Annotated in this window: 90 protein-coding genes, 1 pseudogene and 2 riboswitches (2 of these 93 running past the window's edge); of the genes and pseudogenes, 48 read left to right on the top strand and 43 right to left on the bottom strand. The window is 67.7% G+C overall.

The window, feature by feature from the left end:
* Together IHE46_RS01445 and IHE46_RS01440 are read right to left on the bottom strand one after the other, a co-directional pair.
* On the bottom strand, nt 1-188 hold the start of the coding sequence (locus IHE46_RS01445) for an Mpo1-like protein (protein WP_225562712.1). 304 nt of this gene lie to the left of the window's left edge; only the first 188 of its 492 coding nucleotides appear in the window; the start codon lies at nt 186-188; its stop codon lies off the left edge, out of view.
* Between the two features lie 67 nt (nt 189-255).
* Entirely contained in the window at nt 256-1,152 is an 897-nt protein-coding gene (locus tag IHE46_RS01440; protein WP_192162824.1) for a phosphoribosylaminoimidazolesuccinocarboxamide synthase, read from the bottom strand.
* Between the two features lie 118 nt (nt 1,153-1,270).
* Between IHE46_RS01440 and IHE46_RS01435 the strand changes: the two genes are divergently transcribed.
* The 8 genes from IHE46_RS01435 to IHE46_RS01400 all read left to right on the top strand — a co-directional run bounded on the left by IHE46_RS01435 (nt 1,271) and on the right by IHE46_RS01400 (nt 9,608).
* Nucleotides 1,271-1,588, top strand: a complete 318-nt coding sequence (locus IHE46_RS01435; protein ID WP_192162823.1) for a c-type cytochrome — start codon at nt 1,271-1,273, stop codon at nt 1,586-1,588.
* Nucleotides 1,585-2,391, top strand: coding sequence for a co-chaperone DjlA (gene djlA, locus IHE46_RS01430; RefSeq protein WP_192162821.1), 807 nt, complete (start codon nt 1,585-1,587; stop codon nt 2,389-2,391). Before IHE46_RS01435 ends, djlA begins: the two co-directional genes overlap by 4 nt.
* Before the next feature lie 92 nt (nt 2,392-2,483).
* Nucleotides 2,484-3,152 carry a ribulose-phosphate 3-epimerase gene (rpe, locus tag IHE46_RS01425; protein WP_192162812.1) on the top strand — a complete coding sequence of 223 codons (669 nt, stop codon included), beginning with the start codon at nt 2,484-2,486 and terminating at the stop codon, nt 3,150-3,152.
* 843 nt (nt 3,153-3,995) lie between these two features.
* A complete protein-coding gene (gene pdsR / locus IHE46_RS01420) occupies nt 3,996-4,685 on the top strand; it encodes a proteobacterial dedicated sortase system response regulator (RefSeq protein WP_192162811.1) in 690 nt (229 codons plus the stop codon).
* Nucleotides 4,682-5,254: a hypothetical protein gene (locus IHE46_RS01415; RefSeq protein ID WP_192162809.1), complete on the top strand. Its 573-nt coding sequence runs from the start codon at nt 4,682-4,684 to the stop codon at nt 5,252-5,254. The genes pdsR and IHE46_RS01415 overlap by 4 nt, the downstream gene beginning before the upstream one ends.
* A 7-nt stretch (nt 5,255-5,261) precedes the next feature.
* On the top strand, nt 5,262-7,289 hold the full coding sequence (locus tag IHE46_RS01410) for an ATP-binding protein (RefSeq protein WP_192162806.1): 2,028 nt from the start codon (nt 5,262-5,264) through the stop codon (nt 7,287-7,289).
* 184 nt (nt 7,290-7,473) lie between these two features.
* Nucleotides 7,474-8,949 carry an anthranilate synthase component I gene (trpE, locus tag IHE46_RS01405; protein ID WP_192162804.1) on the top strand — a complete coding sequence of 492 codons (1,476 nt, stop codon included), beginning with the start codon at nt 7,474-7,476 and terminating at the stop codon, nt 8,947-8,949.
* The gene (locus IHE46_RS01400; RefSeq protein WP_192162802.1) at nt 8,946-9,608 is read left to right on the top strand and encodes a hypothetical protein; all 663 of its coding nucleotides are present in this window, start codon (nt 8,946-8,948) and stop codon (nt 9,606-9,608) included. The genes trpE and IHE46_RS01400 overlap by 4 nt, the downstream gene beginning before the upstream one ends.
* Here IHE46_RS01400 and IHE46_RS01395 read toward each other — a convergent pair.
* The 6 genes from IHE46_RS01395 to IHE46_RS01370 form a co-directional block, all read right to left on the bottom strand.
* Nucleotides 9,605-10,420: an N-acetylmuramoyl-L-alanine amidase gene (locus IHE46_RS01395; protein WP_192162800.1), complete on the bottom strand. Its 816-nt coding sequence runs from the start codon at nt 10,418-10,420 to the stop codon at nt 9,605-9,607. The genes IHE46_RS01400 and IHE46_RS01395 overlap by 4 nt on opposite strands.
* Before the next feature lie 24 nt (nt 10,421-10,444).
* Nucleotides 10,445-11,500: a serine hydrolase domain-containing protein gene (locus tag IHE46_RS01390; protein ID WP_192162798.1), complete on the bottom strand. Its 1,056-nt coding sequence runs from the start codon at nt 11,498-11,500 to the stop codon at nt 10,445-10,447.
* An 83-nt stretch (nt 11,501-11,583) separates the two neighbouring features.
* Nucleotides 11,584-12,297, bottom strand: coding sequence for a M15 family metallopeptidase (locus tag IHE46_RS01385; protein WP_343229971.1), 714 nt, complete (start codon nt 12,295-12,297; stop codon nt 11,584-11,586).
* Nucleotides 12,294-13,904, bottom strand: a complete 1,611-nt coding sequence (locus IHE46_RS01380) for a serine hydrolase (RefSeq protein WP_192162796.1) — start codon at nt 13,902-13,904, stop codon at nt 12,294-12,296. The genes IHE46_RS01385 and IHE46_RS01380 overlap by 4 nt, the downstream gene beginning before the upstream one ends.
* Before the next feature lie 59 nt (nt 13,905-13,963).
* The gene (gene lysA / locus IHE46_RS01375; protein WP_192162794.1) at nt 13,964-15,232 is read right to left on the bottom strand and encodes a diaminopimelate decarboxylase; all 1,269 of its coding nucleotides are present in this window, start codon (nt 15,230-15,232) and stop codon (nt 13,964-13,966) included.
* 19 nt (nt 15,233-15,251) lie between these two features.
* Nucleotides 15,252-16,670 (bottom strand): transglutaminase domain-containing protein, encoded by a 1,419-nt coding sequence (locus tag IHE46_RS01370; RefSeq protein ID WP_225562748.1) that lies wholly within the window; start codon nt 16,668-16,670, stop codon nt 15,252-15,254.
* 226 nt (nt 16,671-16,896) lie between these two features.
* Between IHE46_RS01370 and IHE46_RS01365 the strand changes: the two genes are divergently transcribed.
* From IHE46_RS01365 to IHE46_RS01340, 6 genes are all read left to right on the top strand, one after another.
* Nucleotides 16,897-18,306 (top strand): SH3 domain-containing protein, encoded by a 1,410-nt coding sequence (locus IHE46_RS01365; RefSeq protein ID WP_192162791.1) that lies wholly within the window; start codon nt 16,897-16,899, stop codon nt 18,304-18,306.
* 41 nt (nt 18,307-18,347) lie between these two features.
* Entirely contained in the window at nt 18,348-19,448 is a 1,101-nt protein-coding gene (locus tag IHE46_RS01360) for a dipeptide epimerase (RefSeq protein WP_192162789.1), read from the top strand.
* Nucleotides 19,449-19,461: 13 nt separating this feature from the next.
* Complete coding sequence (locus IHE46_RS01355; protein ID WP_192162787.1) at nt 19,462-20,319, top strand: MurR/RpiR family transcriptional regulator; 858 nt, start codon at nt 19,462-19,464, stop codon at nt 20,317-20,319.
* Nucleotides 20,320-20,493: 174 nt separating this feature from the next.
* Nucleotides 20,494-21,264, top strand: coding sequence for a hypothetical protein (locus IHE46_RS01350; protein WP_192162786.1), 771 nt, complete (start codon nt 20,494-20,496; stop codon nt 21,262-21,264).
* Nucleotides 21,261-22,538: a cation:dicarboxylase symporter family transporter gene (locus IHE46_RS01345; protein WP_192162784.1), complete on the top strand. Its 1,278-nt coding sequence runs from the start codon at nt 21,261-21,263 to the stop codon at nt 22,536-22,538. Before IHE46_RS01350 ends, IHE46_RS01345 begins: the two co-directional genes overlap by 4 nt.
* Before the next feature lie 2 nt (nt 22,539-22,540).
* On the top strand, nt 22,541-23,668 hold the full coding sequence (locus tag IHE46_RS01340) for an FAD-binding oxidoreductase (protein WP_192162782.1): 1,128 nt from the start codon (nt 22,541-22,543) through the stop codon (nt 23,666-23,668).
* Between the two features lie 201 nt (nt 23,669-23,869).
* Here the strand turns inward: IHE46_RS01340 and IHE46_RS01335 are convergent, their stop codons facing one another.
* Genes IHE46_RS01335 through IHE46_RS01320 form a run of 4 tightly spaced genes read right to left on the bottom strand, consistent with a single transcriptional unit; the run spans nt 23,870 to nt 28,189 of the window.
* Nucleotides 23,870-26,035: a TonB-dependent siderophore receptor gene (locus IHE46_RS01335; RefSeq protein WP_192162780.1), complete on the bottom strand. Its 2,166-nt coding sequence runs from the start codon at nt 26,033-26,035 to the stop codon at nt 23,870-23,872.
* A gap of 57 nt (nt 26,036-26,092) precedes the next feature.
* A complete protein-coding gene (locus tag IHE46_RS01330) occupies nt 26,093-27,667 on the bottom strand; it encodes a PepSY-associated TM helix domain-containing protein (protein WP_192162779.1) in 1,575 nt (524 codons plus the stop codon).
* 16 nt (nt 27,668-27,683) lie between these two features.
* Complete coding sequence (locus tag IHE46_RS01325; RefSeq protein ID WP_192162777.1) at nt 27,684-27,929, bottom strand: hypothetical protein; 246 nt, start codon at nt 27,927-27,929, stop codon at nt 27,684-27,686.
* The gene (locus tag IHE46_RS01320; protein ID WP_192162776.1) at nt 27,926-28,189 is read right to left on the bottom strand and encodes a hypothetical protein; all 264 of its coding nucleotides are present in this window, start codon (nt 28,187-28,189) and stop codon (nt 27,926-27,928) included. The genes IHE46_RS01325 and IHE46_RS01320 overlap by 4 nt, the downstream gene beginning before the upstream one ends.
* 263 nt (nt 28,190-28,452) lie before the next feature.
* Here IHE46_RS01320 and IHE46_RS01315 point away from each other — a divergent pair, with 263 nt between their 5' ends.
* The 4 genes from IHE46_RS01315 (at nt 28,453) to IHE46_RS01300 (ending at nt 31,687) form a co-directional block, all read left to right on the top strand.
* On the top strand, nt 28,453-29,052 hold the full coding sequence (locus IHE46_RS01315) for an aminodeoxychorismate/anthranilate synthase component II (RefSeq protein ID WP_192162774.1): 600 nt from the start codon (nt 28,453-28,455) through the stop codon (nt 29,050-29,052).
* A complete protein-coding gene (trpD, locus tag IHE46_RS01310) occupies nt 29,049-30,104 on the top strand; it encodes an anthranilate phosphoribosyltransferase (protein WP_192162772.1) in 1,056 nt (351 codons plus the stop codon). The genes IHE46_RS01315 and trpD overlap by 4 nt, the downstream gene beginning before the upstream one ends.
* A gap of 84 nt (nt 30,105-30,188) precedes the next feature.
* On the top strand, nt 30,189-30,983 hold the full coding sequence (gene trpC / locus IHE46_RS01305; protein WP_192162770.1) for an indole-3-glycerol phosphate synthase TrpC: 795 nt from the start codon (nt 30,189-30,191) through the stop codon (nt 30,981-30,983).
* A 5-nt stretch (nt 30,984-30,988) separates the two neighbouring features.
* Nucleotides 30,989-31,687: an HAD family hydrolase gene (locus IHE46_RS01300; RefSeq protein ID WP_192162768.1), complete on the top strand. Its 699-nt coding sequence runs from the start codon at nt 30,989-30,991 to the stop codon at nt 31,685-31,687.
* 131 nt (nt 31,688-31,818) lie between these two features.
* Here the strand turns inward: IHE46_RS01300 and IHE46_RS01295 are convergent, their stop codons facing one another.
* Nucleotides 31,819-33,456: an NAD(P)/FAD-dependent oxidoreductase gene (locus tag IHE46_RS01295; protein ID WP_192162766.1), complete on the bottom strand. Its 1,638-nt coding sequence runs from the start codon at nt 33,454-33,456 to the stop codon at nt 31,819-31,821.
* Between the two features lie 241 nt (nt 33,457-33,697).
* Between IHE46_RS01295 and IHE46_RS01290 the strand changes: the two genes are divergently transcribed.
* Nucleotides 33,698-34,561: an aspartyl protease family protein gene (locus IHE46_RS01290; protein ID WP_192162764.1), complete on the top strand. Its 864-nt coding sequence runs from the start codon at nt 33,698-33,700 to the stop codon at nt 34,559-34,561.
* A gap of 39 nt (nt 34,562-34,600) precedes the next feature.
* Here the strand turns inward: IHE46_RS01290 and IHE46_RS01285 are convergent, their stop codons facing one another.
* From IHE46_RS01285 to rmuC, 7 genes are all read right to left on the bottom strand, one after another.
* Entirely contained in the window at nt 34,601-35,107 is a 507-nt protein-coding gene (locus IHE46_RS01285) for a DUF1993 domain-containing protein (protein WP_192162762.1), read from the bottom strand.
* On the bottom strand, nt 35,104-36,447 hold the full coding sequence (locus IHE46_RS01280) for a TCR/Tet family MFS transporter (protein ID WP_192162760.1): 1,344 nt from the start codon (nt 36,445-36,447) through the stop codon (nt 35,104-35,106). Before IHE46_RS01280 ends, IHE46_RS01285 begins: the two co-directional genes overlap by 4 nt.
* A 78-nt stretch (nt 36,448-36,525) precedes the next feature.
* Complete coding sequence (locus IHE46_RS01275; protein WP_192162758.1) at nt 36,526-36,873, bottom strand: hypothetical protein; 348 nt, start codon at nt 36,871-36,873, stop codon at nt 36,526-36,528.
* Nucleotides 36,874-36,953: 80 nt separating this feature from the next.
* Nucleotides 36,954-38,192: a GGDEF domain-containing protein gene (locus tag IHE46_RS01270; protein WP_192162756.1), complete on the bottom strand. Its 1,239-nt coding sequence runs from the start codon at nt 38,190-38,192 to the stop codon at nt 36,954-36,956.
* Nucleotides 38,193-38,470: 278 nt separating this feature from the next.
* Nucleotides 38,471-39,073: a GTP cyclohydrolase I FolE gene (gene folE / locus IHE46_RS01265; RefSeq protein WP_192162753.1), complete on the bottom strand. Its 603-nt coding sequence runs from the start codon at nt 39,071-39,073 to the stop codon at nt 38,471-38,473.
* A gap of 48 nt (nt 39,074-39,121) precedes the next feature.
* The gene (locus IHE46_RS01260; RefSeq protein ID WP_192162752.1) at nt 39,122-39,700 is read right to left on the bottom strand and encodes an FUSC family protein; all 579 of its coding nucleotides are present in this window, start codon (nt 39,698-39,700) and stop codon (nt 39,122-39,124) included.
* Nucleotides 39,697-41,145 (bottom strand): DNA recombination protein RmuC, encoded by a 1,449-nt coding sequence (gene rmuC, locus IHE46_RS01255; RefSeq protein WP_192162749.1) that lies wholly within the window; start codon nt 41,143-41,145, stop codon nt 39,697-39,699. The genes IHE46_RS01260 and rmuC overlap by 4 nt, the downstream gene beginning before the upstream one ends.
* A 122-nt stretch (nt 41,146-41,267) precedes the next feature.
* On the opposite strand from rmuC, the gene IHE46_RS01250 reads away from it, so the two are divergent.
* On the top strand, nt 41,268-42,461 hold the full coding sequence (locus IHE46_RS01250; protein ID WP_192162747.1) for an FAD-dependent oxidoreductase: 1,194 nt from the start codon (nt 41,268-41,270) through the stop codon (nt 42,459-42,461).
* Between the two features lie 10 nt (nt 42,462-42,471).
* On the opposite strand, the gene IHE46_RS01245 is transcribed toward IHE46_RS01250, so the two are convergent.
* The 4 genes from IHE46_RS01245 to metF all read right to left on the bottom strand — a co-directional run bounded on the left by IHE46_RS01245 (nt 42,472) and on the right by metF (nt 46,184).
* A complete protein-coding gene (locus IHE46_RS01245; protein WP_192162745.1) occupies nt 42,472-43,647 on the bottom strand; it encodes a class I SAM-dependent rRNA methyltransferase in 1,176 nt (391 codons plus the stop codon).
* Between the two features lie 60 nt (nt 43,648-43,707).
* The gene (locus IHE46_RS01240; protein WP_192162743.1) at nt 43,708-44,625 is read right to left on the bottom strand and encodes a branched-chain amino acid transaminase; all 918 of its coding nucleotides are present in this window, start codon (nt 44,623-44,625) and stop codon (nt 43,708-43,710) included.
* 168 nt (nt 44,626-44,793) lie between these two features.
* Nucleotides 44,794-45,330, bottom strand: a complete 537-nt coding sequence (locus IHE46_RS01235) for a DUF4124 domain-containing protein (RefSeq protein ID WP_192162740.1) — start codon at nt 45,328-45,330, stop codon at nt 44,794-44,796.
* 29 nt (nt 45,331-45,359) lie between these two features.
* Entirely contained in the window at nt 45,360-46,184 is an 825-nt protein-coding gene (metF, locus tag IHE46_RS01230) for a methylenetetrahydrofolate reductase [NAD(P)H] (protein WP_192162738.1), read from the bottom strand.
* Nucleotides 46,185-46,318: 134 nt separating this feature from the next.
* Between metF and IHE46_RS01225 the strand changes: the two genes are divergently transcribed.
* From IHE46_RS01225 to IHE46_RS01215, 3 genes are all read left to right on the top strand, one after another.
* Nucleotides 46,319-46,876, top strand: coding sequence for a DUF3228 family protein (locus tag IHE46_RS01225; protein WP_192162736.1), 558 nt, complete (start codon nt 46,319-46,321; stop codon nt 46,874-46,876).
* Nucleotides 46,877-47,009: 133 nt separating this feature from the next.
* Nucleotides 47,010-48,170, top strand: a complete 1,161-nt coding sequence (locus IHE46_RS01220; RefSeq protein WP_192162734.1) for a Fic family protein — start codon at nt 47,010-47,012, stop codon at nt 48,168-48,170.
* 21 nt (nt 48,171-48,191) lie between these two features.
* Nucleotides 48,192-48,383, top strand: coding sequence for a hypothetical protein (locus IHE46_RS01215; protein ID WP_192162733.1), 192 nt, complete (start codon nt 48,192-48,194; stop codon nt 48,381-48,383).
* A 72-nt stretch (nt 48,384-48,455) separates the two neighbouring features.
* On the opposite strand, the gene ahcY is transcribed toward IHE46_RS01215, so the two are convergent.
* Nucleotides 48,456-49,895: an adenosylhomocysteinase gene (gene ahcY, locus IHE46_RS01210; RefSeq protein WP_192162731.1), complete on the bottom strand. Its 1,440-nt coding sequence runs from the start codon at nt 49,893-49,895 to the stop codon at nt 48,456-48,458.
* Between the two features lie 12 nt (nt 49,896-49,907).
* Nucleotides 49,908-50,034: riboswitch (S-adenosyl-L-homocysteine riboswitch) on the bottom strand.
* Between the two features lie 161 nt (nt 50,035-50,195).
* On the opposite strand from ahcY, the gene ppc reads away from it, so the two are divergent.
* The 11 genes from ppc (at nt 50,196) to IHE46_RS01155 (ending at nt 70,844) form a co-directional block, all read left to right on the top strand.
* Complete coding sequence (ppc, locus tag IHE46_RS01205; RefSeq protein ID WP_192162729.1) at nt 50,196-52,949, top strand: phosphoenolpyruvate carboxylase; 2,754 nt, start codon at nt 50,196-50,198, stop codon at nt 52,947-52,949.
* Between the two features lie 60 nt (nt 52,950-53,009).
* Nucleotides 53,010-53,633 (top strand): TIGR00645 family protein, encoded by a 624-nt coding sequence (locus IHE46_RS01200; RefSeq protein ID WP_192162727.1) that lies wholly within the window; start codon nt 53,010-53,012, stop codon nt 53,631-53,633.
* Nucleotides 53,634-53,785: 152 nt separating this feature from the next.
* The gene (locus tag IHE46_RS01195; RefSeq protein WP_192162725.1) at nt 53,786-55,039 is read left to right on the top strand and encodes an HlyD family efflux transporter periplasmic adaptor subunit; all 1,254 of its coding nucleotides are present in this window, start codon (nt 53,786-53,788) and stop codon (nt 55,037-55,039) included.
* A 59-nt stretch (nt 55,040-55,098) separates the two neighbouring features.
* Nucleotides 55,099-55,863, top strand: a complete 765-nt coding sequence (locus IHE46_RS01190; protein WP_192162723.1) for an ABC transporter ATP-binding protein — start codon at nt 55,099-55,101, stop codon at nt 55,861-55,863.
* Nucleotides 55,860-58,277 (top strand): ABC transporter permease, encoded by a 2,418-nt coding sequence (locus tag IHE46_RS01185; protein ID WP_192162714.1) that lies wholly within the window; start codon nt 55,860-55,862, stop codon nt 58,275-58,277. The genes IHE46_RS01190 and IHE46_RS01185 overlap by 4 nt, the downstream gene beginning before the upstream one ends.
* Nucleotides 58,278-58,281: 4 nt before the next feature.
* Nucleotides 58,282-60,735: an ABC transporter permease gene (locus tag IHE46_RS01180; RefSeq protein WP_192162712.1), complete on the top strand. Its 2,454-nt coding sequence runs from the start codon at nt 58,282-58,284 to the stop codon at nt 60,733-60,735.
* A gap of 24 nt (nt 60,736-60,759) precedes the next feature.
* Nucleotides 60,760-63,183, top strand: coding sequence for an ABC transporter permease (locus IHE46_RS01175; RefSeq protein WP_192162710.1), 2,424 nt, complete (start codon nt 60,760-60,762; stop codon nt 63,181-63,183).
* Between the two features lie 23 nt (nt 63,184-63,206).
* Nucleotides 63,207-65,663, top strand: a complete 2,457-nt coding sequence (locus tag IHE46_RS01170; RefSeq protein ID WP_192162708.1) for an ABC transporter permease — start codon at nt 63,207-63,209, stop codon at nt 65,661-65,663.
* Nucleotide 65,664: 1 nt separating this feature from the next.
* Nucleotides 65,665-68,082, top strand: coding sequence for an ADOP family duplicated permease (locus IHE46_RS01165; RefSeq protein ID WP_192162706.1), 2,418 nt, complete (start codon nt 65,665-65,667; stop codon nt 68,080-68,082).
* A 28-nt stretch (nt 68,083-68,110) separates the two neighbouring features.
* Entirely contained in the window at nt 68,111-69,502 is a 1,392-nt protein-coding gene (locus IHE46_RS01160) for a sigma-54 dependent transcriptional regulator (RefSeq protein ID WP_225562710.1), read from the top strand.
* Between the two features lie 25 nt (nt 69,503-69,527).
* Entirely contained in the window at nt 69,528-70,844 is a 1,317-nt protein-coding gene (locus IHE46_RS01155; RefSeq protein WP_192162702.1) for an ATP-binding protein, read from the top strand.
* A gap of 9 nt (nt 70,845-70,853) precedes the next feature.
* Here IHE46_RS01155 and IHE46_RS01150 read toward each other — a convergent pair whose 3' ends face one another.
* The gene (locus IHE46_RS01150) at nt 70,854-72,716 is read right to left on the bottom strand and encodes an ATP-binding cassette domain-containing protein (RefSeq protein WP_192162700.1); all 1,863 of its coding nucleotides are present in this window, start codon (nt 72,714-72,716) and stop codon (nt 70,854-70,856) included.
* 189 nt (nt 72,717-72,905) lie between these two features.
* Between IHE46_RS01150 and IHE46_RS01145 the strand changes: the two genes are divergently transcribed.
* Nucleotides 72,906-74,042, top strand: a complete 1,137-nt coding sequence (locus IHE46_RS01145) for a D-alanyl-D-alanine carboxypeptidase family protein (protein WP_343229970.1) — start codon at nt 72,906-72,908, stop codon at nt 74,040-74,042.
* Nucleotides 74,043-74,149: 107 nt separating this feature from the next.
* Here the strand turns inward: IHE46_RS01145 and metK are convergent, their stop codons facing one another.
* Both metK and metE read right to left on the bottom strand, forming a co-directional pair.
* Nucleotides 74,150-75,349 (bottom strand): methionine adenosyltransferase, encoded by a 1,200-nt coding sequence (gene metK / locus IHE46_RS01140; protein ID WP_192162691.1) that lies wholly within the window; start codon nt 75,347-75,349, stop codon nt 74,150-74,152.
* A 164-nt stretch (nt 75,350-75,513) separates the two neighbouring features.
* Nucleotides 75,514-77,811 (bottom strand): 5-methyltetrahydropteroyltriglutamate--homocysteine S-methyltransferase, encoded by a 2,298-nt coding sequence (gene metE, locus IHE46_RS01135; RefSeq protein WP_192162689.1) that lies wholly within the window; start codon nt 77,809-77,811, stop codon nt 75,514-75,516.
* Nucleotides 77,812-78,002: 191 nt separating this feature from the next.
* Nucleotides 78,003-78,226: riboswitch (cobalamin riboswitch) on the bottom strand.
* Between the two features lie 154 nt (nt 78,227-78,380).
* Here metE and IHE46_RS01130 point away from each other — a divergent pair.
* The 3 genes from IHE46_RS01130 to IHE46_RS01120 all read left to right on the top strand — a co-directional run bounded on the left by IHE46_RS01130 (nt 78,381) and on the right by IHE46_RS01120 (nt 82,416).
* A complete protein-coding gene (locus IHE46_RS01130; protein WP_192162688.1) occupies nt 78,381-80,105 on the top strand; it encodes a lysophospholipid acyltransferase family protein in 1,725 nt (574 codons plus the stop codon).
* On the top strand, nt 80,102-80,929 hold the full coding sequence (locus IHE46_RS01125; protein WP_192162686.1) for a UDP-2,3-diacylglucosamine diphosphatase: 828 nt from the start codon (nt 80,102-80,104) through the stop codon (nt 80,927-80,929). The genes IHE46_RS01130 and IHE46_RS01125 overlap by 4 nt, the downstream gene beginning before the upstream one ends.
* 137 nt (nt 80,930-81,066) lie before the next feature.
* Nucleotides 81,067-82,416 carry a lysozyme inhibitor LprI family protein gene (locus tag IHE46_RS01120; protein ID WP_192162684.1) on the top strand — a complete coding sequence of 450 codons (1,350 nt, stop codon included), beginning with the start codon at nt 81,067-81,069 and terminating at the stop codon, nt 82,414-82,416.
* 30 nt (nt 82,417-82,446) lie between these two features.
* Here IHE46_RS01120 and dusB read toward each other — a convergent pair whose 3' ends face one another.
* The gene (dusB, locus tag IHE46_RS01115; protein WP_192162681.1) at nt 82,447-83,433 is read right to left on the bottom strand and encodes a tRNA dihydrouridine synthase DusB; all 987 of its coding nucleotides are present in this window, start codon (nt 83,431-83,433) and stop codon (nt 82,447-82,449) included.
* Between the two features lie 55 nt (nt 83,434-83,488).
* Between dusB and IHE46_RS01110 the strand changes: the two genes are divergently transcribed.
* Complete coding sequence (locus tag IHE46_RS01110; protein WP_225562709.1) at nt 83,489-84,109, top strand: flagellar basal body-associated protein FliL; 621 nt, start codon at nt 83,489-83,491, stop codon at nt 84,107-84,109.
* A gap of 6 nt (nt 84,110-84,115) precedes the next feature.
* On the opposite strand, the gene IHE46_RS01105 is transcribed toward IHE46_RS01110, so the two are convergent.
* On the bottom strand, nt 84,116-85,396 hold the full coding sequence (locus IHE46_RS01105) for a nucleoside permease (protein ID WP_192162679.1): 1,281 nt from the start codon (nt 85,394-85,396) through the stop codon (nt 84,116-84,118).
* 133 nt (nt 85,397-85,529) lie between these two features.
* On the opposite strand from IHE46_RS01105, the gene rhtC reads away from it, so the two are divergent.
* The gene (rhtC, locus tag IHE46_RS01100; protein ID WP_192162677.1) at nt 85,530-86,159 is read left to right on the top strand and encodes a threonine export protein RhtC; all 630 of its coding nucleotides are present in this window, start codon (nt 85,530-85,532) and stop codon (nt 86,157-86,159) included.
* A 324-nt stretch (nt 86,160-86,483) separates the two neighbouring features.
* Here rhtC and IHE46_RS01095 read toward each other — a convergent pair whose 3' ends face one another.
* Both IHE46_RS01095 and IHE46_RS01090 read right to left on the bottom strand, forming a co-directional pair.
* Complete coding sequence (locus IHE46_RS01095) at nt 86,484-87,077, bottom strand: uracil-DNA glycosylase family protein (protein WP_225562708.1); 594 nt, start codon at nt 87,075-87,077, stop codon at nt 86,484-86,486.
* Entirely contained in the window at nt 87,074-88,447 is a 1,374-nt protein-coding gene (locus IHE46_RS01090) for an FAD-linked oxidase C-terminal domain-containing protein (RefSeq protein WP_192162676.1), read from the bottom strand. The genes IHE46_RS01095 and IHE46_RS01090 overlap by 4 nt, the downstream gene beginning before the upstream one ends.
* 87 nt (nt 88,448-88,534) lie before the next feature.
* Between IHE46_RS01090 and IHE46_RS01085 the strand changes: the two genes are divergently transcribed.
* Entirely contained in the window at nt 88,535-89,728 is a 1,194-nt protein-coding gene (locus IHE46_RS01085) for an SAM-dependent methyltransferase (RefSeq protein ID WP_192162674.1), read from the top strand.
* Between the two features lie 43 nt (nt 89,729-89,771).
* On the opposite strand, the gene IHE46_RS01080 is transcribed toward IHE46_RS01085, so the two are convergent.
* From IHE46_RS01080 to IHE46_RS01060, 5 genes are all read right to left on the bottom strand, one after another.
* Nucleotides 89,772-90,092, bottom strand: coding sequence for a DUF2489 domain-containing protein (locus tag IHE46_RS01080; RefSeq protein WP_192162672.1), 321 nt, complete (start codon nt 90,090-90,092; stop codon nt 89,772-89,774).
* Between the two features lie 23 nt (nt 90,093-90,115).
* The gene (locus tag IHE46_RS01075; protein WP_192162670.1) at nt 90,116-91,489 is read right to left on the bottom strand and encodes a S41 family peptidase; all 1,374 of its coding nucleotides are present in this window, start codon (nt 91,487-91,489) and stop codon (nt 90,116-90,118) included.
* Nucleotides 91,490-91,587: 98 nt separating this feature from the next.
* Entirely contained in the window at nt 91,588-92,793 is a 1,206-nt protein-coding gene (locus IHE46_RS01070; protein WP_192162668.1) for a peptidoglycan DD-metalloendopeptidase family protein, read from the bottom strand.
* A gap of 54 nt (nt 92,794-92,847) precedes the next feature.
* A complete protein-coding gene (locus IHE46_RS01065) occupies nt 92,848-93,549 on the bottom strand; it encodes a phosphatase PAP2 family protein (RefSeq protein WP_192162666.1) in 702 nt (233 codons plus the stop codon).
* Nucleotides 93,549-95,810, bottom strand: coding sequence for a TonB-dependent receptor (locus IHE46_RS01060; RefSeq protein WP_192162664.1), 2,262 nt, complete (start codon nt 95,808-95,810; stop codon nt 93,549-93,551). Before IHE46_RS01060 ends, IHE46_RS01065 begins: the two co-directional genes overlap by 1 nt.
* A 732-nt stretch (nt 95,811-96,542) precedes the next feature.
* On the opposite strand from IHE46_RS01060, the gene gltB reads away from it, so the two are divergent.
* The 3 genes from gltB (at nt 96,543) to IHE46_RS01045 (ending at nt 103,452) form a co-directional block, all read left to right on the top strand.
* Nucleotides 96,543-100,988, top strand: coding sequence for a glutamate synthase large subunit (gltB, locus tag IHE46_RS01055; protein ID WP_192162662.1), 4,446 nt, complete (start codon nt 96,543-96,545; stop codon nt 100,986-100,988).
* On the top strand, nt 100,985-102,421 hold the full coding sequence (locus IHE46_RS01050; protein WP_192162660.1) for an FAD-dependent oxidoreductase: 1,437 nt from the start codon (nt 100,985-100,987) through the stop codon (nt 102,419-102,421). The genes gltB and IHE46_RS01050 overlap by 4 nt, the downstream gene beginning before the upstream one ends.
* A gap of 146 nt (nt 102,422-102,567) precedes the next feature.
* Nucleotides 102,568-103,452 (top strand): methylglyoxal synthase, encoded by an 885-nt coding sequence (locus IHE46_RS01045; RefSeq protein WP_192162658.1) that lies wholly within the window; start codon nt 102,568-102,570, stop codon nt 103,450-103,452.
* 282 nt (nt 103,453-103,734) lie between these two features.
* On the opposite strand, the gene IHE46_RS01040 is transcribed toward IHE46_RS01045, so the two are convergent.
* Nucleotides 103,735-104,889, bottom strand: a complete 1,155-nt coding sequence (locus IHE46_RS01040; protein ID WP_192162656.1) for an oxidoreductase — start codon at nt 104,887-104,889, stop codon at nt 103,735-103,737.
* A gap of 101 nt (nt 104,890-104,990) precedes the next feature.
* On the opposite strand from IHE46_RS01040, the pseudogene IHE46_RS16915 reads away from it, so the two are divergent.
* Nucleotides 104,991-105,191, top strand: a pseudogene (locus IHE46_RS16915) (hypothetical protein); the annotation flags it as partial.
* A gap of 26 nt (nt 105,192-105,217) precedes the next feature.
* On the opposite strand, the gene IHE46_RS01035 reads toward IHE46_RS16915, so the two are convergent.
* The 5 genes from IHE46_RS01035 to IHE46_RS01015 all read right to left on the bottom strand — a co-directional run bounded on the left by IHE46_RS01035 (nt 105,218) and on the right by IHE46_RS01015 (nt 112,323).
* Nucleotides 105,218-106,366: an alpha/beta fold hydrolase gene (locus IHE46_RS01035; RefSeq protein WP_192162654.1), complete on the bottom strand. Its 1,149-nt coding sequence runs from the start codon at nt 106,364-106,366 to the stop codon at nt 105,218-105,220.
* 250 nt (nt 106,367-106,616) lie between these two features.
* A complete protein-coding gene (locus IHE46_RS01030; protein WP_192162652.1) occupies nt 106,617-107,507 on the bottom strand; it encodes an alpha/beta fold hydrolase in 891 nt (296 codons plus the stop codon).
* A 226-nt stretch (nt 107,508-107,733) separates the two neighbouring features.
* Nucleotides 107,734-109,167, bottom strand: a complete 1,434-nt coding sequence (locus IHE46_RS01025) for a hypothetical protein (protein WP_225562707.1) — start codon at nt 109,165-109,167, stop codon at nt 107,734-107,736.
* A 113-nt stretch (nt 109,168-109,280) separates the two neighbouring features.
* Nucleotides 109,281-109,949 (bottom strand): MarC family protein, encoded by a 669-nt coding sequence (locus IHE46_RS01020; protein ID WP_192162650.1) that lies wholly within the window; start codon nt 109,947-109,949, stop codon nt 109,281-109,283.
* A 244-nt stretch (nt 109,950-110,193) separates the two neighbouring features.
* Nucleotides 110,194-112,323, bottom strand: coding sequence for a beta-galactosidase (locus tag IHE46_RS01015; RefSeq protein ID WP_192162647.1), 2,130 nt, complete (start codon nt 112,321-112,323; stop codon nt 110,194-110,196).
* A gap of 71 nt (nt 112,324-112,394) precedes the next feature.
* Here IHE46_RS01015 and IHE46_RS01010 point away from each other — a divergent pair, with 71 nt between their 5' ends.
* The 3 genes from IHE46_RS01010 to IHE46_RS01000 all read left to right on the top strand — a co-directional run.
* Nucleotides 112,395-113,426 carry a phosphotransferase gene (locus tag IHE46_RS01010; protein ID WP_192162645.1) on the top strand — a complete coding sequence of 344 codons (1,032 nt, stop codon included), beginning with the start codon at nt 112,395-112,397 and terminating at the stop codon, nt 113,424-113,426.
* Entirely contained in the window at nt 113,419-114,753 is a 1,335-nt protein-coding gene (locus tag IHE46_RS01005) for an aminotransferase class III-fold pyridoxal phosphate-dependent enzyme (protein WP_192162643.1), read from the top strand. Before IHE46_RS01010 ends, IHE46_RS01005 begins: the two co-directional genes overlap by 8 nt.
* 232 nt (nt 114,754-114,985) lie before the next feature.
* Nucleotides 114,986-115,343, top strand: partial view of a TonB-dependent receptor gene (locus IHE46_RS01000; RefSeq protein ID WP_225562706.1) — the 5' portion only. It continues 2,240 nt past the right edge of the window; only the first 358 of its 2,598 coding nucleotides appear in the window; the start codon lies at nt 114,986-114,988; the stop codon falls past the right edge of the window.

Here is a 115,343-nt window from a genome sequence, read left to right as displayed (position 1 = left end):
ACCGCCCAGGCGCCGGGGCGCAACCATGTCCGCGGTACGGGGATCGCCCACAGTAGTGCGATCACCGACCAAACGATGGGCGGTACGCAGCACCAGTGGAAAACCTGGTTCACCGGGTTGCGGTGGTCGTTGCTGTAGCTGTCCAGCCAGTCCTGCATGCTGCGCTGGTTGGCGGCCTGCGTGGTCATGGTGTGCTCCCCGATGGGTCAGGGGTGCAATAGCAACATGCAAGCGACAGCCATCGCAAGCGGAGAATCAGTCCAGCCGGATGCCCGCCAACCGCTCCAGCGCTTCGGCGTACTTGGCGGCGGTGTGCGCGATTACCTCGTCGGGGATCACCGGGCCGGGCGCGGTCTTGTTCCACGGCTGGGTTTCCAGCCAGTCGCGCACGAACTGCTTGTCGTAGCTGGGCGGGCTGATGCCCACCTGGTAGCTGTCGGCGGGCCAGAAGCGCGAGGAGTCCGGCGTGAGCATCTCGTCCATCACGTAGAGCTTGCCGTCGGCATCGGTACCGAACTCGAACTTGGTGTCGGCGATGATGATGCCGCGCTCGGCGGCATAGGCGGCGGCCCACTGGTAGATGGCCAGCGTGGCGTCGCGCACCTGCTCGGCCAGTTCGCGGCCCACCGCGTTCACCACGGCGTCGAAGCTCACGTTCTCGTCGTGGTCGCCCACGGCGGCCTTGGTCGAGGGCGTGAAGATCGGCGCGGGCAGCTGCTGCGCCTGCTTGAGGCCCGCGGGCAGCGCGATGCCGCACACCGTGCCGGTCTTCTGGTAGTCCTTCCAACCCGAGCCGATGATGTAGCCGCGCGCGATGGCTTCCACCGGCACCGGCTTCAGGCGGCGCGTGACCACGGCGCGCTTCTCGTAGAGTGCGAGGTCGGTGCCGGGCGGCAGCACGTCGGCCAGCGGCACGTCGAGCAGGTGGTTGGGCACCAGGTGCGCGGTCTTGCCGAACCAGAAGTTGGAGATCTGCGTGAGCATCTCGCCCTTGCCGGGAATCGGGTTGGGCAGCACCACGTCGAACGCGGAGAGCCGGTCGGTGGCCACCATCAGCAGTCGCTGGTCGTCCAGCGCATAGACGTCGCGCACCTTGCCGCGATGGATCAGTTCCAGGCCGGGCAGGTTCGATTGCGGCAGGGTGGTGGGCACGACGGCGGTTCCGTGGGACGAATGGGGAACGCGCATTGTAGCGGCTGACGCAGGCATCGCCGCGGTGAAAGGCGGGTCGCGCTGCTAGAATTCGCGGCTTTGGGCCCGGCTTCCGTCGATGCGCATCCTGTTGATCACGGCACTCTGCCTTGTCGTCGCCTTTCCGGGCTTCGCGCAAACGGTATCTCCCAAGCCGTCACGGCTGGGTCTGTGCGCGGCCTGCCATGGCGAGAACGGCGTGGCGGTGATGCCGGGCGCCCCCAACCTTGCCGGGCAGCGGCTGGATTACCTGCGCGTGGCGCTGAAGCATTACCGCGACGGCAGCCGCGACGTGCCGGTGATGCGCGCAGCCATCGGCCCGCTCAGCGATGCCGAGCTGGATGCCGTGGCGCGCTGGTACAGCGAACAAACCCCGGCGTCGGCGGCCAAGCCATGAGTTTCACTTACACCCTGTGGTTCGGCTTCTTCGGCCTGCTGATCGGCCATCTGCCCGGTGCGGTCACCGGCGCAATCATCGGCTTCGTGTTCGACAACCTGCGTCATAGCCAGCGCAAGCAGGCCACGCCGGAGGCGGGCGGTTTCATCGGGCCGCTGTTCGCCCTGCTCGGTGCGGTGGCGAAATCCGATGGCCGCGTTTCCGAGGCGGAAATCGCCATCGCCGAACGCATGATGACGCGCATGGGGCTGGATACAGCGCAGCGCCAGCAGGCCATTGCCAGCTTCAACGCGGGCAAGCAGCCCGAGTTCGACGTGACGCCCACCATCGATGAGCTGCGCCGCTGGGCCGGCCTGCGCCGCGACCATGCCTTCCCGGTGCTGGACGTGGTGATCGACACCGTGCTCGCCGAGGGCAATCCGGCGCCGGAGAAGATGGCGATACTGCACCAGCTCGCCTTCGCCCTGCGCGTCAGCGACATGGAGCTGATGGCGCTGATGGCCATGAAGGGCTATGCGTGGAACGCGGGCGGCGCGCGCGGCCGCGGCGGCCAGGGTTACGGCGGTGGCGGTTACGTGCCGCCGCAGCGCAATACTCAGGGACCCGATCCCTACACGGTGCTCGGCATCGACCGCAGCGCCGACGACCGCGCCGTGAAGCGCGCCTATCGCAAGCTGATTTCCGAACACCACCCCGATCGGCTCGGCGACCTGCCCGAGACCATGCGCAGACAGGCCGAGGCCCGCGCCAGCGAGATCAACGCGGCCTATGAGCGGATCAAGGCGGAACGCGGTTTCAAGTAAGGGTGCACTCCGTGCGCGAAAAGCCGACGAAGCGGTGACGCCGTAAACTTCCATCGCGCACAGGGTGCGCTCCCATTTTCAGAGCCGACGCCATGAGCAAGCAGAGCCCCATCATCGCCCCCTCCATTCTCGCCGCCGACTTCGCACGGCTGGGCGAGGACACCGCCGCGGCGCTGGCCGCGGGCGCGGACTGGGTGCATTTCGACGTGATGGACAACCATTACGTGCCCAACCTCACCATCGGACCGATGGTGCTGCAGTCGCTGCGCAAGTACGGCATCACGGCGCCGATCGACGTGCACCTGATGGTGAAGCCGGTGGACCGCATCGTGCCCGACTTCGCCAAGGCCGGCGCCACGCTGATCAGTTTCCACCCCGAAGCCAGCGAACACGTCGACCGCACCATCGGCCTGATCAAGGATTCGGGCTGCAAGGCCGGCCTGGTGTTCAACCCGGCTACTTCGCTGGATTGCCTGGATTACGTGCTCGACAAGCTCGACCTCGTGCTCATCATGTCGGTGAACCCCGGTTTCGGCGGCCAGAAGTTCATCCCGATGGCGCTGGAGAAGCTGCGCCGCGTGCGCCGGATGATCGACGAGCGCGGTCTGTCCGTGCGGCTGGAAGTGGACGGCGGCGTCACCGCGGAAAACATCGGCGCCATCGCGGCAGCGGGTGCGGACACCTTCGTCGCTGGCTCGGCGATCTTCCATGCCAAGGACTACCGCGCCGAGATCGCCGCGATGCACGCGGCCATCGGCTGAGCCCGGGCTGCCAGCAACAGAAAAGCCGCGGAAGCGGCTTTTGATCTCGCGCAGGCGGTGTCCGGGGGATGGCGACCGCAAAAAGCCCCGGCGCAGGAGAGCCGCACCGGGGCAAACGTCATTGCATGACGTGCGAGGAGACACCATCGACCGGCGCCATGGCGCGGTTACGGTCACCGGGGAGGGGAATTCGATACCGTATCCGCGCCATCCACGGCAATGGAGAAGCGCCAGTCCCTAAATCAGACAGGGGGCTGAGGGATTGGTTCCCGGGAAAGTCACCGGAAGCGGTTTTCGGCGGATCTTCTGAAGAGAGTGGCTCTGGATAGCCGTTTCCCGGCCTTTGCGTTCATGGATGAATACACGACCGCGACCGAAAAAAATCCCCTCGCGAGGAGGGGATTGAAGGAATCACCATGGTTGGAGGAAGGGGTGATGGGATGGGCCGTTGTGCGGGGCGTTCGTGTCCCGCGGCCGGCACGCTTCCGTGCGCACCGGCCGCACTCTGGCCCTTCCACGGGATTCAGTGCAGTCCCAGCAGCAGGCCCAGCAGCAGCGCGCCTACCGCCAGCGTCACCCGCAGCGGCTCGAAGCCGCGCAATTCGGCGTTGGGGTCGCGATCGGTGGCTTCGGTACGGGGCATTTCGGCGTTCCGGTGGGAGTTGGGTACATCTCACGCCGCAACGCGGCCGCGCGGGCGGCGCGAGTGAGGCGGCTTGCCGCCCATTCGTGGCAAAACGCGGGCAACGTGAACGCGCGGCTTGCGCCGTCGGCGTGCGCATAGCACGCTGCGCGCCATCGCATCGCAACATCGCATCGCGCCATCGAAACAGGGAGCCGCCCATGGGCCGCAGCATTGCCATCGTCGAGGACGAACCGCTGATCCGCGCCAACTACGTCGAGGCGCTCAACCGCTTCGGCTACGACACCCGCGGCTACGGCTCGCGGCAGGAAGCGTCGAACGCATTCGCGATCAAGCTGCCGGAGCTGGTCATCATCGACATCGGCCTCGGCGACGAGCCGGAAGGCGGCTTCGACCTGTGCCGCGAGCTGCGCGCGAAATCCGCCACGCTGCCGATCATCTTCCTCACCGCGCGCGATTCGGATTTCGACGTGATCTCCGGCCTGCGCCTCGGCGCCGACGATTACCTGAGCAAGGACACCAGCCTGCACCAGCTTGCCGCGCGCATTGCCGCACTGTTCCGGCGCATCGAGTCGCTGAAGGCGCCGATGGCCAGCGAGACGGTGATCGAGCACGGTCCGCTGAAGATGGAATCCGAGCGCATGCGCATCACCTGGGGCGGCGTGGAAGTGCCGCTCACCGTCACCGAGTTCTGGATGGTGCACACCCTGATCCGCTTCCCCGGTCACGTGAAGAACCGCGACCAGCTGATGCGCGAAGCGGAGCTGGTGGTGGACGACGCCACCATCACCTCGCACATCAAGCGCATCCGCAAGAAGTTCATCGCGGTGGCGCCGGAGTTCGATGCCATCGAGACCGTGCACGGCGTGGGCTATCGGTGGAGGCCGTGAGCGTGCGTCGCCTGCTGGCCTTGATCCTGCTCGTTTCCTGCACCTTCGCTGCGGCAGCGCAAACCGGCGACGACATGCTGGCCCACGGCGCGCGCGATGGCGATGCGCCGGCCTGGGCGATCGCGGTGGCGAGCCCGCCGGGCTGGACCCGCGACTGCTGCATGTACGCCAAGGCCATCGGCGTCGACGCCGTGCTCTACCAGGGCGAGTGGACGGGCAAGCCCGAGCGCGTGATGGTGCTGAACACCTGGTCGCGCAAGCTGGCGACGCTGGCCGACGAAGTGGCGGCCGACCGCAAGCAATACCTGCAGCGCGACGCCAGGGGCAAGGCCACCGACCTCCGCATCGACAACCCGCACATGCCCTGCGCCGGCGTGCTGTACCAGGGAGGCGACCGCATCGACGACGTGGTGGTGTTCTGCGACCCAGGCCAGGCCAGCGGCATCCGCCTGAGCTGGTCGATGAGCTTCGCCGACGGCGACGCCGCGCAGAAAGCCCTCCTGGAAGCCTTCATGCAGGTGGCGACCAACGCGCGTTACGAGCGCTACGTCGAGCCGAAGAAGCATTGATCGCGCGATGAACCTCCGCCGCAAGCTGCTGCTCGTCGCGCTGTGCACGCTGGCGCTGCCGGTGGCCGGATGGCTGTACGTGCGCCAGATGGAGGCATTGCTGCGCGAAGGTCAGGCGCAGGCGCTGGTCGCCTCGGCGCGTGCGGTGGCGCGTAGCCTGGTGGTGACGCATGCCGTGCTGCCGCAGGGCGATGCGGCGTGGTACGTGGAGCAGGCGGTCGATCCGATCACCGTGGACGGCTATGGCGACGATTGGGCGCCGCTGACGCCATGGAGCCAGTCGTTCGGCACGCGCGGCAAGCTGATGCTGGCCGAGGATGCGAACAGCCTGTACCTCTATGCCGAGGTGCGCGATACCCGGCGCACCCGCGCCGACACGATGGATGGCGCGAATGCGCTGGCGGCCGATCACCTCAACCTGGTGCTCGGTGGCGCGGCGGGGACGCAGCATTACCTGCTGGAAAGCGACGCGCCCGGCGCGATCACGGCCAAGGCGCTGGATGCACCCGTGGCCGGGTTGCCCGCGGAATTCCCCGCGCAGTGGCAGGAGGACGGCAGCGGCTTCCGCGTCGAGCTGCGCCTGCCGCGCAGCCTGTCGCTGCAGGCGCTGGGCATCGGCGCCTACGTGGCGGCGGACGGCGGCGATCGCATGGCGGCGGAAACGCGGCCCTTGCTGGATTATTCGCCCGTGCTTTCCAGCGAGCTCGTCAGCCTTGCACCGGATCGCACGCAGGCGCGCGTGCTGTCGCCGCAGGGCTGGTTGCTGGCGCGCAGCGGCAAGCTGGAAACGGCATCCGGCGTGCAAGGCCAGCCGGGCTGGTTCGCCTCGCTGGTCTACCGCTCGCTGCTGGCCACCCGATTGGAGGATGCCAATCTGTGGGCGCAGGACGTGCCGCGGCTGGACACGCCGGAGGTGCAGCGCGCCCGCACCGGCCGGCCGGTGAGCGTGTGGCGCAGCGGCGAGGAGCGCGGCAGCGTGGTGCTCTCGGCGGCGGTGCCTATCGAGCAGGACGGCAAGCTCGTGGGCGTGCTGCTGCTGGAGCAATCCAGCCGTGCGGTGCCGCTGCTGGCCAACCGCGCGCTGTTCGGCCTGCTGCTCACCAGCTTCGGCGTGCTGCTGGTGGCCGGCGCGATCCTGCTGCTTTTCGCCACGCGCCTCAGCCTGCGCCTGGGCCGTCTGCGCAACGCGGCCGAGCGCGCGCAGCTGTCGGATGGACGTCTGGACGGCTTGTTCGAACGGGGCCGTTTCCCGATGACCGATGCGCCGGACGAGATCGGCGACCTGGCACGCAGCTTCGAAAAACTGTTCGAGGCGGTGGACGGTTACACGGACTACCTGCGCACCCTGGCCTCCAAGCTGTCGCACGAACTCAACACGCCGCTGGCCATCGTGAAGTCCTCGCTGGACAACCTGGAACACATCCTGCTGGAGCAGGCCGAATTGCCGCCGGATGCCGAACCCTACCTCGCGCGTGCCCGCGACGGCGTGGCGCGGCTGGGCGCGCTGGTGCGCGCGATGAGCGAGGCCAGCCGCATGGAGCGCGCCATCGCCGCCGCCGAACCGGAGGACGTGGACCTGCGCGAGGTGGTGCGCGGTTGCGCGGCAGCCTATCGCCCGCTGGCCGGCATGCGGCGACTGGAATGCGTGCTTCCCGATACGCCGCTGCGCCTGCACTGCGCACCCGAGCCCATCGCGCAGGCGCTGGACAAGCTGTTCGACAACGCGCTCTCGTTCACCCCGACGGATGGCTGGCTGCGCCTGTCGCTGCACGCCATCGATGGCGGCGCCGAGATCGAGCTGGCCAACCAGGGGCCCCCGCTGCCCGCGGCCATGCAGGGGCGCCTGTTCGATTCGCTGGTGAGCCTGCGCGACAAGGCCACGCCGGGCGATGCGCCGCACCTCGGCCTCGGGCTGTACGTGGTGCGGCTGGTGGCCGAGCGCCATGGCGGTGTCGCCAGTGCGCGGAATCTCGACGACGGCAGCGGAGTGGCTTTCAGCCTGCGATTGCATGGGATGCCGCGGCAGCGACTTTAGGGCTGTGTGTCGGGCTCTTTCGCGGGCTTGGAAACTTGCGGCAAGCAACAATTCCCAGGCGTCTCGAAAGCGGGGGCAGCAAAGCCGGCAATTCCGGACAGGCCGGATTTCGTATGGATGTCCATCCGTAAACCCGCGCCGCCCTGCTATCGTGTGCAACCCGTTTCCGTGAAATGGTCAATCCGTGATCTCCCGTAGCGATTTCGACGCGCTGGCCGCGCAGGGCCACACCCGCATCCCGCTGGTGCGCGAGGTGTTTTCCGACCTCGACACGCCGCTGTCGGTGTACCTGAAGCTGGCCGACGGCCCGTACACCTTCCTGTTCGAGTCGGTCGAGGGCGGCGCCACCTGGGGTCGCTACTCCATCATCGGCCTGCCGGCGAAACGCGTGTACCGCCTGCGCGGGCACGAGCTGGAAGTGGAGGACTCGGGCGAAATCGTCGAGCGCCGCCATCTCGAGGACCCACTGGGCGAGATCGAGAAGCTGCGCCAACAGTACGACGTGCCGCGCCTGCCGCAGCTGCCGGCGTTCAGCGGCGGCCTGGTCGGCTACTTCGGCTTCGAGACCATCGGCTACATCGAACCGCGCCTTGCGCAGTGGGACCGCGCCGACGAGCTGGGCACGCCCGACGTGCTGCTGATGCTGGCTGAGGAAGTCGCGGTGTTCGACAACCTCAAGGGCCGCCTGTACCTGATCGTGCACGCCGACCCGTCGCAGCCGCAGGCGTATGCGCGCGCGCAGCGCCGGCTCGACGCGCTGGTGCACCGCCTGCGCCAGGGCGGCGCGGCGTATCCGCATCTCACGCAATCCGTCGCGCTGGACGAAGGCGACTTCACTTCCTCCTTCACCAAGGAGGAGTTCGAAGCGATGGTGGAGCGCGCGAAGGAGTACATCCGCGCGGGCGACATCTTCCAGGTGGTGCCTTCGCAGCGCCTGAGCGTGGGTTTCAACGCGCGGCCGGTGGACGTGTACCGCGCGTTGCGCGCGCTGAACCCGTCGCCCTACATGTATTTCGTCGACCTCGGCGGCACGCAGATCGTGGGCTCCTCGCCGGAGATCCTGGCGCGGCTGAAGGACGGCAAGGTGCTGGTGCGGCCGCTGGCCGGCACGCGCAAGCGCGGCGCCACCGAGGAAGAGGACCAGGCGCTGGAAGCCGAGCTGCTCGCCGATCCCAAGGAGCGCGCCGAGCACGTGATGCTGATCGACCTGGGCCGCAACGACATCGGCCGCATCAGCGAGACGGGCACGGTGGAGGTGAGCGAATCCTTCGCGATCGAGCGCTACTCGCACGTAATGCACATCGTCTCGCAGGTGCAGGGCACGGCGAAGCCGGACCTGAGCTACATGGACGTGCTCAAGGCCACTTTCCCGGCCGGCACGCTGAGCGGCGCGCCGAAGATCCGCGCGCTGGAGATCATCCAGGAGCTGGAACCGTACAAGCGCAACATCTACGCCGGCGCGATCGGCTGGATCGGCTGGTGGGGCGATGCCGACACCGCTATCGCGATCCGCACTGCGGTGATCCAGGACGGTCGCCTGCACGTGCAGGCCGGCGCCGGCATCGTCTACGACTCCGATCCCGCCGCCGAGTGGGAGGAGACCATGAACAAAGGGCGTGCGCTGTTCCGCGCGGTGGCGCAGGCGGCGCAGGGGTTGTGAGTACCTGCCCGCGATACCTCGCGGCATGTGGCGCGCTGGTGCTGGCGGTCGCACCCGTCGTCGCCGCGCGAGACAGCTGGCCGGACACACCGCTCGCCCGCACGCAAGCGCTGGCCGAACTGCAGACGCTCAATGCCGAACTGCTGAGCCATCCCAGCGCCACGCTGACCCTGGAGCACTGGTGCGGCGAACATCACCTGGCGGCGCAGGCGAAGATCCTGGCGCATCGCGTGCAGGGCGAAGACAAGCCGCTGCCGCCGGACGGGCGCGCACTGCTTGGCATAGCCGCAAGCGAACCGGTGCGCTACCGCCGCGTGCAGCTGGCCTGCGGCGACACGGTGCTTTCCGACGCCGACAACTGGTACGTGCCGTCCCGGCTGACGGCGGCGATGAACCGGCAGCTCGACACCAGCGACGTGCCGTTCGGCAAAGTAGTGCAGCCGCTGCATTTCCACCGCCAGACGCTTTCCGCCGACCTGCTGTGGTCGCCGTTGCCGCAGGGCTGGGACAGCGGTGCGGCGCTGCCGCCGGCAAGCGGCCAGCCATTGGCGATACCGCAGCACGTGCTGCAACACCGCGCCTTGTTGTACACGCAGGACAACCAGCCCTTCAGCCTGGTGGTGGAGAGCTACACGGCGAGCGTGCTGGCCCGTCCTTAGTTGGTGGGCGCCTGCGGCGAAGGTGCGGTGCAGGTGTTGGCGCTGGGCTCGATCTGCTGCGCGAGGTTGTAGAGGATGCGCAGATCCTGCGCATCCAGCGTGTCGCCCTCCATGCCACGGAAGTGGTGATGGAAGGAGCGCACGGCGGCGGCGCGATCGTCCAGCGCATAACCGACCACGGCCATCGCCATCCACGGATCGAAACCGGGCGGCGGATCGCACAGCGGCGCGTGCGGCCAGCGGCCGAAACCGGCATCGGCGAGTTGCTGCCACGGGAACAGCGGGCCGGGATCGTCCTTGCGGCCGGGCGCGAGATCCTCGTGGCCGATGATCTGCGTGGGCGGGATATGCAGTCGGGTGGTGAGGTCGGCCAGCAGGCGCAGCAGGCTGGCGATCTGCGGCTGCGCGAACGGCGAGTGGCCGTCGTTGTCCAGCTCGATGCCGATGGAGGCGGAGTTGAGGTCGGTGATGGTGCCCCAGCGTCCCGGCCCGGCCTGCCATGCGCGCAGCTGGTCGGGCACCAGCTGGTAGACGTGGCCGTCGCTGCCGATCAGGTAGTGCGCACTCACCGGACCGCCGCTGTTGCGCGTGCGCAGGGTGTCCAGCGCTTCCTGCGCGGAGTGCTCGTCGGTGAAGTGCAGCACGATCAGCACCGGCCGGCGGATGTCGTAGTTCGGCGAAGGCACCCAGGTCGCCAACGGATTGCGGGGCGGCGCGTGGGCGCAGGCGGCGAGCAGCAGAAAGGCGGCCAGCAGTGCCGCAAGGCGGACGATGGCGAAGCGGCTGCGCGGCGTGTCGGGCGAGGCGTGCATGGATGCGATGTCCCGATGGATGGCTCAGTGTTGCAGGAACGGCTCGGCGATCGCCAGCGCGGTGCGGTAGGGTTCCGGATCGTTGCGGTTGCTGAGCAGGATCACCGTGAGGTGCTGCTTCGGCCAGCGCACGATCACGTTGCGGAAGCCGATGCTCTCGCCGGAATGCCACAGCGTGTCGCCGGTGATGCGCCAGCCGAAACCGTAACCGGCTTCGTACGGCTCGCCGACGACTTTCACATGCGCGGTGAAGGCCAGTTTGCGCGAGGCATCGCTCAGCAGGCGGCCGTCGTACAGCGCGGCATCCCATTTCGCGAGGTCGTCGATGTTGGAATAGATGCCGCCGTCGCCGCGGGTGGCGCTGGTCATGTCCTGATCGGTGCGCTGCCAGCGGCCGTCGGTCTCGCTGTAGCCGTAAGCGCGGTTCGGCACAGTCTTGACGTCGTGCACGTAGAGTAGGGTGTGGTCCATGTGCAGCGGCTGGAAGATGCGCCGCGCGAGAAAGTCCTGCAGCGCCATGCCCGAGGACTTCTCCACCACCAGCCCGAGCAGCACGTAGCCGGTGTTGCTGTAGCGGTAGGCGCTGCCGGGCGGGAAATAGCCGTGCGTGGTGGCGGAGACCATGCGCAGCACATCGCCGTCGTTGAGCTGTGCGGTGCGGTCGGCCGGCACCAGGTCTTCGTAGTCGAGCAGGCCGCCGGTGTGGCTGAGCAGTTCGCGCAGCGTCACCTGGTCGGTGAAGGCGGGCAACGAGGGCAGCCAGTGGCGGATCGAGTCGTCGAGCTTCAGCTTGCCGTCCTGCGCCAGCAGCAGGATCGCGGCAGCGGTGAACTGCTTGGTGACGGAGGCGAGGCGGTAGTCGGTGGCGGAGGTGGCGGCGACATGCTGTTCGAGATCGGCCATGCCGTAGCCGCGGTCGAGCAGCGGCTTGCCGTCCTTGATGACCAACAGCGAGGCACCGGGCACGTCGCCGGTGTATTTCTGCATCAGCTGGTTGGCGTTGTTGATGGCGTCGGTGGTCGAGGCGCCTGCTGCGCCGGCGGTGAGCATCGATACGACGAAGGTGGCGGCAAAGCGCATGGTGGTTCTCCGGGCGCCGAAGCTTGCGCCGCGCTCCCGGCGGCAGGGATGGGAGTGCATGGGGTGCGGCGAAGATGTGGCGTTCATTGCACGGGCACGTCGTAAAGCCATTGCGGCGTGGGTTCGGGCGTGAGCGTGTAGTGCCACCATTCCAGCATGTAGTTCTGGAAGCCTTCGTGCTCCATCGCCGAGCGCAGCAGCAGGCGATGGGCGTGCTGTTCCGCGCTGATGCCGGGCGCGTCGGTGTGGGCGCGTACGCCGAACCAGTCGAAGCCGGTGCCCATGTCCAGCGGCGTGCAGTGCGTGTCGGCGGTGGCGCAGCGTTCCATGGTGAGGTCCACGGTGGCGCCGCGGCTGTGGCCGGAGACGGGTGCGATGTAGTCGCCCAGCAGCTGCGACTTGTCGAGGTTCGGGTAGTGCTGCGGTTTGCTGCGCTGGTCGCCGAGGTCGTGCGCCCAGCGCACGAAGTCCGCCACCGCACGGGCAGGGCGGTAGCAGTCCCACAGCTTGAGCCGATAGTGCTGCGCGCGCAGGTCGCGCTCGACGCGGGCCAGCGCTTCGGCGGCTGGACGCAGCAGCAGGCACTTGGGTGCGAGGTAGCCATCCGCCGGCCGGCCGACGAAGTTGTCGCTGCCGGCGTACTTGATGTCCTCGGCGATGTCGGGCACCAGGCTGCGGATGTCCACCAGGTTCGCCTGCGCGGCGGTTTTCGCGGGCGAAAGCTGCGGCGGCGGCTGGTCGGCTCTCGCGGCGAACGGCAGTGCGAGCAGGGCGGCAAGCAGCAGCTGAGGTTTCACGGGCAGTCTCCGGTGCGCACGAAGTGCAGGTCTTCGTAGTCGGAACTGAAGTCGCCCAGCGCATCGACCTTGGCCATGGTCAGCGTGGCAGGCTGGCCGCCTTGCGCGGGATGGAAATCCAGCCAGGCATCGGGGTCCATGCCGTGGTTGCTCCAGTGCACCAGGTCGCGGTTGCCCAAGCGCATCACGTCGCCGTTGAGCCGCGGCGACTTAGCGGCGGCGAAATGCACGCGGCCGTTCTCCGGGCACAACAGGAGATCGCCCAGCCACGGGTCGCGGTAGCGGCCCGTCCACGCGGCCAAGGCAGCAGGCGCGACAGGGGTGGCCTTCGAGGTGTCGGGCGCGGCGGCGCGCTTGCTGGCCTGCTCGTCGGCGCGCTGCTGCGCATCCGCGTACCACGTGACATCGTGCGTATCGTCCGGCTGGGTGAAGTGCTTGAGCAGCGCTTCGCCGAGCACGGTGCGCGCGGATTCCGCCTCGCCGTTGATGAGGAACACGAAGCCGTTCTTCCGGTCGGGCAGCAGCATCAGTTCGGAGTACATGCCGTCCAGCGTGCCGGTGTGCCACACCGTCCAGGTGCCGTCCACGTCGGTCATGCGCCAGCCGTAGCCGTAGGCCATGATGTGGCTGTTGTCCCAGTCGCGGCGCTGCTCGGAGACGGGGATCAGCATGTGCGGCGACTGCAGCACGTGGCGCTGTTCCGCCGACAGCCATTGCAATTGCGCCGGCGTGGGCACCAGCCAGTTGCGCGCCCAGGTCAGCATGTCGTCCAGGTCGCAGCGGATGCCGCCGGCCGGAGCGGAGGTGATCGCGGGGATGACCGGGTTGTCCGATTGCTGCGGGATGTTGCGGCCGTCCTCGCGCGCGTGCGGTGCGGCCACGTCGCCCACCGTATCGCGGTTCCACTCGCCGACCTGGCAGCGCGAAAGCCCCAGCGGCTGGAACACCTCGCGATGCATCAGCGTTTCGTAAGGCGCACCGCCCGCGGCGGCGGCGACTTCGCCGGCGACCACGTAGAGCAGGTTGTCGTACTCGTATTTCGAACGGAAGCTGTAACCGGGCTTGATGTAGCGCAGGCCGTGGATGATGTCGGCGCGGGTGAACGCGTTCGGCTCCGGCCACAGCATCAGGTCGCCGCCGCCCTCGGGCAGGCCGCTGGAGTGCGTGAGCAGGTCGGCCACGCGCATGTTCTGCGTGACCCAGGGGTCGTACATGCTGAAGTCGGGCAGGTATTTCGTCACCGGGTCGTCCCAGTGCAGCTTGCCCTGGTCGACCAGGCGGCCAAGCAGGGCGGTGGTCATCGCCTTGCTGTTGGAGGCGATCTTGAACAGCGTGCGCGGCGTGATTTTCTGCCCTGAGCCGGCGACGGTTTCGCCACGCGTGGCGACATAGACCACCTTGCCGTTTTCGATTACGCCCAGCGCAATGCCGGGCAGGTGGTAGCGCGCGACCACGGTGTCGAGGATGCGGTCGTAGTCGCCGTTCGCCGAAGGTGTTGCCGACGTGGCGGCCTGTGCAGTGCCGGCAAGCGTGAACGTGGCCAGCAGGGCGAAGCAAAGGAGGGCCTTCGTGCCAACCCTTTCCTCGTTCTTCGAAGTTGCGGTCATCCGTGGTCGCTTTCCGAGTGCCCTGGAAGGGAGAGCGAGTTTCATGCGCGCGATGAGTTTCATGTCGTCTCCCACTGGCCGGCCGACTGTTCGCCGGCCAGCATGTCGTCCAGCGTCTGCCGTCGGCGCACCAGGGCGAACCGGCCGCGGTCGAGCAGCACTTCGGCGGCCAGCGGCCGCGAGTTGTAGGTGGAGGCCATGGAGGAGCCATAGGCACCGGTGCCGCGGATCATCACCAGATCGCCCGCTGCGCAGGTAGGCAATGTGCGGGCCTGCGCAAAGGTGTCGCCGGTTTCGCAGACCGGGCCCACCACGTCGTAGACGGCTGGCGGCCGCACTTTGTCCGACACCGGCACGATGTCGTGCCAGGCGTCGTACAGGCTGGGGCGGGCGAGATCGTTCATCGCCGCGTCCAGCACCAGGAAGTTGCGTGCTTCGCCCTGCTTGACGCGCAGCACGCGCGTCAGCAGCACGCCGGCCTCGGCCACGAGGTAGCGGCCCGGTTCCAGCAGCAGGCGCCCCTCGAAGCCGGCGAGTGCCTCGCGGATCACCGCCACGTAATCGGCCGGCGCAATCGGCACATCGCCGTCGCGGTAGCGCACGCCCAGGCCGCCGCCCACGTCGATGCTGGCAATGGGATGGCCGGCATCGCGCAGTTCGCGCCAGAACGCAGCCACGCGCTGCAGCGCCAGGCGGTACGGTTCCAGCGAGAGGATCTGCGAGCCGATGTGCACGTGCAGGCCGTCCAGCCGCACATGCCGCAGCGTGGCGCGCGCATCGAACCAGCGGCGCGCCTCGGCGATGCTCACGCCGAACTTGTTTTCCGACTTGCCGGTGGAAATCTTGGCGTGGGTGAGCGCATCCACGTCGGGATTGATGCGCACCGCCGCGCGCGCCATCGCGCCGCGTTCGCCGGCGATGCGCTCGATGGCGTGCAGTTCGTCCAGCGATTCCACGTTGAAGCGCTGGATGCCCGCGGCCAGCGCCTCGGCGATCTCCTCGTCGTTCTTGCCCACGCCGGAGAACACGATGCGCTCGGGTGGCATGCCGGCGCGCAGCGCGCGCTGCAGCTCGCCGGCGGAAACGATGTCCGCACCCAGTCCGGCCTGCGCCATCAGCTCGAGCACGGCGCGGTTGCCGTTGGCCTTGACTGCATAGCAGATCATCGCGTCCATGCCGTGCAGCGCCTGCTGCAGGCCGGCGATGCGCTGGCGGATCGCGCTGGCCGAATAGGCGTACAGCGGCGTGCCATGCCGTTCGGCGAGCGCGACGAGGTCCACGCCGTCGAAATGCGTGGAGGGCAGGGTGTCCATGGTGGGTGGGTTCATTGCGGAATCGATGAGGAAATCAATGAGAGTCGACCGGCGACCAGTCGAAGCTGTAGTTCCACTGGTCGTAGTAGAGGTTGCCGCCGCTCCATTCGACTTCGCCGCGCTGCGAATCCACGTTGTCGGAGCGGAACGACTGCTTGGCCGGCGTGAAGCCCTGGCCGAAGTCGCTGTTGAAGGCGACGCGCCAGGCATCCAGCCCGCCGAGGTAGAACCATTCCAGCGCATCGTCGCCGGGCTTGGCTTGCGCGCCCGGATGCAGGCGACCGAAGGTGACGTCCATCGGCACCCAGCCGTAGGGCGCGAGGTAGAGCTGGCCCCAGTCGTGGATGTCGTTGTAACCGTGGTCGGCGAAGATCGCGCCGGACTGCCAGCGCGCGGGGATGCCGTTCAACCGCAGCAGCGCGATCAGCAGCATCGTCTGCTGCCCGCAGTCGCCGTGGCCGGCATGCAAGGTGTAGTCGCTGAGGTTGGGAATGGTGGAATATTCGCGCGCGCCGGCCCACGGGATCTCGTCCACCGCGGCAAACAGCTTCTGCGCGATGCGGTACGGATTCTTCTCGTTGCCGACGACCTGCCGCGAGAACAGCCGCAGCTGCTCGGTGAACACCAGGTGCGGCGGCCGTTCGGCCACGTAGGGCGCGAGCTCGGTCGTGATCGCCGCCGGCACCACCTTCGCCGGATCGATGGCGTGGTACTGCGCGGAGAGGGTGAGTTCGTAGGTGACCGAGAAGGTGGTGGGCTTGCCGGCCTGCGCGGGTTTTTCGAAATACGCCGTGCGCATCGGCGCGGCATCGGGCGCGATGACGTGTTTCGCGGGTTCGCTGCTGACGTAGCGGATATCGTCCTGCTGGCCCGGCAGCGGTTTCGGATAGGGAATCCAAGCGCGCACGGTCTTGCCGGCCGGCACCGCGTCGGCATCGACGGTGAGCGTCTGGGTGATGCGTACGCGATGCGGCAGCACGCTGCTGCGGTTCTCCTGCAATGCCGCCGAGCGCACCTCGCGGTGGTAGTCGTTCAGCACGCCCATGGGGTCGTCGTCGAACGGCGCGGGATGGGCGCGGCGCGCGGCGGCTTCGGCGCTGAGGCGGAAGATGTTGGAAGCGTCGCGCTTGAAGTACATCACGCGGCCGTCGATCACCATGCGTTCGAGCAGGCCGTGTTCGTCCCAGTTGCGGAATTCGTCGTCGCGCAGGTCGGGCACCTGCTTGCGGATGCGCGCCTTCAACCCATCGGCATCGAGCGAGAAGTCGTAGCGGATGCGGCGCATGCGTTCGCGCTGGAACAGCAAGGCATCGCGCGTGGCGGTATCCAGGCCGGTCTGATTCAGCGCCTGAGCGATGTCGGCGTCGGCGGCCTGGAACTGGCCGGCGTCGACCAGCCTGGCGATGCTGGCCGGCGTGTCGGTCGCCCAGGTGGCTGCGAAGGGAACGGCCAGCAGAGCCGATGCGAACAGCAGACGCGTCCTCCAGCGTGTAGTGGTTGCCACGTTCGCCATCAGATAGAACCCCGCGATGCTTCCCCAGCGGCGTTGTGTAGCACGCTTGCAAATGGCGGTCAATAATTTATGCTGACAATGAAATTACATGGAATCAAATATTCCTTGGCATGCCGCACGGCCATGTCGCCGTGCCCGGTGACATGCCGGTGAAGGGGGTAAAACGATGAAGCGTCCGGTTCTCACAGCCCTGGTTTTCGCGCTCGCGCTGGTCCATGCGCCGATGCAGGCGCGCGACGTGCCCGCGAATGCATTGCCCATCCCGCCCAGCGGGGTGCTCGGCGTGGGCGATGCCCAGCTGACGCCGGCATTCTGGATCGGCCTGCAGGCGCAGCCCGACCGGCAGATTCTTTCTCGTGCGCAGGTCGATGCGCAGAACGCAAAGCTGTTCCAGCTCGATCCCACCATGCATGACCTGGCGGCGCTACCTGCCACACTGCCGCGCGAACAAGTAGCAGCGTGGATCGGGCACCTGTCGCAGCGGCCCACGCACGCGCTGTACGACGAGCACGGCCAGCCGGTGCCGACGACTGCACTGGACAAGATCGAAAACGATATGGCGCTGGACACCATCCCCGCGCAGACCACGGTGCGTTACGGTCTGGTGGTGGAGCGCGCCGCGTTGCGTACCTTTCCCACCACGCTGCGCGTGTTCAGCAGCGACGACGACCACGACATCGACCGCTTCCAGGAAAGCGCCGAGTTTCCCGGCACGCCGGTGGCCATCGTGCATACCAGCCGCGACGGCCAGTGGCTGTTCGTGGTGAGCCCGCGCTACGCGGCATGGATGCAGAAGCGGTACGTGGCGGAAGGCGCCAAGGACGCGGTGCTGGCCTATGCCGCGAAGACGCCGTACCGCATCGTCACCGGCCCCAGCGTGCGCACCGTGTTCACGCCCGAACAGCCGGCGGTGTCGCAACTGCAGCTGGACATGGCCACCCGCGTGCCGCTGCTCGCCACGCTGCCGGCCGACCAGCCGGTGAACGGCCAGACGCCGTACGCGGCGTATACGCTGCAGCTGCCCATCCGCAAGGACGACGGCAGCCTGGAGCTGGTGCCTGCGCTGCTGCAGAAGAACACCGATACCGCTGCCGACTATCTGCCGCTGACGCCGCGCAATCTGATCACCCAGGCATTCAAGTTCCTCGGCGAGCGCTACGGCTGGGGCCATTCCTACGACGGCCGCGACTGCTCGGGCTTCGTCTCCGACGTGTACCGCAGTCTCGGCGTGCAGATGCCGCGCAACACCGGCGACCAGGCCAAGAGCCCCGCGCTGGAGCATCGCCTGTTCACCGCCGCCGACAGCCACGCGGTGCGTCTGCAGGCGGCGATGCAGTTGCGGCTCGGCGACCTGGTCTACATTCCCGGCCACGTGATGATGGTGCTGGGCCAGTGGCAGGGGCAGCCCTGGGTGATCCACGACGTGCTGGGCATGAGCTATCTCAAGCCGGATGGTTCCGTAGCGCACGTCAAGCTCAACGCGGTGTCGGTGACGCCCTTGCTGCCGATGCTCTATGGCAAGGACGGCTCCACCTTCATCGACCACATGACCAGCATCGTGCGCATGCGCCGCTGATCGCCATCACCCTTCCACGAACCACACGGACACGGTCGCCCATGAAAATCACCGACATCCAATTCGGCATGCTGCGGGTGCCGCTGAAGACACCGTTCAAGACGGCGCTGCGCACCGTGAACCAGGTCGAGGACATCGTGGTGATGGTGCACACCGACACCGGCCACGTCGGTTACGGCGAGGCGCCGGCCACCGCGGTGATTACCGGCGACACCCACGGCTCGATCACCGACGCGATCCGCCACTACATCACGCCGCGCCTGCTCGGCCAGGACGTGGCCGAGCTCAACCGGCTGACTCATCTGGTGCAGTCGTCGATGGAGAAGAACACCAGCGCCAAGGCGGCGGTGGAGATCGCGCTGTACGACCTATGGGGCCAGCTCTACGGCGCGCCGCTGTACAAGCTGCTAGGCGGCGGCGATCCGGTGATCACCACCGACATCACCATCAGCGTGGACTACATCGACAAGATGGTGGCCGATTCCGTCGCCGCGGTGGAGCGCGGTTTCGAGTCGCTGAAGATCAAGGTGGGCAAAGACATCGGCGTCGACATCGAGCGCGTCAAGGCGATCTACGCGGCGGTCGAAGGCCGCGCGCTGCTGCGGCTGGACGCCAACCAGGGCTGGACGGCCAAGCAGGCGGTGTATGCGCTGCAGACGCTGGAAGAGGCCGGCATCAAGCTGGAGCTGGTCGAGCAGCCGGTGAAGGCGCGCGACCTGGAAGGCATGCGCTACGTCACCGAGCGCGTGCACACGCCGATCATGGCCGACGAAAGCGTGTTCGGGCCGATGGAGGTGATCGACCTGATCCGCCTGCGCGCCGCCGACATCATCAACATCAAGCTGATGAAGACCGGCGGCATCTCCAACGCCATCAAGATCGCCGACATCGCTGCGCTGCACGGCGTGGAATGCATGATCGGCTGCATGCTGGAAACCTCGATCAGCGTGGCGGCGGCGGTGCATGTAGCGGTGGCCAAGTCCAACGCGATCACCAAGGTGGATCTGGACGGCCCTTCGCTGTGCCAGTTCAATCCGGTGGATGGCGGCGTGAACTTCAACGAGTCCGAAATCTCGGTGACGGATGCGCCGGGCCTGGGCATCCGCGAGATCCGCGGGCTGGAAACCGGCAGCGTGGTCTGAGGCGGAGTGCCGCATGTCTCCCCTGGTAAAGATCCGCTCCGAGCGCGACCAGATGTCGGCGGTGGAACGCCGCATCGCCGACTTCGTGCTGGACAACGCACAGCTGCTGCGCGACTACTCCTCGCAGCAGCTCGCCAACGCGCTGGGCATCAGTCAGTCCAGCGTGGTGAAGTTCACCCAGAAGCTGGGCTTCAAGGGTTATCCCGACCTCAAGTATTCGGTGGGCGAGGCGATCGCGCGCGCCGACAACGGCGACGACGTGGAAACCGCCGCGCAGGTCCATGGCGAGACCGGCGAGTCGTTGGCTACCGGCCTGTGGCGGCGCAAGTCCGAGGCGGAAGAGGCCACGCGCCTCATCAACCCGCCGCAGACGCTGGCCGCGGTGATCAAGGCCATGGCCAAGGCCGGCCGCAGCGGCAAGGTGTTCCTCATCGGCCTCGGCGAGGACGACATCCACGCGCGCGGCTTCGCGTACAAGCTCGCGCTGCTCGGCCTGCCCGTGGTGCACAACTTCGACATCGCACGGATGGCCGCCAACGTCTCCGCCGCCGGCCCCGGCGACGTGCTGCTGGTGTTCTCCGAGCACGGCAACCATCCGGCGCTGTGCAAGATCGGCCGGCATTTCCGCGAGCGTCGCGGCATGGTGGTCAGCGTGACCCGGCACAGCGCCAATCCGCTGCGCACGCTGGCCGATGCGGCCCTGCTGGTGTCCGCGCACGACGAGCGGCCGTACATCCAGTCGCTGCTCTACCAGTCCGCGCTGCAGCACCTGCTGGACGTGCTGTTCGTGCAGCTTTGCGAAGGCGACGACACGCGCCATGCGCAGCTTGTCGCCAACCTGGAACGCATCCAGCAGGTGCTGGAGCCTTGATGGGCGCCCAGGTTTTCATCGGCGCCACGAGCTTGAGCTCCTCTCCCGCCGGGAGAGGGGTTGGGGTGAGGGTGCGGTCTTGCCGCAACGCCTGTCTCCGCCCGAACTCTCACCCGCCTGCCGGCACCCTCTCCCGAAGGGAGAGGGGTCCCTTCGATGGAGGATTCGTCATCCATGCGTAGCCATTTCGTCGCCTTGCTGATCGCCGGCCTCGCCTTCGCGGGCCATGCCATTGCCGCCACGGATCCGGCTGATGCCTGGTCCAGTGCCGACCAGATGGTGCTGGTCACCGTGCCCGACTGGAACACGATCGAAGGGACGCTGCGCACCTACCAGCGCAACCACGGTGGCGCGTGGCATGAAGTCGGCGCGGCGAAGCCAGTGGTGATCGGTCAGAGCGGCTCGGCCTGGGGCCTTGGCCTGAGCCCGGCGCAGCAGGGTGGCCCGCAGAAGCACGAAGGCGACGGCCGCAGCCCGGCCGGGGTGTTCCGCATCGGCAGCACCTTCGGCTACGCAGCGCATGTGGACACGTCGATGCCGTATCTCGCGCTCACTGCCACCGACTACTGCATGGACGTCAGCGGCACGCCGCTCTACAACCGCATTGCCGATACGGCGAAGGTGGGCGAGGCAGCACTCAAGGGTTCCAGCGAACCGATGCGGCGCGACCTGCACATGCACGGCGACCAGGCCTACCGCATCGGTTTCGTGATCGAGCACAACCCGGACGGCGTGGCGCGTGGCGGCAGCTGCATCTTCGCGCACCTGTGGTCGTCGCCGACCACGGGCACCACCGGTTGCACCGCGATGACGCCGGACACCATGCAGCGCCTGCTGGCGTGGCTGAAGCCGCAGGCGCATCCGGTGTTCGTGCTGTTGCCGCAGGACGAATACGCGCGCCTGCGCCACGCATGGCAGCTGCCCGACATGAAGGCCGGCCGATGAGCGCCACCACGCGGGTTTTATCCAGTTTGGTTGCGGGCGCACTGGCCGGGCTGGCGCTGGCGACCTGGGCGCCGGCCTGGGCGCAGCACGCGGCAAATGTGGCGCAGCCCATCGGCCATCTGTGGTTGAACGCGCTGCAGATGACGGTGGTGCCGCTGGTGTTGGCGCTGGTGGTGGTGGGCGTGAACACGGCCAGCGATGCAGCGGCTTCCGGGCGGATCGCGCGGCGCGCGCTCATTGCCATCATCGCGATCCTGGCATTGGGGGCGGCGGTCGCCGCGCTGCTGGCGCCGCCGTTGCTGGCGATGTTTCCGCACAACCCGGCACTGGGCGCGGCGCTGAGCGGCCACCCCGTAAACGCCACGGCAGTCTCGGCACCGGGCTGGGCCGACTGGTTCGCCGGCATCGTGCCCAGCAACGCGCTGATGGCCGCGGCGCAGAGCGCGATGCTGCCGGTGGTGGTGTTCGCGTTGTTCCTCGGCTTCGCGCTCACGCAGCTGCAGCCGTCGCGCCGCGCGATGCTGGTGGAATTCTTCCAGGCCATGGCCGACGCGATGATCGTGATCGTGCGCTGGGTGTTGTGGCTGGCGCCGCTGGGCGTGTTCGCGCTGATCCTCGCCGTGTGCGCGCGTGCCGGTCTGGGCATGGTGCGCGCGCTGGGCGTGTATGTGCTGGTGGAAATCATCCTGTACCTCGTGGTCACCGTGCTGATGCTGCCGGTGGCGGTGCTGTGGGGCGGCGAGCGTCTGCGCCGCTTCGTGGTCGCGCTGGCGCCGGCGCAGGCGGTGGCGGCCAGCACGCAGTCCTCGCTCGCTTCGCTGCCGGCGATGCTGGAAAGCGCGGAGCGGCGACTGGGCTATCCGCAGCAGGTCACCGCGCTGGTGCTGCCGATGGCGGTGTCGCTGTGCCGGCTCACCAGCCCGGTGCAGTACATCGCCTCGGCGTGCTTCATCGCGTGGGCCACCGGCACCGACGTGGGCGCCGCGCAGCTCGCCGCCGCCGCGGCGCTGGCCGTGGTGATCAGCCTGGGTTCGGTGGGCCTGCCCGGCCAGGTCACCTTCATGGCGACCAACCTGCCGGTGGCGCAGGCGATGGGCGTGCCGCTGGCGCCGCTGGGCCTGATGCTGGCGGTGGATACCTTGCCCGACGTGTTCGCCACGCTGGGCAACGTCACCGCCGACCTCACCGTGGCCAGCGTGGTCGCACGGCAATCGCGCAACGACACTTCCAACGTTTCCCCGGCAAACGGGGAAGGCCACACGAAACAGGATTGAACATGCAGGCGAACGACTTCGACGCCATCGTCATCGGTGCCGGCATGGCCGGCGCTTCGGTCGCGTGGTTCATGGCGCCGCACGCGCGCGTGCTGGTGCTGGAGCGCGAGGCGTGGCCGGGCATGCATTCCACGGGACGCTCCGCGGCGCTGTTCAGCGAAACCTACGGGTCGGCACAGGTGCGCGCGCTGTCGCGGGCCACGCGGCCGTTTCTCGAGCATCCGCCGGAAGGTTTCGCCGAGCACCCCATCCTGGCGCAGCGCCCCACGCTGGTGATCGGCAGCGCCGAACAGGCGGATGCGGTGCGTGCGATGTACGTGGAGAACCGCGCGCACATCCCCGACCTGCGCCTGCTCGATGCCGACGAGGTGCAGGCGATGGTGCCGGTGCTGAAGCCGGAGGCCGCGCAGATCGGCATGCTCGAGCCCGGCGCGGCCGACATCGACGTCAACGAATTGCACCAGGGTTTCCTGCGCGGCCTGCGCCAGCGCGGCGGTACGCTGCGCGTCGACGTGGCCATCCGCTCGATCGAACGCGGGCAGGGGCAGTGGAACATCGACTGCGGCGAAGCGGTGTACCGCGCGCCGCTGCTGCTCGACGCCGCGGGCGCGTGGGCGGACGAGGTGGCGCGCCTCGCCGGCGTGGCGCCGCTGGGCCTGCAGCCGAAGCGGCGCACCGCCTTCCTGTTCGAGCCGCCCAAGGGCCTCGACACGTCGCATTGGCCCTTCGTGATCGATGCGGAGGAGAGCTTCTACTTCAAGCCCGATGCCGGCCTGCTGCTGGGCTCGCCCGCCAACGCCGACCCGGTGCCGCCGCACGACGTGCAGCCGGAGGATTTCGACATCGCCTTGGGCATCGACCGCATCGAGCAGGCCACCACGATGACGATCAACCGCCCGACGCGGAGCTGGGCCGGCCTGCGCAGCTTCGTCGGCACGGAAGGCGATCTGGTGGGCGGTTTCGCACCCGATGCGGAAGGCTTCTTCTGGGTTGCCGCACAAGGCGGCTATGGCATCCAGACCAGCGCCGCCATGGCCGAAGCCTGTGCCCATCTCGCACTGGGTCTGGCGTTGCCGGCAAACCTGGTGGAAGCGGGCATCACTGCCGCGATGCTGGCACCGCGGCGGTGATGCTCGACCTGGCAGGAAGCCGGAAATCGTGAACGGACTCCGGTGCCTGCCCAACATTTTCTGAGGCCTGGATCAGAAACCGCCTGCAGGTAAGCCTTGTTGGAGCGACAAGCGCCAGGTCCTCCGCTCCGAACTGCTGGAGTCATGGCCGCACCGTTCATCGCGTAGGCGGGACTAATTCCCAAGCATGAGCGGTGGCACTTACAGTGCGACCGTCACGCTGGCCCGCACCGTGCGTGGTGTCCCCTGGTTGAGGATGAATCCCCAGCTGGCAAGCCAGTATTTCTCGTTGGCGAGGTTGTCGATGCCGGCTCGCCAGGTCACCGCATGGCCGCCGAGGCTGGTGGCGTAGCGCGCACCGATGTCGAAGGTGTGATACGCACCGACGAACTCGGTATTGCTGGCATCGATGGCCTCGTTGCCTACGTAGCGGCCGCCGGCATCCAGCACCAATCCCGCGATATGCGGCACCGCGTATTCCACATACAGATTGCCCTGCACGCGCGGCGTGCCGTAGGCACGCATGCCTTGCACGCCTGCCGAAGCCTGCTGGTTGTACGCGTCGAGGTACATCACGCCGCCGAGCAGCGTCCAGTCACGCGCCAGTGACAACTTGCCGGACAAGTCGATGCCCTGGTAGCGCGTACGTCCGTCGGACACGTACACGTCGTCCGAGTTGATGTACTGCAGCCCGCGCTCCACGCGGAACAGCGCGAGATCCACGCTCCAGTCTTCGTGCTCGGTCTTGGCGCCCAGTTCGTATTGCTTGCTGCGCGTCGGCGCGAACGTCTGGTACTGGTTCTTCGTGCCCAGCGGCGCGCTGCTGGCCTGTTCCAGCGACTCGACGTAGCTGGCGTACAGCGTCGTGGATGCGGTCGGCTTGTAGAGCAGGGCGACGGTGGGCGTCAGCGGACTCTGCACGTAGCGTGCAGTGGGCAGGCTGCTGCCGGCGGCGTAGTCCTTGTCGATGTAGTCCGTGTAGCGCAGGCCGAGCAGGGCCGACCATTGCGGCGAGAACGTCACCGTGTCGCTGGCGAACACCGCGCGCTGCGTGGTGGTTTCAGCGAGGTAGGTGCTGCGGCTGAGCGGCGTGCCGGGATCCGGCAGCAAGGGCACGTCGTAGAGATTGCCCTGCCCGAGCACCTGCCCGTCGGCATAGGGGCCGGTCGGGTAGTGGTAATCCAGCGCCTGCCACGACGCGCCGAGCACCACTTGGTGGCCGATCGCGCCGGTGTCGAACCTTCCCTGCAGCATGCCCTGCCACTGCTGGTAGTTGTAGCGCGAGTAGCCGAGGTAGTTGAGGTCGGTGTAACCGCCCTGGTTGTCGGTGAGGATGATCGCGCTGTCGCGGTTGGAGCGCGTCTGGCCGGCGTAGCTGTAGTCCAGGCTGGCCGTCCAGTCGGGCGAGAGGTCCCACTTCAGGCCGGTGTTGGCCACGCGCATCGAGGTGCCGTAGCCGGTATAGGGCTGGGTCACGCGCTGGCTGCCGTCCAGCGGCGCGGGCGTGTGCACGTCCACCGGATAGCCGTAGTACTGCCCCATGATGATGCCGTAGTAGGTGCCGCGCGTGTCGCGGTCCTGCCAGATGCTGTTGAAGTGCCAGTGCAGATTCGGTGCGATGTCCTTGGTCAGCGCCAGCGAGGCGGCGTTGCGGCGGATGTGGCCGCCCTGCACGTAGGTGTTGCCATCCTCGTGCACGAGATTGAGGCGATAGCCCCAGCCGCCTTGTCCGCCGAATGTGCCGCCGAGATCCGCGGATTCCTCGAGCGCCCCGTCGGACACGTAGCCCAGCGTGAAGCTGGCATAGGGCTGCAGCGTCGGTTGCTTGGAGACGTAGTTGAGGATGCCGCCGGGTGCGCCGAAGCCGTACATGAAACCACCCGCGCCCTTCAGCAGCTGGATTTCGCTGAAGGGCTCCAATGGCAGATCGCTGGCCCAGTTGACCACGGACAGGCCGTCCATCTTGTAGCCGTTGAGCAGGTCCACCGGCAGACCGCGCACGGCGAACATCGATTCCTCGCCGGCATAGCCGCTGCCCAGCGGCGTCACGCCCGGATCGGTGGCGAAGGCCTCGTTGATGTCGATGGCTTGGCGGTTGACGATAAGGTCCGACGTGGCCGTGCTGATGCTGAAAGGCGTGTCGAGCAGGCTGCGATTGCCCAGGGCGCCGGCGCTGGCGTTGCTGCTGCCGTAGAGATCCAGCGCACTGGTGGTGCCGGTGACGGTCACCGCGCCGAGCTGCTTGGCGTCCTGCGGATTTGCGGTGCTGCCGGTGTCGTCGGCGTACGCGGCGGTGTTCGCCAGTGCAGCGAAGATCAGCAAGGCGATGGCGCGACGCGCAAGGCGCCGGGGAGGCGGAAAAATCATGGGGTGACTCCGTGTTGCAGGTTTGCCCGGCTGGCACAGGCTTGCCGGAAAGGGGATTCAGTTCGCCGCCGCTGCGGCGCGTGCGGGCAGTGCCCACACGCTGTTCGGATCGCCGTCGCGCCCGCGCCGCAGCGCCGCGCGTGCGAGTCGCGCGAAGATCAGGCCGAGCGCGATGCCGGTGAGATCGACGGCCAGCACGGCATGTGTCGCGGGTGTCCACGGCTGCAGCCAGCGGCCGGCATTGCCGAGCAGGTCGGCCATCGCCACGGCGATGGTGAGTGCGGCGGTCGCACCAAGCAGTTCGGTGGCGGCACGCGCGACCGGCCGGGCAAAGGCCCAGGCGCAGGCGGCGAGGAACAATCCATAACAGGCGAGCCGCTGCACCAACGCTGCGTCGATGCCAAGGTGCGAGCAGGCCAGCGCCGCAGCGAAGGCGCCTGAAATGCCGAAGCACGTGCCGATGCATACGCCCACCGTGGCGCGCGCCATCACTCGCGTACGCAGCGGCTGATCCGCGTGGCGTCGCTTGCGCCGCGATTCCACCCACAGCAGGTTGCCGGAATAGAACAGGAAGGCGCCGGCCAGCCCCAGCACGAAATACAGCCAGCGCACCGTATTGCCGCCGAAGCTGCCGAAATGCAGCGCATACAGCGCTGACCAGCTGATGCCGTTGGCATCCTGCCCGGCGCCGACATGCGCGGCGAGCACGCTGCCGTCGCGCGCCGACAGCGCCACCGTGCCGTACGTGCCGAGGGTGTGCTGCGACAGTCCGCGCACCTCGACCACCGCGTTGCGGTCGCCGTAGTGCACGAAGTGCAGGTAATCGGGATCGAAGCTGCTGACGCCTTGCGCCAGTGCGGCGACGCGCGCACGTGCGATCAGCTGATCGGGCGACAACATCGCGCCGGTTGCGCCGCTGGCTTTCGTTGCCGGGGCTGTCGCCACGGCCTGCGCGAACAATCCGAACAGCTTGCCGTTGAACGAAACCGTGTTGAGCGCAAGCAGCGTGACGGCAAACAGGCAGAAGATCGCGCCGGTCAGCGCGAAGATCACATGGAACGGGAGGCTGAGCACGCCGATGGCGTTGTGCGCGTCCTGCCACAGCCGCTTGAGGTTGCGCCCCGCGCGCAACGCGAACAGGTCGCTCAGCAATTGCGGCAGGTGGATCAGGAAGCCCGACACCAGCGCCAGGCCGTACAGCACGCTGACGATGCCCATCAGATACAGGCCGACCACCGGCAGGCCCAGCGAATCGTGCAGCGCGTACACGAAGTCGGCGAGATTGCCGCCACCTGCGTCGGCGGCGGGTGCGTCCATCTGGCTCGCGGTGGCGAAGCGCGCGCCGTCCTTGCCCTGCCAGAACGCATACGGCGCGCCGTGGCCGCCACCGGGCAGCACGATGCCGAAATCGTCACGGGTTTCCGGATGGTGCGCGAGCAGGCTTTCGATCAGCGCGTCCACCGGCACTCGGGCGTCCGGCGCGGCGCGCCATGGTGGGTTCTGCCATGCGGCTATCTCGTCGTGGAACACGGTCAGCGCGCCGGCGTAGAACGCCACGAACAGCGCGAAACCGGCAAGCAGGCCGGTCCAGGTGTGCACGGTCTGGAAACGGCGGATCGTGGCGGCTTTCATCGCGTGTCGCCCGCCTTCAATGCGGCAGCAGCCAGAGTGCGAGGAAGGCGACTGCATTCGCACCGCCCAGTGAAAGCCATGCGCGCGTGCCGCTTCGCGCCGCATACGAGCCGGCCATGAAAGCAGTCCACAGCGGGAAAAACAGGATCAGCAGCGGAATCAGCCAGGCGCTGCCGTTGGGCAGCACGCGCATCAGGAGCGCGGGCAGCGCGGCGGCAAGCGTGAACCCGAGGAGGACGCCGGCCAGGCAGCGCGCGATCATCGCTGCGACACCTTCGCGCCGCGCCACCAGGCGAAATAGGGGAGCGCCACCCACGCCAGCATCCAGCAGGTCAGCGCCGCCGCGATACCGGCGCCAGGACCTGCAGCCGCCATCCACGCCGCGAGGCTGGCGGCGAGCAGGGTCGCGGCGAGCACGCGCACGCTTCCGGGCAGTCGTTTGGCGAGCAGGCCCTGCCTGGCGCCGGCCAGATAGGCCAGGACGGCGCCAGCCATGCCCAGCAGCAGTGCGTAGAGATTCATCGCGGGAGGGTTCCTGGAACAAGGCGAGAAACGGCGCGGGGAGCCGGTATCGCACATTTAGTTAATGCGATGCATTCTCATTTGAGCGAAGTTTGATGTCAACCGCCCAAGCTCCGGAGTGCCCGATGGATGCGTGCACCCTGCGACGCATAGACCCGCCGCCGCGGCGTTTGGACGTCCATTGCGCGATGCCCGCGGCGCATGGATTGCCGCATGCCGGTATGATGCCGTCTCCCCGGGTTCTCCTGCGAAGACGCCGCGCCATGCTGCTGATGATCGACAACTACGACAGCTTCACCTTCAACCTCGTGCAGTACCTCGGCGAGCTGGGGCAGGAGGTGAAGGTGGTGCGCAACGATGCGCTGGACGTGGCGGGCATCCGCGCGCTGAAGCCCTCGCACATCATGATCTCGCCGGGCCCGGGCACGCCGGACGATGCCGGCGTGTCGCTGGACGTGCTGCGCGCATTGTCGGACGCGATCCCGGTGTTCGGCGTGTGCCTCGGCCACCAGGCGATCGGCCAGGCCTTCGGCGGCAAGGTGATCCGCGCCAAGCAGATCATGCACGGCAAGACTTCGCCGGTGCGCCATCGCGGGCAGGGCGTGTTCGCCGGCTTGCCGGATCCGTTCGAGGCCACGCGCTACCACTCGCTGGTGGTGGAGCAGGGCTCGCTGCCGGATTGCCTCGAAGTCACGGCGTGGACGGAGAACGCGGACGGCAGCATCGACGAGATCATGGGCCTGCGCCACAAGACCCTGCCGGTCGAGGGCGTGCAGTTTCATCCCGAGTCCATCCTCACCCAGCATGGTCACGACATGCTCGCCAACTTCCTCGGTCTGCCGCGGCGGAAACTGGCGGCATGAGCGCGCGCGCGATCACCATCACGCCGCAGGAGGCCCTGCAGCGCACGATCGAGCATCGCGAGATCTTCCACGACGAGATGATCGCGCTGATGCGCCAGATCATGGCGGGTGAAGTGAGCCCGCTGATGACCGCGGCCATCGTCACCGGCCTGCGCGTGAAGAAGGAAACCGTGGGCGAGATCACCGGCGCGGCGCGGGTGATGCGCGAGCTGGCGGCGGCGGTGCCGGTCCGCGGCGACACTGCGCACCTGCTCGACATCGTCGGCACCGGCGGTGACGGGGCCTCCAGTTTCAACATTTCCACCGCCTCGATGTTCGTGGCGGCGGCGGCCGGCGCGCGCATCGCCAAGCACGGCGGCCGCAGCGTTTCATCCAAATCCGGCAGCGCGGACGTGCTGGAGGCGCTGGGCGCACAGATCGACCTCGCGCCTGCACAGGTAGCCGAGTGCCTGGACGAAACCGGCATCGGCTTCATGTACGCGCCCAACCACCATCCGGCGATGAAGGTGGTGGCGCCGGTGCGCAAGGAAATGGGCGTGCGCACGCTGTTCAACATTCTCGGCCCGCTGACCAATCCGGCCGGCGCACCGAACATCCTGATGGGCGTGTTCCATCCCGACCTGGTCGGCATCCAGGTGCGCGTGCTGCAGCAGCTCGGCGCGCAACGCGCGCTGGTGGTGTGGGGGCGCGACGGCATGGACGAGATCTCGCTGGGCGCGGGCACCCTCGTCGGCGAGCTGCGCGACGGCGTGGTGCGCGAGTACGAGGTGGAGCCGGAGGATTTCGGCCTGGCGATGGCCTCCAGTCGCAACCTGCGCGTGGCCGACGTGGCCGAGTCGAGGGCGATGCTTGAACAGGCGCTGGCCGGCGAGCGCGGCGTGCCGCACGACATCGTCTGCCTCAATGCGGGCGCGGCGCTGTATGCGGCGAACGTGGCCGACTCGATCGCCGGCGGCATCGGGCTGGCGCGCACGGCGATTGCCAGCGGCGCGGCACATGCGAAAATGCGCGCCTTCGTGGCAGCGACGCAGCGCTTGTCAGGCAGGGTGTGATAGCGTGACGACGCAGCGCCGCTCCCCGTCGCTGCGATGCTCCGGCCCTCCGCATCCCCAAGAGCACAGACAGGCTCTAGCGCCATGACCGACATCCTCAATCGAATCCTCGCCCGCAAGGCCGAAGAAGTCGCTGAACGCCAGGCCCGCCTGCCGCTCGCCGAGCTGGCCGCACGCATCCCCGATCTACCCGACACGCGCGGCTTCGCCGCTGCGATGGAGGCGAAGATCAACGCCGGCAAACCGGCGGTGATCGCCGAGGTGAAGAAGGCCAGCCCCAGCAAGGGCGTGATCCGCCCCGACTTCGACCCGGCGGCGATCGCCAAGAGCTACGAGAAGGGCGGCGCAGCCTGTCTTTCCGTGCTCACCGACAGCGATTTCTTCCAGGGTAGCGAAGCCTTCCTGCAGCAGGCGCGTGCGGCGTGCTCGCTGCCGGTGCTGCGCAAGGACTTCATCATCGATCCCTACCAGGTGCACGAAGCGCGCGCGATCGGTGCCGACTGCGTGCTGCTGATCGTCGCCGCGCTGGATGACGACGTGCTGCTGCAGCTCTCCCTGCAGGCCGCCGAGCTCGACCTCGACGTGTTGTGCGAAGTGCACGACGAAGACGAACTGGAACGCGCGTTGGCGCTGCCGGTGCCGCTGATCGGCGTGAACAACCGCAACCTGCGCAATTTCGAGACCTCGCTGGAAACCTCGCTGGCGCTGCAGGAGCGGATGGAATACGACCGCATCCTGGTCGCCGAGTCCGGCATCCGCACGCCGGAAGACGTGGCGCGACTGCGCGAAGGCGGCATCAATGCCTTCCTGGTCGGCGAAGCCTTCATGCGCGCCGAGGACCCCGGCGCGGAACTGAAGCGGCTGTTCGGCACGAAGTGAAGCCCATGCAGGTCGAAGGCATCGAGCAGCCCGCGACGGCGGGCGAAGAGGCGGTTGCGCAGCGCGTGGTGCTGTTCGATTTCGACGGCGTGCTGCTGCACGGCGACGCGTTCGAGCTGTTCATCCGCGACCGCTACCAGCGATCGTTGCTGCGCAAGCTGATGGTGCTGCCCTGCCTGCCGTGGCTGCTGCTGATGCTGCCGTTCTCGCGGCGTCTGGCGGCGCGCACCCTGGTGCATGTCGCGTTGTTCGCCACGGGGGAAAAGCGTTACCAGGCAAAGGCCCAAGCCTTCGCTTCCGGGCTGGTGCAGAACTCGCGCCGCTGCAATCGCGACGCACTGCGCCAGTTGCGCCGCCACCAGCAGGCCGGCGATCGCGTGATCGTGGTTACCGGCTGCGAGCAGGCGCTGGTCGGCAGCATCCTTGGGCAGCTCGGGCTCGGCGATGTCGAACTGCTGGCCTCGCGGCTGCGCCCCGGCTGGTCGGGCATGCGCACCGGCTTCCACAACATCGGCGCGAACAAGCTCAAGGCGTTGTCCGCGCACGGCGTGCGTGCATGGCAGGTCGCCTACACCGATTCGCTGATGGACGTGCCCATGCTCAAGCCTGCCGCCGAGCCGGTGCTGGTCAACGGCACGCCCAAGTTGTGCAAGAAGATGGATGCCGCACTGGGGCGTGTGGTTGGCCGCGTAGAGTGGCAGTGAAGCGCCCGTAAACCGTTCGCGCTGAGCGTGACCCGCGCAGCGGGCGAAGTCGAAGCGTTGCGCCGACTGCCTCGCTACTCAAAGCGCGAGTATCCATATCCGCTCCACGCGTCGCAGCTTCGGCGCTACGCTCAGGATGAACGAGGCGTGGTGATCGCAAGCGCCACCGCCTCCGCCACGCGTATCCCATCCACGGCCGCGGAAAGGATGCCTCCCGCGTAGCCCGCACCTTCGCCGGCCGGGTACAGGCCGTGGGTGTTGAGGCTCTGCAGGTTGTCGTCGTTGCGGCGGATGCGCACGGGCGAGGAGGTGCGTGTTTCCACGCCGGTGAGCATGGCGTCGGGCAGCGCGTAGCCGCGGATCTGGCGGTCGAAGGCGGGGATCGCGGCGCGTATCGACGCCACCGCGTAATCGGGCAGTGCGGTAGAAAGATCGGTGAGCCGCACGCCCGGCTTGTACGAGGGCTGCACTTCGCCGATGGCGCGCGACGCCTTGCCGGCCAGGAAGTCGCCCACGCGCTGGCCCGGTGCGCTGTAGTCGCCACCACCCATCTCGAAGGCGTGAGTTTCCCAGTGCCGCTGCAATGCGATGCCGGCCAGCGGCCCTTCGCCGTAGGCTGCGTAGTCGGCGGGGCGGATGTCGCAGACCAGCGCCGCGTTGGCGTTGCGCTCGTTGCGCGAATACTGGCTCATGCCGTTGGTGACCACGCGGCCGGGTTCGCTGGTGGCTGCTACCACGGTGCCGCCGGGGCACATGCAGAAGCTGTACACCGAGCGGCCGTCCTTGCCGTGGTGCACCAGCTTGTAGTCCGCTGCGCCGAGGATGGGATGGCCGGCCTGCGGGCCGAAGCGCGCCTGGTCGATCAGCGACTGCGGGTGCTCGACGCGGAAACCGATCGAGAACGGCTTGGCTTCCACGTAGACGCCGCGCGCGTGCAGCATCTCGAAGGTATCGCGCGCGCTGTGGCCCAGCGCCAGGACGACATGGTCGCCGCGCAGCTCGCCGCCGTCGGCGAGCCGCACGCCGCGCACGCGGCGTGCGCCGTGCGCATCGGTTTCGACCAGTAGATCATCCACGCGCTGCCCGAAGCGGATCTCGCCGCCCAGTGCCTCGATGCTTTCGCGCAGGTTCTCCACCATCGTCACCAGCCGGAACGTGCCGATGTGTGGCTTGCTGACATAGAGGATCTCTTCCGGCGCGCCGGCCTTCACGAATTCGGTCAGCACCTTGCGGCCGTGGTGCTGCGTGTCGCGGATCTGGCTGTGCAGCTTGCCGTCGGAGAACGTGCCCGCGCCGCCCTCGCCGAACTGCACGTTGGAATCGGGGTGCAGGTTGCGCTTGCGCCACAGGTCCCAGGTGTCCTGGGTGCGCTCGCGCACGGCCTTGCCGCGCTCCAGCACGATGGGGCGGAAGCCCGACTGCGCCAGGATCAGCGCCGCGAAGATGCCACAGGGGCCGAAGCCGATCACGATGGGACGATGCTCCAGCTTCGCCGGCGCCTGTGCTACGAAGTGGTAGCTGGTGTCAGGCGTGGGCTGCACGTGGCGATCATCGGCGTGGCGCGCCAGCAGGGCGGCTTCGTCGGTCACTTCCACATCCAGCGTGTAGATCAGCGCGATCGCGCCGCGCTTGCGCGCGTCGTAGCCGCGGCGGAACACGGCGAACCCGCGTAGCGCTTCGGGCGCGATGCCGAGCTTCGCGTGGATCGCGGCAGGAAGGGCTTCCGCCGGGTGGTCCAGCGGGAGCTTGATGTCAGTGAGGCGCAGCATGCGGTAGGCCGGCAGGGGCAGGCTGCGATTTTCGCATGTCGCTACGCAATGCGTGGCGGATCATGCGGCGAGGGCGCCCCGGCATGCGCTCGGATCGCATGCCCGGGCGCGCAAATGCGGCTGGTCGCCGGGATACGGGCGCAACGGCCCCTGACTTCGAGCACATGGCACGGGCCGGACGGCCAGCGCAGTATGCGGGCGTCGTGCCGTCGACGGCACGAAAAGACGCAGGAGAGTCATCGTGCGGAAGAAGCTTCTGGCTCATGCACTCGCTTCGTTCGGTCTCATGGCGGCTTGGGGTGCCGCGCAGGCTTCGACTTCAACGCCGGTGACGATAAAGCTGGAGCCCTATCTGGGTTCGGCACTGGCGTTGCGGGCCGAAGTGCACGGTCATCAGGGACTGTTCCTGTTCGATACGGGTGGCGGAGTCACGATCATCAGCCCGGATTTCGCCAAGGCTGTCGGCTGCACGCCATGGGGCAGGATCTCGGGATTCCGGATGACCGGGGAGCGCCTGGACTTCCAGCGTTGCGATAACCTGACATTCGACGTCGCGGGCGTATCCATGAAAGCCCCGGAAGCCGGCGTGTTCGACATCATGAACCTGGTTCCCAAGGATGCGCCGCGTCTGGACGGTTCGCTCGGGCTTGATCTGTTCGCCGGCCGTGCGATCACCTTCGATGCGTCCGGACGCACGCTCACGATCGAAAGCGCCGAAAGCCTGAAGGCGCGCATGCGCCATGCCCGAGAAGTCCCGATCCGTCTGGTGCGGGATGCCGAGGGCGTGGCGCTGACCGTCGACGTCGGCGTGCCGACGCCGAAGGGCATGGCGTGGATGGAGCTGGATTCGGGAAATGCGGGCGGGGCTTACATCGTTGCGAAATACCTGGCTCCGATGTTCCGGCTCGATCCCGGCAAGAGCAGCCCGCAGCCGGTGCGGTTCGAGGTGGCTGGCGGTATTCCGGTCGAAGGAAAGGCGCTGGCGCTCGACCTGATCAAGGACGGCAACCTCGGGGCGCCGTTCTTCAAGCAGTGGGTACTGACCGTGGATCTCGCCTCGGGCCGTGCATGGCTATCGCATGGCGCCCAGGGGAGCGCACCCTAGCGGCGGCGACAGGGTGCCGCCGCCGCGCTTTCGGCGTCGTCAGATGTCGCCGATGAAGTCGCTCTTGCCGATCTCCACGCCCATGCTGCGGAACAGGTTGTAGGTAGTGGCGCAGTGGAAATACAGGTTGGGCAGGATGAACTGCAGCAGGTAGGACTGGCCGGGCATCTCCTGCTCGCCGCTGCGCATCTTGAGGCGAATCGTGCGGCTTTCGCTGCCGTCGATCTGTTCGGCCTTGAACGACTGCGCATAGGCGATGGCGCGGTCGACGCGGCTGTACACCTCGGCCATCGTCGCCTCGTTGTCCTCGAAGCTCTTCGGCTCCTCGCCGGCAAGGCGGGCGCTGCCGCGGCAGGCCATGTCGCAGGCGATCTGCACCTGCTTCACCAGCGGCAGCATGTCGGGGATCAGGCGCGTCTGCAGCAGCACGGCATCGGCGACGTTCTTGGCCTTGGCGTGCGCTTCGCCTTTCTGCAGAACGTGACGCAGATTGGTGAGTGCACGGACGAAGACGGGGACGCTGGCCTGGTACATGGAGAGACTCATGGGATTTGCTCCGGGGGGTGGGAGGAAGCGATTTCGGGTGCCAGCACATCACCAAGGGCCGAGTGTGCAGCGGGAGCCGTGGCCTCGCCGGCGGAAGCGGGAGTCGTGACGGCATGGCGGGTGGCGCGGATCGCCACCAGCGTCGCCACCACCAGCAGCATGGCGGCCAGCACGAAGGCCGCACCCGGCAGGTGACGTACCGGCGCATGGTCGCTGATGAACAGTGCGAACAGGTTGGCGAACATCGCAGGGCCGAAGATGCCGGCGAGGCTGGCCAGGCTGGTGAGTGCGCCCTGCAGGCGGCCCTGTTCGTGCGGATCGACCTGGTGGGTCATGATCGATTGCGCCGGCGGCCCGGCGAGGCCGCCAAGACAGAACACCGGAATCGCCAGCAGGAACAGCAAGGGAGTAGGCGCCAAGCCGAACGCAAGATAGCCCACGACGCACAGCGCCAGGCCGACCAGGATCATCCGCCGCTCGCCCAGCTTCGGCATCAGCCGGCGCACCAGCACCGCCTGCACCAGTCCGCTGCACAAGCCCACCAGGCTCAGCGTGTAGCCCACGGCCTGTGGCCCCCAGCCGAAGCGGTAGTCGGTGAACAGCACATAGGTGGAGTTGAGCGAAAACTGCGCAAGGTTGAGCAGGAAGAACACCGCGGCCAGCGCGAACACCTGCGGATAGCGGCGCAGCAGCACCACCGCGCCGAACGGGTTGGCGTGGCGCCAGTCGAAGCGCGGCGAGCGGCGTTCCTTGGGCAGCGACTCGGGCAGCACGAACCAGCCGTAGCAGAAGTTGAGCAGCGACAGGCACGCCGCCGTCCAGAAGGGCAGGCGCAGGTGCCAATGGCCAAGGAAACCGCCCAGCGCGGGCCCGATGATGAAACCGATGCCGAACGCCGCGCCAAGCATACCGAACGCCGCGGCACGTTTCTTCTTCGGCACGACATCGGCGATATAGGCGTTCGCGGTAGAAAAGCTCGCGGCGCAGGCGCCCGAGAACAGGCGTCCCACGAACAGCAGCCACAGCGTCGGCGCCAGCGCCATCACGATGAAATCCACGCCGAGGCCGAAGCTGGAAATCAGGATCACCGTGCGGCGGCCAAAGCGGTCCGACAGCGCACCTTGCACCGGCGAAAACACGAACTGCATGGTCATGAAGAAGGCGGCAAACCAGCCCACCCACGAGGCCGCCTTGGCGATGTCGCCGCCGATCAGGCCTTCGATCAGATGCGGCAGCACCGGGATGATGATGCCGAACGCCAGCATGTCCAGCATCACGGTGACGAAGATGAAGGTCAGGGCGGCGCGGCGTTGCGGCGTGTGTTCTGCGGGCGTGTTCATGGCGTGGGATGCGACGGCGGACGCGGAACGATAGCGCATCGCCGTGCGGCGCGTGCCAGGGGCAACGCGGGGTGGCCTTCAGCCTGGCGGTGCCGTGAGCTCCTGCGCGTCGAGGCAGCCGTTGCGATGGCGGTCCAGTCTGCGGAACTGGCGCCGCAGGTTGTCCTGCCATTCCTTCAGCGTTACCGGCTTGCCGTGGCCGCCGGGGAGCTCGTCCGGTTCCAGTACGCCGTCGTGGTTGCGGTCCATCTGCTCGAAGCCACGGCTCATGTAGGCCACGTATTCGGCCTCGCTCACACAGCCGTTGCCGTCCGTGTCGAATTGCCGCAGGTAGGCGTTGCGCGAATCCTGCGCCGCCGACGCGAGCGGCAGCAGCAGGCACAGTGCAGCGAGGCAGTGGCGAAGGTGGCGAGGGGCAGGCGGCATGCGCGGCAGTGTGCGGCATGTCGCACGGTCACGTCGAGGGCGATGCAACTCGCTTGCCGGCGACGTGCGCGCGGTGGCCGCTAGCTTTCCGTAGGCGAGTTCGATGCCGTCTGCGGCGAATCGCTGGCCGAACCGGGCAGGACCGGCGAGGCGTCGTCTATGGCGGCGACGACACGGTTGCGCCCGGTGCGTTTAGCATCGTAGAGCGCCCTATCCGCGCGTTGGATCAGGTCGTCCACGCTGGCGTCCTCGGGCCGGTACGCGGCGATGCCGACGGAAATGGTGACGCCTGAAACCGCAGCGTCGGGCACGAGCTGCATGGCGGCGACGGCCATGCGCAGCTGCTCGGCCAATGCCATGGCCTCGGCCACGCCCGTGCCGGGCAGCAGGGCAAGGAATTCCTCGCCACCCATGCGGCCCAGCACGGCCGGTGGCTGCAGCCGCCAGCGGATGCCGACGGCCAGTGCCGCCAGCACGCTATCGCCGGTGACATGGCCGAAATTGTCGTTGATGCGCTTGAAGTGGTCGACGTCGATAACCAGCGCGGCCAGCGTGTTGGGGCGATCCGTTTCACGGAACAGCCGCTGGGACTCCTCATCCAGCGCGAGGCGGTTCAACGTGCCGGTTAGCGGGTCGATGCGCGCCAGCCGATGCAGCTCGGCCTGCACTGTCTCGTTATACATCAGCAGGAAGCCGATGCTGGCCAGCACCGGTTCCACCGCGCTATAAATCATCTCCAGCGTGTTAGCTGGCGAGCGTGCCAGCAGCCCTGTGGCGGCATCGGGGCGGAATGCCATTTCGCTCAGCCGTGCGCCCCACGCTGCCAATGCGCCCAGCAACACCAGCAGCATCACCCGCTGCGCGGTCGAGCCGCCGCGGCGCAGTGCGTGGCGCAGTGGCCACACCAGCAACAGCAGGTAGATGCCAAGCGCAAGTGTCGCGATGTACACGCGCATGCGGTAGTCGGGCATGACCATGCCGAACCAGATGATGCCAAGCCAGCCGGCTGCACCGATGACCAGCAGCAGGGCACGGTGCTGCGGCACGTCCAGCAGCAGACGCAGCGCGCGCGTGGTCTCGGCATAGGAGACCATCAGCAGGCCGTTGGCGAGCACGATCGACAGCCAGTCGCTGGCGTGCCCACGCAATCCCATCAGTACCCAGCCCGATGCCTGCAGCAGCAGCACCGTGCCCCAGATGCGCAGGCTGGTGCGCGCGATACCGGAGAAGGCCCGCGTGGCGGCGAGCAGCAGGGGCGCCAGCAACAGCGCCTGCAGGGCGCCGAACAAGGCGATGGTGGCCAGATCAATATGCAGCACGGTATCCGGTGAGGAAGGCGAGGCCGGAACGGCGATGGTACCCCGGCGCGCCGCGGTTATCGTCCGTGGTCAGGAATGCCTAGGAGCCGGCTTGCGGTCTCCGCATGGCCATGGACGCGTTGCCGTGGCCGCCATGCAACAGCGAGCAGAGCCTTATGGACGCGCATCATCACGCGCGTCCATGGGCCTTCCCCGAGTGTTTTCGCTCTACCTTGGCCCGCGAGCAGATGCCGCAGACATCTTCCGGCACGCGGCGCCCGGAGCAGGCCGGCAGGCTCTCAGCGCACGCCGCCGTGGATGCCGATGAATTGCAGGAACTCGGCGCGCGTGCGCGCGTCGTCGCGGAACGCGCCCAGCATCTGGCTGGTGACCATCGACACGCCGCGCTTGTGCACGCCACGCGTGGTCATGCATTCGTGGCTGGCGTCGACCACCACCGCCACGCCGGCCGGCTGCAGGTTTTCCTGGATGCAGTTGGCGATCTGCGCGGTAAGTTTCTCTTGCACCTGGAAGCGGCGCGCATAGCCTTCCACCACGCGGGCCAGCTTGCTGATGCCGACCACGCGACAGGTGGGCAGGTAGCCGACGTGGGCACGGCCGATGATGGGAGCCATGTGATGCTCGCAATGGCTCTCGAATTCGATGTCGCGCAGCACGACCATCTCGTCGTAGCCCTCCACTTCCTTGAAGGTGCGGCGCAGGTAGTCGCCCGGGTCTTCGTCGTAGCCGGAGAACCAGTCGCGGTAGGCCTTCACCACGCGCTTGGGCGTGTCCAGCAACCCTTCGCGCGCGGGGTCCTCGCCGGCCCAACGCAGCAGGGTGCGCACGGCCTCCTCGGCCTGTTGCTGGGTGACGCCGTCATCGGCTGGATGCTTGCTCATGGGGAATTCCGGGGATGAGACGAAGCCGCATTTTAGCGGTTTCGCGGGTCAGGTCGTCGGTGATGTGCCAAACAGGCGACGGTCCAGCGCGTTGAACACCGCGCTCACCAGCAGCGCGGCGATGGCGCCCAGCGTGACCTCGCCCAGCCGGAACAGCGCGAATTGCCAGAACGCGCCCTGGTGCGGCACCAGCATGATGATCGTGGTGGTGGTGCCGCTGATGCGGCCGGCCGCGCCCAGGTTGAAGGCCGAGCACAGCACCATGCCGATCATCACCGCCAGTACGTAGGCCAGGTAGTGGTCGTGCCCCAGCGTGGCGACGGCCATGCCGATCAAACCGCCGACCATGGCGCCGAGGAACTGGTCGCGCGAGGAATTGCGCACGTCGGTATAGCTGCTCTGGCTCACCGAGATGGCGGTGATCGCGGCCCAGTAGCCCTGCTCCAGGCCCAGCGCAAGCGCGCCGAAATAGCCCAGGCTGGCGGCCAGCACCGCACGCAGCGCATGCGTCAGGCCGATCAGCAGGCGGTCGCGCGGCGGCAGCGCCTTCCACAACCACTGCACCTGGTCGGTCAGCGCGCCGAGCTGGCGGTGGTGTTCGGCGAGCGGGCGCTGCGGTTCGCTCATGCGTCGTCTTCCGTCTCGTTGTCGCCCTCGACATCGACCGTGGCGTCGCCGAGCAGGCGGGTCGCGTCCTCGCCGGACAGCGATTCGACGCCGCGCAGCCGCCGCTCGATCGTGCGCGTCTTCTTGCCTGCGTCGCCGATGCTCTTGCTCACCGTATTGAGCTGGCGTTCGGCCTTCTCCAGGATGTTGGCGAATTTGCCGAACTCGCTCTTCACCGCGCCGAGCAGCTGCCATACCTCGCTGGATCGCTGCTGGATCGCCAGGGTGCGGAAACCCATCTGCAGGCTGTTGAGCAGCGCGCTCAGCGTGGTGGGACCAGCCACGGTGACGCGATGCTCGTGCTGCAGCGTCTCGAACAGGCCGGGTCGCCGCAGCACTTCGGCGTACAGGCCTTCGGTAGGCAGGAACAGGATCGCGAAGTCGGTGGTGTGCGGTGGCGCCACGTATTTGGCGCGGATGGTCTTGGCCTCCTCGCGCACGCGGCGTTCCAGCGCGAGCGCGGCGAGGTTGGCGGCATCGGCGTCGGCACGCTCCTGTGCGTCCAGCAGGCGCTCGTAGTCCTCGCGCGGGAACTTGGCGTCCACCGGCAGCCATACCGGGTGCTCGCGATCGGCGCCAGGTAGGCGGATGGCGTACTCCACGCGGTCGGCCGAGCCGGGCACGGTGGCCACGTTGGCCTCGTACTGGTCGGTGATCAGCAACTGCTCAAGCAGCGCGCCGAGCTGCACCTCGCCGAGGATACCGCGCGTCTTCACATTGCCCAGCACGCGCTTCAGGTCGCCCACCCCGGTGGCCAGCGTCTGCATCTCGCCGAGGCCGCGCTGCACGGCCTCCAGCCGCTCGGAGACCAGCTTGAACGACTGGCCCAGCCGTGTTTCCAGCGTGGACTGCAGCTTCTCGTCGACGGTGGCGCGCATCTTTTCCAGTTGCGCTGCGTTGTCTTCGCGCAGGGTCTTGAGCTGGCTTTCCAGCGAGCCGCGCACATCGTTCATGCGCTGCTCGTGCTGTGCGCCGAGCGCGGTGAGGCGCTGCTGCTGCTGCTCGCCGAAGCGGGTCAAGGCCTGCACCAGTTCCTCGCGGCTCTTGCGCGCGTCTTCGTTGAGTCGCTGCGACAGCGATTCCAGGCCGGTGCGCGTGCTGTCGGTGAGCGTGCCGAGGCGCTGGCCGAATTCGCCGATGCGTTCGGCCTGCTGGCGCGACATGCCATCGAGCTGTTCGTTGACGTGCCCGCGGAAACGTTCGAAGCCCTGCTGCAGCTCCTCGCGGCCGCCGCGCTGTTCGTCGCGCAATGTCCGTTGCAGGCGCTCGTTGTCGTCCTTCAGCGCGTCCAGCCGCGCATGCAGGCCGGCATCGCCGCGGCCGCGCAGCAGCAGCGCCAGCTGCAGGGCCAGCAGCAACAGCACGAGCACGACGAGGACGATGAGCAGGATTTCGCTGGCAGGCATGGCGGCTTTCGCATGGAACGGTCTGCATCAGTGTACGTCCTGCGGTCGCAGGCCTTGCGACTTCACATCGCATTCGCTGCGGGTGCGGATGATGGGCGGGTCGTTTCGCGAGGGAGCCGGCCATGGAACACGTGCACGATTACCTGATCGTCGGCGCCGGCATGGCCGCCGATGCGGCGGCGAAGGCGATCCACGATGTCGATGCGGCGGCAGACATCGGCATGGTCGGCGAGGAAGCCGTGCCGCCGTACCAGCGGCCGCCGTTGTCCAAGGCGCTGTGGAAAGGCGACAAGCAGGTGGCCGACATCGATCTGGGCACTGCGGTGAGTGGTGCGAAACTGTATCCGGAGCGGCGCATCGTGGCGCTGGATTGCGCGGCGCACGTGGTGCGCGACGCGCAGGGCGACAGCTACCGCTACCGCCGCCTGCTGCTTGCGACCGGTGCCACGCCGCGGCGGCTGCCGTTCGAGGGTGGCGACCGCGTCATTCATTTCCGCACGCTGCGCGATTACGAAAATCTGCGGCATTTCGCCCGGCCCGGTGCGGAGATCGCCGTGATCGGCGGCGGCTTCATCGGTGCCGAGCTGGCTGCGTCGCTGTGCGGGGCAGGCTGCAAGGTGAGCATGCTGTTTCCGGATTCGCACATCGGCGCCGGCCGCTACCCCGATGGCCTTTCGCATTATCTGGACGACTACTACCGCCGGCACGGCGTGGACGTGCGCAGTGGCGTGCGGGTGAGCGGCGGAAGGCCCATCGACGGCGGCGTGGAGCTGAGCCTGTCCGACGGCAGCCTGCTGCGGGTGGAGGCCGCCGTGGCCGGCCTCGGCGTGACGCCGAACACCGCCCTGGCCGAGCAGGCGGGCCTCAAGGTGGACAACGGCATCGTGGTGGACGCCCAACTGCGCAGCGACGGTCCCGACATCTGGGCCGCCGGCGACGTCGCCAATTTCTACAACCCCGCGTTGGACCGGCGCCTGCGCGTGGAACACGAGGACGCCGCCATCAGCATGGGGCGCCATGCCGGCCGCGCGATGGCCGGGATCGCCGGCAGCTACGACACGCTGCCGTTCTTCTACTCCGACCTGTTCGACCTGGGCTACGAAGCCGTCGGCCTGCTCGACACCCGGCTGCAGGTGGTCGAGGACTGGCGCGAGCCGCACCGCGAAGGCGTGGTGTATTACCTGGAACATGGCCGCGTGCGCGGCGTGCTGCTGTGGAACACCTGGGACCAGGTGGATGCGGCGCGCGCCTTGATCGCCGATCCCGGCCCGTTCGATGCCGCGTCGCTGAAAGGGCGCCTGCCGAAGGGCAAGTAAACCGGCGCCCTCACTCCACCCGGCAGAACACCGCCTTGAGGTAGCGGCTCTCCGGCACGTCGGTGCGCACCGGGTGGTCGGCGCCGGCGCCGCGCACTTCGAGTATCTGGATCTCGCGGCCGGCGTTGATCGCCACGCGGCGCAGCATTTCGAGGAAATCCGCCTCGCTGACCAGGCCGGTGCAGGAACAGGTGAGCAGCAGACCGCCGGGCGGGATCACGTCGAGCGCGAGGCGGTTCATCGCGAAGTATTTCTTCAGCGCATCGAACACCTTGTTGCGGTCGCGGGTGAGCTTGGCGGGGTCGAGGATCACCGCGTCGTATTTCTCGCCGCGCGTCACGGCCGCACGCAGCCAGTCGAAGATGTCGGCCTGCTGGAAATCCACCGCCGTGTGGTTCGCCGAGGCATTGGCCCGGGCGATGTCGAGGATGCCCGCGTCCATATCCACGCCCACCGCTTCGCGCGCGCCGGCGGCCATCGCGTGCACGGCGAAGCCGCCGGCGTTGCAGCACAGGTCGAGCACGCGGCGGCCGCGCGCCAGTTCGGCGAAGCGCCGGCGGTTGTCGCGCTGGTCGGCGAAGAAGCCGGTCTTGTGCCCTGCGCCGGGTGCGGCATGAAAGGCGAGGCCGTGCTCGTGCACCGCCACGGGCGCAGGCGGCTCGCTGGCGCGGCAGTCGAAGGATTCCTGCTTCTGCACGTGCGTTTCGGCAAAGCCGTAGATGCGCGCGCCGGGGAAATGCGCAAGCAGCGCGTCGCGGATCGCGTCGCGGAATTTCCACATGCCGGCGGCGAAGTATTCGACCACCAGGATGTCGGCGTAGCGGTCCACGATCAGGCCGCTGAGGCCGTCGCCTTCGCTGTGGATCACGCGCCAGGCGTCGGTGGACTTGTCCAGTTCCAGCAGTTCGCGGCGCAAGCGCACGGCGCGATCGATGCGCGCAGCGATCCAGTTTGCGTCGACTATCTCGGCGGGATCGGCGGTGAGCAGGCGCAATGCGATGCGTGCATGGCCGTTCCAGAAGCCGCGGCCGACGAAGCGGTCCTTCGCGTCCACCACGTCCACCACGCTGCCCGGCGGGATGCGCCCCTCGGGCTTGTGCACCTGCGCCGACCACACCCAGGGGTGGCCGGGCGTGCGGTCGGACTTCAGGCGGATGACGGGAAGGGCGGATGCGGTGTCGGTCATCCGCACATGATAGCGGCTTGCAACCCGCGCTCCCCCGGAAAACCGGGGGAGGGCCAGGGATCAGACCGGTTCCAGCCAGCCCCACTTGTCGTGGGTCTTGCCGTTGAACAGGCCGAAGTACAGTTCCTGGATGCGGCGGGTGACGGGGCCGGCGTGGCCGGCACCGACCTGTTTGCCGTCGACTTCGCGGATCGGGGTGACTTCGGCGGCGGTGCCGCACATGAACACTTCGTCGGCGAGGTAGAGGTATTCGCGCGGCAGATCGCGCTCGATCACCTCGATGCCGTCCTCGCGCGCCAGCGTGATCAGCGAATGGCGGGTGATGCCGGTGAGGATGGACGCGCTGGCCGGCGTGGTGTGCAGCGCGCCGTCGAACACCAGGAAGATGTTCTCGCCCGCACCTTCGCTGAGCAGGCCGGTGGAAGCCAGCGCGATGCCTTCGCCGAAGCCCATGCGGCGCGCTTCGCGCGCGATCAGCTGGCCGGAGAGGTAGTTGCCGCCGGCCTTGGCGCCGGCCGGAATGGTGTTGGGTGCGAAACGCTGCCAGCTCGACACGCACGCGGTGATGCCCTTCTCCAGCGCCTCCGGCCCGAGGTAGGGGCCCATCGGCCATGCGGCCACGGCCACGTCGATCGGCGTTTCCGCGGAGAGGCCGAAGCCGCCCAGGCCACGCCACGCCACCGGGCGCAGGTAGGCGGCGGAGAGGCCGTTCTTCTTCACCACGTCACGGCAGGCGGCGGCGATCTGGTCGCGCGTGTACGGCAGCGCCATGTCGTAGATCTTGGCCGAGTGGAACAGGCGGGTGAGGTGGTCGGTGAGGCGGAAGATCGCCGCGCCGTCCGGCGTGACGTAGCTGCGGATGCCTTCGAACACCGAGGAGCCGTAATGCAGCGCATGCGACATCACGTGGGTGGTGGCCTCGGCCCACGGCTTGATCGCGCCGTTCTGCCAGATCCATTCGGGGTACTGCTGCGCCATGGGAACTCTCCGTGGGGGACTGCCCATGATAAACCGCGCCCCTGCCTGCCGATATTTGCGGCGCAGCATGCGGGCTCGTTCATCCGTGCGGGGAGCGGCCGTGGCCGCGCTTCCCAAGTCCTTGCGACCGCCGTGGGCGGAGCCGCTCTCGCTTCCGTGGCGCGCCGGTCAGTCGGCGTAGCGCAGCCAGAGGCAGCCGGCCTGGCGGGTGATGGCGAAGCTGGCGCGGTTGCCGCCGTCGGTGCGCAGCTGGAGTTCGCTGGCGGGCGGCGTCGGTGCCGGCGAGGGGTTGTCGCCAGGGTCGTCGTCCCGTTCGTTGTCGAAGTGGATTTCCAGCAGCGGTTGCCGCACCAGTTGCGCCAGCGCGCGCAGGTCGTCGACTGCCGACCGGCTGCCGTAGCCGTGCCAAAGCATCAGTCCGGCGAGCTGGTTGGGGTCGCGCGCGGCGAAGGCGTCGATCACGCGCTGCCGCAGTTCGGTCGCGGTGGAGGCACAGCGCTGCAGTGGCACGGGTGCATCGGGCATGGCCGTGCCCGGCGTCGATGACGGTGCCTGTACCGGCGTGGCCTGTTGCGACGTACAGGGCTGGTCGGTGAACACGGGGTTGCCGTGCGCATCCACGCAGCGGTGGATGGCATCCTGCGCCCGCGCCGTCAGGGCGAAGGTGCAGAGCGTCAGCAGCAGGAGCAGGGCGAGGGTGCGCATCGCGCCAGCATAGCGGCGCCGGTCGCGGATCAGCCCAGTTGTTCCAGCACGGCGCGCGTGGCGCGGGCGCGGTTGAGCGTGTAGAAGTGCAGCGCCGGCGCGCCGCCGTCCAGCAGGCGGCGGCACAGCTGCGCCACCACTTCCGCGCCCAGCGCACGCACCGACGCGGCATCGTCGCCGTGCGCCTGCATGCGCTTGGCGATCCAGCGCGGGATCTCCGCGCCGCAGCCGTCGGAGAAGCGCTTCAGCTGCGTGAAGTTCGCGATCGGCATGACGCCCGGCACGATCGGTACGCACACGCCAAGCCGGTGCGCGTCCTCCACGAAGCGGAAATAGGCGTCGGGGTTGAAGAAATACTGGGTGATCGCGCCGTTCGCGCCGGCGTCCACCTTGGCCTTGAAGTGGCGCAGGTCGGCCAGGGCGTCGTCGGCCTGCGGATGGGTTTCCGGGTAGGCCGCCACTTCGATGTGGAAGTGGTCGCCGGTGTGTTCGCGGATGAAGCGCACCAGTTCGGCGGCATAGCGGAAGTCGCCTGCGCTGGCCATGCCGGAGGGCAGGTCGCCGCGCAACGCCACGATGCGGCGATAACCCGCGGCCTTGTAGCCGTCGAGCAGGGCGCGGATCTCCGCGCGCGTACCGCCCATGCAGGACAGGTGCGGCGCGACCGTGTAGCCGTGCGCCGCATGCAGGTGCGCCACGGTGTCGCCGGTGTAGCTCAGCGTGGAGCCGCCGGCACCGAAGGTCACCGAGGCGTATTCGGGCTGCCAGGCCCGCAGCGCCTGCGCGGCCTGATCCAGCTGGGCGCGCTGCTCGTCGGTTTTGGGCGGGAAGAATTCGAAGCTGATGGCGGGCATGGGGTCACCGGCGAAGGTTTCCGGTGATTTTATACGTTCATCGCGATGAAAAGATAGACGTCTAAATGCCGCGGGCGGCCGAGCGGGTCCCGCAAGGCCATGCGTTAGGCTGTCGTTTTGCCATCGGCTACGCCATGACCATCGTCCTCACTCCCTTTGCGCGCGCCCGACTGTTCCCGCGCGAGCCGCGGGGGAACACCATCCAGGACTGCACACCCGAGGAGTTCGAGCGCCGTCTCAACGACGAGGCGCCGTTCAAGCTGCTCGACGGCTACGCGCCGTTCTGCAAGCTGCACGTGCACCGCAACTGGACGTCCACGCGCTGCCTTACCGCGCCGATCACCGACGCCAATCGCCACCTGCTGCGCTCCGCCTACGAGGCGCGCACCAAGGCCGAACTGCCGGTGCTGGTGCGCTGGTTCGAAGGCGTGCAGCCGCCGGTCGCGAACTGGCTGGTGGTCATCCTCTACAGCCGCGAGCAGCTCGCGAAGGAGGGCGAGCCCATCGAGGCCGACTGGGGCATCGTCGGCTGCATCTACACCCTGGAGCCGGAAGAAATCCCGATGGCGCCGATCACCATGCTGCGCAACGCGCTGGGCGTGGAAGAGGGCGGCTCCGGCGTGCCGCTGGACCGCGAGGCCTACCGCCGCGCGGTGGCCTTCTGGGAGAGCAACGCGAACTGGCGCCCGTAACTGCATCTTGCCGTCTGGTGCCGGGCGGCTTCGAAAGTGGGCTTTCGATCCTTGTTATGCTTTGAAAGTATTCGGGCATTTTCTTTCAATGTTCGATAGACTTTGAAAAAGATGCTTTCAAAGCGGGGAGTAGATGAAGGCTGCAGACTTCCATGCGCCGCAAGCCGGTCGGGTCGTGCGCACGGCAGCGGGCCACCCGGCCTTCGTGCCGGCGCCGCTGCCGCCGGAACTGGCATTCGATCTCGACTTGGTGCGTGTGTTGTCGCGTGCTGATGCGGCCCTGAGCGAACTGTCCGGGCACGGCGCGCTGTTGCCCAACCCGCACCTGCTGATCGCGCCGTATCTGCGTCGCGAGGCGGTGTTGTCCTCGCGCATCGAGGGAACGCAGACGAGCCTGGCCGACCTGCTCGCCGACGAGGCCGGCCAGGACTCGCACGTTGCGCCGGACGACGTGCGCGAGGTGCGCAATTACGTGACCGCGCTCGAACATGGCGTGCAGCGTCTCGGCGCCTTGCCGCTGTCGCTGCGGCTGGTGCGCGAGCTGCACGAAACGCTGCTGCAGGGTGTGCGCGGCAACCAGGCCACTCCGGGCGAGTTCCGCGCGCGGCAGAACTGGATCGGACCGCCCGGCAGCACGGAGGCCACGGCGACTTATGTGCCGCCGCCGGTTCCGGAAATGAAGCAGGCATTGGCCGACTGGGAGAAATTCCTGCACCAGCGCGACACACTGCCCGAACTTGTGCAATGCGCGCTGATGCACGAGCAGTTCGAGACGATCCATCCGTTCCTCGACGGAAACGGCCGCGTCGGGCGCCTGCTGATTACATTGTTCCTGATCGAGCGCGGGCGCCTTTCGCAGCCGCTGCTGTACCTGTCCGAATACATCGAGCGCCACAAGCAGGGCTATTACGACGCCCTGCAGCGCGTGCGTACGCACGGCGCATGGAGCGAATGGCTGCGCTACTTCCTCGAAGGCGTGTGCTGGAGCGCCGCGCGCGCCGCGCGCCAGGCGCGCGAACTCATGGCATTGCGCGAGCAGCTGCGGCGCAAGGTCGCCGAGGCGCCGAAGTCGCTGGCACTGATCGACGAACTGTTCGTCAACCCCTACATCAATACCGCCCGCGCCAAGGGCATCCTCAACGTCACCGATCCGACCGCGCGCAGCGCCATCGCGGTGCTCGAAAAGGCAGGCATAGTGCGTGAAGCCACCGGCCGCGCCTGGGGCAAGATGTACTTGGCGCAGGGAGTCTTGAAGGCGATCGAGCAACCGAAGGACGATGATGAAGAACACTGACGAGGGCAACGCATGTCAGATTTGACCTGGCTCGGCGACCGCAAGGCGCGGCTGACCGCGCGCCACGTGCCGTACCGCTTGCGTGAAAAGGATGCCATCGGAAAGGTTTGGGCCGCTTCGAGCGACAAGCGTTGCGTATTCCTGATGGCCACCGATGCGAAGACCGCGGGCAAGCCGGTATCGCTACAGTTGCGCGATGCGATAGAAAGTTGAGCTACGTTGGACACAACGAAAACGGGCGCCTCGCGGCGCCCGTTTTGTTTCAGCCATAGCGAAGGCCATTGCTCAGTAGCGGTAGTGGTCCGGCTTGTACGGGCCTTCCACCGGCACGCCGAGGTAGGCGGCCTGCTCGGCGCTGAGCGTGGTGAGCTTCACGCCGATCTTCTCCAGGTGCAGGCGCGCGACTTCCTCGTCCAGCTTCTTGGGCAGGATGTAGACCTTGGCGGCGTACTTGTCCTTGTTCGCCCACAGGTCGATCTGGGCCAGCGTCTGGTTGGAGAAGCTGTTGCTCATCACGAAGCTGGGGTGGCCGGTGGCGCAGCCCAGGTTCACCAGGCGGCCTTCGGCGAGCAGGAAGATCGCATTACCGTTCTTGAAGGTGTACTTGTCCACCTGCGGCTTGATGTTGAGGCGCTCGGCACCGGAAGCGTTCAGCGCATCGACCTGGATCTCGTTGTCGAAGTGGCCGATGTTGCAGACGATGGCCTGGTCCTTCATGCCCTGCATGTGCGCGAGCGTCAGCACATCCTTGTTGCCGGTGGTGGTGACGTAGATGTCGCCGCGGCCCAGCGTGCTCTCGACGGTGTTGACCTCGAAGCCTTCCATCGCCGCCTGCAGCGCGTTGATCGGATCGATCTCGGTGACCACCACGCGGGCGCCGTAGGCACGCAGCGAATGCGCGCAGCCCTTGCCCACGTCGCCGTAGCCGCAGACCACGGCCAGCTTGCCGGCCAGCATCACATCCATCGCGCGCTTCAGGCCGTCGGCCAGCGATTCGCGGCAGCCGTACAGGTTGTCGAACTTGCTCTTGGTCACCGAGTCGTTGACGTTGATCGCGGGCACCAGCAGCTTGCCGGCCTCGGCCAGCTGGTACAGGCGGTGCACGCCGGTGGTGGTTTCCTCGGACACGCCCTTCCAGTCGGCGACCACGCGGGTCCAGTAGCCGGGACGCTCCTTGGCGACGCGCTTCAGCAGGTTCTTGATGACCTGCTCCTCGTGGCTGCCGGAGGCGCTGTTGACCCAGCTCTCGTCGCCCTTTTCCAGCTCGTAGCCCTTGTGGATCAGCAGCGTCACGTCGCCGCCGTCGTCCACCACCAGCTGCGGGCCGAGGAAGCCGCCCTTGCCGTCGGGGAAGGACAGCGCGTCCAGCGTGCAGTCCCAGTATTCCTCCAGCGTCTCGCCCTTCCACGCGAACACCGGCGTGCCGGTCTTGGCGATGGCGGCGGCGGCGTGGTCCTGCGTGCTGAAGATGTTGCACGAGGCCCAGCGCACGTCGGCGCCGATGTCCTTCAGCGTCTCGATCAGCACCGCGGTCTGGATCGTCATGTGCAGCGAGCCGGTGACGCGCACGCCCTTGAGCGGCGTGGAGGCGGCGTACTTGCGGCGGATCGACATCAGACCGGGCATTTCGTGCTCGGCGATGTCGAGCTCCTTGCGGCCGAAATCGGCGAGGCCGATGTCGCGGATCTTGTAGTCGTGCTGGCTTTCTTTGAGTGCGGCGTTCATCGTGGATCTCCGGATGATTGAGCGCCGTTGCAAAGTCATGCCGTCGAGCCTGGCCATTGGAATGAGCCGTCTGCACGAGATGTGCAGGCCGTTGCGGACGGGTCCGCATTCACCGATGGTCGCAGCGCCCCTCGACGGGGAAACGCAAGTATAGCTTCGCGCTCTCCTCGCGTCCTTCGCGGGCCGTGTGCCCGCAAAACCGGGGCGCGATGAAAGAAAGTCATATGCGGCACCGCACCAAATCCGGTCGAATATGCGTTAGGCTCGGAAATCCATCCCCTGCGAGCCGATGTCGTCACGATGAACGCTTCCCGCAGTCCCGAGCCCGCCTTGCCCGATGCGCAGCTGCGCGACGACGTGCGCCGGCTCGGCGCCCTGGTTGGCCGCATGCTGGCCGAGCAGGGCACCCAGGCCTTCCTCGACGAAGTGGAGCGCATACGCATCGCCGCCATCGCGCGCCGGCACGAAGGCGCGCCGCTGGCCACGCTGACCGCGCCGCTGGCCGGACTCGACGCGACGCACGCGGAAGCCCTGGCGCGCGCCTTCGCCACCTACTTCAACGCGGTGAACATCGCCGAGCGCGTGCATCGCATCCGCCGCCGCCGCGACTATCAGCGCGAAGGCGGCGCGCCGCAGCCGGAATCGCTGCGCGACGTGCTGGAGCGCTTGAAGGCGCAGGGCGTGACGGCGCAGGAACTGCTCGACTGGCTGCTCAGGCTGGAAGTGGAGCCGGTGTTCACCGCGCACCCCACCGAGGCGGTGCGCGCTTCGCTGCTGGAGAAGGAACAGGCCATCGTGCGCGCGCTGGTGGACGGCTTCGACGCCGGCCGCACGCCGCAGGAGCGCAGCGAGGACGAGGAGCGCATCCACATGGCGCTCACCGCCGGCTGGCAGACCGCCGAGGCTTCGCCGCTGCGGCCCAGCGTGCAGGACGAACGCGAGCACGTTGGCTTCTACATCGCCGATCCGATCTACCGCATCGTGCCCGCGTTGTACGAGGCGCTGGCCGATGCGCTGCAGGCGGTGTACGGCGTGGCGGTGCCGCTGCCGCGGCTGCTCTCTTTCGCCACCTGGGTGGGCGGCGACATGGACGGCAATCCCAACGTGGGCGCCGACACCATCGCCGCCAGCCTCGCCAGCCAGCGCACACAGATACTGGACCGCTACATCGGCGACGTCGCCGCGCTGGCGCGCCTGCTCAGCCAGACCGACAGCCGCGTGCAGGTCGACCCGCACCTGCGCCGACGCCTGGACGAGATGCGCGAGCGCTACCCGCAGGCGGCGTCGCACATCAAGCCGCGCCATGCCGACATGCCTTACCGCAGCTTGCTCACCGTGATCGGCGCGCGGCTGGAAGCCACGCACGAGGACGGGAACCCCGAGGCCTACGCCGGCGCCGACGAACTGCGCGGCGACCTCGAGCTGATCGCCGCCAGCCTCGTCGACCATCGTGGACTGCATGCGGGCGCCTACGCGGTGCAGCGTCTGATCTGGCGCGTGCGCAGCTTCGGCTTTCATCTCGCGCGGCTCGATGCGCGGCAGGACTCGCGCGTGCACGACGACGCGCTGGGCGCGCTGTTCAACGATGCCGAATGGCCGCAGCGCAGCGTGGACGAGCGCGTGGCCGCCCTGCACGAGCACCTGCGGGGCGAGCGCGATTTCGTCGCCAGCGAAGACAGCGTGGCGACCTCGCTGCGCGCGGTGTTCGCCGCCCTGAGCGATGCGCGCCGCCGCTACGGCAAGGAAGCCACCGGCCTCTACATCATCAGCATGGCGCGCTCGGCCGCCGACGTGCTGGCGGTGCTGGCGCTTGCAAGGCACGGCGGATTGATCGAGGCGGCGCAGACTTCTCCCTCTCCCCTCCGAGGAGAGGAGGCGAACGCAAAGAGTCGCGTCCCGTTGGACATCGCGCCGCTGTTCGAGACCATCGACGACCTCAAGAACGCGCCGGCCACGCTGCGTGCCCTGCTGGCCGATCCGCTGTACCGCGCGCATCTTGCCGCGCGCGGCGATCGCCAGTGGGTGATGTTGGGCTACTCCGACAGCGGCAAGGACGGCGGCACGCTGGCCTCGCGCTGGGGCCTGCAGCGGGCGCAGGTGGAGTTGCTCGAGGTGGCGCGCGAGTACGCCATCACGCTGGCGTTCTTCCACGGCCGCGGCGGTTCGGCGAGCCGCGGCGGCGCGCGCATCACGCCTGCGCTGCTGTCTTCGCCGCGCGGTTCGGTGGCGGGCCGGCTGCGCGTCACCGAGCAGGGCGAGGTGATCCATCGCAAGTACGGCATCCGCGCGCTGGCGCTGCGCAACTTCGAACAGACCGTGGGTGCCGTGCTGCGCGCCAGCCTGCGTCCGCGCGACGAAGACCCGCGCGAGACGCCATGGCGCGAACGCATGCATGCGCTGTCGGCGCGCAGCCGGCAGGCCTATCGGGCGCTGGTCGAGCGCGACGGCTTCGTGGACTACTTCCGCACGGTCACGCCCATCGACGTGATCGAGCGCATGGCGCTGGGTTCGCGCCCCTCGCGTCGGCGCAGCATGCGCGGCGTGGAGGATCTGCGCGCGATCCCGTGGGTGTTCGCGTGGACGCAGTGCCGCTCCATCATCACCGGCTGGTACGGCCTCGGCAGCGCGCTGGAATGGGGCGCGGCCGAATACGGCGAGCAGGCGCTGGCCGAAATGGCGAGCGACTGGCCGTTCTTCGCCAACGCACTGGACGACATGGAGATGCTGCTCGCCAAGTGCGACCTCGACATCGCCGAGGCGTTCTCGCAGCTGGCGGGCGACCTGCACGAACCGTTCTTCGCGCTGATCCGCGCGGAATTCGAGCGCAGCCGTCACTGGCTGCTCAGGCTCAAGGGCGCGGGCGAACTGCTGCAGGGCGATGCGCGCCTCGCCGCGTCGATCCGCCTGCGCAACCCCTACATCGATCCGATGAGCCTGCTGCAGGTCGACCTGCTCGGCCGGTGGCGCGCGGGCGACCGTCAGGACGATGCCCTGCTGCGCGCGCTGGTGAGTTGCGTCAACGGTGTGGCGCAGGGGCTGCAGAACACCGGTTGAGCAGGGCTTGGCAGCTCCTCGGCGCGCCCGCTAGGCTGGCGCATCAACCGGGAGCCTCCCATGTCCGATCGTCCCGTACCCAAGCTCGGCCCGCTGCCCCTGCTGATCTTCAACGCGCGCTGGCTGCAGTTGCCGCTCTACCTCGGCCTGATCGTGGTGCAGTGCGTCTACGTGTTCCTGTTCGGCAAGGAACTTTGGCACCTCATCAACCATGCGTCGAAGATGGGCGAGCAGGAGATCATGCTGATCGTGCTCGGCCTGATCGACGTGGTGATGATCTCCAATCTGCTCATCATGGTGATCGTGGGCGGCTACGAGACCTTCATCGCCCGCCTCGGGCTGGAGGACCATCCCGACCAGCCGGAGTGGCTGAGCCACGTCAACGCCTCGGTGCTGAAGGTGAAGCTGGCCATGGCGATCATCGGCATTTCTTCGATCCACCTGCTGAAGACCTTCATTGCCGCCGGCGCGCTGCAGGGCTTGCCGTTCTGTTCGCCAGCGGAACTGGCGGCCATCGCCGAGAGCAGCGATGCCGCCACCGGACTGCAGTGCGCCACGCTCACCCCGGTGGGCGTGATGTGGCAGACCATCATCCACTCGGTGTTCATCCTCTCGGCCGTCGGCATCGCGTGGACCGACCGCATCATGCAGGTCGGCCTGCAGCGGCAACGCGGCGCGCACTGATCTGACCGCGGTCGGGCGTCCGTTTGCGGACGTGCCGATCCGGATGCGGACGGCGCCTCGCCGCGATCGTCCTTCGACACGGACTGCGGCCTTGATCTGCAAGGCTTTTTTGCGTGGCCGCCGGTTGGCACGCCGCTTGCCATGTACCGTGCATGGATATCGCAAACCCGATGTATGGCATCCGCAAGCGCCGCCGCCTGCGCCTCATGGTGGGCGGCGGCGCCCTGGCCGTGGCCGTGCTGGCCGTGCTGGTCTGGCGGCTGGGCCCGGCGCTCCCCGTGGCGGACCGCGGCAGTCTGTGGATCGACGCCGTACAGCAGGGCGACATGCTGCGCGAAGTGCGCGCCACCGGCACGCTCGCGCCGCGCGAGATCCGCTGGCTGGCCGCGTCCACGCAGGCGCAGGTGGAAAAGATCCTCGTGTGGCCGGGTGCGCAGGTGCAGCCGGACACCGTGCTGATGCAGCTCAGCGACCCGCAAACCGAGGACGCGCTGCGCAACGCGCAGGCCCAAGTGGCCGCGGCGCAGGCCGATGTCGCGGCCAAGCGCGCCGAGCTCGAATCGCAGTTGCTCGACCAGCGTTCCGCGTACGCGCAGGCGCAGTCCGATTACGCCTCTGCCAAGGTCAAGGCGGACACCGACACCATCGCGATACAGCAGCACCTGATCCCCCAGGTGGAGTACGCGCAGGGCCAGATCGCGCTGAAGCAGCTGCACGAACGCATGGACATCGAGCAGCAGCGCGTGGCCGCGTTCGCCGCCAGCATGAAGGCGCAGCTCGACGCGGTGCAGGCTGCGCTGATGCAACAGCAGAGCAACCTGCAACTGCGCCAGCGCCAAGCCGATGCCCTCCAGGTGAAAGCCGGCATCGCCGGCGTGCTGCAGGAAGTGGCGGTGCAGGAAGGCGCGCAGGTGGCCGCCGGTGCCAATCTCGCGCGCGTGGCCAAGCCCGACGTGCTGATCGCGCGCCTGCAGGTGCCCGAGGTGCAGGCCAAGGACGTGGCGATAGGCATGCCGGTGAGCGTGGATACGCACAACGGCCTGATCGACGGCAAGGTGGAGCGCATCGATCCGGCCGTACGCAACGGCAGCGTGCAGGTGGACGTGGTGCTCACCGGCAAGCTGCCGCCCGGCGCGCGGCCCGACCTCTCCGTGGACGGACGCATCCTGATCGCGCAACTGCACGACGTGCTCTCGGTAGGCCGCCCGGCGCTGGCCCAGGCCGATGCCGACCTCAGCCTGTTCCGCCTCGATCCCAATGGCGACACTGCGACACGCGTGCCGGTGCGCATCGGCGCGGCTTCGGTGGATCGCGTGCAGATAGTGCGCGGCCTCAAGACGGGCGATCGCGTGATCCTTTCCGATGCCAGCCAGTGGGACAAATACGACCGCATCAAGTTGAAGTAAGCGCGACACGACGTCCTCCCTGCACGCAGGGAGACCCGCACAACCCGATGGACATGCCCATGACCCACCCCGCCAACGTCATCACCCTCGACGGCCTCCGCAAGGTATTCCAGACCGACGAAGTGGAAACCCACGCGCTCAGCGACGTGCACCTCACCGTGGCGCGGGGCGAATACGTCTCCATCTCCGGGCCATCCGGCTGCGGCAAGACCACGCTGCTGTCCATCCTCGGCCTGCTCGACACCGCCAGCGGCGGCAGCTACGTGTTGAACGGCCACGACGTCGCCGGGCTCAACGCCGCGCAGCGCGCGCGCATCCGCAACGCGGAGATCGGCTTCATCTTCCAGGCGTTCAACCTGATCGGCGACCTTACCGTGCAGGAGAACGTGGAGCTGCCGCTCACCTACCGCGGCGGCATCGACGCCGTCGAACGCCGCGCGCGCGTGCAGGAAGCGCTCGAACGCGTGGGCATGGCGCACCGCATGCGCCACTATCCCGCGCAGCTTTCCGGCGGCCAGCAGCAGCGCGTGGCGGTGGCGCGCGCACTGGTCGGCAGGCCCGCGCTCCTGCTCGCCGACGAACCCACCGGCAACCTCGACTCGCGCAACGGCGAGGCGGTGATGGCCCTGCTCGACGAGCTGCACAAGGGCGGCGCCACCATCTGCATGGTCACCCATGACGCGCGCTACGCCGAACTCGCCCAGCGCAAGGTGCGCCTGTTCGACGGCCGCGTGGTGGACGAGGAAACCTTCGACCGCCTGCGCCGCGAAGACGAGTCGCGCCTCGATGCACTGATCGGTCAGCGCATCGAGGCCGGTGTATGAACATATGGCTCGCCGAGATCTGGCAGGCCTGGCGGGCCAGTCTGCGCCGGCCAGGCTTCCTCTTGCTGGCGAGCGGCGTATTGGCGCTGGGCATCGGCGCCAGCGTGGCGGTGTTCGCACTGATCGACCAGGTGCTGCTGAAACCGCTGCCGTATCCGCAACCCGCGCAACTGGCGAACGTGGGTCGCGACACCACGGACCGGCAGATTTCGCCGCTGCAGTATCAGCAGCTTCCGACGCTTCCCGGGATCGCTTCCGTGGGCCTGCTCGAGGCCAGTCTGACGCCGGCCAACGTCACCAGCGATGGTCAGCCGGAACAGGTCGAGGCGCTGGATGTGGACCGGGGCTTACTGCCGACGCTGGGCGTTCGCCTGGCGCTGGGACGGAATTTCGATGCCGGCGAGGACAGCCCGCACGGATCGAAGGCGGTGATTCTTTCGTACGGCTTCTGGCAGCACCGCTACGGCGGCGACGTCAACGTGGTCGGCCGCAGCCTGCCGCTGGAAGGCAGCTCGTACACCATCGTCGGCGTACTGCCGGCCAGCTTCGACTTGCTGGGTGGCCCGGATTTGCTGTTGCCGGCGGCACTGCCCGCCCAGTCGCGTGATGACGGCACCAATTATCTCGCGGTGGTGCGGATGTCACCGGGTACCAGCCTCGGCATGCTGAGTGCCGAGTTCGCGACGCGCGTGCATGCGATGTACGCCGCCATCGGCGGCAAGCAGGGCGAGGCGGGCGTGCACACGCAGTACAACGCCGTCGAACTGCGTTCGGGCCTGCGAGGCGAATCGGGCCGCGTGCTGTCCATGTTTATGGTCAGTGCCTTGTTCGTGCTGCTGATCGCCCTGGTCAATCTCGTCAATCTGATGGTCTTGCGGGCGCTGGCGCGCGCCCATGATGCCGCCGTGCGCGCGGCCCTGGGGGCGCCGACCATGCGCCTTGCGTGGCCGGCGCTGGCGGAGGGTGTGCTGGTCGGGCTTGTCGGTGCCGTGGCCGGCATGGGCCTAGCCGGCCTGGGGCTGCATGCCTTGCACGGATTCATGCCGGCGGAGTGGCAGGCGGATGCCGTGCATGCGACCGGTTGGCTGCCGTGGATCGTGGCATTGGCGATCGGTTTGACCGGCGCATTGCTGTCGGCAGTGCTGGGCCTGTGGCGTGGCCGTGCGGCCACCACCGTCGACGAACTGCGTGAGGGCGGACGCAACGGCATCGGCCAGCACAGCGGCCTTCTGGGCAAGACACTGGTGGTGGCGCAGGTGACCCTGGCCACGACACTGTTGTGCGGAGCGGGACTGTTTCTGCATGCCTTGCGCGATGCGGCGCGGACACCGCTGGGCTTTTCCACGCAGGGTGTGCTGACCTTCGAGCTTGCGCCGATCAAGACGGCCTATCCGGACGTACCCTCGGTGCAGCAGCTGACCCAGCGCGTGCTGGATCGCCTGCGCGCGGAGCCGGGCGTCGCGGATGTCGCGGCCACCACCAATCTGCCGATCGGCGACCAGCTCAACATGCCGGTGCGCGCGCCCGGTGGCCAGGCCGATGCCGTGCAGTTCCGGGGCGTGAGTCCCGGCTACTTTGCCGCTTTCGACATTCCATTGCGCAGCGGGCGCGGCTTCGAGCGGTCCGACGGCGCGGGCAGCGAAGCGGTGGCCGTGGTCAACGAGGCCTATGCACGCACCTATCTCGGCGGCAAGGCCTTGGGCAAGACGCTGGAAGTGGTGTTCGGCACCACCGGCAATCCCACGGTGCGCGTCGTCGGAGTCGTGGCCGACACGCGCCAGTTCGGTCCGCTGCAGTCCGCTCCGGCGATCGTCTACGTGCCGCTGGCCCAGGTGCCCGACACCGTCATGGGCCTGATCCGCGATTTCATCCCGCTGCGCTTCGCGCTGCGTACGCACGGCAACCCCGGTGACTACCGCAACGCCGTGCACACGATACTGGCCGAGATCGCGCCCCAGCAGCCGATCGCCAACTTGCGCAACCTCGCGGACATCGCCCGCGGAACGACCGAACCCGTGCGCCTGGATCTGCTGCTGGTCGGCCTGTTCGCGCTCATGGCCCTGCTGCTGGCCGCGGCCGGCATGTACGCCGTGATGGCGGTGGCCGTAGCCGCGCGACGGCGCGAGTTCGGCGTGCGCCTGGCGCTGGGAGCGGCGCCGTTGCAGCTGGGGCGCCTGGTGATGCGCACGGGGTTGTTGCAAGTGTCGATGGGCCTGCTCCTCGGCGTGGGCGTGGGCTGGTTGCTGACGGACTGGTTGCGAGGCGTCGTGGCATCGGTGGCGGAGATTCGCTTCGAGCCGCTGATCGTCGCCTGGGTGTGCGTGACGCTTGCCGCCGCGGGCCTCATTGCCTGCCTGCTGCCGGCATTGCGCGCGACACGCGTGGTACCGATGCAAGCGTTGCGGGGGGAGTAGGGACATGACGATTTTTCTTGCCGAGATCTGGCAGGCATGGCGGGCTACCGTGCGCCGGCCAGGTTTTTTGCTGTTGGCGGCGGCCGTGCTGGCGCTGGGCGTGGGTTCGGCCAGTGCCGTGTTCACCCTGGTCGACGGCGTGCTGCTGCGACCCATGCCCTATCCCGAGCCGCACCGACTGGTTGCGCTAGGCAAGGTCGAGCAAGGCAATGTGGTGGGCGTGTCGCCGCAGCAATACCAGCAACTGGCCGATCTGCCGGGAGTGAATTCGCTGGGCATCTTTAAGGGAGAAACAACCGCCACGAACGTGTCTGGCGACGGCGAGCCGGTGCAGGTGCCGGCGCAGGCAATCGACCACAACCTTCTCCCCACGCTGCGCGTGCAGCCCGTGCTGGGTCGCAACTTCAGCGCGCAGGAAGACCAGCCGAACGGGCCGCCAGTGGTGCTGATCTATCACGGTTTCTGGCTGCGCCGCTTCGGTGGCAATCCCGCCGTGATCGGCAAGACGATGCAGGTGGAAGGCATCGCGCACACCATCGTCGGCGTGTTGCCGGCGGGTTTCGATCTCGGTCAGGCATCCATCGCGTTGCCCACGGCATTTCGCGCAAGCACGCCCGAGGACTCCAACGATTACACCGCGGTGGCGCGTCTGGAGCCTGGCTTTACCCGCGAGGGGTTGGCTGCACAAGTGCAGACGCGTCTGCATGCCTTTTATGTCGCGCAAGGTCGCCACGTATATGCCGGTGATTACTGGCTGCGCGCGCATTTCGGTACGCAGGATTTCGGTGCGGAAGAACACCATGGGTTGCGCGCAATCTCGTTGATGTGGCTGGCCAGTGCAGCACTGCTGCTGGTGATCGCACTGGTCAACCTCACCAACCTGATGATGCTGCGCGCGATTGGGCGTACCCATGATGCCTCCGTGCGCGGTGCGCTCGGCGCTTCGCCGTGGCGCGTGGCGCTGCCTTCGATGGCGGAGGGCGTGTTGGTCGGCCTGCTCGGCGTGCTGTTCGGGCAGGCTTTGGCAGCCATGGGCCTGGCGGCGATACGCATATGGATGCCGGCCGACTGGATGGTGGTGGAGTGGACGCGCCCCGGCGGCTTGAGTCTCGGCTGGCCGGCGTGGGCGCTGGCCATTGCGGTCGGCCTATTCGGCGCGCTGGTCGCCACCTTTCTGGGCCTGTGGCGCGGCCATGCCGCCCTGTCGGCAGACAGCCTGCGCGAAGGCGGCCGCAGCGGATTCAGCCGGCGCAGCGGGCTGCTGGGTCGCCTCCTGGTGATCGCTCAGGTGGCGCTGGCATCGTTGCTGTTGTGCGCGGCTGGTGTGTTCCTGCGCACCTTGCTCGACAACGCGAAGATCGACCTGGGCTTCGATGCGCGCGGCGTGCTCACCTTCGAACTCGCACCGGTCAAGGCGACCTATCCCGATGCCGCTTCCGTGCAGGTCTTGTCGCAGAGATTGGTCGAACGCCTGCGCCGGATTCCCGGCGTGAGCCAGGCGGCGATGGGCACCAATCTGCCGGCGGGCGATTTCAGCGGTCAGTGGCGCATGAACATGCACGCCCCGGGCGGCGAGGATTTCAACGCCCAGCTCCATGCGGCCGATCCGGGTTTCTTCGGGGTGTTCGGCATACGCCTGCTGCAAGGCCGCCTGTTCGCCGATACCGATGTGCGGGGCGGCGAAGCCGTGGCCATCGTCAACCAGAAATTCGCCGACCAGCACTACCACGGCCGCGCGCTGGGCCAGATCATCCAACGCGGTTCGGGTGCGGACATGCTCTCAGCGCGCATCGTGGGCGTGGTGGCCAGTACCTACCAGTTCGGCCCGGAAGATCCGGACGCGGCGACGCCCATCCTCTATCTGCCGCTGGCACAGATGCCGGACGACATATTGCGCGCCTTCCGCACGTACGAGCCTTTGCGCTTCGCTATCAAGGTGCAAGGCGACCCCGACGGTTACCGCGATGCGGTGAAGAAGGCGGTAGCCGAAGTGGCGCCCGACCAGCCGATCAACCACGTGTACAGCATGGCCTGGATCGTGCACGACATCACCACCGACACGGAATTCGACCTCATGCTGGTCGGCCTGCTGGGCGGGCTGGCCCTGCTGCTGGCCGGTGTGGGCATGTATGCGGTGATGGCAGTGGCGGTCGCCGCGCGTGAGCGCGAGTTCGGCGTGCGCGCTGCGCTGGGCGCGTCGCCGCGCCGCCTGTTGCTGCTGGTGTTGCGTGGAGGTCTGCTGCAGATCGTGCTGGGTCTCGCCGCCGGTGTGGTGCTGGGCGCGGCGGGCTCGGGCGTGCTGCGTGCGGTGGTGGTGCAGCTGGGGCGCAGCGTGTTCGATCCCTGGGCCTTACTCGCCGCCTGCATAGTGCTTGCATGTGCCGGCGTGCTGGCCTGTCTGGTGCCGGCGATGCGGGCCGGACGCACGGCGCCGATGCACGCCTTGCGCGGGGAATGAAGCGATGGAAAGGGGCGTTCGGGCATGAACATTTGGCTCGTTGAGATCTGGCATGCATGGCGGGCCATGCTGCGGCGCCCCGGCTTCCTCCTGCTGGCGAGCGGGGTGCTGGCGCTGGGCATCGGTGCCAGCGTGGCGGTGGCCACGTTGATCGATCAGGTGTTGATGCAGCCGTTGCCGCTTCCCGACGCATCGCGGGTGATGGTGGTCGGCCCCGTGTTCGACGGGCAGCGCGTTGTGTCGCCGCTGCAGTATCAGCACCTGATGCCGCTCGAGCACATCGAGTCGACCGGTGCGACGCTGTTTTCCAAGCCCAACGTCAACATCACCGGCGGCAGCCGGCCCACGGTCGTGTCGGCCGCCTATATCGACCGGGGCATGTTGCCGACTCTGGGCCTGCATCCGCTGCTCGGGCGCAATTTCACGGCACAGGAGGATGCGCCGAACGGACCGCATGCGGTCATGCTCGGCTACGGGTTCTGGCAACGCCGTTACGGCGGCAATCCCGAGGTGCTGGGGCAGGCGCTGGATGTCGAAGGCGTCGGCTATACCGTCGTCGGCATCTTGCCGAAGTCTTTCGACAGCCTCGCCTTCAGTGGCGACGTGGCGCTGCCGCTGGCGCTTCCGCCGCACAGCACGGTCGACGGTCTCAACGATATCGCGCTGGTGCGACTCGACTCGGGCGCGCACCGGCAAGCCATGGCGGCGGAGATGGATGCGCACCTGCACGCCATGTATGCCGCACTGGGCTCCAAGTATGTGGAGAACTGGAAAGAAGCGCGGTTCGGCGCGCAGCCGATCGCGGCGTGGCAGCACGCGAATGCGCATGCCACCTTGATGCTGTTCATGGCCTGCGCATTGTTCGTGCTGCTGACCGCCCTGGTGAACCTGGTCAACCTCATGCTGCTGCGCTCGCTGTCGCAGGCCCACGACAGCGCGGTGCGCGACGCCTTGGGCGCATCGCGGTCGCGGCTGGTGCTGCCGGCGCTGGCGGAAGGCCTGCTCGTCGGCATCGTCGGCGCGCTGGTCGGTACGACGCTGGCGTGGACCGGGCTTCACGCGCTGCAAGGCGCAGTATCGGCGGATTGGCTGCCCGGCGCCGGCATCCGCATGCCGGTGTGGATGGGGCTGGCGGCAACCGTTGCTGCGGCGGCCGTTGCCGTATCCGCCGCGGCATTCGGCGTCTGGCGCAGCCAGGCGACGGTGGCGGGCGAAACGCTGCGCGAAGGCGGGCGCAGCGGACTCGACCGGCGCAGCGGACGGCTTGGTCGCGCGCTGGTCGTGGCGCAGATGTTCCTGGCCACCGTGCTGTTGTGCGGCAGCGGACTGCTGCTGCACGGCCTGTACAAGGCGTCGCAGACGCCGCTCGGGTTTTCGAGCGCGAACATGCTTGCCTTCGATCTGGCGCCGGTGCGGGCGGATTACCCCGATGCGCAATCGGTGAATGCCCTCTCCGAGCGACTGGTTCGTGGATTGGAAGCGATCCCCGGCGTGACCACCGCCACGGTCACCACCAATCTGCCGACGGGTCCCGGGCATGCGTTCAACACGAACGTGCGCAGCCACGGCAGCGAGCGTGTGGACATGGATTACTTCGGTGTCGGCCCCGAGTATTTCGGCCTGTTCGACATTGCCGTCTTGCGCGGGCGTGCCTTCACGCGCGACGACGTGCGTGGCGGCGAGCAGGTAGCGATCGTCAATCGCGCCCTCGCCCTGCGGATGTACGGCGGCCATGCGCTGGGCGAGCGCATCCAGGAGGACGACGGACGGTCGGCGCGCATCGTCGGGGTCGTCGCCGATACGCGCCAGTCCGGTCCGCTGCAGCCGGCCCCTGGCATCGTCTACGTGCCGCTGGCGCAGATCCCGGATGGCGACCTCGACTTCATTCGCTACTTCATGCCGATGCGCGTCGTCCTGCGCGGTCATGGCGACCCCGGCCAGTGGGGCGCCGCGGCGCGCGCGGCGGTGGCGCAGATTGCGCCCGGCCAGCCGGTCTCCGGCTTCAGCAGCATGGATGAGATCGTGCGCTCGACCACGGCGGACACGCACCGGACCCTATTGCTGGTCGGCGTGTTCGCCACGCTGGCGCTGCTGCTGGCGATGGCCGGCATGTACGCGGTGATGGCCGTGGCGGTGGCGGCGCGCGAACGCGAGTTCGGCGTGCGGACGGCCTTGGGTGCCGTGCCGGCACGCCTGATGTGGCAAGTGCTGCGCAACGGGATGGCGCAGATCGCAGTCGGCTTGATGGTCGGTATCGCCATCGTGCTCGGCATTTCGCGGTTGCTGGGACAGCTTCTGCTGTCGCTGGCGGGACGCGGCAATACCTTCGATCCGGTGGCGTTGGGCGGCGCCTGCGCGGTACTCGCCATCGCGGGCCTGTTCGCCTGCCTGCTGCCGGCCCTGCGCGCATCGCGCGTGGCGCCGATGCGCGCCTTGCGTGGGGAATGAAACGATGGAAAAGGGATTCGTGCATGAACATCTGGCTCGTTGAGATCTGGCGCGCGTGGCGCGCCATGCTCCGACGCCCCGGCTACCTGACGTTGGCCGTCGGCGTGCTGGCGCTGGGCATCGGCGCCAGCGTGGCGGTGTTCGCCCTGGTCAATGCGATGCTGCTGCAGCCGCTGGCGTATCCGCGCGCGTCCGAACTGGTGCAGGTGGGACAGGAAAAGTACGGTGTCGCCTATTGGATATCGCCCAGCGAATACCAGCATCTGCTGCCGCTGCAGGGTGTGCGGTCGCTGGGCCTGATCGAGGCGGATGCGCTGTCCGTCAACATCGCCGGTGATGGCACGCCCGAGCTGGTGCCGGCCATTCATGCCGATCGCGGCTACCTGCCGACGCTCGAAGTCGAACCGGTCCTCGGCCGCAATTTCACCGCGGACGAGGATCGCCCGAACGGCCCGAAGGCAGTGATGCTGAGTCACGGTTTCTGGTTGCGTCGCTATGGCGGCGATGCCCGCGTCATCGGCCGTGTCCTGTCGATCGAGGGCGTGTCGCATGCCATCGTCGGCGTGCTGCCGGAGGGCATCGACCTCAAGCAGGGCGACCTCGTATTGCCCACCGCTTTTGCCGTCGGCAGCACGGATGACGACAGCAACAACTACCGGGCGATCGCCCGGCTCGCGCCCGGGGCGACGGCGGCAGCGGTCGGCGCCGAGGCGGACACGCGTCTGCACGCGGTGTTCGCGGCGAAGCACGATGCCGGCAGCGAATACATGAAAGGCCTGCGGTTCCGCGCCGACGATCTCAGGATCGCGATGCGGATCAGGGCGCGGCCAGTGCTGATGATGTTCCTGGCGAGTGCGTCACTCGTGCTGCTGATCGCGTGGGTGAACCTCGCCAACCTGATGCTGCTGCGCACCTTGTCGCACAGCCACGATGCGGCGGTACGCGGCGCACTGGGCGCGTCATGGGGGCGGCAGGTATCGCCGATGCTGTCGGAGGGCGTATTGGTCGGTCTCGGCGGGACGCTGCTGGGCATCGCCCTGGGCTGGCTGGGACTGAATCTGCTGAGCGGATTGATACCTCCGGAATGGCTGGCGGGCAGCCAGCTGCGTTTCACCGCCTCGACCGCGGCGGTGGCGTTATGCCTGGGCATGGCGGGTGCGTTGCTGGCGGTGGCGCTGGGGCTTTGGCGCGGCTTGTCGGCCCTGTCGGTGGAAGATCTTCGGGAAGGCGGACGTGGTAGCGCGGGACGCCGCGACGGTCCGTTGGGGCGCGTGCTGGTGATGGCGCAGGTGGCGCTGGCCGCGACCCTGCTGTGTGCGGCGGGACTGTTCCTGCATGCGCTGTACGACGCCGCGCACGCTACGCTGGGGTTCTCCAGCAGAGGCGTGCTCACCTTCGAGCTGGCGCCGGTCAGGGCCGACTATCCCGATGCCGCTTCGTTGCAGCGACTCACGCGGCAACTGCAGGACCGGCTGCGTGCGCAGTCCGGCGTCGAGCGCGTCGCGGTCGGCACGGGCCTGCCCATGGGCGACAGGACGCAGAATTTCTACTTCGGTTTCGTCCATGCGCCCGGCAATGAGCCGTTGCGCGCGAATTCCCCGCAGCTGCGCAGCGTCGACACGGACTATTTCGCGACCTTCGGCATCACTCCGCGCGAGGGGCGCGCCTTCCAGAACACGGACGTCAAAGGTGGCGAGGCCGTGGCCATCGTCAACCGCACGCTGGCGCAGCGACTGTATGGAGGGCATGCGCTGGGCCAGACCATCGATATCGGCACCACCGAGAAGAGCGTCGGGGTGAGCCCGTACTCCGCGCGCATCGTGGGCATCGTCGACGACATCAGCCCGTTCGGGCCTCTGGGTGACCGGGACGGCATCCTGTATCTGTCGATGCAGCAGGTGCCGGACGATCTCGCCGGTCTGATGCGCAGCTACCTACCATTGCGGTTCGCGCTGCGCGTGCACGGCGATCCGGACGGCTATCGTGCAGCCGTCGCTGCCGCTGTCGCCGAAGTGGCCCCCGACCAGCCGATTGCCCGCATGCGCAGCATGCAGAGCATCGTCAGCAGCACCACGGATGCCACGCGCATGGATCTGTTGCTGATCGGAATCTTTGCGGCGCTCGCGCTGGCACTGGCCGCTGCGGGCATCTACGCGGTGATATCGGTGGCAGTGACGCTGCGCGAGCGCGAATTCGGCGTACGGCTGGCGCTGGGCGCATCGCCGTCGCGGCTGGTGCGCAGCGTCTTGCGCGGCGCGTTGCTGCAGATCGTCGTGGGCCTGGGCATGGGGCTGGGCATCGCCTTCGTTCTCGCGGGCGTGCTGCGTGCCGTGCTGGTGCAGATGCAGCGCAGCGTGTTCGATCCGGCGGTCCTGCTGATGGTCTGCGTGCTGCTGGTGGCGGTCGGCCTGCTGGCCTGCCTGTGGCCGGCGTTGCGCGCATCGCGCGTGGCGCCGATGTGTGCCTTGAGGGGGGAGTGAGATGATCGTGCGCGAATTCCGCGGAGCGTGGCGCCGGCTGATGCGGCGGCCGGGTTATGCCTTGCTGTCGGTGGCCATGCTGGGCGTCGGACTGGGCGTGGTGCTGTTCCTGTTCGGCCTGGTCAACACGATGATCCTGCGGCCGCTGCCGTTTCCGCAGGCGGACCGATTGATTGCGGTCGGCGAACAACCGTCCAACGGCTACGGCATCGGCACCATCGACAGCGACCAGTACCTGCAGCTGCAGGGGCATCTGCGCAGCGTGGAGATGCTCGGGGCGTATGCCCAAACCGGATTCAATCTGGATAGCGGCGACGGCGCGAACTTTGCGCGCGGCACCCGACTCACCGCCTCGATGATGCAGTTGCTTGGCGTGGAGCCCATCCTCGGCCGCGGTTTCATCGCTTCCGACGAAGTGCCGGGCGCTGCTCCTGTGGTGCTGCTGGGCGAGACGCTGTGGCGGCAAGACTTCCATGCCGACCCGCATATCGTGGGGCATGTGGTGCAGGTGAACGGCGAGCCGGCCACGGTGATCGGCGTGCTTTCCGCGGATTTCGGTTTCCCGCAGGCCAGCCAGTTGTGGATGCCGCTGCAGCTGAGGCAGGGCCAACATCTTTACATCTCCGGTGTCGCCAGGCTGGCGCCGGGCTTCGAGTTGTCGCAGGCAGGTGCGGAACTTGCCGCGCGCGGAGACGCGATGCAGCTCGCGTTGCCGATGGATCAGCGCGGGCTGCCGTTGACGGTCAGGCCGTTGTCGGTAAGTTTCGTCCCTGAGGATATGCGTGGCTGGGTCTGGCTGATGTTCGGCGCCACCGGTCTGGTATTGCTGCTGGCCTGCGTCAATGTGGCGAACCTGCAACTGGTGCAGACCCTGAACCGGCGTCGCGAACTGGCCTTGCGCAGCGCGCTCGGCGGCGGCCGCTGGCGCCTGATGGTCGGCGTGCTGGTGGAAAGTCTGCTGCTCAGCGTGGCGGCATTGGCGGTGGCCGTGCCGATCATGCAGTTCGGCAATCGCTGGCTGATCGGCGTGTTCGTCGCCAGCGACGATCCGCCGAACATGTTTTTTCGCTTCGGCATCGATGGCCGGGTGCTGTTGTTCGGTTTCGGCGTGGGCATACTCTGCACCGCCCTGGCCGGACTGGTTTCTGCTTGGCGCGCTGCGCGCGCCGACCTGCAGGATGCGCTGCGCGACGGCAGCAAGGGTTCCGGCAGCGGTTTCGCCCAGGTGGCGAAGGTGCTGGTGGTCGCGGAAGTGGTGCTCACCGTGGTGCTGCTGGTAGGCGCAGGCATGTTCGTGCGGGCGCTGGGCGGACTGATGGCGGAGCGCTCGATCGGCGCCACGCACGCCGCGCAGGTGCTCACCGCGGATGTGGCGTTGCCACCGGCGCGATACACCGACGATGCGCAGCGCATCCGTTTCCTGGATACCGTGGTCGAGCGTTTGCGCAGCGATCCTGCGGTGATCGACGCGTCCGCCTCGGACACCATTCCAAGCGCCCAACTCGGCAGCCACGAGGACGTGTCCCTGCCGGGCCAGCCGCAGCCATCGGACGGCTGGCCGCGGGTGCAGATGGGCATCGTCGATCCGCACTTTCTCGCCACCTACGGCGTGCGTCTGCGCGCGGGGCGTTTCTTCGATGCGCGGGACCGTGCAGACAACGCACCGGTGGCCGTGGTCGATGCCAAGCTGGCCGAGGCGATGTGGCCGCACGGCGATGCGCTGGGCCGCAAATTGGTGTTGTGGCCGGGCCGCACGCGGACCCTCACGCTGACCGTCGTCGGCGTGATCGAGCCGCTGCAGCTGGACAGTGCGCTGGAAAGGCCGCTGCCCGGACTGCTGCTCCCGCTGGAGCAGGCGGCGACCCAGGGGCCGCTGCGTCGCCGCATGGGACTGGCGGTGCGCACGCATGCCGACGCGGAAACCTATGTGCGGCAACTGACCGCGGCGGTGCGAGAGGTGGATCCGCAGGCGGCCGTGCATGCGATGTACAGCCAGGCGAAGGCGATGGCGATCACGCGCGTCAAGCTGCAGGTGATGACCGAAGTCTTTGCGGCGCTGGGGCTGGTGGCATTGCTGCTGGCCGGCGCAGGGCTGTATGGCGTGCTGGCGTTCTCGGTGGCGCAGCGCACGCGCGAGATCGGCATCCGTCGCGCGATCGGCGCCGGGCACGGCGCCATCGTGCGTACGGTGGCGCGGCAACTGGCATGGCAGCTCGGTCTCGGGCTGGGCATCGGCCTGCTGCTGGCCGTGCCGTGGTCGGGCGTGCTGGCCGACCCGGGCCTGCACACGCGCGCGCATGATCCGGCGGTGTTCGTGCCGGTGCTGCTGCTGGTGATCGGCGTCTCCGCATTCGCCGCACTGGTGCCGCTGCTGCGCGCGCTGCGCGTCGATCCCGCGGTCGCGCTGCGCTACGAGTGACCCTTACACTGCACGGATGAACGAACGCATGGCGCGCGAATCGAATCCCACCGTCCTGATCGCCGACGACCAGGCTGACGTGCGCGAGGCCTTGCGCCTGCTGCTGAAGGCCGAGGGCATCGCCAGCGTCGGCGTGGCCGATCCGGCGGCGGCGCTGGAGGCGGTGCGCAAGCGCGAGTTCGCCTGCGCACTGATCGACTGCAACTACTCGCGCGACACCACGTCGGGCGAGGAAGGCTTGCACCTGCTGGAACACCTGCGCCAGCTTTCGCCCGAATTGCCGGTGGTGACGATGACGGCATGGGGCAACGTGCCGCTCACGGTGGAGGCGATGCGCCGCGGCGCCGCCGATTTCATCGAGAAGCCGTGGGACAACACGCGCCTCGTCAGCGTGCTGCGCGCACAGATCGCATTGGCCGAGGGCGCGCGCAGGCAGCGCCGGCTGGAGGCGGAGAACGCGCTGCTGCGTGGCGAGACGGGCGAGGATTTCATCGCCGAGTCGCCGGCCATGCGCCGCGTGGTGGCGCTGGTCGAGCGCGTCGCATCCAGCGACGCCAACGTGCTGGTGCTGGGCGAGAACGGCACTGGCAAGGGCGTGATCGCGCAGCTGCTGCACCAGCGCTCGCCGCGTGCGGCGCGCTCGCTGGTCAAGGTGAACATGGGCGGCATCGCGGAGAGCGTGTTCGAGTCGGAAATGTTCGGCCATGTGCGCGGCGCCTACACCGACGCCAAGAGCGAGCGCATCGGCCGCTTCGAACTGGCCGACGGCGGCACGCTGTTCCTCGACGAAGTGGGCAACGTACCGGCTTCGCAGCAGCCGAAGCTGCTGCGCGTGCTGGAGGACGGCGAATTCGAGCGCCTGGGTTCATCGCGCACGCAGAAGACGGACGTGCGGCTGGTCTCGGCCACCAATGCGGACCTGGTCGCCGAGGTGGCCGCGGGCCGCTTCCGCAAGGACCTGCTCTATCGCCTCAATACGCTGGAAGTGCGCTTGCCGCCGCTGCGCGATCGCGTGGAGGACATCCTGCCGCTAGCGCGCGCCTTTCTCGCCAGCAACGCGCAGCGGTACGGACGCGACGGGCTGCGGCTGGCGCCCTCGGCCGAGCGCGCGCTGACGGCATGGCGCTGGCCCGGCAACGTACGCGAACTGCAGCATTTGATGGAGCGCGCCGCGCTGCTCGCCGAGCATGCCGAGGTGGGCGCGGCGGCGCTGGCTTTCGGCGAGGCCGCCGCACCGCTCTCGACGGATCTCGACGGCATGACGCTGGAGCAGGCCGAGGCGCATCTGGTGCAGCGTGCGCTGGAGCGTTTCGACGGCAACCTGCAGCGTGCCGCCGACGCACTGGGCATCACGCGGCAGTCGCTGTACCGGCGCCTGGACAAGCACGACCTGCGCGACGCCGCCGTCGATGCCGACTGAGCCATCCCTGCAGCGCGCCGGCCGCATGCCTCGCTTCGAGCGGCGCGTGCTGCTCGGCGGCCTGCTGGTGGCGACGCCCACGTTGCTCGCCTCGATGGCGCTCGCCTGGATGCCTCTGGACGAGCCATTGCGCTGGGCGTGCGTGGCCATTGCGGTTGTCGCCACGTTGCTGCTCGCGCGCTGGCAGTACCGCCGCGTGGTGTTCCCGCTGTATACGCTGTCCGGACTGCTGGAGGCCCTGCGCCAGGGCGATTACAGCCTGCGCGGCGTGCAGGGCGGCGTGCTGGGCGACGCGATCTACGACATCAACGCGCTGGCCGAGCGGCTGCAGCGCGAACGGCTGGAGTTCGAGGAATCCTCCTACCTGCTGGGCAAGACACTGGCGGCACTGGACAGTGCGGTGTTCGTGTTCGACGAAGGCCAACGACTGCGTTTGCTCAACCCGGCGGCGCAGCGCCTGCTGGATGCCGAGCGCCATCGCCTGTTCGGCCTCAGCGCGGCGGAACTCGGTCTGGCCTCGTTGCTGGAAGGACCATCGGCGCGCCTGCTCCGGCATGTGTTTCCCGGGCGCAGCGGTCGCTTCGAGATCCGCCATGCGGCATTGCGCAGCGGCGGCCGTGGCGGCCAGCTGCTGGTGATCAACGACGTGGGCCGCGTGCTGCGCGAAGAAGAACGCGTGGCGTGGCAGCGCCTGTTGCGCGTGCTGGGCCACGAGGTCAACAACTCGCTGGCGCCGATCCAGTCGATGGCCGGTACCCTGGCCACGCTGGCCGCGCGCGATCCCTTGCCCGAGGACTGGCGCGAGGATTTTCGCGGCGGCCTGGAGCTGATCGGCCACCGCGCCGAGGCGCTGGGGCGTTTCCTCTCCAGCTACAGCAAGCTGGCGCGCCTGCCGCCGCCGCAGCCGCGCGCGGTGGAGCTGTCCGCATTGCTGGCCAAGCTGGCGAAGCTGGAACAGCGCGTGACGGTAGCCGTGGAGGCTGGCGAGCCATTGACGGTAACGGCCGATCCCGACCAGCTCGAACAGGCGCTGATCAATCTCGTGCGCAATGCGGTGGAGGCTTCGCTGCCGGATGGCGGCGTGCGGTTGCGCTGGCGTCGCGACGGGGAGCGCGCCGTGATCGAAGTGGAAGACGACGGCCCCGGGCCGCCGCCCAGCGACAACCTGTTCGTGCCGTTCTTCACCACCAAGCCCGGCGGCTCCGGCATCGGCCTAGCGCTGGCGCGGCAGATCGCCGAGGCGCACGAGGGCGGCGTGGCCCTGGTGGCGCGCGAGGGTGCGCACGGCGCTTTGGCGCGGCTGTGGCTGCCGAGCCACGCCGCGGCAGGGGAGAAGGGATAGGCTGCGCGCTCAGCCGTCCAGTTCGGTCCAGCGCGCGTAGGCGCTTTCCAGCTCCTGCTGCAGCTTCGCCAGCGCCTCGTTCGCCTTGACGATGGCGGCGCTGTCCTGCTGGAAGAACGACGGATCGTTCATCGCTTCGCCGCGTGCGGCGATGTCGGCTTCGAGCTGCTCGATGCGCGCGGGCAACTGCTCCAGTTCGCGCTGGTCCTTGTAGCTCAGTTTGCGCTTGGCTTCCGCTGCGGGAGCGGATACAGCTGCCTGGCTTTTCGCGGACGGAGCGGGGACAGGTGTGCTTGCCGCAGGCCGCTGCCGCAGCCAGTCGCTGTACCCGCCCACGTATTCGCCGACCCCGCCTTCGCCCTCCAGCACCAGCGTGCTCGACACCACATTGTCGAGGAAGGCGCGGTCGTGCGAGACCAGCAGCAGGGTGCCCTGGTAGCCGGCGAGCAGTTCCTCCAGCAGTTCCAGCGTTTCCACGTCGAGGTCGTTGGTGGGTTCGTCCATCACCAGCAGGTTGGACGGCTGCGCGAACAGCTTGGCCAGCAGCAGGCGGTTGCGTTCGCCGCCGGAGAGTCGGGTGATCGGCGCGCGGGCGCGTTCCGGCGAGAACAGGAAGTCCTGCAGGTAGCCGATGATGTGTTTGCGCTGACCGTCGAGTTCGATGTACTCGCGGCCCTCGGCCACGTTGTCCAGTGCGTTCTGCGTGTCGTCCAGCTGCAGGCGGTGCTGGTCGAAATAGGCAACCTGGATGCCGGTGCCCAGCGTGGCGCTGCCACGCTGGGGCTTGAGTTCGCCCAGCATGATTTTCAGCAGCGTGCTCTTGCCCGCGCCGTTGGGGCCGATGATGCCCACGCGGTCGCCGCGCAGGATGGTGGTGCTCAGGTCGTCGATCAACACACGGCCGCCGTAGCTCTGGTGCACGTGCTCGAGATCGATCACCTTCTTGCCGGAAGCCTGCGCGCTGGCGGCGGTCATCTTCACCTTGCCGGACAGTTCGCGGCGCTCCGCGCGTTCCACGCGCAGGGCTTTCAGCGCGCGCACGCGGCCTTCGTTGCGCGTGCGGCGGGCCTTGATACCCTGGCGGATCCACACTTCTTCCTGCGCCAGCTTCTTGTCGAACAGCGCGTTGGCCTGCGCCTCGGCGTGCAGGCGTTCTTCGCGGCGGCGCAGGTAGTTGTCGTAATCGCCGGGCCAGTCGGTGAGCTGGCCGCGGTCGATCTCCACGATGCGCGTGGCCAGCGCCTGCAGAAAGCTGCGGTCGTGGGTGACGAACAGCAGGCTGCCCTCGAAGGATTTCAGGAAACCTTCCAGCCAGCCGATGGCTTCGATGTCGAGATGGTTGGTCGGCTCGTCCAGCAGCAGCACGTCGGGTTTGCGCACCAGCGCCTGCGCCAGCAGCACGCGGCGCTTCATGCCGCCGGAGAGCGCGGCGAAGTCGGTGTCGGCGGGCAGTTCCAGCCGGGTCAGCACTTCGGTGACGCGACGGTCGAGGTCCCAGCCGTGGCGCGCCTCGATCTGCGCCTGCACTTCGCCCAGCGCATCCAGGTCGCCTTCGTGCAGCAGATGGTGATACCGCGCCAGCAGCTGGCCGAGGTCGCCCAGCCCTTGCGCCACCACGTCGAACACGCTGCCGGCGGTGCCCTGCGGCACCTCCTGCGCCATGCGCGCGATGACGATGCCGTTCTGCACGCGCACTTCGCCGTCGTCGGCCTTCAGTTCGCCGGCGATCAGCTTCATCAGGGTGGATTTGCCTTCGCCGTTGCGGCCGACGATGCACACGCGCTCGTTGCGGTCGATGGACAGATCGACGTGTTCGAGCAGGAGGGGGCCGCCGATGCTGAAATCGACGTGATGGAGTTGTATCAGGGACATAGACCTATTCTAGCTGGCCCGGGCCGACGGGCGCGCTGCGTACCGTCGCGAATGGGTCTGGACAATCCTTTGTGGAACATGGATTTAACGAATTAATTTCAAGTCTTGCCTCTGGATTTCACCGACTCCTTGCGTTATGGTCGCGACCACGCGCGGTAATGTTGCGGTTTGTTTGCGAGGAATAGTCGGGTGGCCATCGAATCGACGGGGCTGGGGCGGATGCTGGGGCATCTGCGCGCGATGCTGATGCTGGTGCTGCTCTGCGGCCTCGGCAGCTTTGCGTGCGCGGCGCATGCCGGCTATGCCGCCATCGTCGTCGACGGCAGCACCGGCCAGATCGTGCAGCAGGTCAACGCCGACCAGCGCGACTACCCCGCCTCGCTGACCAAGATGATGACGCTCTACATCACCTTCCAGGAGTTGAAGAGCGGCAAGCTGGGCCTGGACCAGAACATGCCGGTGTCCAGCTGGGCGGCGAACAAGTCGCCCACCAAGCTGGGCCTGCGCGCCGGACAGAGCATCTCGGTGCAGGACTGCATCCTCGGCATGATCACCAAGTCGGCCAACGACGCCGCCACCGTGATGGCCGAAGGCATCGGCGGCAACGAGGGCCACTTCGCCGACATGATGAATGCGCAGGCCGCGCTGCTCGGCATGACCGACACGCACTTCGCCAACGCCTCCGGCCTGCCCGATCCGAACAACACCTCCACCGCGCACGACCTGGTGAAGCTGGCGATGGCGCTGTACCGCGACTTCCCGCAGTACGCGCATTTCTTCGCCACCCAGGAGTTCGTGTTCCGCGGTCACATCGTGCGCGGCCACAACAACCTGATGTACCGCTATCCCGGCATGGACGGGCTGAAGACCGGCTTCACCGATGCCTCCGGCTTCAACCTCGCCTCCACCGCCACGCGCGACGACCATCGTCTGTTCGCCGTGGTGCTGGGCAGCCGCACCGCCGGCGGCCGCGACGCCCTGATGGCGCGCCTGCTGGACGACAGTTTCGACGGCCGCCAGACCCCGGCGCTCCTGGTTGCCCAGGCCGGCGGCGTGCGCGCCGGCAGCCGTGCCGCGCGCCTGCTCCAGGCGATCTCGCCGATCGAGACCGCCGACGCGGATACCGTGCCGGCTTCGCAGCGCCACGTGCCGGTCCGCTCGTCGCATGGCGCCAAGAAGTCCACCGTGATGGCCGCGCGCGGCGGCCGCCGGGTCACCGCGCATCATGCGCGCCATCGCGCGGCGCCGCGCCTCGCGGCGCGTCATTCGCGGACGGCGAAGAAGGCGGCCGTGATGGTCGCTTCGCGCAACGATGCGGACGACTGAGCGGGTCTGACGCGATTGCGATTGCCCGCGTCAATCCGGGCAGTGCCATCAAATAAAAAAACGGGCCGCGCGAGCGGCCCGTTTTTGTTGGTGCCGACGGACGTCGGTTACTTCAGCTTGGCGTCCGCGCGCAGCAGGTCGGCCTTGTCGGTCTTTTCCCACGAGAACGCGGTGAACTTGCTGCCGTCGGCGGCCTTCACCTCGTAGGGGCTGCGGCCGAAGTGGCCGTAGCTGGCGGTCTGCTGGTACATCGGGTGGATCAGATCCAGCATCTTGAGGATGCCGTACGGGCGCAGGTCGAAGTGCTTGCGGATCAGCTTCTCGATCTTGTCGTCGCTGATCTTGCCGGTACCGAAGGTGGTCACCGAGATCGAGGTCGGCTCGGCCACGCCGATGGCGTAGCTCACCTGCACCTCGCAGCGGTCGGCGATGCCGGCGGCCACGATGTTCTTGGCCACGTAGCGCGCGGCGTAGGCGGCGGAACGGTCCACCTTCGACGGATCCTTGCCCGAGAACGCACCGCCGCCGTGGCGGGCCCAGCCGCCGTAGGTGTCGACGATGATCTTGCGGCCGGTGAGGCCGCAGTCGCCCACCGGTCCGCCGATGACGAACTTGCCGGTCGGGTTGATGTGGAACTTGGTGCCCTTGTGCAGCAGCTTGGCCGGCAGCACGGGCTTGAGGATCTCCTCGCGCACGGCTTCGATCAGGTGCTTCTGCTTCACGTCCGGATCGTGCTGGGTGCTGAGCACCACGGCATCGATGGCGGTGGCCACGCCGTTCTCGTAGCGCAGGGTGACCTGGCTCTTGGCGTCCGGGCGCAGCCACGGCAGCGGCGAGTTCTTCTTCTTGCGGACCTTGGCCTGCTGCTCGACCAGGCGGTGCGAGTAGTGGATCGCCGCCGGCATGTAGTCCTTGGTTTCGTTGGTGGCGTAGCCGAACATCAGGCCCTGGTCGCCGGCGCCCTGTTCCTCGGGCTTCTTGCGGTCCACGCCCTGGTTGATGTCGGGCGACTGCTTGCCGATCAGGTTCAGCACGCCGCAGGTGGCGCCGTCGAAGCCGACTTCGCTGGAGTCGTAGCCGATGTCCAGGATCACCTTGCGGGTGATCGCCTCGAGGTCGATCCAGGCGCTGGTGGTGATTTCGCCAGCGACGATGGCCACGCCCGTCTTGACCATGGTTTCGCAGGCCACGCGGGCGCGCGGATCCTGCGCGAGGATCGCGTCGAGCACGGCGTCGGAGATCTGGTCGGCGACCTTGTCCGGATGGCCCTCGGAGACCGATTCGGAAGTGAACAGATGGCTGGACATCAGGTTTATATCCTCGTGTACGGATAAAGAGATAAAAAGGTGCGGCATGATACACCGCCACCCCCTGTTTTGCAGCCCGGAGGATTCTGGCGGGGCGGAGGTTAGGCGGGTGTTCAGCCGTCTGGACGGCTGCGGCCCCGGCACGAGACCGGGGCCGCGCCGGTTCAGGCGGCGGCCGTGGCGGCCAGTTCCGCGCGCAGTTGCCGGGCGCACGCCACCATGCCGCGCAGCGCGGGTTCGGTTTCCTTCCAGCCGCGGGTCTTCAGGCCGCAATCCGGATTCACCCACAGCTGGCCGGCGTCCAGCACCTCCAGCGCCTTGCGCAGCAGGGCCAGCATCTCCTCCTGCGTCGGCACGCGCGGCGAGTGGATGTCGTACACGCCGGGGCCGATGCCGTTGGGGTAGCGGAAGCGCACGAAGGCATCCAGCAGTTCCATCCGCGAGCGGCTGGTCTCGATCGAGATCACGTCGGCGTCCATCGCGGCCACCGCCTCGATGATGTCGTTGAACTCCGAGTAGCACATATGGGTGTGGATCTGCGTGGCGTCGCGCACGCCGCCGGCCGTGATGCGGAAGCATTCCACCGCCCAGGCGAGATAGGCCGGCCAGTCGGCGCGGCGCAGCGGCAGGCCTTCGCGCAGCGCGGGTTCGTCGATCTGGATCGCGCGGATGCCGGCGGCTTCCAGGTCGTGCACCTCGTCGCGCAATGCCAGCGCGATCTGCCGGCACACCGTCTCGCGCGGCAGGTCGTCGCGCACGAACGACCACTGCAGCATCGTGACGGGGCCGGTGAGCATGCCCTTCATCGGCCTGTCGGTGAGCGACTGCGCGAACGCCGACCAGTACACCGTCATCGGCGCGGGTCTGGCGACATCGCCCCAGATCACCGGCGGCTTCACGCAGCGGGAGCCGTAGCTCTGCACCCAGCCGAGCCTGGTGAACAGGTAGCCGTCGAGCTGCTCGCCGAAGTACTCCACCATGTCGTTGCGCTCGGGCTCGCCGTGCACCAGCACGTCCAGGCCGACCTCCTCCTGGAAGCGCACCACGCGTTCGATCTCGGCCTCGAGCCGGTCCTCGTAGGCCTTGTCGGCCAGCTTGCCGGCGCGATGCGCGGCGCGGGCCTGGCGCAGCTCGTCGGTCTGCGGGAAGGAGCCGATCGTGGTGGTGGGCAGCGCCGGCAGCGCGAGCACTTCGTCCTGCGCGATGCGGCGCGTGGCATGGGCCGATCGGCGCAAGGCCGTCTGCGGGCTGAGTGCGTGCAGGCGGCTGCGCACGGCCGGGTTCAGCACGCCGGCCTGCTGGGACTGCCGGTCGAGCAGGGTCTGTTGCGCATGCAGCGCCGCTTCCGCTTCGGCGTGGCCGGCCAGCGCTTCGGCATAGACATGCAGCTCTTCCAGTTTCTGCTTGGCGAACGCCATCGAAATGCGGCGTGCCTCGGGCAAGGCCGTTTCGGCATCCAGGTCGATCGGTACGTGCAGCAGCGAGCAGGACGGCGCGAGCCACAGCCGCTCGCCACCAAGGCGCGCGTGCGCCTTGCGCAGCAGCGGAAGCACCTGCCCCGGGCGGCTGCGCCACACGTTGCGGCCGTCGACCACGCCTGCACTGAGCACGCGTCCTTCGGGCAGTGCATCGAGCACGGCATCGAGCTGCTGCGGCGCGCGCACCAGGTCGATGTGCAGGCCGTCCACCGGCAGGCCGGCGGCCAGCGCGAGGTTGTCGCCCAGCGCACCGAAATAGCTGGCGAGCAGGATCCTGGGTCCGTTCGCCGTGGCCAGCGCCGCGTAGGCCTTGCGGTAGGCGGCGTGATCGTCGGCGTCCTGGTCGAGCACCAGGCAGGGTTCGTCGAGCTGCACCCATTCCGCACCGGCTTCGGCAAGTCTGCGCAGCAGCTCGGCGTAGGCGGGCAGCAGGGCATCGAGCAGGGCGAGCCGGTCGCTGCCGTCCACGGTCTTGGACAACAGCAGGAACGACACGGGACCCAGCAGCACCGGCCGCGCCGCGTGGCCCAGCGCCTGCGTCTCGCGGAACTCCGCCAACGGCTTGTCGCCGACCAGGGCGAAGCGCTGGCCGGCATGCAGCTCCGGTACGAGATAGTGGTAGTTGGTGTCGAACCACTTGGTCATTTCCAGCGCATGCAGGTCGTGGCCGTCGCGGCGGTGGCCGCGGGCCATCGCGAAATAGCCGTCCAGACGGCTACCCGCGAAAAGCGGCCGGTAGCGGTCCGGGATGGCGTCGAACAGCACGGCGGTGTCGAGCACGTGGTCGTACAGGCTGAAGTCGTTGCAGGGCACGACGTCGGCGCCGGCGTCGCGCGCCAGCCGCCAGTGCCGCGCGCGCAGTTCGCGGGCGGTGTCGAGCAGGGCCTCGGCGGGCGTTTCGCCGCGCCAGTGCGCTTCGAGCGCGCGTTTCAGTTCCCGCTTCAGACCGATGCGCGGAAAGCCGGGGTGGGTAACGAGTGACATGGATGATTCCTCTTGCGGGTAGGGGCAAAGAGGAACGAAGGAGGCGCAGCGATTGCCGCACCGTTGACCTTCGCCCCCGCGGGCGAACCGGCTCACGCGGGCGCGACGCAGCCGCCGCAGTGCCTGCGGCGGGCGCGGCGCTCCCCGCGGAGAGCCAGGCCGATGGAAGTCCGCACGCACGCTTTCGCGTGACGCGCAGGCTTCGCCGGGGCAGGTCTTCGGGCTCGTGGACGAGGCCGGCAAATACGCCGACCGCCTACTGTCCGCCGCTTCCCGGGCGTAGGGGCCCAGTGCTGGTGGCGAAGGTCGTTTCCACATACCGCTGCGGGGCAGCGCCGGATTCGCACCGGCTTCCCTTTTAATTTCATCTCCGCATTCGAATGAAGAGATGAAAACCTCGGCGCTGCGCAAGTTACGCCGCGCAGGGGCATCCGTCAATGGGCAGATGGCCGTCCAAACGCCATGGGCGATCCGGCGGCCCGGGGCTGTCACGCTGCTGACGCAGCAGCGCAACGCAGCCGTCCCGGTAACCGCGGAATCTTGCGGCAGGCCAAGCCGGGAGACTCGCCATGCAAGCCATCGAACAGCGTTTGCAGCAACGCTATCCGCACTTGTTCCGCGGCCACCGCGGGCGACTCGCCACTCCGCTGCTGCACGGATGGGCAAGCTGGTCGGGCTTGGATGGCATCGATGCCTTCTGCGCGGAGGCGGAACATGCCGGGTTGCACGGCTTCGCCTTCGTCGAGGCGGCGCTGCGCTTCGTGCAACTGCGCTACGACGTGGACGAGGAAACGCTGGCGCGCATCCCGCCGCAGGGGCCGCTGCTGATCGTCGCCAACCATCCTTGCGGCGGCCTCGATGCGCTGGCGCTGCTGGACATGGTGGGGCGGGTGCGCCGCGACGTGCGCATCGTCGCCAACGAAGTGCTGGAGCTGGTGGAGCCGCTGGCGGAACTGCTGCTGCCGGTGCGCGTGTTCGGCGGCGGCGCCGGCGCGGCCAGTCTGCGCCGGGTAGAACGCGCGCTGCGCGACGGCGAATGCGTGATCGTGTTTCCCGCCGGCGAAGTCTCGCGGCTGGGGCCGGGCGGCGTGCGCGACACGCGTTGGCGTCCCGGCTTCCTGCGCTTTGCGCGGCGTGCCGCGGCGCCGGTGTTGCCGGTGCGCATCGAGGCGCGCAATTCGGCGTTGTTTTACGGGATTTCCGCGCTGTGGCGCCCGGCCTCCACGGCGCTGCTGCCGCGCGAGATGTTCGGCCGTCGTCAGCGCCCGATGCGCCTGCACGTGGGCGAACTGCTGTCGCTGGCGCAGGACGAGGACGAGGACGAAGGCATGGCGCTGAAGCGCATCCGCCGTGCGCTCTACGCGAGCGGCCGCGCGCCGGTGGCCGCCGTTGCTCCGATCGGCCGGCAACCGCTGGCGCCAGCGATCGATGCCGATGTGCTCGCGCGTGCCGTCGAGGCGACCGAGCTGCTCGGTTGCACCGGCGACGGCAAGCAGATCCGCCTTGCGCGCCATGCCGGCGGCTCGCCGCTGCTGCAGGAGATCGGGCGGCTGCGCGAACTGAGTTTCCGCGAGGTCGGCGAAGGCACCGGCCGCAGCCGCGACCTCGATGCCTACGACGCGCATTACGACCACATCCTGGTGTGGGACGCGCAAGCGTCGCGCATCGCCGGCGCCTACCGGGTGATGCGCGGCGCCGAGGCGCTGGCGCACAGCGGACTGGCCGGCCTGTACACCGCATCGCTGTTCCGTTACGAGGACGAAGCGGTGCCGCGGCTGGCCTCGGGGCTGGAGCTGGGGCGGAGTTTCGTGGTGCCCGACTACTGGGGCAGCCGCAGCCTCGACTACCTGTGGCAGGGCATCGGTGCGTATCTGCAGCGCTATCCGGGCGTGCGCTACCTCTACGGCGCGGTGTCGATCAGCGCGGCCATGCCGAGCGCGGCCAGCGAGCAGATCGTGGATTACTACCGGCGCTATCACGGCAGTGCGCAGTTGCTGGCCACCGCGCGGCGGCCGTTCGTTCCCGCCGGCGCGGCGCCCATGCCCAATGAGCAGGAGGATGGCGGCGCGGCGTTCGACGCACTGAAAACGGCACTGGGCCGCCTGGGCGCGTCGGTGCCGATGCTCTACAAGCAATACACCGAGCTGTGCGAACCCGGTGGCGCGCGTTTCCTCGCCTTCGGCGTGGACCCGGATTTCAGCGGCGCCATCGACGGACTCATCGAGGTGGATCTCGAATGCGTGCGGCCGCGCAAGCGACAACGCTACCTGCAGGCGCGGAGCGTGCCGGCATGAGGCGGCTCGTCGCGGTGGCGCAGCGGCCATGGAACGCGGTGTTCATTTCCGACGTGCACCTCGGCACGCGGCATTGCCATGCCGCCGAGCTGGCGGACTTCCTCGACGGCCTGCGCTGCAAGCAGCTGTATCTGGTGGGCGACATCGTCGACCTGTGGTGGATGGCGCAGCGCCGCTCGCAGTGGAGCAGCGCGCATACCCGTGTGATCGAGGCGCTGCACGGATTGCACGCACGCGGTACGGAAATCATCTACGTGCCAGGCAACCATGACCGTCCGCTGCGCCGTGTGTGCGGCCTGATGCTGCCCGGCATGCGGGTGCGCCGGCGCGCGGTCCACGTCACCGCCGACGGCCGCCGCCTGCTGGTCACGCACGGCGACGACTACGACAACGTCACCCAGTTCGGCGGCCTGCAGGAACGCCTGGGCGACTGGCTGTACTACCGCATCCTCACCTGCAACCGCTGGCTCAACATCGCGCGCCGGCGCGCCGGCCTGCGCTACTGGTCGCTGTCGGAGTTCGTGAAGCGGCGCAGCAATGCCGCGGAGCGCTACATCGAGCGCTTCGTGCAGGCGGGCCTGGACGACGTCGCGCGGCGCCAGCTCGACGGCATCGTGTGCGGCCACATCCACCGCGCCGGGCTGATCGAGCGGAACGGCCTGATCTATGCGAACGACGGCGATTGGGTGGAGAGCCTCACCGCGCTGACCGAGGACGCGGACGGCGTGCTGCGCCTGCTCGGACATCGTGGCGAGGTGCTGGCCGAGCTGCCGCCGCGGTTGCGCCTGACGATGGTGGAGATGCCGCACGAGCTGGCTGCCTGAAACCCGGCCCCGCCGGTGCGGCGAGGGTGGCTGACGCGATCTGCCTCCGTCTTGCCATGGCTACGCCTGCATGCGGCCGCAGGATGCGACGGAAGGCGTGGGAGAATTCCGCATCACTGCACAGGCAGGGGGCGGACATGCGTTCGATCGGAATGAAGGTGTCGTTGGCGCTGGCCCTGCTGGGCGCGGCGCCGCTGGCATGGGCGGCGGGATTCGATTGCGCGAAGGCCGGCAGCGCGGCCGAACGCCAGATCTGCGGCAATGCCGAATGGTCCGGGCTCGACGGCCAGATGACGCAGGCCTTCGCGCAGGCGCGCACCAAGGCCGGCACGCAGGCGGATGCCCTGCTGCGCGACCAGCGCAACTGGCTGGGCGAACGCAACGATGCCGTGCTGCAGGCTGCGCAACTCAAGACCACGCGGTACGCGACGGACCTTTATCGGGAGCGCATCGCGTTCCTGGAACACGTCTTCGATGCCCCGCCGACGGATGCGCCCTTGCTTGCCGCCATCGTGAAGCATCTCGCCGGCCAGCCGTCGGCGCCTTCCCAGGCCGAAGCGCTGGGCGGCGATGGTTCGGTGTTCAAGCTGGCGAAGGAACAGCCTTACGATCCATCGAAGCCGCTGCCGTTCGATACGGCACCCCTGGCCAAGCTGGGCGACGATGCAGGCATCGAGATGCCGAGCGCACTGACCGTCGGGCCCAAGCTGCTGCGCCTCGACGAACTGCATCTGGGGGCGCTCTATTCGGTGGCAGGTACGGCGGATTGCGTCACCATGGCGCTTTTCAGTTGGCAGGGACGAGCCGTGCAGCCCGTGCCCGTGCCGGAAACGCTGTCCCAGAACTGCTGGACGACGCAGGGCTGGCTGGTCGAGTTCCAGAACCGCGCCTATGCCTTGCAGTCGGACGACTCCAGCATCGCGGCCAGCGACATCGAGACGCAGCAATGGGACGGCAGCCGCTGGGGTGCGCCGGCGCGCGCGCTGGTGCGCTACGACTACCGCACTTCGCCGCAATACGTGCAATGCGCGCAGGCCGATTGCGCCGGACTGTCCGCGCTGGCCGGCAAGGTGCTGGATCGCTATGTGCGTAGCCGCGATGCCGATGCCTTGGCCGGTCACGTTCCGGCCGATGCGCAGGCGCAGTTCGAGACGCTGCGGCAGCGCGCCGGGAAAGAGGATGGCCTGAAGGAGCTGCCGTGGGCCGACGCGCCAAAGAGCTACACCCATCCTGGCGATGGCTACACGGGTTACCGCGGATTCGACGACGGCAGCGTGTTCTTCCCCATTCGCTGGCAGGGCGAATGGCTGCTGGGCCGGATCGGCCACGCCGCACTGGGCTGGCGTAGCAGCGACGACTGGCTGCTGGGCCTATGGCGCTGGGACGGCCATGCCTTTGTGCCGGTGTTCGGCATGGTGGCGCCCACGCGGCGCGAGGGATTCCTGTTGGCGGCGCGGTTGCCGGCCAAGCCTTTCCAGTCGCATTGATCGACCGCCGGGCGGGCTGGCCCTTCTTCGTCAGGCCGCCAGCAGCTCGCCCGTCGCCAGCGCATCGAAATAATCGCGCACCAGCCGCAACTGTTCCTGCGCGCTCTCGGCGCGGTTCGCCACCTGCCGGAACGCGGCGTTCTCGGGCCGGTCCTTCGCGTACCAGCCAAGGTGCTTGCGCGCGATGCGCACGCCGGCCTGTTCGCCGTAGAAGGCGTAGAGGTGTTCGAGATGGCCGAGCAGGATCGTCGCCACTTCGGCGGGCGTGGGTTCGGGCAGCAGCTCGCCGGTGGCGAGGTAGTGGGCGATCTCGCGGAAGATCCACGGCCGGCCCTGCGCGCCGCGGCCGATCATCAGCGCATCTGCGCCGGTGGCGGCCAGTACGTGTCTGGCCTGCTGCGGCGTGATCACGTCGCCGTTGGCGAACACCGGGATGCGCACGCTGGCCTTCACCGCGGCAATGGTTTCGTATTCGGCCTCGCCTTCGTACTTGTCGGCGCGGGTGCGGCCGTGCACGGCCAGCGCGGCGATGCCGGCGTCCTCGGCGATGCGCGCGATGGCCAGCGCGTTCTTGTTCTGGCGGTCCCAGCCGGTGCGGATCTTCAGCGTCACCGGCACGTCCACTGCGTCGGCCACCGCCTTGCAGATGCGCGCCACCAGCGGCTCGTCCTGCAGCAGGGCGGAGCCCGACCACACATTGCAGACCTTCTTCGCCGGGCAACCCATGTTGATGTCGACGATCTGCGCGCCGTTGGCCACGTTGAAGCGTGCGGCCTCAGCCAGCATCGCCGGGTCGTAGCCGGCGATCTGCACGCTCACCGGCTCGGGCTCGCCTTCGTGGTCCATGCGGCGCAGCGACTTGCGTGTATGCCAGAGACGCGGGTCGGCCGTTGTCATCTCGGATACGGCCAGGCCCGCGCCCAGCCGCTTGCACAGCAGGCGGAACGGCTTGTCGGTGACGCCGGCCATGGGGGCCAGCGCCAGCGGCGGGTCGATGCGGTAAGGGCCGATCTGCATGCCGGTATTGTACCCGGCCGACCTCTTGAACCCGATGAACCGACGGAGACACTGCATGGATACGATCTGGCGCAGGCACGCATGGATGTTCTTGTCGTTGCTGCTGCTGTTGCCGACGGCGGCGCTGGCGCACCACGACCATGGCGACAAGGGCAGCCGCGGGCTGCGCGACGTCACCGTGCTGATCGTGCGGCATGCCGAAAAACCGGCCTCGGGCAGCGGACTGAGCCCGCAGGGCGAGCAGCGCGCGCAGGCCTACGCCAGCTATTTCGACCCGCTGCAGCTCGATGGCCAGAGCTTGGTGCCGGGGCGCTTGATCGCCACCAGGGACAGCAAGAACAGCATGCGGCCGCGCCTTACGCTGACACCGCTATCGCAGCGTCTCGGTCTGCCGATCGAGCAGCCGTACGCCGACGCGGACGTGGACAAGCTGGTGAAGTCGCTGGGCAAGGACAACTCGGCGCCAGTCGTGCTGATCGCCTGGCACCACGGCCACATCGACAAGCTGATCGAGGCCTTCGGCGGCGACCCCAAGGCCATCACCGGCCGCAAGACATGGCCGGGCGACGTGTACGACTGGCTGGTGGTGCTGCACTTCGACGCCAGCGGCCACCTGGATGCCTCGCGCAGCCAGCTGGTACAGGAGCACCTGCTGACGGGCGACGGCGGCAGCTGACGCCGTTCAGTGCGCCGGCGCGCCGTGCCCGGCGGCGCCCGCATCGTGCCGGTGCTTGAACAGCGGCACGAACAGCAGCGCCATCACCAGCGCATAGGCGGCGAAGGCCAGCCAGATGCCGTGCCAGTCCTTGCAGATCAGCACCGCGTCGTTGCAGGCGTGGTCGGTGAAGAAGCGGTCGATCATCCAGCCCGCGATCAGGCTGCCCAGCACCGCGCCGATGCCGTTGGTCATCAGCATGAACAGACCCTGCGCGCTGGCGCGGATCTTCGGGTCGGCCTGGCCTTCGACGAACAGCGAACCGGAGATGTTGAAGAAGTCGAACGCCATGCCGTAGATGATGCAGGAGAGCACGATCATCCACAGGCCGCCGGCCGGGTTGCCCAGCCCGAACAGGCCGAAGCGTAGCACCCACGCCAGCATGCTCATCGTCATCACCGCCTTGATGCCGAAGCGCTTCAGGAAGAACGGGATGGTGAGGATGAACGCGGTTTCGGAGAACTGCGAGATGGAGATGATGATGGTGGAGTACTTCACCGTCAGCAGGTTCGCGTACGCCGGCACTTTCACGAAGTCGCTGAGGAAGGCGTCGCCGTAGGCGTTGGTGAGCTGCAGCGCCGCGCCCAGCAGCATGGCGAAGATGAAGAACACCGCCATGTTGCGGTTCTTGAACAGCACGAACGAGGTGAGCCCGAGGCGGTCCATCAGGCTGCGGCTGTGCGCAGCGTCGAGCTTGGGCGGGCACTTGGGCAGGGTGAAGGCGTACAGGCCCAGCAGCAGCGAAGCCGCCGCCGCCACATGGAACTGCGCGGCGGAAGCCTTGAAGCCCAGCAGGCTGGTCGTCCAGGTGGCGGCGATGAAACCGACAGTGCCCCACACGCGGATCGGCGGATAGGTGCTCACCACGTCCAGGCCTTCCTGCTTCAGCGCGTTGTACGCCACAGCGATGGCAAGCGAGATGGTGGGCATGTAGAAACACATGTACAGCAGCACCACCCAGAACATCTGCTGTGGATCGTTGGCATGAGGAATTACGAGCAGCACTGCCGCGCCCAGGATGTGGAACAGCCCGTACAGGCGTTCGGCGTTGACCCACTTGTCGGCAACGATGCCCGCCAGCGAAGGCATGAACAGCGAGGCGATGCCCATCGTCGAGAAGATCGCGCCGAAGCTGGTGCCCGACCAGTGCAGGGTCTGGAACCACCACGTGCCGATGGTCAGCAACCACGCGCCCCAGATGTAGTACTGGAGGAAATTCAGGGCGACGAGGCGCTGCTTCAGGCTCATGGATCGGGCTCCCCTTGGCCGGGACGGTCCCGTGGCCATGTGTCAGGTGTTGTATCGCGGCAGGTTAGAGGAAGCCGCCGCCGTGCGGCAAGGCGCGCCGCTACACTGCGCGGACCGTGAATGGAGCCAGCGCATGAGCCTTTTCCTGAGTCTCGCCGTGGTGCAGCTGATCGCCCTGATGAGCCCGGGGCCGGACTTCTTCTACGTCTCGCAGACCGCGGTGAGCCACTCGCGCCGCGAGGCGCTGGCCGGCGTGGTAGGCATCACCCTGGGCGTGGCCGTGTGGGCGGCCCTGGCGCTGCTCGGCCTGCAGCTGCTGCTGCATCGCCTGGCGTGGCTGGAGCGGCTGATCGCCATCTGCGGCGGCATCTACCTGTGCTGGATGGGTTTCAAGATGCTGCGCGGAGCGCTGACCGCACCGGCTCCCGATGCCGCCGCGCATGCGGTGCGATTGGCGAACGGTTCCTGGCGCGCGCTGCGCAACGGCCTGTTCACCAACCTCGCCAATCCCAAGGCGGTGGTGTATTTCGGCAGCATCTTCTCCGCCTTCGTGGGCGATGGCGTGGGCGCGAGCGCGCGTTGGGGGCTGTGGGTGATGGTGGTGGCGGAGACGCTGCTGTGGTTCGCGCTGGTGGCGAGCGTGTTTGCGCTGCCGGCGATGCGGCGGGGATATCTGCGGTTGGGACGGTGGATCGACGGCTGCGCGGGGGCGGTGTTCGTGCTGTTCGGGTTGCACCTGGTTTTTGCGCGGCGAGCGGTTTGATTTGCTCTTTCAGGGTCTGGGCTATCGCGAGCTACAGAGCGGTTTCGGACGCCTGCCGGCGCCCGAGTTACTTCTCTTTGCTGGCCCACGCCACCGCTTGGAGCGGTGGCGAACAGCGAAGCTGGCCCGAAGGGCGGAGGGCAGGATGCCCGGAGTCAAGAGAAGTAACCCAGAGAAACGGCCTTATTCAATCCGCCGGAACTACGAGCAGGCTGTGTCGAGAGGGTTGGAACTACTCCCGCCGACACGTCCTGCACAGCGGCCACGCCGCGCCGTATCTGGAAACTGAGGGTATTTGCGTTCTGCGAGAGCCTTTGGCGGGCTTTAGTGCAATGCGCGTTTCACTTGTCTGCGCAGCTCCGGAAGCAGTTCCGTTTCGAACCACGGATTGCGCTTCAGCCAGAGCTGGTTGCGCGGGCTCGGATGGGGCAGCGGCAGCACGCCGCGGGCGAGGTGTTCGCGCCAAGCCAGTACGGTATCGGTGAGCGTGCGGCCGCGTCGATCGGCCAGCAAGCCGGCTTGCGCGTATTGGCCGATCGCCAGCGTCAGCTGGACCTGCTCCAGGCGCGGCAGCAGGCGCGGGTGCCAGGTGGGCGCGCACTCGGGGCGCGGAGGCAGGTCACCGCCCTTGCCGGTGCCGGGAAAGCAAAAGCCCATCGGCACGATGGCGATCTTCGCGGCGTCGTAGAACACGTCCTTGTCGATGCCCAGCCATTCGCGCAGGCGGTCGCCGCTGACGTCGTTGAAGGGTATGCCGGTGTCGTGCACCTTGCGCCCCGGTGCCTGGCTCACGATCAGCAGGCGCGACTGCAGCGATGCCTGCACCACGGGCCGTGGCCCTAGCGGCAGGTGCGCAGCGCACAGGCGGCAGGCGCGGATCTCGGCGAGCAGCCGGTCGAAGGCAGCGGCAGTATTCAAGGCAGCAGCTTGCCCGGGTTGAGGATGCCGTCGGGGTCGAACGCGGCCTTGACGCCGCGCATCAGCTGCAGCGTTTCGCCCGACAGCGCCAGGGGCATGAAGTCGCGCTTGGCGATGCCGATGCCGTGTTCGCCCGACAGCGTGCCGTCGAGCGCGATGACCAGTGCGAACAGTTCGGCCAGCGCGGCGTGGGCGCGTCCGCGTTCGGTATCGTCGCGCGGCAGCAAGTTGACGTGCAGGTTGCCGTTGCCAGCGTGGCCGAAGCTGACGATGGGCAGGTCGTGCTTCGCCGCCAGCCGCTTCACGCCATCCACCAGTTCGGGCAGGCGGCTCACCGGCACCACCACGTCCTCGTTGATCTTGTGCGGCGACAGTTTGCGTTGCGCGGGCGACAGCGCCTTGCGCGCGCTCCACAGCGCTCTGGTTTCCGCGGCGGTTTCGGCCACGCGCAGTTCGACCAGCCCCTCGCCGCGCGCGGCGTGCGCCACGGCTTCCGCGGCGGCGGGCAGGGCGTCCGGTTCGCCGTCCACTTCGATCATCAGCAGCGCACCGGCCTCCGGCACGCCGGCATCGGGCGCGTAGTCGCGCGCGAGCTTCAGTGCCACGTCGTCGATGAACTCCAGCGCGCAGGGCGTGACCGGCTGCGCCATGATCCGCGCCACCGCGCGCGCCGCCGCACCCACGTCGCGGTACGTCGCGCGCAGCGTGCGCACGGCGGAGGGCCGTGGCGTGAGCTTGAGCGTGGCTTCGGTGATCAAGGCCAGCGTGCCTTCCGAGCCGATCAGCAGGCGCGTCAGGTCGTAGCCCGTCGCGCCCTTGCTGGTGTACGTGCCGCAGCGGAAGCTCTCGCCCGTGCCGGCCACCGCGCGCAGCCCCAGCGTGTTCTCGCGCGGGCTGCCGTATTTCACGGTGCGGGGTCCGGCCGAGTTGCAGGCGAGGTTGCCGCCGATGCTGCACCAGGGCGCGGAGGAAGGGTCGGGCGGCCAGAAGAAGCCGTGCGGCGCGAGCGCCTGCTGCAGGTCGTCGTTGAGCACGCCGGGTTCCACCACGGCGAGGCGGTTGTCCGGATCGATGCGCAGGATGCGGTTCATCCGCTCGAAGCTCGCCACCACGCCGCCGTCCACCGGCACCGTGGCGCCCGTGGTGTTGCTGCCGCGGCCGCGCGCCACCAGCGGCACGCGGTGCTCGCGGCAGGCGCGCACCAGCGCCTCGACCTGCGCGTGGTCGGTGGGAAACGCCACGGCATCCGGCAAGGCGTTGAGCCGCGAATTGTCGTAGGCATAGGCGAGGCGTTCGGCCTCGGCGACGGACAGCGCAGCAGGCGGGAAGATGGCGCGCAGGGAGTCCAGCAGGGCGGGCGTCAGTGGCATCGCGCCAGTCTAACGCCGCACACGTTCACGGATGGCCGCGACGGCGCATCCGTTATCCTTGGCGCTTTACCGGATACGACAGCCCGCATGGCCTCCCGCCTTCCCGAACCGACCGCCGACGAGCGCGCGCATTCCGAGCGCCTGCTGCAGCAGCTGCGCGAGCACATCGCCGCGCATGGACCGATGCCGTTCTCGCAATTCATGGAGCGCTGCCTGTACATGCCGGGGCTGGGCTACTACAGCGCGGGCAAGACCAAGTTCGGCGAGGCGGGCGATTTCGTCACCGCGCCGGAGTTGGGCGAACTGTTCGCGCGCTGCGTGGCGAACCTGGTGGCGCCGGTGCTGGACATGCTGGGCGAGGGGGCGAGCTTCATCGAGCTCGGCGGCGGCAGCGGCGCATTCGCCGAGACGATGCTGAAAGCCCTGGCCGAAGCGGGCAGCCTGCCGCACCGTTACCTGATACTCGAGCCCAGCGCCGACCTGCGCGAACGCCAGCGCGAACGCCTGGCCGCTGCGTTGCCCGCCGAGATCAACGAACGCGTCCGCTGGCTGGACGGGCCGCCCGACCATGGTTGGCGCGGCGTGCTGTTCGCCAACGAGGTGATCGACGCGCTGCCCACCACGCGCATCGCGATGAAGGGCGGCGAGGTCTACGAGGAATACGTGGCGCTGGATGGCGAAGGCCGCCTGATGCGCGTGGATCGCCCTGCCGACGCGCTGGTGGCCGGCGCGCTGCGCCACGTCGAGCGCGACATCGGCGAGGAATTCGCCGACGGCTACCGTACCGAGCTGCTGCCGCAGCTGCCGTACTGGCTGCAGGCCGTGGCCGGTTTGCTGGAAGCCGGCGTGATGCTGTTCGTCGACTACGGCTACGTGCGCCGCGAGTTCTACCAGCCCGACCGCCGCGACGGCACCCTGATGGCGCATTACCGCCATCACGCGCACGGCGACCCGCTGTGGCTGCCCGGCCTCAACGACCTCACCGCCTCGGTGGACTTCACCGCGCTGGCCGAAGCCGGCAACAGCGCCGGCTTCGGCGTGGCCGCCTACCTGCCGCAGGCGCAGTTCCTCATTGCCAGCGGTCTGCAGGAAGTCTTCGAGACCGCGCATACGCAGGCCGCCGATGAGGCGGCGCGCTACCGTCTGGCGCAGGAAGTGAAGCGGCTCACCATGCCCGACCGCATGGGTGAGAGCTTCCAGGCGATGTTGTTCGCGCGCGGCATCGACATGCTGCCGCTGCCGGCGGAATTGCTGGAGGCGGACCAGGGCGAGCGGCTATAGGAGTGACTTTTGCTCGGCGAAAGCCGCCGTCTAGGATGAGTTGTTAGCCGTACTGGCTGATGATCGCAATGCAGGCGTTGAGAAGTCTTGGCCTGAACTCGGCTTCAATTCTTGTGAGCTCGGCATCGCGCTCCAGGAGGGCTGGATACGCCCAGAGTAGTCGCTCATTGCCGACCGGAAAGCTGAGAATCGCTCGATTGAACTGATGGAAAACCTGCGAGGTTTCGTCGTTCTGAAGGTCCAGCCGAAGAAGAATCTTGCTTATGCGCTGGCTGCCGATACTGACGCCTACCTGCAATGACAACAGAGCCTTGGCTGCAGACACGAGCTGTTTTTTCCGGGCGGCTTCCTGTTCCGGTGTCATAGAGACCATTTCAGCAGCGATATTTATTTCGCCGCTGGTACTGGCGCCCCGCGCCCCAGCGCCATGCCCTTGAGCACATTCAGCGCCTGCGCCAGCGCGTAGTCGCTGGTGGCGAGTTTGGCTTCGGCGGCGCTGCCGTCGTTGTCGATGTTGCCGCCTGCCTTGCCGTTCTCGTTGGCGAGGTGGTTGGGCAGGTCGGCCTCGGAGCTGATCAGTTCCGCATCGCTGTCGGCCTTCTGCACGCTGAGGTCGGCGAGCGGAATGTCCGGCTTGATGCCTTCGGCCTGGATCGAGGTGCCGTTGGGCGTGTAGTAGCGCGCGGTGGTGATCTTCACCGCATGGTCGGCGTCCAGCGGCAGCACGGTCTGCACCACGCCCTTGCCGAAGGTGCGCTGGCCCATCAGCAGGGCGCGGCGGTTGTCCTTCAGCGCGCCGGAGACGATCTCCGCGGCGGAAGCGGTGCCGTGGTTCACCAGCACCACCATCGGCGCGCCGTTGAGCAGGTCGCCGTGGTGGGCGCTGAAGCTCATGTTGGAGTCGGGCAGGCGGCCGCGCGTGGTGACGATGGTGCCGCCGTTGAGGAAGTCGTCGCTGACGCCCACGGCGGCGGTGAGCAGTCCGCCGGGGTTGTTGCGCAGGTCGAGCACGGCGCCCTTGGGCGCGCCGTCCTTGGCGATCAGCTCGCCGAGCTTGTGTTCGAGGTCGGGCGCGGTGTCGCTCTGGAACTGGGTGATGCGGATGTAGTCGTAGCCGGATTCGAGCTGGCGCACCTTGACGCTGGTGACGTCGATGTTCTCGCGCACCATGGGCATGTCCACCGGCGCGTTGCTGCCTTTGTGCAGGACGGTGAGGGTGATCTTGCTGCCGGGCTTGCCGCGCAGCTTGTTGAACATGTCGTCCACGTTCTGCGAGTCGACCAGGGTGCCGTCGATCTTCACGATGATGTCGCCGGGCTTGATGCCGGCGCGCGAAGCGGGCGTGTCGTCGATGGGGGTGACGATCAGCAGGCCGCCGTCCTGTTCCTCCACCTGGATGCCGAGGCCGCTGTACTGGCCGGTGGTGTCCTCGTTGAGCTGGGCCAGGCCGTCCTTGTCGAGGTACTCGCTGTGCGGATCGAGGTTGGCGAGCATGCCGTTGATCGCGTCGTCCATCAGGTCTTTGTTGCGCACCGGCTCCACGTAGGCCTGGCGCACGATGTCGTAGACGCGGCTGAAACGGCGGATGTCCTCGAGGCTGGGCTGGCCGTCGTTGGTCTGGGGGGCGTCGGCGAGCACATGGGTGGGCGCGAGATCGATGGGCGGTTCGGGCGCGCTGGCGGCGGGCGCGGCCGCGTCCTGCGCATGCACGAACGGCGCCGCCAGCAGCAGGGCGCACAGGCTGTAGGTGGGAAACCGCATGGAACGACTCCGGGGAATGGGGATGAACCTGCCGTGGTAACGGAGAGGTTTTACGCTGCCAGACTGCGACGAAGGCGTGATGACGTCAACGTTGCCAGTTAGTGGGATTTCAGCCAGCTGCGCGGATCGACCGGCTGGCCGTTCTGGCGCAGCTCGAAATACACGCCGGAATTGGTGCCGGTGGGCGCGCTGGCGGTGCCCACGGTCTGGCCGGCGGCGACCGCGTCGCCCACGTTGTGCAGCAAGGCCTCGTTGTTGCCGTACATGCTCATCCAGCCGTTGCCGTGGTTGAGGATGAGCAGCATGCCGTAGCCGCGCAGGAAGCCGGCGTAGACCACGCGGCCATTCGCCACGGCGCGCACTTCGCTGCCGCCGGGCGCGCGGATCAGCACGCCGTTGCCGAAGCTGTGCACCTCGCCGGAGGCCGGCCAGGGCAGATTGCCGCGGATGTTGGCGCCGGCATTGCCCACTTCCACCGGCGGCGGCGCCTTGCCGCCGTGCTTGCGCGCGGCGGCTTGCTGCGCGGCGGCGCGGGCGGCGGCCTCGCGCATCGCCTCGTCGATCTGCTTCTGCAGGCGCGAGACCAGCGAGTTCAGCGACTGCTCGTCCTGCTTCAGCGCGGCCAGCCGTTGCGCCTGGCCCTGGTAGGTGGCGTCGGCCTCCGCGGCCAGCTTTTGCTGTGCGGTGCGCTGCTGGGCCAGCTGTTTGCTCTGCTTTTCGCGCTGGTCGCGCTGGGCCTGCAGTGCCTGTTGTTCGGTGGTGATCTGTTCTTCCAGCGTCTGTAGCTGGGCGAGATCGGCCGTCAGTTGCTGCACCTTCTGCAGCCGGTCCTGCTGGAAGTACTGCGAATAAACCAGCGCACGCGCGATGCGGTCCATGTCGTCGTTGTCCAGCAGCAGGCGCAGGTCCGAGCCGTGGCCCAGTGCATAGCTGGCGCGCAGCAGGTCGGCGATGGCGGCCCGCTGGCCGGCCAGTTTCTGCTGGAGGTCGGCGCGCTGCTGCCGCAGCTGGTCGAGCTGCTGCTGCTTGGCGGCGATGTCGGCGTCGGTCTGGCGCAGGGCGCGCGCGGCGGCGGACAGCGCTGTGGTCTGCTTCGCCAGTTCCGCAGTGAGCTGGTCGCGTCGCGCCGCGGTGGCGGCCTGCTGCTTGTCCAGCGTCTGCACTTCCTGGTGCACGTCGCTCAGTTTCTGCTTGGCCGCGGCCTGTTCGGTCCGGCTCTTGTCCTGCGCATGGGCGGGGACGGCCGCGAGCGCGGCGACAAGCGCGAGCGTGGACAGGGCGGGAGAACGGACGAGGCTGGGCATCGGCCGATTATCACCGAGCCGGCGGATCGGGGCGAGCCGGTCCGCGCAGCCTGTTCACATGGCAGGCGTCTCCGGCAAGGCCAGTGCCTTGCGCAGTTCCGCGCGAGCCGCCGCGTAATCGGCCTGCCACGACGGATCGTCCAGCACATGGCCACCGAGCACGGTGCCGGCCAGCCGGCCGGCTTCCACGTCGCTAGGGAAGTGTGCGCCCATCACGATGCGGTGCTGCGCGTAGATATCCGCACGGGCGAAGATCGCGGCCCGCTTCTCCGGCAGCATGTTGGCCAGCAGCACCGCCGCGGTGTAGCCGAAGGTGGAGTGCCCGCTCGGATAGCTCCAGTCGTTGGGCTTCTCCGCCGCCAGCGGCTGCACCTGCGCGGACACCGCCGCCGGGCGCGGGCGTTGCCAGTAGTTCTTGGCCTGCTTCACTTCGGCCTTGTCCAGCGAGGCCACGCGCTTGAAGAAGGCGGCGGTCCTGGGCAGGCGGTCGGCTTGCAGGTCCGGGCCCAGCGCGTCGGCGAAGCGGAACACGGACCGTTCCGCATCCGCCTTGGCCGCCGCCGCATCGGCGGCGGTGCGGGCGTGCTGCGTGGCCAGCACCGCGTCCAAATCGTGCCGCGCCTCGGCCGAACCTGCTGCCGGTGGCGGCGGCAGCAGGTTCGACAGTTCGACGGGCGGGGGCGCCTTGTTGCCGTCGGCCGCCAGTGCGTTCGGGCCGGCCAGCAGCAGCGACAGCAGCAACAGCGTGCGCTTCATCAGAACAGGTCCGCCGAGAAGGTGATGTTGTAGTTGCGCGACGGGATGGTGAAGTACAGCGGCGTGCTGTCGGCCACGGTGGTGCCGGCCAGCGCGTTGATGTGGGTGTTGTTGAACAGGTTGTTGATCTGGAAGCCGATCTTGAAGTCCTTCACGTCGGCCATGTGCAGGTCGAAGCGGTAGCTGGCGGCGAAGTTGGCGACCGCGTAGCCGCCGATCGGCGTGTCGTCGTTGGCGTTGGCGGTGTAGAAGGTCTTGCCGACGAACTTGTCCATTAGCGACGCGTACATCGGGCCGTTGCGGTAGATCAGGCCCAGCGCGGCGGTCTTGTGCGGCGTATTCGGGTTCCAGGTGTTGCTTTCGGTCTGGATCGCGCGGTTGAGCGAGCCGTTGGCGTAGATGCTGAAGCCGCCGCCGACCATGTAGGTGCCTTCCAGCTCGAGGCCGGTGTAGTGCACGCCGCCGCCGTTGTAGAAATAGGTGACGCCGCCGACCTTCTGGCTCTGGATGAAGTTGTTGAAGTTGATCTTGTAGATGTCGCCGGACAACGTCAGGTCGTCGCTGTTCCAGGTGGTGCCGATCTGCCAGTTGGTGGTCTTCTCCGGCTGCAGGGCACCGTCGGAAACCTGCGGATTAGCCACGTAGAGCAGGTTGAGGTTGGGCGCCAGGAAGCCCTTGGCCCACTGCGCGTAGGCCGTCCAGTCCGAGGTGAACGCATAGTGGTAGGCCACCGAGGGCAGCGTGGCGTGCCACGACGAGGAGTAGTTGAGCGGCGTACCGGTCTTCTGGTTGTATTCGGCGTCGAGATTGCGCTTGAAGTCGTCGTACTTCACGCCGCCCACCAGCCACGAGTCGTCGGTGATGTTCCACTGGTATTCGAGGAACGGCTGGAAGGTGGTCAGCGAGTCGTTCATCACGCGGTCGACCGGGCTGGCGCTGCCCTTGGTCGGTGCGCCGGTGGTGTTGATGGCGGGCAGGTCCAGCGTGTCGTCGAACTCGTATTCCCAGCGCAGGTTGTCCTGGTGGTCGTACCACGCGCCGGTGCGGATTTCGCCCGGGCCGAGTTCCTTGCTCAGGCGGAAGATGTCGCCGAACGAGCGGTACCAGTTGCGCATGTGCTGGCCGGGCACGTCGTTCGGATCGAGGCAGTTGTCGCCTTTCTTGTCGCAGAACGTGCCGTTCGGGGTCTCGCCGTTCGGGTCCAGGCCGTTGAAGCCGAAATGGTTGTAGGCGTAGGTGTAGGCCTTGTTGTCGATCGTCCAGCCGTCGAACTCGGAGTGCAGGCCGATGTAGGCCATGTACGTGGTGATCTTGTCGTTGTTGTAGCGGTAGTACGACTGGCTGGTCGGGTCGTTGTTCAGGCCGTAGTTCGGGCCGTATTCGGCGATCTGCGCCTTGGTGGCGCCGAAGGGTACGTACTGGTTGATCTTGTTCCACATGCCGCCGAAGGTCAGCGTGGTGTTGTCGCCCAGCGGCTGCACGATCTTGGCGAAGATGTTCTGGCGGCGCTGGCCGGCGTAGGTGAGATAGCCGTCCGAGCTGCCGTTCTGCACGTTGACCACGGCGGCGGTGCCGCTGTCGTTGAGCTTGCCGGTGTCGATGCGCGCGCCTTCCACCGCCGTCGCCCAGCTGCCGTAGCTGAGGTAGGGATGGATGTTGAAGTCGTTCGAGGGGTCGATGGACTCCACCGACACAGTGCCGCCGAAGGTGGCGTCGCCCAGCGTGCTGGCGGTACTCGGGCCGCGGTCCACCGTGACGCTGCTGGTGTCCTGGTTGGTGAAGTACGAAGTGGAGTGGTGCGTGAAGTCGTTCGAGTCACCCCACGGGATGCCGTCGAAGGTGACGTTGTACTGGCCGTCCTGGAAGCCGCGGATGCTGGCCACCGAGGTTTCCATCAGACCCGAACCGTTCGGCGCGATGGTGTAGGTGCTGGGCGAGATCGCGATGGCGTCGGTGTAGTCGCCGGTCGGCGCGATGTTTTCCTGCAGGTACAGGCTGCCGACGATCGACTGCGGTTCGACCGCCACCAGCGAGCCCTGCGTCGGGGCCGTGGTGGTCGCGTTGACGGCGCTGGCATTCACCTGCACCTTCGCCAGCGTCTTGGTGTTGTTGTCCGTGGCGCTGGGGACGCTTGCATCCGCTGTCGGTGCGGCAGTCGCGGCGGACGTGGTGTTCGTGTCGTCGGCGCGAACCGGCGAGGCGAGGGCGGCGGCGATGGAAAGCGCGAGTACGGCGCGCAGGACAGGCATGGGCTGGGTCATGAGTGGGCACCGGAGAGGATGAAGGTGTAGTCAGCGGCGCGGATGCTGGGCCCTGCTCATGACATTTGTGCTGCAAAAAGAAGATGCGATTCGTGCGGAAAATTGCGGCCACGTAGCGCAATTTTCTTCTCTTAGTCTTCACTTAGGCTTGTCTTAGGTTTCTCTTAGCCCTTTGCGCGAACAAGGAAATCATTACGTCCGCGACAGAAAGGTTTCACTCGCTTTCCGATACGGTGACCGCGCTGTTTCGCTTTTGCGTACACGAGCGGATTGGCCCGGGGACGAAGGGCACTCCGATGCGTCGCCATCCGGCATCTTGTCCCCCGGTCTTCGGCACGGACGTGCCGCTCGCCGTCGAGCTTGCGGTGGCGTGGGCTGGCACAGCGAAGAAACGCCGCGCCGGCCGGCGATCGAAACCGGCTTGCCCATTGCGGAAAGATCGAGAAGGCCCGCAGGCAAGCCGGGATCGCAAAACGAAAGGTCCTCGCGGACATCGAGCCTCGCCCCGCAAGGCGAAGAAGCGGCGCAGTGCATCGAACCGGCTTTCCCAGGCCTGCTTTCCCTTGGCGCGGGCGCCGGCCTGGGGCGGCAACGGCAAATTTCATTTGGACGTATAGAAGTCTTTGACGCGACGCAGCAAGTGTGTTGTAGTCGAACCGTAATCCACGAAATCCAGCACGGCGCCTAGGCGTCGCTGGCCTTCCGTGCCCTGCCGTCCAGCGAGTGAGCAAGATGAAGCAGTCCGGTGCAACAAGCCTGTACGACGCGGCGTTCGAGCACGACAGCTGCGGTTTCGGCCTGGTGGCGCAGATCGACGGCCGCGCCAGTGCATGGGTGGTCGACACCGCGTTCGACGCGCTGGCGAAACTTTCGCACCGCGGCGCGGTGAACGCGGACGGCGTGAGCGGCGATGGCTGCGGCGTGCTGATCCGCCGCCCGCAGGCGTGGCTGCGGGCGTTGGCGAACGAAGCGGGTATCGCCGTCGGCGAGCGCTTCGCGGCGGGCCTGGTGTTCCTCGATTCTGCAGACGGCGCGGCCGCGGAAGTGCTGGAGCGGCATCTCGCCGAGGAAGGCGCGCGCGTGGCGGGCTGGCGCGAAGTGACAGTGAACGAGGAGGCCTGTGGCCCGCTCGCGGCTGCTGCGCGGCCCCGCGTGCGCCAGGTGTTCGTCGAGGCCGGCGACGGCATGGGCGACGAGGCCTTCGAGCTCGCGCTGTTCCGTGCACGTCGCCGCGCCGAAACCGCGCTGGCGGCGGATCCGGCGTTCTACGTGGTGACGCTGTCGTCCGAATTGATCGGCTACAAGGCCATGGCCGCGCCGGGGCGCCTGCGCGAAGTGTTCGCCGACCTCACGCATCCGGCGCTGGTCGCCGACGCGGTGGTGTTCCATCAGCGCTTCTCCACCAACACCATGCCGCAGTGGCGGCTGGCGCAGCCGTTCCGCCTGCTGGCGCACAACGGCGAGATCAACACCATCCGCGCCAACCGCCGCTGGATGCAGGCGCGCGAGACGATCTGGCGCTCGCCGCGCGTGGAACTGGGCGACCTCGGCCCGCTGGTGCGCCAGCAGGGCTCCGATTCGGAGAGTCTCGACAACGCGCTGGAAGTGCTGCTCGCCGGCGGCATCGACCTGCTCGCCGCGATGCGCATGCTGGTGCCGCCCGCGTTTGCCGCGCGCGAGAACATCGACGAGGATCTCGCCGCGTTCTACGAGTACTACGCGCTGCACAGCGAGCCGTGGGACGGCCCCGCCGGCCTGGTGATGTGCGACGGCCGCTACGCCGCCTGCACGCTGGACCGCAACGGCCTGCGCCCCGCGCGCTGGGCACTGTCGGACGACAACCACTTCATCATCGCCTCCGAAGCGGGCCTGTGGGACATGCCCTCGGCGCGCGTAGTTGCCAAGGGCCGCCTCGCGCCGGGCGAGATGATCGCGGTGGATTTCCGCGAGCACCGCCTGCTGCGCGACGCCGACATCGACGAGGTCAACCGCAAGCGCGCGCCGTACCGCGACTGGCTGCGCGCCGGCGTGAGCTACCTGGAGTCCGACCTGATCGATCCCTCGCTGGCGGCCGAGCCGCTGCCGGCGGACCAGCTGCGCTGCTACCAGAAGCTGTACGGCCTGTCGCGCGAGGAGCGCGAGACGGTGCTGAAGGTGATCGCCGAGCTCGAGGCCGAGGCCACCGGCTCGATGGGCGACGACACGCCGGTCGCCGCGCTGTCGCGGCAGGTGCGGCCGCTGTTCGACCGTTTCCGCCAGGCTTTCGCGCAGGTCACCAATCCGCCGATCGATCCGCTGCGCGAAAAGCTGGTGATGTCGCTGGTCACCCAGGTGGGGCCGGAAGGCAATGTGTTCGAGCTGAAGCCGGAGAACGCGAAGCAGATCCTGATCAACTCGCCCATTCTTTCCCAGCGGAAATTGCGGCAGCTGCTGGCGCTGCCGCAGTATGCCGGCACGCCGCGCTTCGACCTGATGTACGACCCGACGCAGACCCACCTCGAAGCCGCGTTGCGCCAGTTGTGCGAGGACGTGGCGAAGGCGGTGCGCGATGGCAATGCGCTGGTCTTCCTCAGCGACCGCTATCCCGAGCGCGACAAGCTGCCGATCCACTCGCTGCTCGCCACCGGCGCGGTGCATGCGCACCTGGTCGAGCAGGGCCTGCGCTGTCAGTGCAACCTCATCGTGGAAACCGCCACGCCGCGCGACGCGCATCAATTCGCCTGCCTGCTCGGCTTCGGCGCCAGCGCGATCTATCCGTGGCTGGCCTATCAAAGCCTGTTCGAGCTGGGGCGCGAAGGGCACATCGACGGCGATCGGATCGAGATCGGCCGCAGCTACCGTCGCGGCATCCGCAAGGGGCTGCTGAAGATCCTGTCGAAGATGGGCATCTCCACCATCGCCGGCTACCGCGGCGCGCAGTTGTTCGAGATCGTGGGTCTCGCGCCGGACGTGGTGGCGCTGTGCTTCCCCGGCACGCCTTCGCGCATCGGCGGCGCCAGCTTCGCGGAACTCGAGCACGAGCAGCAGCTGCTCGCCGCCGAAGCATGGAACGCCGCGCAGCCGCTGCGCGCGGGCGGCATCTACAAGTACATGCACGGCGGCGAGTACCACATGTACAACCCCGAGGTGATCGCCTCGCTGCAGCTGGCGGTGCGCTCGGGTGACCCGGCCGATTATCGCGTCTACGCCAACCACGTGGACCATCGCCCGGCTTCCGCGCTGCGCGACCTGCTCGCGGTGCAGCCGCTGGGCGCGCCGGTGCCGCTGGACGAGGTCGAGCCGGTAGAGGCGATACTGCGGCGTTTCGATTCCGCCGGCATGTCGCTGGGCGCGTTGTCGCCCGAGGCGCACGAGGCGCTGGCCACCGCGATGAACCGCCTCGGCGCGCGCAGCAATTCCGGCGAAGGCGGCGAAGATCCCGCGCGCTACGGCACCGAGAAGATGTCGAAGATCAAACAGGTCGCCTCGGGCCGCTTCGGCGTCACGCCGCAGTACCTGGTCAACGCCGAGGTGCTGCAGATCAAGATCGCGCAGGGCGCCAAGCCCGGCGAGGGCGGCCAGCTGCCCGGCCACAAGGTGGACGCCACCATCGCGCGCCTGCGCTACGCCAAGCCCGGCATCGGCCTGATCTCGCCGCCGCCGCACCACGACATCTATTCCATTGAAGATCTCGCCGAGCTGATCCACGACCTCAAGGAAGTGAATCCTGCGGCGCTAGTCTCGGTGAAGCTGGTCTCGCACGCCGGCGTGGGCACGGTGGCCGCGGGCGTGGTGAAGGCCGGCGCGGACCTGATCACCGTGAGCGGCCACGACGGCGGCACCGGTGCCAGCCCGCTCACCTCGATCAAGTACGCCGGCACGCCGTGGGAACTGGGCCTGGCCGAGGCGCAGCAGACCCTGCGCCGCAACGAGCTGCGCGGCCGCGTGCGCCTGCAGACCGACGGCGGCCTGAAGACCGGCCTCGACGTGGTCAAGGCCGCGCTGCTCGGCGCGGAGAGCTTCGGCTTCGGCACCGGTCCGATGGTGGCGCTGGGCTGCAAGTACCTGCGCATCTGCCATCTGAACAACTGCGCCACCGGCGTGGCCACGCAGCACCCGGTGCTGCGCAAGGACCATTTCACCGGCCTGCCGGAAATGGTGATGAACTACTTCCGGTTCATCGCCAATGATGTGCGTGAGCACCTCGCGCGGCTGGGTGCTCGCTCGCTGGCCGAACTGATCGGCCGCAGCGAATTGCTCGCACAACGCGACGACGCAACGCCCGTGCGTCATGGCCTGGATCTCGCGCCGCTGCTCGACGGCAGCAGCCTCGGCGCCGCCAGCGACAGCGCCTGCGCGATGGCGCGCAACCCGGTGCGCGATCCCGCCGCGCTGGCCATGCGCATCGAAGCGGATACCGCACCGCTGGTGGAGCTGGGCGAAGGCGGTCGCTTCAGCTACGCCATCGTCAACACCGACCGCGCCGTCGGTGCGCGCCTTTCCGGCGCCATCGCGCGCAGGCACGGCGACCACGGCATGGACGAGCATCCCATCGTGCTGCAGCTCGAAGGCGCGGCCGGCCAGAGCCTGGGCGCATGGAACGCCGGTGGCGTGCACATCGAACTCACCGGCGAGGCGAACGACGGCGTGGGCAAGGGCATGGCCGGCGGCCGCATCGTGGTGCGCCCGCCTGCGGATTCGCCGTTCGCCACGCAGGACGCCTCCATCATCGGCAACACCTGTCTCTATGGCGCCACCGGCGGCGAGCTGTTCGCGGCGGGCCGCGCGGGCGAACGCTTCGCGGTGCGCAACTCCGGTGCGGTGGCCGTGGTGGAAGGCGCTGGCGACCACTGCTGCGAGTACATGACCGGCGGCGTGGTGGCGGTGCTCGGCAAGGTCGGCCTCAACTTCGGCGCGGGCATGACCGGCGGCTTCGCCTACGTGCTCGACCTCGAACGCGATTTCGTGGACTGCTACAACCACGAGCTGGTGGACATCCTGCGCATCTCGCCCGAAGGCATGGAGCACTACATGCAGCATCTGCGCGGGCTGGTGACGCGCCACGTGGAATACACCGGCAGCGATTGGGGCCGGCAGGTGCTGCGCGATTTCCGCGGCCTGCAATACAAGTTCTGGCTGGTGAAGCCGAAGGCGGCCAGCCTCGCCGTGCTGGCGGAAGAATTGAGGAGTGCGGCATGAGCGAGCACAAGCTGTTCCAGTTCCTCGACCTGCCGCGGCAGACGCCGCGCACGGTGCCGGTGGCGATCCGCGTGCTGGGCTACGGCGAGATCGCCGGCGACTTCGGCGAGGCAAACGCGGGCGCGCAGTCGGGGCGCTGCCTGGATTGCGGCAACCCGTATTGCGAGCACGCCTGCCCGGTGCACAACTACATTCCGAACTGGCTGAAGCTGGTGGAGCAGGGGCGCATCGTCGAAGCGGCCACACTGATGTACGAGACCAACCCGCTGCCGGAAATCTGCGGCCGCGTGTGTCCGCAGGACCGCCTGTGCGAAGGCGCCTGCACGCTGGAGCAGACCGAGTTCGGTTCCGTGACCATCGGCAGCGTGGAGCGCTGGGTCACCGACGAGGCCTTGCGCCAGGGCTGGCGCCCGGATCTTTCCGCGGTGAAGGAAACCGGCAAGCGCGTCGCCATCATCGGCGCAGGTCCGGCGGGCCTGGCCTGCGCGGACCGCCTGCGTCACGCCGGCATCGCCGCCGACGTGTACGACCGCCAGCACGAGATCGGCGGCCTGCTCACCTTCGGCATCCCGCCGTTCAAGCTGGACAAGGCGGTGGTGCGCACGCGCCGCGCCTTCCTCGAACAGCTGGGCGTACGCTTCCTGCTCGGCCACGAAGTGGGCCGCGACATCGAGTTCGGCCAGCTGCTGGACGATTACGACGCGGTGTTCGTGGGCACCGGCGCCTACACCTACGTGGACGGCAAGCTGCCGGGCCGCGAGCTGCACGGCGTGCACGACGCGCTGCCGTTCCTGATCGCCAACACTGAGCGCCTGCTGCGCGACGAAGCGCCGGCACCGGCGTTCGACCTGCGCGGCAAACACGTGGTGGTGCTAGGCGGCGGCGACACCGGCATGGACTGCAACCGCACCGCGATCCGCCTCGGCGCGGCCAGCGTCACCTGCGTGTACCGCCGTGACGAAGCCAGCATGCCCGGCTCCGCGCGCGAAGTGGGCTACAGCCGCGAGGAGGGCGTGGAATTTCTGTTCCATCGCCAGCCGCTGGAAATCCTCGGCGACGAACACGGCCGTGCGCGTGCGGTGCGTGTGGTGCAGACCGAGCTGGTGGCGGATGGCCACGGCCGCCCGCGCCCGCGCAACGTCGAAGGCAGCGAGAGCGAGCTGCGCGCCGATGTGGTGATCCAGGCCTTCGGCTTTCTGCCCAGTCCGCCGGACTGGCTGGTGTCGCACGGCGTGAAGCTGGCGCACTCCGGCCGCATCGTCACCGGCGCCGACGGCGCGCTGCCGCAGCAGACCAGCCACCCGCGCATCTTCGCCGGCGGCGACGGCGTGCGCGGCGCGGATCTGGTGGTGCGCGCGGTGCACGACGGTCGCGAGGCGGCGGCTTCGATCGCGCGCGTGCTGGCCACGCAGGCGGAAGCGGTCGCGGCCTGATGCTGCTGTGCAGGAGTGCGTCTCACGTGCTCCTGCACGGCAATCCGAGTCGGCCTCGGTGAATCTCTTCCTCACGCGGAAGAGAAGGCGCGACCGAGTATGCTTTTCGCGTTTCCCCGATTGAAGCAAGCGAGAGGACCAACCCCATGCGCCTGGGCCTTGCCGCCAACCAGCTGCACCACAGCCACGACGATGCGGCATTGTTCCGCTGGCTGGGTGCCTGCGAGCAGGGCATCCGCGAGCTGGGCCTCGAACTGCACGCGGTAGGTCGCACCCACGACGCGATCATGCGCGCCGGCCTGCTGGCGAACTACGCAACCCTGCGCCGCTACCCCTACGGCCGTGCCGGTGGCCTGATGAAGCTGGTGGCCGAAGTGGTGGGCATGGACGGCGATGCACGCACGCTGGACGGTGCGATCTACTTCATCGATCCGGTCGACCCGTCCTCGGTGTTCCCCGAGGCGGTGGCGCTCAAGCGCCAGTGCGTGATCCATGCCAAGCCCTTCCTCTCCACCGTGGCCTCGGCGCGCGACTGGATCGAACTGGAGCGCATGCATGCGGGGCTGGAACCCGATCCCGGCGCGGACGACCTGCACGCGTTCGAGTCGCAGACGCTTGCCCTGATCGCCCACGACGCCATGAAGCCTGCGATGCTGGCCTACGCGGCCGAGCACTTCGACACGCTGTCGCGCTTCGGTCGCCGCGTCGCCACCGGCACCACCGGCCAGCGTCTCAACGAACTGGCCTGGAGCCGCGGCTGGCCGCAGGGCCAGTCGTGGGCGGATCGCTATCAGAGCGGCCCGATGGGCGGCGACGCGCAGATCGCCGATCTGGTGCTCGAGCGCCGCTGTCATCGCGCGATCTTCTTCGAGGACCCGCACGTGGCGCGCCAGCACGAGGCCGACATCCAGCTGCTGGAGCGTGCAGTGACCACGCTTACCGACGTTGCGGTATGCATCACCACGCCGCGTGTGGCGGCGCGCTGGGCCGAGGCGGCGGAGCTGCGGCGGAATCGACTGGTGGGCGGTTGATTGCGTCTTGGCTTGCGGGTGAATCGCGCAGGCTGAAAGCAAGTGGGGGAAGGGGTTCCCGAACTCTATTCAGCTCTCCGTTTGGCGGATTCCATCACACGCGCGCCGACCGCGTCGGTGCAAACGGCCGTGGCGCTGACGTGAGGAAAGCCTTCGTGAGCGAATCCCTCTCCCTTAGGGAGTAGGTTCAATCGAGGCGAGGGGCGATGGTGCAACCGAACCATCGCCCTGATGCCGACTCTCTGTTGCGCGAGTCCGGTTTTGCTTGGGACTTCCCAAAGCTCAGAAGCTGATCTTCAGAATCTGTCCGTTGTTGCCGACGAACCATCCGGCTTTGGGATTCGCGAAAGCGACGGCCCAGTATCCGCTCACGGTGGGCAGCCAATACCAGGTCCGGCCTTCGTCGGGAGTCCAGGCGGCCGATCCCGAATTGAAGTTGGGTGCGGTTTCGGCGGTGATCACGACCGTGCGGTCGAATCGGGGGCCATGGTCGCCATAGCCGTTCCGGTCTTCACCTTGATCGTCCTCGTCGTTGGCAGACGCGGAAAAGCGGTGATCGCGCAGACCCTGGACGTACGCCGCGCAGAAGACCGCTCCGGGGGTCGGCGGCGGGTTGGTCAGCGTCCAGGTCGCGCCGCCATCGTGAGAGATCGCTGCGTCGGCTGAGGTGTTGCTCGACAGGTCGCCGCCGCCGACAAATCCGTTGCGCGCATCGCGGAAAGCCACGCTCAAGCCGCCGGCACTGGCGTTGCTGACGAGCGGGGTGGCATAGGCGTTCCATGTGTTGCCGCCGTCGCGCGTGGCCAGGATGCGCGAGGTGGTCGAACCGCCGGTGGCAATCCACGCATTTTGCCTCCCTTGCGTGGTGATGCAGGTTCCGCTCGATGCAAACGAGGCTTCGCCAGAGAGTGCCGGCGGCATACGGCCGGCAATCGACTGCCAGTGGATGCCGTCGGAAGTGCGCAGATCGGGAAACACCCCGTTCACTGAATCGCTGTGTGCGAGGCCGCGGTCGGGCGACCAGAAGGCGAAACAGTCGTAGAACGCGTTGGTGAGCTGGTTGGTGAACTCCGCCGTCCAGTGCGCGCCGCCATCGACGGTTTTGTAGATCTTGAAGTCGGTGGTGTTGGCGCCGACCGACGACAGATAGGCGATCCGGTCACTCACGCCTTGCACATCGCGGAACTGCAGATTCTCCGCGCCGGGTACCACGCCGGACTTCCAGGTGTTGCCGCCGTCGGTGGTCACCACGTAGGTTCCCCCGGCTCCCGAGGCCCAAACCACGCGCGAATTCACCGGGCTGACGGCGATCAGCAGCTGTGTGGTGCCGCTCGACTGCGGCGTGAGCGTAGGTTGGCGAACTTTCGGAGGGCTGTCCGCAAAGGCAAGCGTGGCGAACGCAGCGAGCAGCAAAACGAGTACCGAATGCTTGAACATGGCAGCCCTCCCCGGGTAGTCGATCCAGGCCAGCATAAAACTCCCGAGATGAGGATTTCGCGAAATCGGGGGTTCGAGATCCACCTTCTCCGTGCAGCGAAGGGCCTCTCGCGCAGATCGCCGGCTTGGTGCTGGAGCGTCACGGCCGTCGCACGATTGCCTTCGAGGGTTGGTGCATGGCGCGCCAGCACGAGGTGGCCATCCAGCTGCTCGAGCGTGCGGTGGCCACGATCGCCGATGTGGCGGTGTGCACCGCCATGCCAGGGCCGCGGAGTTGGCGGCCGCGGCTGGCAGGTCGCTGATTGCAGCCCCGGGTCTGCCAGTTGACCTAGGGCAGCTGCTCCCCGAACTGGATCATGGCGCTCACGACTTCGGCCGGGTTGGACAGGAATACGTAGTGGTGGCCGTGCGGTATCCGCACGATCTTTGCCGATGGTTGTTGATGCTGCAACGTAGCGATCTCTTGCTCCTGCATCCGGGTGTGCATCGCATCCGCTGCTTGACGCTTCGCCTCGTCACTGCCGACTGGAAGATCCGACGTGCGTGGCACGGGGACGATGTCGAGTATGGGCACGTCGGGTGCGTGGAAGCGCTCTTCGCCTTCAAGGACGGCGTTGTAAACGAACGCCGGTGCTTTCTGTTCTCCGACGCCACCCGTGGCGCTTGTCGCAAACGTCTGGCGTATCTCGTCCTCAGGTATGACTCCCCCGAGTTGTGCAGAGATGAAACAACGAAACGCCGGGAAACTGGCCAGTTCTTTGGGCGTTGGTTCGGAAGGCGCAGCCCCCGTTGTGCTGGCGTGATCCGCAGCTACCCCAGCAAGCTCGCTCCCAAGGCTCCGTTGCAACATGGAGACTTCATTCAACAGCTTGGTCATCTGCGACTTGTCTGTCGGGTCATCGTGCATGCGCGAAATCTGCGCGGACAGATGACTCAAGTCAGGGTGATAGGCTCCGCGAGCCGGATCGTAGATCGCGTACTCGTGCGCGGCGTCGAGGTAGATCAGTCCGGCAATTTTGCCTTGATAGTGTGTTCCTATCGCGCTCAATTCCTCGCCGGCGATCGAATGGCCGGCAAGGATGGGGCGATCGATATGGAGTGCTTTGACCACGGCCATGACATCATCGGCCAGCCGATCGGCGCCATAGCCGTTCTTGGGCACGGACGATGCTCCGAAGCCGCGTCTAGTGATGCCATAAACGTGAAAATGTCGCGCCAATTCCGGGGCAATCGAATCGAACACATGCGCCGAATTGCCAAGCCCCGCCAAGAGTACGAGTGGTCGCCCAGTTCCGCCCCAATCGAGCACTTCCAGCCGCACTCCTTCTGCCACCGGAACGAATTGCCGGTGATAGCTGGCCCTTTCCGCTTCGAAAGTCGACGCGGTGGCCGAGCAGTCTGCAGCCCCGGCTGCAGTTTGCATGAAGCCCATACCCAAGACGGCTGCTACCCACGCCCTGCTCATCGCGGTCTGCATTTTGCGCTCCTTGACTACACGTGTAGCCAGGCTATCGCATGGCTACACGTGTAGTCAATATATGCGCGTACCGAAGCTGGCGGGCGGGGATGCGCCATCTGTCCGCTGGCATGCCGAGCTCCAACAACATGGCAGACGCGAAAACGCCCGACGCATGCGGTAATCCGTTGCATACACCAGGGTATCCGTGCCTAACGCCAACTGTTCGCGTAACGCCAGAAGGCCGCTTTGGATCGAAACGGGCGGTGGTTTACGGCTTTGCCTTCTGATTGGCCTCTTTTATGTTGAAAGACAAGCTGCGCTCAAGCAGTGAGGAGCGTTGCTCGGTGTTCAACGTATCGGCATAGGCTTTGACGATCGCATTGATAACCAGAGTGGGGTTGTCATGGAAAATATAGTGGCCGGTCCCCACCGCGAGAATGCCTTCGCGGTTTGCGGAAGCGCCCGCGAATTGTCGGTGACAATTCTCCCAATGCTGCCTTTCGGCCTCGCTTGGGAATGGAGGGTGCTCTGAAACGATGTCGACCACCGGGATGGAAGAGGGGAACGCGACTTTCTGCATCACGTCGGCCATGGACCGGTAATCGCTCAGCAAGTAGTACACACCCGGTCTGTGAGCCTTGAAATCATCCATTTGCCCCTTGTAGGTCCGCTCGGTGATATCCAGCTCTTCGGGGGTCAAGAAGCAACTTTCCGTCGCATCGATCAAAACCATCGATTTCACCCTGTCGGGATGTCTTGCGGCATACAGCTCGGCGTAAAGCCCGCCTAGCGAATGCGCAACCACCATGATGTTTCCATCGTAGCCCAGTGCCTTGAGGCCTTTTTCGAGGTCATTTATGCCGTTGACGATGCCGTGCCTTTTTTTGTCGAGTCCGCTCTTTCCGAATCCCGGCCTGTCATAGGCAATCAATGTGGCATGTGTGATGTCTGCCAGTGACGGCAGAATGCCGTTCCAGACAGTCGAATCGTCGCCGCCGCCTGCTTCGAACAGGATGGGCATGCCCTGTCCTTTCACGACGTGGAAATTCAATTGATTTCCGCCTACGTCGACCTTGATGTCCGTGGTCTGGCCCATCGCGAGGGGCGCACTCAGACAGAAGAGCAGAAACGCAGCCTGGATGAATCGGTTCACGAACATGGCGCATCCTTTGTCGGCAGGAGCAGCTGGCTTGGCGCGTGCGGAAGGCCAACCCCACGAAAGTACCCGTAAGGGGCGGTATGAACAGAGATGCCTCATGCGAACGAACGGTTTAAAGGTCGCGCGGATTTCTGCCGACGGGAGTCGCTGGACGAGCAGTACGAGCGCCATCGCCGGCATGCCAATGTCCGCTTCGGGTCGAAGACGGACCGATGCCGGCATGCGGTCAGCCGCGATCCGGCGGTGGCTTTCCGCCGTGCGTATCGCTGCGCTCTTTCTCCCTGCGCCGATGCTCCCCTTCCGCTATTGCCTTGAACCGGTTGAGCGACTGCAGCCATAGCGGGTCGAGGCCCGCCTCCTGCTCGCTGTCGCCGTCGGGGATGCGGTTGAACGGAATGCGCATGGGCGCGGCGTCGTGCATCAGCGCGGCCTGCATGCCGCCGAAGTAGACCTTGTTGAGGCCGTATTTCGTGTTGATGCGGTCCACCACGGTGTCGACCCTGCGCGTGTCGCGGGTGGCTGCGAACAGCGAGCCGCTGGTCTGCGTGCGTTCGGCGAGGCGCATCAGGGTGACGCTTACCGACAGCGGCACGGCACGGATGGGGCCGGGCAGCGGGCGCTTGCGCACGCGGCCGGCGTCCAGCATGGCGGCGAGCAGGTGCAACAGGTTGCGGCTGTCGTCGGTGGGGTCGAAGTTGATGCTGCTTTCCCAGCGGTCCTGGTAGCCCACGAAGCGGATGGCCACCGTCATCGCGCCGGCCAGCAACTGGTCGCGGCGCAGGCGCATGGCGGCTTTCACCAGCAGTTTCTTCAGCACCGCCAGCGCGCCTTCGGGCGTGCGCAGTTCGGGGCCGAGCACATGCGAGTGGCCCAGCGAGCTTCGCGTGGTCGCGGCGGCGGGCAGCCACGCGCCGCGCAGCAGGCCCCACATGCGTTCGCCCTCGATGCTGCCCCAGGCGCGGCGCAGCGCCAGTTTCGAGACGGCGGTGAGCTGCGGCAGGGTGAAGATGCCTTCGGCATTGAGGCGCGCCTCCATCGACGGGCCGATGCCGCACAGGTCGCGCAGTTTCAGCTCGTGCAAGGCGTGCGGCAGATCGGTCTGCTCGATCACCACCAGGCCATCGGGCTTCTGCATGTCCGAGGCGGTCTTGGCGAGGAAGTCGTTGGGCGCGATGCCGATGGAGCAGCGGATCGCGCCGCCGGGCGCGGCCTTGGCGATTTCCTCCTTCACCTGCCGCGCGATGCGCTCGGCTTCCGCGCGCTGGCGCTGGCGGCCGACCAGTTCGCAGGCCATCTCGTCGATGGAGCCGACATGGGCGATGGGGATGGCGCGGTCGATGGCTTCCTTCAGCGTGTTGTGCCATTGCACGTACAGCTGCGGCCGCGCGGCCACGATGACGATGCCGGGGCAGCGTTCGCGTGCCTCGCGCACCATCGTGCCGGTCGAAACGCCGTGCGCCTTCGCCTCGTAGCTGGCGGCGATCAGGCTGGTGGTTTCCGCCGCCACCGGGGCCACGCCCACCGGCCGCCCGCGCAACTCCGGCGTCTCGTGCTGCTCCACGGAGGCGAAGTAGCTGTTGAAGTCGATGAACAGGCTGCGCAGGGTCATGGTGGATGTATAGCTTGCGCCTGTCGCGCGGGGCGAGACAGTGCCCGGCATGTTTCGATTCTTTTCGTCGCCCTTGTCTCCGCGGGCGACGGGCGGAAAACCGATCCTGGTGCCGCGTTAATCGGCAATTGCCTTGGTTGATCTTCCCCTCGGGAAGCGAAGCCTCAGGCAAACAGCGCCTTGAGGCCGGCGACGGCGATCTGCAGGCCGATGCAGAAGATGAAGAACGCGATCAGCCGGTTGAAGATCTTCTCGCCCTGCGAACCGAGGTAGCGCTCGATGCGCTGGGTGTTGAGGTAGAACACGTACACCAGCACGCACATCACCACGATGGCGAGCAGGATGGCCGCCATGTTGAACGCCAGCTGGCGCAGGTCGGCGTCGGCGCCGTGCGCGCTCAGGGTCAGCAGCACCGAGATGGTGCCCGCGCCGGTGGTGAGCGGAAACGTGAGGGGATAGAACAGCAGGTTGTCGATGTTCTTGTGCTTCGGCGCGGCGACGTCGCCATCGCTGCTGCTGTCGGCGCTGTCGTCCTTGTCGGAGGTGAGGAAGCCCCAGCCCATCTTGCAGATCATGATGCCGCCGGCCAGCTGCACCACGGGAATGGACAGGCCGAACAGCTTCAGCACCCACTCGCCGGCGATCAGCGTGACGGTGCAGATGCAGAAAGCGTACAGCGTGATCTTGCCTACGGCCTGTTTCTTGCCGGCCTTGTCCAGCTGCGAGAGGTAGGGCATCACCACGAAGGCGGTGCCGATGGGGTTCACCACCGGGAACAGCGCCACGACGCCGATGAAAAGCAGGTGGATGAAGTTATGGACTTCGGAGGCCATGCCCGGTGGATCCTCTGATGAGAGTGGGCTGCGCAGCTCGGCGAGGTCGGCCATGCGCGATAGATGCTCATGATACAGCCGTGCAGGTGCCCGCCTTTTTTGAAAGACGTTTGGCTGCTGCTCGTCATCCCGACGTAGGCCGGGCTTCATTGGCGATTACGCATGTCCAAACCATACGGCCACTGGATTCCGGCCTGCGCCGGAATGACGAGAAAAGGGCAGCATGTGCACTACAGGGCGGCGTCTACTTCGTGTCGTCCTTCCATACGAGCACGCCAGCCGGCGCCAGCGGCAACTGGCCATCCACGACGTGCGCCGCAGCAGGCAACTGCAGATCGAACGGCTTGGGGTTGTAGCTCACCATGAAGTCGTAGCCGCCGCGCCAGCCGTGGAACACGCCGGTGGGCAGGTCCTCGATCGCCACGCCGGCGCGCTGGTAGACGCTGCGCACGATCGCGCGCTCCAGCTCGCCGTCGTCGGTGGACACGCCGATCATGGTGACGGTGCCGTTGCCCAGCTTGCGCGTGGTCGCGGCGGCCTTGCCGGCGTAGTAGTGGTCGGCATAGGTGGCGAGCACTTCGGTGCCGGGGCGCGGCGTGAGGATGTCGGCCCAGCGGTGCCATGCGTGCGTCTTGCCATCGGCCTTGACCTCGCCGTCCGCGCTGGGCGGCAGCATGTCGAAGCCGTCCACGTCGTCGCCGATCAGGTCGAGGATGGGGGCGTACCACGGCCCTTCGGGAAACTGGCCAAGCTCGTTCTTCTGCCCGGTGCGGCTGGTGAGGATGAGGTGGCCGCCCTGTTCCACGTAGCGCTTCCACTTCGCCGTCAGCGCGGGACTCACCATCTGGTAGGCCGGCGCGATCAGGAAGGGGTAGCGGCTGAAGTCGCTGTCCTCGGCGATGAAGTCCATCGGCGCGCCGGTGGTCTGCACCGCCAGCGTGTAGCCGTTGCGGTAGGCCCAGGTGTTCCACAGCGTGGTCTGCGGCTGGATTTCCAGATCCCAGAACACGTCCTGGCTCCACAGGTAGCCGGTGTAGCGCGCGGCAAGGCGTTCCGGCAGCTTGGCCGACGGGTCGAGCTTGCCCTCGAGCGCCTTGATCTCACGCAGGGTGTCGGTGAATTCGCGGCCGGTGCGCGAGAGCGTCACGCCGTCGGTGCCCACGATGCCCTCGTGGTACATCTCGCTGCCGCGCAGCGGGTGGCGGTAGCGGTAGGTGGCGAGCAGCGAGGCGCCGGAGGCGAAGGCGTGCCACATCCACATGCGGACCGCGCCGGGCATGGGCTGCGGGTTGATCGAGGCCCAGTTCACCTGGCCGGGTTGCAGCTCCATCACGCCGAAGGTGCCGTTGATCGGGCGGAAGTACGCGGCGGCCTCCATCAGGTTCGCCGGCTTGCCGATGGCGTAGCTGTCGCCGCCCAGCACGTTGGTGCCGGCCACCGGGTAGAGCGTGAAGGTGGGGAAGTCGAGGTCGCGCGTGCGGCGCGGGTCGGTGTCGGTGCTGACGTTTGTGTAGTCGGTGGTCACCCACTGCCGGTGGCCGGCGTACTTGTGGATGATGTCGGCCTGGTCGTCGAGAAACTGCGCCTGCGTATCGGCGCGGAAGCGGGCGAGGTCGAGCACGGCGTGCGGGCTCAGTTTGTCCTCGGCGGCCAGCGTGGTGTTGGGCAGCAGCACTTCGTCGAAGCTGCCGTAGCGCGTGCTCCAGAACGAGCCGGCCCACGCCGCGTTCATCGCGTCGATGCTGCCGTACTTCCTGCGCAGCCAGTCCTGGAAGGCCTTGCGCGCGCTGTCGCTGAAGTCGGGGAAGGTGCTGGGCTCGTTGTCGATCTGCCAACCCCACACGCGCGGGTCGTGGCCGTAGCGCTGCGCCATCGCGGCGACGATCTTCGCCACGAAGGCCTTGTAGGTGGGGTCGGTCAGCGACACCTCCGCACGGATGCCGTGCTCGTGGCGCTGGCCGTGCTCGTCGACGCGGTAGACCTGCGGGTAGCGCTGGCCCATCCAGCTCGGCACCGCCGCCGACGGCGTGCCCAGGATCACGCGCAGGCCCGCCGCGTGCGCCAGTGCAATGGCATGGTCCAGCCAGGCGAAGTCGTACTGGCCTTCCTTCGGCTCCAGATAGGTCCAGCTGAATTCGGCCATGTGCGTGAACCCGAAGCCCAGCTTGGCCATGCCGTCGAAATCGCGCTGCCACTGTGCTTCCGGCCACTGTTCCGGGTAGTAATACACGCCGAAGCTCATCGGCTCCGCTTGGTGCAGCAGCGCCGCGCCTTGCAGATGCGCGGGTTGCGCATTGCCGGTATCGGCCGGGGCGGCAACGGCTGCGGTGGTAACGGCAGTGGCGAGCAGCGTGGCGAGCAGGGGTTTGAGCATGGATTGGCCTCGGGCCGAGGTTGTGTATATTTGTAATACTATATGCCTTTCCGTCACGAGGGTGTTCGCCCGTGTCCACCGTGTCCACCGTGTCCCCCGAAGCTGCGCTGGCATTGGCCGACAGGCATTGGCGCGTGCGTGGCGAGGTGCGTGCGCTGCCATCGTATGCCGACCAGAACTTCCGCATCGGCGGGGAGCAGGGCGATTACGTGCTGAAGGTGGCGCATCCGTCATGGGCCTATGCCGACCTGGACCTGGAAAACCAGGCCATGCTGACCCTGGCCGCGCGCGAACCTTCGTTGCAATGGCCGCGCGTGATGCCCAGCGTGGACGGCGGGCACCTGCTGGCACTGCCGATGGAAGACGGCGTGCGGCATGTGCGCCTGCTGAGCTTCGTGCCGGGCATGACCTATGCCGAGGCCATCGTTGCGGTATCGCACACGCATCGCCCGGCATTGCACGAAAGCCTGGGCCGGGCCGTGGGCCTGCTGATCCGCGGCCTCGCGGATTTCCGCCACCCGGCAGCGGGCCGCGCGCAGGACTGGAACCTGATGAGCCTGCCGGACGTGTGCGACGAGGTCGTCCACATCGAGGACGATGCCTTGCGCGCCATCGTGGCGGCGCAGGCGGAATCGTTCTGCGCGAAGCTGCCGGCGTGGCGCACGCAACTGCCGATCACCGTGCTGCACAACGACGCCAACGATCTCAACGTGATCGTGGCGCTGGACGGCCAGGGTGGCGGCAGGGTCGACGCCATCATCGACTTCGGCGACATGTGCACCAGCTTCCGGTTGTGCGAACTCGCCATCGCCTGCACCTATGCCATGCAGCACGAGGACGATCCCGTGGCCTGCGCGCAGGCCATCGTGCGTGGCTGCCTCGATCTGTGTCCGCTGACGCGGGCCGAACTGGAACAGCTGCACGCCTTCATCGTCGCGCGTCTCTGCCACAGTGTGTTGATGGCCACGCGCGCGCACCGCGAACAGCCCGACAATCCCTTCGTGCTGGTGTCGCAGCAGGGCGTGCGCGCCTTGCTGCGCACGCTTGCCGGCATCGATCCGCATGCCATCGTCGCCCCCTTCCTGGAAGCCTGCCATGAGTGACCGCACCGCCGCCGAAACCGTCCTTGCCGGCGTGCCTGAGCGCGGCACTGCCGAGCTGCTGGACCTGCGCAAGCGTTATCTCAATCCCACGCTTAGCGTGTCCTATCGCGAGCCGCTGAAGATCGTGCGCGGCGAAGGCGTGTGGCTGTACGACCAGCACGGCGAGGCCTACCTCGACATGGTCAACAACGTCTGCCACGTGGGGCACTGCCATCCGCGCGTGGTGGCGGCCGGGCAGGCGCAGATGGCGCAGCTCAACACCAACACGCGCTACCTGCACGACAACATCGTCGAGTACGCGATGCGCCTCGTGGCGACGTTGCCGGCGCCGCTGTCGGTGGTGTTCCTCACCAACTCGGGCACCGAGGCGAACGATCTCGCGCTGCGCCTTGCGCGTGCCCATACCAAAAAGCGCGGTGTGCTTGTGTTGGATCACGCCTATCACGGCCACTCGCCGTCGATGGTCGAGTTGAGCCCGTACAAGTTCAACGGCAAGGGCGGCGAGGGGCAGGCGGCGCACGTCGGTGTGGTCGACATGCCCGATGTCTATCAGGGCGCATTCCGCGATCCGGTCGCCGCGGGCAAGCAGTACGCCGACCTGCTGCCGGCGGAAATCACGGGGCTGCGGGAGCGCGGCTTCGACCCGGCGGTGTTCTACTGCGAATCCCTGCTCGGCTGCGGCGGCCAGATCGTGCTGCCCGACGGCTACCTGCGCGATGCCTATGCCACCGTGCGCGCCGCCGGCGGCGTCTGCCTCGCGGACGAAGTGCAGGTGGGCTTCGGCCGCGCCGGCGACCATTTCTGGGCCTTCGAGCGCCAGGGCGTGGTGCCGGACATCCTCACCGTGGGCAAGCCCATCGGCAACGGCCATCCCATCGGCGCCGTGGTCACCACGCCGGAGATCGCCGCCAGCTTCGTCACCGGCATGGAGTACTTCAACACCTTCGGCGGCAACCCGGTGTCGTGCGCCATCGCGCTGGCCGTGCTCGACGTGATCCAGGAAGAGCGCCTGCAGGACAACGCGCGCGAGGTCGGCAATCTGGTGATGGAGGGGCTGCGCGAATTGCAGCGCCACCACGCCTGCATCGGCGACGTGCGCGGCTGCGGCCTGTTCATCGGCGCGGAACTGGTGAGCGACACCGCGGCGCGCACGCCCGACCGCGCCAAGGCCAAGCAGGTGGTCGAGGCGATGAAGGCGCGGCACGTGCTGCTCTCCACCGAAGGCCCTGCCGACAACGTGCTGAAGATCAAGCCGCCGGTGGTGTTCGGTCGGCGCGACGCCGCGGAGTTCCTCGAAAAACTCGACGCGGTGCTGCGAGAAATCTGAGATCGCGGACAGGGCGAGGGCATCGATCCATGGGTCCGGAAGGCCCCATTTTCGTGCCCGTCCGTCCGGTGAGCGACGGCTCTGTCAGGTGCCGCCCGTGACTATTTTCATATTGTAGTATGAATAAACATTTTGCTATATCCTGAGCCTGCAGGCGGGGATGCGTGCTCAAGCCGCGAGCGAGAAGAGGTGATGGACACCCGACACATCGGCCGCTTGGGATGGCGCCTGCATGCAAGTTCATGACAACAACTATTCGGGTAGGGGTATCGAGATGAAGAATCGCAAGCGAATCAACCGGTGCGCTCTGGCGGCCGCCATCAGCCTCATGCTGGCGTCAGGTGCCGCGGTTGCGCAGGACACGACGGGCCAGAGCGCGCAGGCGCCGGCGGCGCCCGTAGCGAAAAACAAGGCGCAGGTATCGTCCGACGCGAACGCGAAGTCCGCGCAGACACTCGACCAGGTAGTGGTCACCGGCACGCCCAACGTGGGCGGCATCCGCAAGATCGACGCCAGCTATTCGATCACCACGGCGACCAGCGAGCAGATCCGCGAACTCAACCCGGTCAGCACGGCCGACCTGTTGAAGA

The sequence above is a fragment of the Rhodanobacter sp. DHG33 genome, from assembly GCF_014843005.1.
In the GTDB taxonomy this organism is placed as follows: Bacteria; Pseudomonadota; Gammaproteobacteria; order Xanthomonadales; family Rhodanobacteraceae; genus Rhodanobacter_A.
Note: the sequence above shows the minus strand (reverse complement) of the source record. Positions and strands in the feature narration are given on the sequence as shown.

Coding starts and splice junctions, on each gene's coding strand:
- IHE46_RS01435 (WP_192162823.1), top strand. CDS start 1,271: ATGCGCATCCTGTTGATCACGGCACTCTGCCTTGTCGTCGCCTTTCCG.
- djlA (WP_192162821.1), top strand. CDS start 1,585: ATGAGTTTCACTTACACCCTGTGGTTCGGCTTCTTCGGCCTGCTGATC.
- rpe (WP_192162812.1), top strand. CDS start 2,484: ATGAGCAAGCAGAGCCCCATCATCGCCCCCTCCATTCTCGCCGCCGAC.
- pdsR (WP_192162811.1), top strand. CDS start 3,996: ATGGGCCGCAGCATTGCCATCGTCGAGGACGAACCGCTGATCCGCGCC.
- IHE46_RS01410 (WP_192162806.1), top strand. CDS start 5,262: ATGAACCTCCGCCGCAAGCTGCTGCTCGTCGCGCTGTGCACGCTGGCG.
- IHE46_RS01395 (WP_192162800.1), bottom strand. CDS start 10,420: ATGCACGCCTCGCCCGACACGCCGCGCAGCCGCTTCGCCATCGTCCGC.
- IHE46_RS01390 (WP_192162798.1), bottom strand. CDS start 11,500: ATGCGCTTTGCCGCCACCTTCGTCGTATCGATGCTCACCGCCGGCGCA.
- IHE46_RS01380 (WP_192162796.1), bottom strand. CDS start 13,904: ATGACCGCAACTTCGAAGAACGAGGAAAGGGTTGGCACGAAGGCCCTC.
- lysA (WP_192162794.1), bottom strand. CDS start 15,232: ATGAACCCACCCACCATGGACACCCTGCCCTCCACGCATTTCGACGGC.
- IHE46_RS01365 (WP_192162791.1), top strand. CDS start 16,897: ATGAAGCGTCCGGTTCTCACAGCCCTGGTTTTCGCGCTCGCGCTGGTC.
- IHE46_RS01360 (WP_192162789.1), top strand. CDS start 18,348: ATGAAAATCACCGACATCCAATTCGGCATGCTGCGGGTGCCGCTGAAG.
- IHE46_RS01355 (WP_192162787.1), top strand. CDS start 19,462: ATGTCTCCCCTGGTAAAGATCCGCTCCGAGCGCGACCAGATGTCGGCG.
- IHE46_RS01350 (WP_192162786.1), top strand. CDS start 20,494: ATGCGTAGCCATTTCGTCGCCTTGCTGATCGCCGGCCTCGCCTTCGCG.
- IHE46_RS01345 (WP_192162784.1), top strand. CDS start 21,261: ATGAGCGCCACCACGCGGGTTTTATCCAGTTTGGTTGCGGGCGCACTG.
- IHE46_RS01340 (WP_192162782.1), top strand. CDS start 22,541: ATGCAGGCGAACGACTTCGACGCCATCGTCATCGGTGCCGGCATGGCC.
- IHE46_RS01335 (WP_192162780.1), bottom strand. CDS start 26,035: ATGATTTTTCCGCCTCCCCGGCGCCTTGCGCGTCGCGCCATCGCCTTG.
- IHE46_RS01330 (WP_192162779.1), bottom strand. CDS start 27,667: ATGAAAGCCGCCACGATCCGCCGTTTCCAGACCGTGCACACCTGGACC.
- IHE46_RS01325 (WP_192162777.1), bottom strand. CDS start 27,929: ATGATCGCGCGCTGCCTGGCCGGCGTCCTCCTCGGGTTCACGCTTGCC.
- IHE46_RS01320 (WP_192162776.1), bottom strand. CDS start 28,189: ATGAATCTCTACGCACTGCTGCTGGGCATGGCTGGCGCCGTCCTGGCC.
- IHE46_RS01315 (WP_192162774.1), top strand. CDS start 28,453: ATGCTGCTGATGATCGACAACTACGACAGCTTCACCTTCAACCTCGTG.
- trpD (WP_192162772.1), top strand. CDS start 29,049: ATGAGCGCGCGCGCGATCACCATCACGCCGCAGGAGGCCCTGCAGCGC.
- trpC (WP_192162770.1), top strand. CDS start 30,189: ATGACCGACATCCTCAATCGAATCCTCGCCCGCAAGGCCGAAGAAGTC.
- IHE46_RS01300 (WP_192162768.1), top strand. CDS start 30,989: ATGCAGGTCGAAGGCATCGAGCAGCCCGCGACGGCGGGCGAAGAGGCG.
- IHE46_RS01295 (WP_192162766.1), bottom strand. CDS start 33,456: ATGCTGCGCCTCACTGACATCAAGCTCCCGCTGGACCACCCGGCGGAA.
- IHE46_RS01285 (WP_192162762.1), bottom strand. CDS start 35,107: ATGAGTCTCTCCATGTACCAGGCCAGCGTCCCCGTCTTCGTCCGTGCA.
- IHE46_RS01280 (WP_192162760.1), bottom strand. CDS start 36,447: ATGAACACGCCCGCAGAACACACGCCGCAACGCCGCGCCGCCCTGACC.
- IHE46_RS01275 (WP_192162758.1), bottom strand. CDS start 36,873: ATGCCGCCTGCCCCTCGCCACCTTCGCCACTGCCTCGCTGCACTGTGC.
- folE (WP_192162753.1), bottom strand. CDS start 39,073: ATGAGCAAGCATCCAGCCGATGACGGCGTCACCCAGCAACAGGCCGAG.
- IHE46_RS01260 (WP_192162752.1), bottom strand. CDS start 39,700: ATGAGCGAACCGCAGCGCCCGCTCGCCGAACACCACCGCCAGCTCGGC.
- rmuC (WP_192162749.1), bottom strand. CDS start 41,145: ATGCCTGCCAGCGAAATCCTGCTCATCGTCCTCGTCGTGCTCGTGCTG.
- IHE46_RS01250 (WP_192162747.1), top strand. CDS start 41,268: ATGGAACACGTGCACGATTACCTGATCGTCGGCGCCGGCATGGCCGCC.
- IHE46_RS01245 (WP_192162745.1), bottom strand. CDS start 43,647: ATGACCGACACCGCATCCGCCCTTCCCGTCATCCGCCTGAAGTCCGAC.
- IHE46_RS01240 (WP_192162743.1), bottom strand. CDS start 44,625: ATGGCGCAGCAGTACCCCGAATGGATCTGGCAGAACGGCGCGATCAAG.
- IHE46_RS01235 (WP_192162740.1), bottom strand. CDS start 45,330: ATGCGCACCCTCGCCCTGCTCCTGCTGCTGACGCTCTGCACCTTCGCC.
- metF (WP_192162738.1), bottom strand. CDS start 46,184: ATGCCCGCCATCAGCTTCGAATTCTTCCCGCCCAAAACCGACGAGCAG.
- IHE46_RS01225 (WP_192162736.1), top strand. CDS start 46,319: ATGACCATCGTCCTCACTCCCTTTGCGCGCGCCCGACTGTTCCCGCGC.
- IHE46_RS01220 (WP_192162734.1), top strand. CDS start 47,010: ATGAAGGCTGCAGACTTCCATGCGCCGCAAGCCGGTCGGGTCGTGCGC.
- ahcY (WP_192162731.1), bottom strand. CDS start 49,895: ATGAACGCCGCACTCAAAGAAAGCCAGCACGACTACAAGATCCGCGAC.
- ppc (WP_192162729.1), top strand. CDS start 50,196: ATGAACGCTTCCCGCAGTCCCGAGCCCGCCTTGCCCGATGCGCAGCTG.
- IHE46_RS01200 (WP_192162727.1), top strand. CDS start 53,010: ATGTCCGATCGTCCCGTACCCAAGCTCGGCCCGCTGCCCCTGCTGATC.
- IHE46_RS01195 (WP_192162725.1), top strand. CDS start 53,786: ATGGATATCGCAAACCCGATGTATGGCATCCGCAAGCGCCGCCGCCTG.
- IHE46_RS01190 (WP_192162723.1), top strand. CDS start 55,099: ATGACCCACCCCGCCAACGTCATCACCCTCGACGGCCTCCGCAAGGTA.
- IHE46_RS01185 (WP_192162714.1), top strand. CDS start 55,860: ATGAACATATGGCTCGCCGAGATCTGGCAGGCCTGGCGGGCCAGTCTG.
- IHE46_RS01180 (WP_192162712.1), top strand. CDS start 58,282: ATGACGATTTTTCTTGCCGAGATCTGGCAGGCATGGCGGGCTACCGTG.
- IHE46_RS01175 (WP_192162710.1), top strand. CDS start 60,760: ATGAACATTTGGCTCGTTGAGATCTGGCATGCATGGCGGGCCATGCTG.
- IHE46_RS01170 (WP_192162708.1), top strand. CDS start 63,207: ATGAACATCTGGCTCGTTGAGATCTGGCGCGCGTGGCGCGCCATGCTC.
- IHE46_RS01165 (WP_192162706.1), top strand. CDS start 65,665: ATGATCGTGCGCGAATTCCGCGGAGCGTGGCGCCGGCTGATGCGGCGG.
- IHE46_RS01160 (WP_225562710.1), top strand. CDS start 68,111: ATGGCGCGCGAATCGAATCCCACCGTCCTGATCGCCGACGACCAGGCT.
- IHE46_RS01155 (WP_192162702.1), top strand. CDS start 69,528: ATGCCTCGCTTCGAGCGGCGCGTGCTGCTCGGCGGCCTGCTGGTGGCG.
- IHE46_RS01150 (WP_192162700.1), bottom strand. CDS start 72,716: ATGTCCCTGATACAACTCCATCACGTCGATTTCAGCATCGGCGGCCCC.
- metK (WP_192162691.1), bottom strand. CDS start 75,349: ATGTCCAGCCATCTGTTCACTTCCGAATCGGTCTCCGAGGGCCATCCG.
- metE (WP_192162689.1), bottom strand. CDS start 77,811: ATGTCACTCGTTACCCACCCCGGCTTTCCGCGCATCGGTCTGAAGCGG.
- IHE46_RS01130 (WP_192162688.1), top strand. CDS start 78,381: ATGCAAGCCATCGAACAGCGTTTGCAGCAACGCTATCCGCACTTGTTC.
- IHE46_RS01125 (WP_192162686.1), top strand. CDS start 80,102: ATGAGGCGGCTCGTCGCGGTGGCGCAGCGGCCATGGAACGCGGTGTTC.
- IHE46_RS01120 (WP_192162684.1), top strand. CDS start 81,067: ATGCGTTCGATCGGAATGAAGGTGTCGTTGGCGCTGGCCCTGCTGGGC.
- dusB (WP_192162681.1), bottom strand. CDS start 83,433: ATGCAGATCGGCCCTTACCGCATCGACCCGCCGCTGGCGCTGGCCCCC.
- IHE46_RS01110 (WP_225562709.1), top strand. CDS start 83,489: ATGGATACGATCTGGCGCAGGCACGCATGGATGTTCTTGTCGTTGCTG.
- IHE46_RS01105 (WP_192162679.1), bottom strand. CDS start 85,396: ATGAGCCTGAAGCAGCGCCTCGTCGCCCTGAATTTCCTCCAGTACTAC.
- rhtC (WP_192162677.1), top strand. CDS start 85,530: ATGAGCCTTTTCCTGAGTCTCGCCGTGGTGCAGCTGATCGCCCTGATG.
- IHE46_RS01090 (WP_192162676.1), bottom strand. CDS start 88,447: ATGCCACTGACGCCCGCCCTGCTGGACTCCCTGCGCGCCATCTTCCCG.
- IHE46_RS01085 (WP_192162674.1), top strand. CDS start 88,535: ATGGCCTCCCGCCTTCCCGAACCGACCGCCGACGAGCGCGCGCATTCC.
- IHE46_RS01080 (WP_192162672.1), bottom strand. CDS start 90,092: ATGACACCGGAACAGGAAGCCGCCCGGAAAAAACAGCTCGTGTCTGCA.
- IHE46_RS01075 (WP_192162670.1), bottom strand. CDS start 91,489: ATGCGGTTTCCCACCTACAGCCTGTGCGCCCTGCTGCTGGCGGCGCCG.
- IHE46_RS01070 (WP_192162668.1), bottom strand. CDS start 92,793: ATGCCCAGCCTCGTCCGTTCTCCCGCCCTGTCCACGCTCGCGCTTGTC.
- IHE46_RS01065 (WP_192162666.1), bottom strand. CDS start 93,549: ATGAAGCGCACGCTGTTGCTGCTGTCGCTGCTGCTGGCCGGCCCGAAC.
- IHE46_RS01060 (WP_192162664.1), bottom strand. CDS start 95,810: ATGACCCAGCCCATGCCTGTCCTGCGCGCCGTACTCGCGCTTTCCATC.
- gltB (WP_192162662.1), top strand. CDS start 96,543: ATGAAGCAGTCCGGTGCAACAAGCCTGTACGACGCGGCGTTCGAGCAC.
- IHE46_RS01050 (WP_192162660.1), top strand. CDS start 100,985: ATGAGCGAGCACAAGCTGTTCCAGTTCCTCGACCTGCCGCGGCAGACG.
- IHE46_RS01045 (WP_192162658.1), top strand. CDS start 102,568: ATGCGCCTGGGCCTTGCCGCCAACCAGCTGCACCACAGCCACGACGAT.
- IHE46_RS01040 (WP_192162656.1), bottom strand. CDS start 104,889: ATGTTCAAGCATTCGGTACTCGTTTTGCTGCTCGCTGCGTTCGCCACG.
- IHE46_RS01035 (WP_192162654.1), bottom strand. CDS start 106,366: ATGCAGACCGCGATGAGCAGGGCGTGGGTAGCAGCCGTCTTGGGTATG.
- IHE46_RS01030 (WP_192162652.1), bottom strand. CDS start 107,507: ATGTTCGTGAACCGATTCATCCAGGCTGCGTTTCTGCTCTTCTGTCTG.
- IHE46_RS01025 (WP_225562707.1), bottom strand. CDS start 109,167: ATGCCGGGCACTGTCTCGCCCCGCGCGACAGGCGCAAGCTATACATCC.
- IHE46_RS01020 (WP_192162650.1), bottom strand. CDS start 109,949: ATGGCCTCCGAAGTCCATAACTTCATCCACCTGCTTTTCATCGGCGTC.
- IHE46_RS01015 (WP_192162647.1), bottom strand. CDS start 112,323: ATGCTCAAACCCCTGCTCGCCACGCTGCTCGCCACTGCCGTTACCACC.
- IHE46_RS01005 (WP_192162643.1), top strand. CDS start 113,419: ATGAGTGACCGCACCGCCGCCGAAACCGTCCTTGCCGGCGTGCCTGAG.